Here is a 114,360-nt window from a genome sequence, read left to right on the forward strand (position 1 = left end):
CCACCTCCCCTCCCGATCGCGGCTTGACTCCTACACCCCGTGAGATGTCTTCCAAAGGTTCCCGGTCTGGAGCTTCGCCGGGTTGCCTCCTTGTGGGACCCCCATTTAGCTTTCCGTGTATGTCCGCATCTACGGATATACGTACATACGAAAAGGGTCAGCGTCGAGCGAGAACGTCACGTTTTACCCGTTACTGAGGGTTCGTCGGCCAACAGACGTTCAACCAAGACGACAAGAATCTCCTGGGCAGTCACCCGGGCAAGTCCCAAGTCTCTGACTGCTGGGAACGACGAAGCACTTCGTGCCGAACCACTCCGCCATGGGGTGAATGTCCGTTATCTTCCTCGGCAGTAGTTGCAATCTCCTGGCTGCTCGGCGTCCACGCACGGATGCTGTCACCACGAAAGGGAGCACATCTGTGAATGGACTCGAAACGCCTACTCGTTTGTCCCGAACCACCGCCGCCCTCGGCGTTGGCGCGCTCGCTGCCGCGATCACCTTCGGCAGTGCAGTGGGTACTGCATCAGCCGACACTCCGGTCGTCGACTTCGGCAGTATCTCTTTCGCGGTGACCAACGGTCCCGGCAACACCATCTACGACATCAACGCCATCATCAATCTCCCGCCCGGCACACTGCCGCCAGGGATGATGACCCCTCAGATCACTGCGCCCGCCGCGGCCCCTCAACCAGTCGGCGACCCGTTTGCGGGCACCGCATTGGACTTCGTTCTGAGCTTCATTCAGGCTGCGGCCAGTTAGCCGACAACAAAAAAACGAGGCCCCAACTCAAAGGAGTTAGGGCCTCGTCTTGTGGTGGGCGAAGGGGGACTTGAACCCCCACGTCCCGAAGGACACTGGCACCTGAAGCCAGCGCGTCTGCCATTCCGCCACTCGCCCGAGCAACGCCGAAACATTATCACGACAAACTTTGAAAGTTCTATTCGTGCAGCTCAGGGCACGAATCGATGAACACCGAGCACCCGAAAGCCCAGAACCGATACCATGCTGAAACAGCGGCCAGGTACTGCCGAAGCGTCATTTGACAGTACCGTGGAACCTGTACAGCAGTTTGGACGACACGCGACAAGGCGGTGCCGGCGCTACTTGCCGAGCATTTTGCTGTCGTAGATGCGAGGCGAGAGGAGGGCCCGATGGGCATCGTGCAGCGTTTCGAACGAAAGCTCCAAGGAGCTGTCGGCGACGCATTCGCGCGGGTCTTCGGTGGTGGTGTTGTGCCGCAGGAAGTAGAGGCGGCGCTCCAGCAGGAGGCACGTGACCGCGTCGAGCACCTCGGCGGCGGAATCCTTCTCGCCCCCAACAACTACGTGATCACCATCAACAACTCCGATCACGAAGAGCTGGCAGCAGATCGCGAACTGACGACAAAAGCTTTCAGCCGACACCTGCAGGATTTCATCCGCGATCAGGGTTGGCAGACGTACGGCGACATCTCGGTCACCTTCGAGCCTTCGCCTACGCTCCACACCGGTCAGTTCCGCACCCGCGGAACCGTCGACCCGGATGGTGACGCCGAGCAGGCATCCCCGCCGTCGCATGTTCCGCAGGTTTCGTCGCGGCCTCCACAACGGCCGCCTCAGCGACCCGCACCGATTGTTCCCCCTGTTTCCAATCCAGTCCCGTCACAACCAGGAGCCGGCCCCATGACGCAGAACTCAGGCTACGAACCAAGCCGCGAACCGGCGGGTCGCCAGCCCGAACCGCAGCAGCCGGCACGGAACGGGTACTCCCACGACGACGGCGGTTACGCCGCTCCGCAGGGCCAGGAAGCGCCGTACCAGAACGGTTACGACCGCGGCGACGGTTACCGCACGGGCGACGACCAGCAGGGCTACAACCAGCAGCAGGGTGGCTACGACCAGCAGGCGTACCCGAACCAGCAGCAGCCGTACGAGCAGGCCGGTTACGACCAGCAGGGCTATGACCAGCAGGGCGGCGGCTACGACCAGCAGGGTTACCAGCAGCAGCCGTACGACCAGCAGGGCTACGGCCAGCAGGCGTACCAGGGTGGGTACGACCAGCAGGGCTACCAGCAGGGCGGTTACGACCAGCAGGGTTACCAGCAGCCGTACAACGGCCAGTCCTACGATCAGCCGGGCTACGACCAGCAGGGCTACCAGCAGGGCGGCTACGACCAGCAGGCGTACACACAGCAGCCGTACGAGCAGGGTGGCTACGAGCAGGGCGGCAACTTCGAGCAGACGCAGGCCTACCCGCAGCAGGGTTACGCCCAGCCGCAGGGTGGTTACGCACCGACGGCCCAGAGCCTGACGGCAACCCTGCAGCTCGAGGACGGCAGCGGACGCCACTTCCAGCTTCGCGACGGCAGCAATGTCATCGGCCGCGGCCAGGAAGCTCAGTTCCGCCTCCCGGACACCGGCGTCTCACGTCGCCACATCGACATCCGTTGGGACGGCCGCACCGCGATGCTGTCCGATTTGGGATCCACGAACGGCACCACCGTCAACGGAGCACCGGTCCAGGACTGGCAGCTGGCAGACGGCGACATCATTCGTGCAGGTCACTCGGAGATTCTGGTTCGCATTCTCTGAGCTGAGAAACGGACGCCAGGATTTTTCCGATAACAATCGAACATTCGGCGGTCCGTCGGCGCGCCGCCGTCACGCGGCTGTCAGTATCGTGATCTTCGGGGCCCAGAGCCCCCTATGATGCTGCCAGTCGACAATGCTCGAACCCCGCTGCGGCGGGGCTCGAGCCATAGAAGGAGGTGGACAGCCGTGCAGGGCCTGATTCTGCAACTCACACGGGCGGGCTTCCTGCTCCTACTGTGGCTGTTCGTCTGGGCAGTCCTCCGCACTCTCCGCTCCGACATCTATGCCGGCTCCGGGGTCAGGGTTCCGCCGCGGTACACCCGCGCCGGAAAGGTCCTGCCCTCGCTGGGCAAGGCGAAGGTGCCTCGGTACCTGGTGGTCACGCAGGGCGCCCTCGCCGGTACCCGCATCACCCTGGGTTCTCAGCCGGTCATGATCGGCCGCGCCGATGATTCGACGCTCGTTCTCACCGACGATTACGCGTCGACGCGCCATGCGCGGCTCTCGCAGCGCGGCGCCGACTGGTACGTCGAGGATCTCGGTTCGACCAACGGCACCTATCTGGACCGCGCCAAGGTCACCACTGCGGTGCGCGTGCCGCTGGGCACCCCGGTTCGCGTCGGCAAGACGGTAATCGAGCTACGCCCGTGACCCTTGTTCTCCGCTACGCGGCGCGCAGCGACCGCGGTCTCGTGCGCTCCAACAACGAAGATTCCGTCTACGCCGGTGCACGCCTGCTGGCCTTGGCCGACGGTATGGGCGGACACGCGGCCGGTGAGGTCGCGTCGCAGTTGATGATTGCCGCCCTGGCGCATCTCGACGACGACGAGCCCGGCGAGGATCTGCTCGGCAAGCTCGAGGCAGCCACCCGCGAGGGCAACGATTCCATCGCCGATCACGTCGAGGAAGAACCCGAACTCGACGGCATGGGCACCACGCTCACCGCGATCCTCTTCTCGGGCAGCAAGCTCGGCCTCGTGCACATCGGCGACTCGCGCGCCTACCTGCTGCGCGACGACCACCTGACGCAGATCACCCGTGACGACACGTTCGTTCAGTCGCTGGTCGACGAGGGCCGGATCACCGCCGAACAGGCACACACGCACCCGCAGCGATCCCTGATCATGCGGGCGCTGACCGGCAACGAGATCGAGCCGACGCTCACCGTGCGCGAAGCCCGCGCCGGCGATCGTTACCTGCTCTGCTCCGACGGCCTCTCCGACGTGGTCAGCGACGAGACCATCGAGAACACGATGCGCGAGGGCTCGCAGGAGCAGTGCGCCGACCGTCTCATCGAATTGGCGCTGCGCAGCGGCGGTCCCGACAACGTCACCGTCGTCGTCGCCGATGTCATCGACCTCGACTACGGCCAGTCGCATCCCATCGTCGCGGGCGCCGCGTCGACGGAAGAGGAAGAGGACGCCCCTCCCCCCAACACCGCTGCCGGCCGCGCCGCTGCCATGCGTCCGCCGCGCGCGACGCCCAAGCGAGTTGTCTCCCAACCCGAACCGGAACCGAAGAAGAAGCGGAACCGGTTGTGGTGGGTGGTCCTGGCCGTGGTGCTGATCGCGCTGGTCGGTGTCGGCGCAGTGATCGGCCGCGCCGTCATCCGCAACAACTACTACGTCGGCGAAGACAACGGCCGCGTGACGGTGCTGCGCGGCATCCCTGGTTCGGTGCTCGGCTACTCGCTGCAAGACGCGGATCTGGTGGGTTGCGTCGGCGACGACGACGTCCTGACCCTCGTCTCCCCCGACGCGATTCCCAGCAACTGCAACATCCTCGAAGTGACGGATCTGCAGCCGTCTGCGCAGGAGCAGGTGCGCGCCGGGTTGCCGTCAGGCAAGCGTGAGGATGCGCAGAGCCAGATGATCCGTCTCATCGGCGGCGATCTGCTGCCTCGTTGTGAGCCGGTTCCGACGACGACGGCCACGCCCACTCCCCCGCCGGCACCGGAGACCACGCCGCCCCCCGCACCGCCCGGGGAGCCTGCTGCGCCGACGACGGCGGCACCCACGACTACGCCGACGCCGACCGAAGTTCCCGGTCAGACTTGCAGGACGGTCAACTGATGTCGTCCAACGCAGCTGCGGGGACGGCTTTTCCGAGTCCGCCCGGAGGTTTTGCCCCGGCGCCGGTCCAGTCGACCCGTCGAAACATGGAGCTGCTGCTCCTGGGCTTTGCCGTCATCATCACGACGGTCTCGCTTCTGCTCGTCGAGGCGAGCCAGGAACAGAAGATCACTCTCGATCTGGCCAAGTACGCGCTTGCGTACACGGGCTTGTTCCTGATCGCGCACTTGGCAATTCGGCGGTATGCGCCGTACGCCGATCCGCTGCTGCTCCCGATCGTCGCCCTGCTCAACGGCCTGGGGTTGGTGCTCATCCACCGGCTCGACCTCGCCGACGAACAGACAGCGCTCTACAACGGCGTCGAGGCACCGTCTCCGGATGCGAACCAGCAGGTCATGTGGACTGCACTGGCGATCACCGGATTCGTGCTGTTGCTGGTGTTCTTGAAGGACTACCGCCTGATGGCGCGGTTCAGCTACACGCTCGGCCTCGCAGGCCTGGTGTTCCTGGCGATTCCCGCGATCCTGCCGGCGAAGTTCTCGAGCGTGAACGGCGCGAAGATCTGGATTCGCCTGCCCGGATTCAGCATTCAGCCAGGTGAGTTCGCGAAGATCCTGCTCATCATCTTCTTCGCGTCCGTGCTCGTCGCCAAGCGCGACCTGTTCACCTCGGCCGGTAAACACTTCCTGGGCATGGATTTTCCGCGTGCCCGCGACCTCGGTCCGATCCTGCTCGCCTGGATCGTCTCGGTGGGCGTGCTCGTCTTCGAAACCGACCTCGGTACGTCGTTGCTGCTCTTCAGCACCGTGCTGGTGATGCTCTACATCGCGACCGAACGTGTGGGCTGGCTGGTGATCGGCGGCGGACTGCTCGCCATCGGATTCTTCTTCGCCTACAAGATGTTCGGACACGTGCGCGTGCGCGTCGACACCTGGCTGGACCCGCTCGGCGACTACGCCAACACCGGTTATCAGATCTCGCAATCGCTGTTCGGCCTGGCCACCGGTGGTATCGCCGGAACAGGTCTGGGCAGCGGCCGCCCCAACCAGGTGCCGTTCGCGAAGACGGACTTCATCATCGCGACCATCGGCGAAGAGCTCGGCCTGATCGGCCTGGCCGCTGTGCTGATGCTGTTCCTGCTCCTCATCGTGCGCGGCCTGCGTACGGCGTTGGCCGTGCGCGACAGCTTCGGCAAACTGCTCGCCGCCGGTCTGTCGTTCACGATCGCGATCCAGATTTTTGTCGTCGTCGGCGGCGTCACCAAGCTGATCCCGCTGACGGGTCTGACTACACCGTTCATGTCGTACGGCGGCTCGTCGCTGCTCGCGAACTACCTACTGCTGGCCATCCTCGTCCGGATCTCGGACGCGGCTCGTGCGCCGGTAGTGACGAAGAAGAAAGGTCCGCCCCCAATCGCTGACGCCAATACCGAGATGATGCCGCGCGTATGAACACTCCACTGCGCCGCGTCGCGATGGCCGTCATGGTGATGGTTGTCGCGCTCCTCGCCAACGCCACGTACGTACAGGTCATCAAAGCTGACGACCTGCGAGCCGACCCGCGCAACTCGCGGGTGCTGCTCGACGAGTACTCACGCCAGCGAGGTCAGATCTCGGCTTCCGGTCAGGTGCTTGCCGCCTCCCGCGCCACCGACGACCGGTACAAGTACCTGCGCGAGTATCCGAATCCGTACCCGTACGCACCGGTCACGGGTTTCTACTCGATGCAGTACGGCAGCGCCGGCCTCGAGCGCACCGAAGATCCGATTCTCAACGGCTCGGACAACCGGTTGTTCAGTCAGCGCTTCTTCGACCTGGTGTCCGGACGCGATCCGCGCGGCGGCAACGTCGTCACGACGCTCAATCCGGCCATGCAGCAGGTGGCCTACGACCAGCTGACCAGCAAGGGCTACACCGGTTCCGTCGTCGCCATCGAGCCGAGCACCGGACGCATCCTGACGATGGTCAGCACTCCGAGCTACGACCCGAACCTGCTTGCCAGCCACGACGGCGCCGAAACCACGAAGGCGTGGGACGAGCTCAATGCCGATCCCAACGATCCGTTGGTCAACCGCGCTATCTCGCAGACCTACCCTCCCGGCTCGACGTTCAAGGTGCTCACCACGGCCGCAGCTCTTGGCAACGGTGCGACCCCGGACGACCAGCTGACCGCGGCGCCGCAGATCACGCTGCCCGGCACCAGCACGACCCTCGAGAACTACAACGGCAGCACGTGCGGCCCCAACCCGACGGCGTCGTTGCGCGACGCGTTTGCGCGCTCGTGCAACACGGCGTTCGTCGAACTGGGCATCAAGGACGGCGCCGACGCCATCAAGGACGAGGCCAGCGCCTTCGGTATCGGACCCAACACTCCCGCGATCCCGCTGCCGGTTGCAGACAGCACGGTCGGCGACATCTCCGACGACGCGGCTCTCGGTCAGACCAGCATCGGCCAGCGTGACGTCGCGGTGACCCCGCTCGAGAACGCAGTGATCGCCGCGACCGTCGCCAACGGTGGAGTGCGGATGCAGCCCAACCTGATCTCCCAGTTGCAGGCACCGGATCTGACCGATCTCAGTACACCGTCGCCGGTTTCGATGGGTCAGGCGATCTCGCCGGCAGTTGCGGCAACGCTGACCGATCTGATGATCGGCTCGGAGAACTTCACCGGCGGCGACGGCAAGATTCCCGGCGTTCAGATCGCGTCCAAGACCGGTACCGCGGAGCACGGCGTGAACCCGCGGGAAACTCCGCCGCACGCCTGGTACATCGCTTTTGCACCGGCGCAGAATCCGACGGTCGCCGTGGCCGTCATCGTCGAGAACGGTGGTGACCGCGGACTTGCCGCTACCGGTGGCTCGGTTGCTGCGCCGATCGGTCGTGCAGTCATCGCAGCCGGAATCCAAGGGGGCTGAACCGTGGCGTTGAACAACGGCGCTTTGATCGCCGATCGTTACCGATTGATCCGTCTCATCGCCACCGGTGGGATGGGTCAGGTGTGGGAAGCCACCGACTCCCGGCTCAACCGTCGCGTCGCCGTCAAGGTACTCAAGTCCGAGTTCTCTTCCGATCCGGAGTTCTTGGAGCGCTTCCGCTTCGAGGCCCGCACCACCGCACAGCTCAACCATCCCGGTATCGCCGGAATCTACGACTACGGCGAGACCCGCGACAGCTCGGGTGATTCCACGGCGTACCTGGTGATGGAACTCGTCAACGGTGAACCGCTCAACGCTGTCCTGGCACGCGTCGGCCGCCTGGCGGTTCCGCATGCCCTCGACATGCTCGAGCAGACCGGCCGCGCCCTGCAGGTCGCACATGACGCCGGTGTCGTGCACCGCGACGTGAAGCCGGGCAATATCCTCATCACGCCGACTGGCCAGGTGAAGATCACGGACTTCGGCATCGCCAAGGCCGTCGAGAACTCACCTGTCACGCGCACGGGAATGGTGATGGGCACCGCCCAGTACATCGCGCCCGAGCAGGCTCTCGGTCAGGACGCGACCGCGGCGAGTGACGTGTACTCGCTGGGAATCGTCGGATACGAAGCACTTTCGGGTCGACGCCCGTTCACCGGTGACGGCGCGCTGACCGTCGCGATGAAGCACGTGCAGGAAACCCCGGCTCCGATGCCGGCCGACCTGCCGCCGAACATCCGCGAGCTCATCGACATCACGTTGACCAAGGATCCGGCCGGCCGCTACGCCAGTGGCGGCGAGTTCGCCGACGCCGTTGCAGCCGTTCGGGCAGGAAGGCGTCCACCGCCGCCCGGTCTGCTCGCCACCGGTGCCGCGAGCGCGTTGCCGGCAACGGGTGCCACGCAGGTCATGCCGCCGACGTACGCGGGTCCGGTGACGGGCGCCGCTGCTGCGGACGACGCGGCAGCCGGCGGACTGACCAGTGGGCAGAAGGCCGTGGCGTGGGCCGGCGGCGGATTGATCTTGTTGGCGTTGATCATCGGCGGAGTCTGGATCGCAACCGACGGTCCGAGCGACCCGACGCCGCCCGTCGTCACGTCCACGACATTGCCGACCACGACGACGACCAAGCCCACCACGACGACGACTCGGCCGACAACGACGACCACCGAGCCGACAACAACGACGACTCGGCCGACGACAACCACGACCGAGCCGACAACCACCACGACAACGCCGACCACGACAACAACAACTCCGACGACCACAACCACCACCACGACGACAACGACGACCACAACGACCACTGAGCCGTTGGCGGATCCCGGAGACGCTGAAGAACCGCTAGGACAAGACCAATGACGACACCCCGCAATCTCTCCTCCCGCTACGAGCTGGGTGAGATTCTCGGCTTCGGCGGAATGTCCGAGGTTCACCTGGCGCGCGACCTCCGACTCAGCCGCGACGTCGCGATCAAGGTGCTGCGTGCAGACCTCGCGCGCGATCCCACGTTCTACTTGCGGTTCCGTCGTGAGGCGCAGAACGCTGCTGCGCTGAACCATCCGGCGATCGTGGCCGTCTACGACACCGGTGAAGCCGAGACCGACGCCGGGCCGCTGCCGTACATCGTCATGGAGTACGTCGACGGCGACACGTTGCGTGACATCGTGCGCAGCACCGGGCCGATGGCTCCGCGCAAGGCGATGGAAGTGATCGCGGACGTCTGTGCCGCTTTGGACTTCAGCCACCGCAACGGCATCGTGCACCGCGACGTCAAGCCCGCCAACATCATGATCAACCGTGCCGGCGCCGTGAAGGTGATGGACTTCGGTATCGCCCGTGCCATTTCCGACGCGTCGAGCCCGATGACGCAGACGGCCGCCGTGATCGGCACCGCTCAGTACCTCTCGCCGGAGCAGGCGCGAGGTGAGCAGGTGGACGCGCGTTCGGACGTGTACTCGCTCGGTTGTGTGCTGTTCGAGATTCTGACGGGCGAGCCGCCCTTCAAGGGTGATTCACCGGTCGCCGTGGCGTACCAGCATGTTCGTGAAGATCCGCAGACGCCGTCGGAGATCAATCCCGACATTCCGCGCGAGCTGGATTCGATCATTCTCAAGGCAATGAGCAAGAACCCGGCCAACCGCTACCAGAGCGCCGGCGACATGCGCAGCGACTTGGTACGCGTTCTGGGCGGTCAGCGTCCGAGTGCGCCGATGGTGATGAACGACGAGGACCGCACCACCATCCTCGGCGCCGTCGGCTCCGACACCGGGAACTACCGCACTGCTCCCGATCCGGTCGAGCCGGTTGCTGCGAGGACAACTCGCGCCGCCGAGCCGCCTGCCAAGAAGAAGGGCGGACGCTACGCCCTGATGGGCATCGCGGCGCTTCTGGTGATCGGTCTGGTGACGTTCTTCCTCATTCGGGTGAACTCGCCGAAGGTCGAGATGGTGACCGTTCCGGGTGACCTGACCAACCAGCCCGCCGACGTCGCCGAGGCGACGCTGACCAACGCCGGATTCCAGGTGGAGCGTCAGCAGAAGACGGACAAGGTGATCGCCGCCGGAAACGTCATCACGACGCGTCCGGTTGCCGGGGTGCGCATCGAGAAGGGCAGCACCGTCACCATCGACGTGTCCACCGGCCCCGAGCAGGTCGCGATCCCACGCCTGACCGGGCTGAGCCAGGACGACGCGGAGAAGAAGCTCAACTCCGTCGGACTCCGACTTGATCCGACCATCGGCAAGGCGGCATCGACCGTCGCCGAGGTCGACAAGATCGTCAATCAGGATCCTGCCGTCGGAGTGTCGGTTGTTCTCGATTCCGCGGTCTCGATCACTGTCGGCACCGGACCGGAGCAGGTTCGTGTCCCGGACGTCACCGGTCAGCGTGAAGAGGTGGCGAGGCCCAACATCGAAGGTGCCGGGTTCGTCGTTCAGATCACGGAGATCGATTCGGGTCTGCCGAAGGGGCAGGTCGTTTCGACCGACCCGACCGGCGGTACGTCGGCCACCAAGGGTTCGACCGTGACGCTACGAGTGTCCAACGGCAACCAGGTCGCGATGCCTGATCTGACCAACAAGACGGTGTCGGAAGCGTTGAGCACGCTTCGCGCAGCCGGTTGGGCGGGAACCGCTTCGCAGCTGGTGCAGAACCAGAGCACGACGCTCACCCCGGAAATGGTGGGCAAGATCGTCTCGCAGACCCAGCCTCCGGGCTCGGAGATCTCCAAGGACGCGGTCATCACCGTCAGCGTCGGAGCGCTCGGAATCCCCGGCCGCTAGCAAAGTGAAAAAGTGCCTCCCGGAGATTTCCGGGAGGCACTTTTTTGTGGACAGGTGTCAGAGAATTGCGGGTAATGCGCCACCGAGCGCCGACGCGACCTCGGCCTCGAGGGCTGCGACGAGTCCTTCCGGAGGCGCCTCACCGCAGACTGCGAGCCAGTTCGCGAGCATCCGGTGCCCACCCTGAGTGAGTACGGACTCGGGGTGGAACTGGACGCCGTGAATCGGCAGTTCGCGGTGACGCATCGCCATCACGACGCCGCTCTCGGTGTGTGCGGTCACCTCGAGTTCCTCGGGAATGGTGTCCTCGAGAACCGTCAGCGAGTGGTAGCGGGTAGCGGTGAACGGATCGGGCAGCCCGGCCAGGACGCCGACGTCCTTGTGGTGAACCAGACTCGTCTTGCCGTGAAGCAGTTCGGGCGCGCGGTCGACGGTTCCGCCGAAAGCCGCACCGATCGCCTGGTGTCCGAGGCAGACGCCGAGCAGCGGAGTCTTGGTGTCGGCGCAGACCTTCACCAGATCCATCGTCGCTCCCGCGCGCTGCGGAGTTCCGGGGCCCGGGCTCAGGAGAATGCCGTCGAACTGCGCTACTGCACCTTCGAGGTCTGCCGTCAGTTGTGGATCGTCGTTGCGCCAGACCACGGCTTCGGTTCCGAGCTGGCCGAGGTACTGCACCAGGTTGAACACAAAGCTGTCGTAGTTGTCGACGACGAGAATCCTCATGAGAGCAGGGTAAACGCCCGTGCTATCCGCCGGTATAGGCGGGGACCGTGATCTGCGACGGCGTTGCCTGCGTGTACCCGAGGCCGAAGCGGGTCGCGTACTGCTTGTAGATCCGAATGCCCGGTTCGGCGGCGAGGGCCGCCTCGAGGCGCGCAACGTCACCGATGGCACTCATCACGTAGGGCGGACTGTAGGTGCGACCGTGCAGAAGCAGAGTGTTTCCGATGCACCGCGGCGCCGACGTACTGATGATCCGTTGGTCCTGCATGCCCACCGCTTCGGCACCGCCCGCCCACAGTGCGTTCAGGACGCTCTGGACGTCCTGCTGATGCACGACGAGGTCGTCCGGGGTGGCGTCGACCGGATACTTGCCGTCGGCGTTGCGCGGAGCGTCCGTCATGGTGACCACGACGCCGGGGCCGGTCATCTCCGTCAGTCCCGCGTCGGCAGAGATGTTCTTGATGTCACCGAGAGCGGCGGCCACGCCGGCGTCGGACCGAGCGGCGTCTTCCTGCAGCGAATCGAGCTGAGCGGCAAGTTCGTCCCGGTCGGCCGAAACTTTTTCGGCATTGGCCTGTGCACTGCGGACCAGATCGGAGAGCCTGGTGCTTTCGGTGACCTGCAGCTGATTTTCCTCGGCGGATCTCTGCGCCGTGGCAACCATCAGACCGGCTACCAGGCAGACGGCAAGTACACCGATGTGCCAGACGGTTCGTGAAGATTCACCCGAAGACACGTGGCTCCTCCCGGATTGTGCAGGTCGGCCGGTGACCAACTGGACACAGCTACGTTAGCGTGTAGGTAACACATGCAGGTCACACCGTAGAGCGAGGACGCCATGCCCAAGTCGAAGGTCCGTAAGAAGAACGACTACACAGTCAACCCAGCAAACCGCACTCCGGTGAAGGTGAAGATGGGTCCGTCGAGCACGTTGTACGTCTCCGTGATGCTCGGATTCATGCTTCTCGGCCTGGCGTGGTTGATTGTGTACTACTTGGCCGCGGATTCGATCACGTGGATGAACGACTTGGGAAACTATAACTTCCTCGTCGGCTTCGGCTTCATGGTTGTGGGTCTTGTGATGACCATGAGATGGCGCTGACCAGCCATTATCTGATTCGACTCGAATCGTGACAGTCTCTCAATTACATGGGTGTCATTCATCCCCATTGTGGATAACTCCTGTGGACAACCTAGGAAGTTATCCACATGCTCGAGGATGAATTTCATCCACAGCCTCGTGACAACGTCACGGAGGTGATCTCGTGGGCCACTCCGATGGGTGTTGTCTACGCGATGTTCGGCGGCGGAATTGCCCTCGCGATCGCCTCGATAATCGCGCCCACGGAGCCTGCCGGCCGCTTCCTGCTCGCCCTCGCGGTGATCGGTCTGTTCGTGATGGGCGGACTCGCCCTGCGTCAGCGTCCCCGCCTGGCTGTGATCGAAGACGCGGGAACCAAGTCGATCGCGGTGCAGCGCCTGCGCGCCCGCCACGAGTTCACCCGCGAACAGATCGACCGGGTCCGTCTCGTCCGCTACCCGCGTCTGGGTCGACGCGTCCCTATGCTCGAGATCGACATCGTCGACCGTCCCACCGACACGGAGAAGCTGTTGATCTTCGGACGCTGGGATCTCGGCACGTCACCGGAGGACGTCCTGGACGTGCTCGCCGTCCACGGTTTGGTGCCGCCCGAGAAATAAGCGCTGGTTACATGGCCAGTGCCGCGAGGTCCGGCTGCACGATGTCGAGAGCCTGCTGCGGCACCGCGACTGCGTCGCTCGACCATCCCCAGATCGAGTACAGCTCACGGCCGGGGTCGGTGTATCCGTCGCGGCCGTGCAGTACCCGGTAGTTGTCGATGCAGATCATCTCGCCGGCTTCGGCGCGGAACATCGGACCGCTGTCTCGCACGTGAATCACAGCCTCACTCCACTGCTTCACCAGCGGCCACTGCGCTACTTCCGATTCACCGGCGATCGGCGCGAGGTACGGGTGATAGCGAACCTGGTTGCGTCCACTCGGCACCGTCCTGGCGATCGGCGCAAATGTGTTCTGCGGGAAGTTCGGTTCCGAATGGTCGATGTCTGTGCTCCAACAGAATTCGGCCAGCTCCGCTGTTGCGGGATCGAAGGCGAGCAATTGGGTCAGTTTGACCGCGTCGATGAGAAACGAGTCGCCGCCACTCGGGTACGCCGGGCGCTTGCACCACAGAAACAGGTAATCGGGAGCGTAATCGCCGAACGCGAAACCGTCGTTGTGGGCGGTCATCCGCTCGCCGGAGAAACCGAACGAGCGCTTGCGGCCGCGTTCGTCCACCGGTTGCGTGTCGACGACAGCGGCTTCGGCATCCTGACTTTTGGCGCTCGCCTCGAACTGGCGGCCGACGCGAATGCACTTCTCACCGAGCAACTTCGACGCGAAGGCAATGGCATCTTCCTCGGTGTGCAGGCCACCGAACACCGCGGCGCCGTCGAGAGCGATTGCCGCCCGGACGGCCTCGACCGTCTCCACGCGCCGCGGAACAACACTTGCCAGCGTCAAATCGGAAGAGAACATTCATCACTCCATACGTCGAGTTGGCCAAACGGTTCAACTCGAGCGTAGGAACTCGTCATTTCGACGGCGTAACTCCGGAAACCGATTCGGTTACGGAGCCAGCCTTCAGATCACCCGGCCTTTCAGATCACCTTGCCGGGGTTCATTATTCCGTGGGGGTCGAGTGCGCCTTTGATCGCATGATGCATCGCGACGACGGCTGGTGACAGTTCTTGCGCCAAACCACCCATCTTCAACAGGCCGACGCCGTGTTCACCGGTGACGGTTCCGCCCAACTCGAGGGCATTGTCGATGATCTCGGCAAAAGCGGCCTGAGCGCGCCTCCGCGCCGCTTCGTCGTCGTGTGGCGTGATCAGCAGCGGGTGCAGGTTGCCGTCACCCGCGTGCGCGATGTTCGCGATGTGCGTGTCGTGCCGGGCCGAAATGGCCTCGATGCGCGCCAACATCTCCGGGACCGCCGCCTTGGGGACGCAGATGTCCTCGGTGAGCACCGGGCCGAGCCGCTCGAGGGCGGGGTATGCCAGACGCCGGGCGGAGAACAGGGCGTCGGCTTCCTCCTGGTCGGTGGATCTGGCGCTCCAGGTAGCTCCAGAGCGGTTGAAGCAGGCCAACATTCGCTCAGCTTCGGCGTCGCCGATCTCGCCCGGTGTGTCGATGCGGCCGAGCAGGACCACCTCGGCGTCAGCCGAGAGGCCCATGTTCTTCCAGGCATCGACGGCAAGGAGACACTGCCGATCGATCAACTCGAGGGCCGACGGCGTGAGACCGTCTGCGGCGACGGCTTCGACGGCCTTGCCCGCAGCGACGATGGAGTCGAAGTATCCGACGATGGTGCGTTCGGGATCGCGCTGAGGACGAAGCTTGACGGTCACCTCGGTGATCACCCCGAGAGTGCCTTCGGAGCCGACCATGAGTGCCGAGAGATCAAACCCAGCCACTCCCTTGGCAGTTCGACGCCCGAGCCGAACCAGCTCACCGGTTCCGGTGACCACCTGCATGCCCAGCACGTAGTCCTTGGTGACGCCGTACTTGACGCAACACAGGCCGCCGGCATTGGTCGCGACGTTGCCTCCGATCGTCGACCAGGGCGCGCTGGCTGGATCGGGCGGATACCAGAGGCCGTGCTCGGCGCAGGCGTCGCGGAGGTGATCGTTGACCACTCCGGGTTCGACCACGGCCAAACGCTCGAGGGTGTTGATCTCCTTGATGGCGTTCATCGCGTCGAATGCGATCACGACGCCGCCGGCGACTGCGTTGGCTCCGCCCGACAGACCGGTTCCGGCTCCGCGCGTGACGACGGGCGCACCGTGGGCGATGCACGCCTGCACAACTGTCTGTACCTGCTCGGCTGTGCGCGGGCGGACCACTGCGACCGGCATCTCGTAGGGAGCCCACTCGGCGTCGTCGTGGATGTAGCTCGCCATGATGTCGGGGTCGGTGATCAGTCGATCCGCATCGATCTGCGAGCCGAGCGCCTCGAGGAGTGTCATGTCTCCACGATAGTGACGGCGGCTACACCGCCCCATGTAGATTTACTCCGAGAAACCGGAAACTGTATGGACATTCTCTCCATACTCATCATTGGTCTGACGAGTTGGTCTGACGAGTTGGTCTGACAAGGGAGCGCGGATGCACGAGAACTGGCTACAGCTTCTCCTGGCCGAGGCATCCACCGAGGAACTGATCGAACACCGCGATCAGTTGGCCGCTGGGTCAGGCCCCGAGGTCGCCGCCGAGATCGAGCGAGAAGCCCGATCGGCGCTTCAACTACGAAGTCTCCTGGCTCAGCGCCGACAGCGCGCCACCGAACTCGGGGCACTCAACGACATCGCGTCGCTGCTGACCACGATGCACGATCACCACGCCCTCCTGCAGGAGATCGTGGATCAGGCCAAACGACTACTCGGCGTCGACCTTTCGTACCTTGCTCTCATTCACGACGACATCTTGATCATCGAAGTCACGAGCGGTGCGTACACCTCCCAATTGCTCGGCCTCACGGTTCCCTTCCGCGAAGGTCTGATCGGTCGCGTGGTCGAGAACTCTTCTCCTGCTTGGTCTCCCGACTACCGAAACGATCCCTCGTTTGCACATATCGGACCGGCCGACGACGCAGCACGGGCCGAGAACATGCGCGGCCTGTTGGCCGTTCCGCTGACTTTGAACGGCAAGATCCTGGGTGCCCTCTGCGCGTGCAAGCGTCAGGAGCGTCGATTCGGCAACGAGGAAGTTGCGTTGCTGTCCGCCCTCGCAGCTCATGCCTCGGTAGCCATCGAGAATGCCCGCTCTCTCGAACGCTATCGCGCGACGGTTGCAGAAGTGAATGCAGCGAACACCGAACTTGCCAAGCGCACAGCACTTCTCGAACAGACGCTGACCTGGGATCGTTCGCTCACACAAGTTGTCCTGCGCGGCGGTGGAGTCCGTGAACTCGTGGAGGAAACCTCGGCGTCGACGGGCTCGCCCGTGTTCTTCGTGACCGGAACATCCGAGATCCCACCGGGACTGCAACGGGTGAGCGAGAGCGTGCATCGGGTCTTCGACATCCTTGCCGCCGACCGACGCGAGCAGGAAGTGACGCTTATCGTCGGTGAGCAGTTCCTGTTCTCCACCGAAGTACGCAGTGCCGGTGACCAACTCGGAGTTCTGTTCCTACTCTCGCGCCAGGAACCCACCGCCGCCATGAGATTGGCACTCGAAAGGTCTGCTCCCGCCATTGCGCTGGCACTGGTCGGCGAACGGGCAGCCCGGGAAGCCACCCGCCGAGCACGCGATGCATTTCTGGTCGATCTGATCACCAGGCCTGCGCCGACGCCGGCCGAGGTCACCGGTCAGTTCCGCCTGGCCGGGCTCAATCCTGACCGCTCGTACACCGTCGTGGTGGCCCGCCCGGCCGACGCCGTCGACCGTGCGCGTCGCAGTATCGAGGAAATTGCATTCCCCTCGGGAACCGTTGTTGCCGAACATGGTTCACGAGTCATCGCACTGATTCCCGGAATGTCACCGGCAGCAGTTGCGGCGGCGTGGGTTCAGCCGGCGGAGAACCCGACAGTGGGAATCGCCGATCCCGCGGTGGGAGCGGAAGGTCTGGCGCGGGCGTATGTCGAGGCACAGCACACCGTCGACGTCCTCGAGACTCTCGGTCGGGCCTCCCACGTGGAACCGGCAAGTTCACTCGGCATCTACCGAATTCTCCTCAGCCGCACCGGCCGCGAAGAACTGGAAGCCCTGACAGAGCGTTCCCTCGGTCCTCTCCTCGAGGAGGAGCAACGACGCGGCGTTCCGCTATTGGACACCCTCGCGTCGTACCTGTCACACAATTGCAAGCACTCCGCGACCGCCGCCGCGCTCGCGATTCACGCCAACACTCTGTACCAACGGCTCGAGTCGATCGACCGATTGATCGGTACACAGTGGCGTCAGCCGGACCAGGCGCTCGATCTTGCGCTCCTGATCCGGCTGCGTGCCAGTGCCGGGAAACTCGGTCAGATCTGAGCGGGCTTGCTCGATCGCTTTGCCAGTGCCACCACAAGGATTGCGGCACAGAGCATCACGGCGCCCACCACCCACAGTCCTGCCTTGGCATTTCCGGTCACATCGGTGAGCCAGCCGGTGATGTACGGAGCACCGAAGCCCGACGCGTTGCCGATCGAGTTGATCATGGCGATGCCCGCGGCCGCGCTGGCACCCGTCAGGAACGTGGTGGGAAGGTACCAGAATACGGGGAGTGCACACAGCACGCCGACGGCGGTGAGCGAGACCGCGATCATGACGGTGAACGGTGAATCCAGGTACAGCGCAATCGGAATGGATACCGCGCCCAGGAGCGTCGGGGCTGCAACGTGCCACATTCGTTCACCGGTCTTGTCGGAATGGCGGCTCCACAGCACCATCGCGACAGCGCCGATCGCGTAGGGGACGGCCACGATCAGGCCTGTCTCGACGAGCGAGAAATCGGTGTTGAACGTCTGCTTGAATCCTGCGACGATGCTGGGCAGGAAGAAGCTCAAAGCGTAAAGGCCGTACGTGATTCCGAAGTAGACCAGACCGAAACCGATGACGCGGGGATCGCGCAGGGTTTTGCCGGCGGACTGGTGACCGGCGTCGCCGAGTTCTTTCTCCTCGTCGGCCATGGACTTCATCAGCCAGGTGCGCTCCTCGAGGGTCAACCACTTTGCGTCGGCGGGACGGTCGGTGAGGTAGAACCAGACGACAAACGCCAAGATCACGGCGGGCAGACCCTCGATCAGGTACATCACGCGCCATCCGGCGAGGCCGAACAGGCCGTCGCCGTACTGGATGATGGCCGCCGAGAGCGGGGCACCGAGCGCCGACGAGAGCGGAAGTGTCAGCAGGAACAGACCCATCAGGCGTACGCGGTACTTCTTCGGGAACCAGAAGGTCAGGTAGAGAAGAACTCCGGGGAAGAAGCCGGCCTCGGCGATGCCCAGCAGTATGCGGAGGAAATAGAGGCTGCCGACATTGGGCACGAATGCCAGCGCAGCGGCGAGGATGCCCCAGGTGAGCATGATCCGCGCGATCCACAGCCGGGCGCCGAAGCGGTGCAGGGCCAGGTTGCTCGGCACCTCGAACAGCAGATAGCCGACGAAGAAGAGTCCGGATGCGAGCCCGAACATCGTCTCGGTCATACCGAGGTCGGCGCTCATGGTGAGCTTGGCGAAAGCGATGTTCGTACGATCCAGATAGTTCACGAAATAGAGCAGGATCAGGAAGGGAATCAGCCGGCGCGCTACCTTCTTCACCACGCGAGTTTCGATCTCGCTCGGCGCAACCCCACCGTCAGTGGTGGTGCTATCGGTGGAGGTCATTGCAGGGGTACTCCTCGGAAAAGGTCAGCGTTGCTATCTACGAAGTGACTCAAGCCACAGTAGAAGCACCGCTGACCTCAACCTATGTGAAGTTCACCCATGAGTTGGCGCGCAACGTGGAGGAAAGCTCCACAACTATCGCGCAAATACCGTCGGCCTGCGATGCTCCCAGGGCATAGCCTTCTCCAGGTCACCCGCCAACGCGAGGAGCTTCGCCTCGTCTCCGTAAGCACCGATGAACTGAATCCCGATCGGCCAGCCCTCGGACGAGGTACACAGCGGCAACGAGATGGCAGGATTGCCGGTCGCGTTCGAGATTGCGGTGAACGAACCGAACTCGAAAATCTTGTCCGCCCAACCCTGTGCGTCCAATGCATCGTCGTCTGCGTCGAGATGTCCCAATTCGGTATTCGGTGAGCTGGTTGTCGGCGTCAAGATCACGTCATAGGACCCCAGGAACCGCGCATACTCACGTCGGACGGTGTTGAACACGTTCTCCACCGCAAAAACGTCCCGCGCACCGAGTTTCGCGCCGTATTCGGCACACGCGAGAGTGGTCGCTTCGAGGTGATCCGTGCCGGGAGTGAATCCCAGTTGTTCACCCGCACCTGCCACAGCTTGCGCAAGAAAACTGCACCACGCATCGAGGTTCGCACGATTGAACATCTCCATATCGATCGATGGCGCCGCGTACTCGACGAGGTGGCCCATCGATTCCAGTTGTGCGGCAACCGCCTTCACCGACAGTACGCACTGCTGATCGACCGGCCGACGCGGATCACCGGAATCGACGGAGACGGCAACCCGAAGCGGCCTTGACTCCCGTGCGGCACTTTCCGCGAACGAGTCGACCGCACTCGGAAACAGATACTTGTCGCCCGGCTCCGTCCCCGCGACCGCGTCGAACAACGATGCGCAGTCACGCACGGTTCTGGTGACGGCGAATTCAATTCCCATGCCCAGCAGTGGATCCGAGTAGTCGGGACCAGGGCTTACCCGTCCGCGGCTCGGCTTGAGCCCGACGAGCCCGCACGCCGCCGCTGGAATACGAATGGAACCTCCGCCGTCGTTCGCGTGAGCCATCGGAAGTGCGCCTGCCGCAACAAGGGCCGCCGATCCGCCACTGGAACCTCCGGGGCTGCGAGTGGTATCCCAGGGATTGCGGGTCGGCTTGCCGTAGGCCTTTGCCTCCGTCGTCGCGTTGAATCCCATTTCAGGTGACGTCGTAACCGCCATGGTTGCAAGGCCGGCCCGCCGAAAACGCGCCATCAGATGGCTGTCGTACGGATACGTGACGCCGTCTCCGAACAACCTGCTGCCGTTACGCTGCGGGACGCCCGCGGCGTGAATGATCAGATCTTTGATCGCGAATGGCACTCCGGAAAATGGCCCGTCGGCGTTGTAGTCCAAGGGGTCGAATCGATCACCGACCACTGCTGCGAGTTCACTGTCCACCTGATCCAGCGCAATTGCTGCCGCAGACTGCACCTGAGAAGCGCTCACCTGCCCGCTTGCAATCAGTGAGGCAAGCTCAGTCGCATCGCAGGCTGCGTAATCCGAAACATCCATCGTCGTGCTCCAAGTGCTCGAGGTCCAGTGATGGAGGAGAACCTAGGAGCAGGTGCGCTCGGACGAGTCCGTCGATCAGGGGATGCGGAGACAGCGGACTCGTGCTGTGACCCAAGGCATAATTCAGGGATGGCTGATCCGACCTCGAGACGCTTGGCTGCCGCGCTGAGGCTGCGCGACGCCTTACCCGCGATGGTCCCGGCGCGCGCACTCTTCGAATTGCAGGAAGCAGTGCCGTACCACCACGCCGGACTGTCACGGTGGGATCCGTCCGAACGCACCCACCGAACAGTCGCGAGCCTGGGATACCCGGCGGCATCCCTCGACGTCGTCAATACTCGAATGGCAGCACATCCCGTCTTCGAACAGCTTCAAGGGCAGCGGCTGCCGATCGTTCTGCACGACGTCGACGATCATCTGCGGACCGGAGTTCTGTTCGATACCGTCATCACACCCTTCTACAGCGACGGCATCAGCCAGTGTCTGTTTGCGGGCGACGGTCGCTATCTAGGAATGTTCAACGCGAGTACAACACCGGGGCATTATCTCGACGATCAATCGAAAGTGACGATCGCTCTGCTCGCAGCGTCGTTGGCCGCTGCCCTCGACCCATACGAGCCCAGCCGGAAGGCGTTGCCCGATTCACGGCCGACAGCTCTGATCGCTCCGGACGGCACCGTCGTCGACGGCTCTCGCGAACTGCCGATAGCGGTGCGGCACGCCGGCGCCGAAAGTGCCCGAACGGGTGCCCCCGCCACTTACCTGTCACTCGACGGGACTTCGGTGATTCGTCTCGAGGTAACGCCGACCCAAGGGGGCCTCGCCGTCGTCAAATGGCATTCGATCGAGCCACCGATGGGATTGACTCGACGCGAACTGGAAGTACTCGCACTGATACCGACCGGGGATTCGAACACGGCCATCGGAGCACGCCTGGGGATCGGAGCAGCAACGATTGCTACACATGTCGAACGCGTGATTCGGAAAGTAGGCGTCCCCAATCGAACCGCCGCGGCAGCACTGGCGACCCGATGGGGATTGCTCGCTAACTGATTCCCAGCTGTTCGCGCAGTTGAACGACGCGGAGCACGATGACTCCGATTGTCACCACGGTGACGGCACCAAAAGCGATCCAGCCGATCCGCACCGCCTTCACGCGGTTCTCACCGGCGCCCAACCACTGCGGGGCGTACAGGAATGCAGCGGCCGTTGCGGCACCTGCCACCAGACCTCCCGCGTGACCCCAGAACGAGATCCCGGGCAGCGAAATGCTGATGATCACATTGATCGCGATCACCGAGATGATCGGGACCGGGCTTCGACGCAAACGCAATAGAAGGACGGCCTGTGCGCCCATGATGCCGAAGATCGCACCCGACGCCCCAGCAGTCCAGGACAGGGCCGTGAGCGAGGAGAACACCGGCTGGAATGCCATCACCGAGGCGGAACCGCCGAGAAGCGAAACCAGGTAGATGCCGATGTACCTCGAGCGGCCCATCACGATTTCGGTGTCGCGTCCGAGGATGTAGAGGGCGTACATGTTGACCGCGAGGTGCAAGATGCCGAAGTGCAAGAACCCGGAGCCGATGAGCCGGAACCAGTCACCGCTGGCGACCAGACCCGGATTGAGTGCCCAGTTCGCGAAGATCGACGAGCCGACCTGATTGTTCATGATGCTTCGCGACTGCGCGAAGGTGGCGAGGAACGCCAGGACGTTGAGCCCCATCAAGGTGTACGTCACGACCGGGACCGCGCGGGTGGGGCTCACGGCATTTCCGGCGACGCCCCGAACGGGACGGACATCGCGTTGGCCGGCAGCTACACAGTCAACACATTGGTATCCCACCGCCGCCTCACGGAGACAGTCCGGGCATGCCGGACGTCCACACCGATTGCAGGAAAGTGCGGTAGGTCGATCTGGATGGCGGACGCACCGCGGTTGGGGCGGGATGCCCTCACTCGCACCGCCGCCCCAACCGGGGTTCGTCATCTGCTTGTTTTACCTGTTCAGGAGATGGTGATGCTGTTGATCACGACGGGCTCGACCGGACGATCGCCACGATCGACGGCGGTGGAGGAGATAGCGTCGACAACCTTCTTGGAATCGTCGTCGAGAACCTCACCGAAGATGGTGTGGCGACGGTTCAGGTGCGGCGTCGGGCCGGTGGTGATGAAGAACTGCGAGCCGTTGGTTCCCGGGCCTGCGTTGGCCATGGCCAGCAGGTAGGAGCGGTCGAACTGCAGTTCCGGGTGGAACTCGTCACCGAACTTGTAGCCCGGGCCGCCGGTGCCGGTTCCGGTGGGGTCGCCACCCTGGATCATGAAGCCGTCGATGACGCGGTGGAAGATGGCACCGTCGTAGAACGGGCCGGTCTTGGTGCCGGCGGCGTTTGCGGTGGTGTACTCCTTCGAGCCGTCGGCGAGGCCGACGAAGTTCTCGACGGTCTTCGGCGCATGGTTGCCGAACAGAGCGATCTTGATGTCGCCGCGGTTCGTGTGCAGCGTTGCGGTTGCGGTCTGATGAGTTGAAGTCACACCACCATCGTGCCATTGCCGGCGTTCTCGCGGATGTCGCCCCGCAAAAGTCTCCCTGTCCTCGCCCCACTGTTATGGCACAGTGAAGTCATGACACGAGTGACCGAGTCCCTCAGCACGCAGTTGCCCGACACCTTCGATCACGCGCGCGCCCGCGTCGAGGACACCTTCGACGAGACTGCCGCCTACCTCGAAGAGACAGCGGCTCGCATCAAGGAGTCCGAGGCAGCCGACAACGCTCGCCGCATCGCTGCGGTGGTCGCCACGTCGGTCGCTCGCGGCGCTGGGCAGGTCGGGTTGTTCCTGGGTCGTCAGGGCAAAGTCCTCGCCAAGAAGGGCGTCGAGCGCGCAAAGGCCATCCCCACGAAATCCACGGAACGCACCGAGAAGCCTCGCGGTCGCAAGCGCGTCACCGTGTTCGTCATCGCCGGTGTTGCGGTGATCGGTGGCGCGGTGTTCTTCAAGAGCCGCCGACGCGAGCATCCGCCGGTCGCTTCCGCACCCCCTCGCCTCGAGGAGAACTCGGCCGAGAAGACCGCTTAGTCGACATACGAAAAGCCCCGGAACAGATTGTGTTCCGGGGCTTTTCGATGTTCACGTTCAGCAGTTGGACGGTGCCGGGACGTTGTTGAAGCGATCGATCATGTATCCGACGGATTCGGGGGTACCCACCAGGTACGGCGTCGCGTGATTGATTGCCAGTCCCGGAATGATCGGGGGCAGTTCGTTGACGGAGAACTGCACCGTCGCGCCCTTGCCGCACCAGTCTCGCGCCAGTTGCTGTCCCTGGCCGAACGGAACGATGTCGTCGGAGCGGCCATGCTGAATGAGCACGGGCGACTCCGGCGTCAGCTTGCCGATCTTCTGCTCGTCGAGGATTGCCTGCGCCATGGGTAGACGCGCCAGAACTGCGGAGAGTGATTCACCGGAATTGGTGAAGCTCGACGACTGCTGGAAGCCGAACTGCAATCCACTTTCGGCGACGCACTGGTTCTTGGTGGCGGCCAACATCTGTCGGCCGCGATCGTTGATCTCGGCGTCGAGCAGCGGCTGAACCTCGGGGTACTGGGCAAGGATCCCGTTGAGCGCGTATCCGATCACTCCGGTGAGGAACGTGCCGTCGACCTGCTGCAGCGTCGCCGCCAGATCGGCGGGCGGTGCACCTGCGTAGGTGCCCTTGAGATCAAGCTCGGGAGCATACGACGGCTTCAATTCCGTTGCGGCAGCGGCAGCTCCACCACCTTGCGAGTAACCCCACAGTCCGACGGGGCCGTCGGCGGGAATGCTCGCGTTCGGGAGTTGCTGAGCGGCTCGCACCGAGTCCAGAACCGCGTGTGCTTCGGCTTCACGGTTGACGTAGGTGTGATCGCCCGGAGTTCCGAGGCCCTCGTAATCGGTGACGACGACGGCAATGCCGTTGAGCAGCAACGTGTTCACCCAGATGGACTCGTAGCCGACCATGACGTCCGTCGGGAACTGGTACTCGATACCGGTGTTGAACAGCTTGGATGGTGCGCATTGATCGCCCTGCCCATGCGTTCCTACCGCTGCGGCAACCAGTGGACGCGCCCCCTGCCCGGTCCACGGGTTCGACGGTTCGAGATAGGTGCCCGTCACGGCAACGGGGGCGCCCTTGGCGTCCTCGCTTCGGTACATGATCTTGGTGGCGGTTGCCGGCCACGCACCGTTCGATCCGGGCACGCTCAGCAGCAGTGGTGACGGCTCACTCTTGATGAGATCTCCGTTGGCACCTGCCGGAAGCTCCGACGGCGGCGTGTAGAAATCCGCCGGCTCCGCCGTTGCGGCAGGGGCCGTCACAGCACCCATGACCAGTGCCGCGACGGAGACCCCGGCCGCCCACCATGCTCTGCTCTTCACGTTTCGATCTCCCCACGTTCGCCTGCGCTGTGGCTTGGCACACAGCGAACGCAGAGTAACACATACCTCACGTAACACTTTTTGGTGAGGTTTTTGCCTTAACAGGCTGAATTACAACCGTTTACGACTACTTCGTGGGCTCCAGATTGGTGGTCAGCAGCGCACGAAGCTTGTCGGTATCAGCCGAGGTCCAGGCCTCGGGGTGCAGGATCTTGGCCCACATGTCCGCTGCATCCTCGCCGTAATTGTGACCGTGCCCGGACGGGACGTCAGCCGAGAAGACCATGTCGAGGGTTACCTGCCAGAAGGTCACGAGAGGAACCCATGTCATTCCCGGATCCACGTCGCGACCCAGCGGTTCCTTGAGCCAATCCGGCTTGTTGAGCAGCAGGTCGAAGGACCACCACGTGATCGGGTCGCTGGCGTGCTGCCAGTACACGATGCGATCGTCGTCCCAGTCCGACTTCAGCTCCAGATCTTCCGGATCACCGGCAAACCGAATTGCCTGGCCACCGTCGATCACCGGCAGAATCTCCGGTGAGCCCGAGTCACGACTGTCCGTGATTTCCTGCCACTGAGCAGTGAAGTTGGGGGTTCCGACCCACAGTGCGCCGTCGACGCGCGTCATCATGTCCTGGGCGCCGGCGAATGCGGCCTGGCCACCGTAGGAGCCGAGGCTCTCACCGAAGACAACCAGTTCGGGTCGCGTCTCAACGGGCAAGTCGATCCACTTGGCGTAGACCGCGTTGAACAGCGCGCGGCCGGCGATCATCGGCGTCTCACGGTCGGCGATGAAGGCCAACGGACTCGGAAGGAACGAGTACTGCATCGACGCGATCGCCGTGTCCCCGCCCTCGACGTACTCGAACGCCGACGCGACGTCCTCGTTCACCCAACCGCGACCGGTGGTCGTGACAACTGCGAGAGTTCCGCGGTCGAATCCGCCGGTGCGCTCCAACTCGTCGACGACCCGCTGTGCGACACCGTTGATCGAGTCCGAGGATTCACGTCCGGCATACACCCGGATCGGTTGCTTCGCTTCACGTCCGGTCAATGCAGAGATCTCGGCTGCGGTGGGACCGCTACCCATGAAGGTGCGCCCCTCCTGGCCGAGAGAATCCCAAGCCTCGGCGGACATCGGCGAACCGCTGCGCTCTGCAATCATGGGCTGTTCGATGCCGTCCGGTGTTTCGTGATCCGCACCGGAGAAACTCCAGTTCGCGAAGGCGATCAGCCCGTTGTACAGCGCACCGTTCACGATGAAGATGCCGAGGGCGAAGATGACGATCAAGCTGCCGACCTTCGCCGCCTCGAGGGGAACGAACCGTAGTGCGACGGCGGTGAGCTTGTTGGTGGTGAACCGAAGACGACGGCCTGCCTCGAGCAGGATGAACCAGATTCCGAGCGAAATCATCAGCACCAGAAGATAATTCGCTTGATTGGTGCGTGGAGCCTCCACGAGATCGCGAACGATCTGCTGCCACCACGAACCGAGGACCAAGAACGTCGGCACCAGAATGACGGCCGCGACCAACAGGATTCGCCAGCCGATCTTCTTGGTGCGGTCCGACCACTGCGGTTCGACGCCGCACTTGCGGATCATCCAGGCAACCGTCACGCCGACGCCGTATCCCATCGCGAGCGAGATGCCCGTCGCAACGCCCTGCAGGTACCACGCGCGCGGCAACAGGGACGGACTCATCGACCAGGTGAAGAAGACCAGAGCAAAGGCAAGCCCGACCGGGTGCAGCGTCTTGCAATAGAGGCGCAGCCGTTCCCACACACGTTTCATGCCGGAATCGTATGCGCCCCGTGCCCGAATCAGGTCACGAGGCGCACACGCGTCCAGTCTGTTTACGGGGCGAAGCGCAAAATCGCGGCAACTGCGCCGCCGCCCGGAATGTCCTCCGCGCGAACAGCGAGCACCCGCGCACCCGTCAGGAGCGCACGACGAGCGATCTCGTCGACGACCCCGTAGGTGCTTCCGTTGGTCGACTCACCGGTCGTGAGAGCGCCCGTCTGGGGATCGAGACTTCCGGGTACGACGGAATCGATGTCGATGAAAACGGTGTCGACCTGTCCGTACGTCGCGGCTGTTGCCACGTCGGCGACGTCCGTCTGAGTGCGTCCCTGTTCCGTGCGCACATTGAAGGTGTCCCGCACCGCCGCCAGCTGCTCGGCATGGAAGTCGTCGAGCGCCGGACGCGAACCGTCCGCCACTTCCTGCGTCGACAAGGCTTCCGGGTTTCCCTCGACGGTTTTGTCGACCAGGTGGCGGTACGAATTCACGGAGCGATACACCGACGCGATGGGTTCCGCAGCGGCCAGAATCAAGGGGACGTCACGGCCGGCGAGCACACCGCGGACCTCGTGATCGACTGCGCGGGCGTACTGATTGACGCGCAACTTTCGGCTGTCCGACCCCGACAACCGACCCGCTTCGGTTCGGCTGTTGATTGACGACTTGCCCGCGTGATCCGCAGCATTCTTCGGCATTCCCTGAACACGGACCTCGTCGGCCGGCTGATCGGCAGCGATCTCGATCAGTCGCACCGAACCCTCTGCCAGAGCGAGAACAAACGCCGTCTGGGGGAACGTCACCGAACGGAGCAGCGGCTTGAGATGAAACCGATCGCTGACCGTTTCGAGCGCCTGCAGACGGTTGGGGAGGCGGAAGGTCACCAGACGCTCCGGCGTCGCGTACGTGACCAATGAGCGCGACTGGAAGCGCCAGAAATCGTCGTCGTCGTCGAGCTCTGCGTATTCGGCCTCGAACTGCTTGCGCTCGGCCGGATCCTCCACCGATGCGAGTGCCGAGCGGACCTGGTCCTTGAAGGCGATGCGCGCTTTGTCATGATCCTGCGGCGCATCTTCAGTCGGAGTCACGATGGTGATGCAGGTGGGCCCCTCCACCTCCGCGAGTGCGGCAATTTCACCGTGGCTGGGAATGTCGTTGTGAAGCACTACGAACCTCCTGAAATTGGGTTCTCCTCACGCTACGCCCGGCTGGTTATGACCACTAGACTTTCCGGAGAATTCGGGACGAACGGTCCATAGTGGGCGCGGTTCCGGCCACCCCACTCCGAGCGAACGGCATGTTCATCGCCTCCAGTGCGCCGAAAGTGCCGTTCGCTCAAGAAGGGGTGGGGTGGAACCACACAAGTCGGGCACCGGCCGGGGCGAGCAGAGATCGGGTACATCGGCATACAAAAACACCCTCCCGGATCCCGGGAGGGTGTTTTCTTACTGTGGAGCCTAGGAGATTCGAACTCCTGACATCTGCCTTGCAAAGGCAGCGCTCTACCAACTGAGCTAAGGCCCCGTTCGGTTTTCTGACCGGAGTCAGAGTACCTAGGTTCTATCCTGTTTCCAAATCGTGCCAAACCTTGTCTCCGCGCTGACTTTTGATCAGCTTGGTGACCCCGAGAGCTACCAGAATTCCGGCCCCGACAAGCAGGAAAACCTTCATTCCAGCAACCCTTCTTCGGCACATGGGAGTGGGCCTAGGAGGACTTGAACCTCCGACCTCTTCATTATCAGTAAAGCGCTCTAACCACCTGAGCTATAGGCCCCTGAACCGATTCCAAAGATTACCCCACCGGGCCGCTGACACCAAAACGGGCCCGGCGGAGCAATGTTTTCGCAGGTCAGTCGCGGTCGGCGAGAGTTACCTCTACGCCGCCAACCAGGTCGCTGCAGAGGTTGTAGATGAACGATCCGATCGTGACGAGTGCCGTGAAAAGCACCATGTTCGCGATGCCGATCAGCGCGGCGTAGCCGAACACCTGGCCGGCCGTCACCAGACCGTCGGAGCCGCCGTCGGCAACGATGTCGGTGAACGCGTTGTTCAGGCGATCCCAGACGCCCATGCCGTCGAGAACCACGTAGAGCAGTCCGACGGCCACCATCCACACGAAGAACAGCGACACCGAGATCACGGATGTGATCTTGAGCGTGGACCACGGGTCGATACGACGGATCTGGACCGTTGCGCGCAGCGGCGCACCGTCCACGACCGAAGCCGATACGGCGTGAGTTTTCTCACCCTTCACCGCAGCAGGCAACGGATGCTTGGCCTCGGAGAGGTCAGGCATGTCCTTCGGTAGATCCTTGCGATCGATGTGCCGAGTGGGCCCGTCGATCGCAGCAGCTTTTGCTTTCGGATTTGCGACCGTGGGATTGGCGACTGTGGCATTTGCAGCCTTGGGATTTGCGCCCGAGGGTGTAACAGCCTTGGCTGCTGCCGCGCCGGCGACACCACCGGTAGCTGCGGCCGCCGCGGTTCCCGTCACGACGGGACGCGCCGAAGGGTTGCCGGCAGGGCGACCTGCCTGTGCACCGGCGGCAGGACGACCCGCTTGGGGCTGTCCCTTCGGCGCACCACCCTGCGCGGGGTTTTTGGCCGGACCACCCTGCGCCGGACCACCCTGCGCCGGGCCGGCCGCTGCAGGACGCTGCGGACCCGCAGGCGGCTTACCCCCGGCAGGAGCTGCCGGTCGACCCGCAGGAGCACCAGCGCCGGCTGGGCGCGTGATGTTGGTCTGCGGCTGACTTTGCGGAGCCTGATTCTGCGGTGGCTGAGCCTTCGACGCCGGGGCCTTGGACGCCGGGTTCTGAGCAGCGGGGTTCTGAGCTGGCTGCCCCTGCGGCTGACCCGACGGCTGGGGTCCGCGTTGCCACGGCGGCGCCTGGCTGCCACGAGCCTGATTGGCAACCGGTTGCGGCGGAGCCTGACCGTCACCCTTTGCCGGAGTTACCGGCGCAGCCGGAGCCACAGAAGGAGCGGAAGGAGCTTGACCCTTGGCCGCACCCGCGGCGTCGGAAGCCCCACCCGCCGGCTTCTGAGCCGACGGGCCGCGAGGCGGCTCCGGTGCCTTGGGCGCCGGAGCTGCCTCGGAAGCTTTGGGTCCGCCGTCCGCTGGAGCTGCAGGTTTCGAGGTCTGCGGCCCCGCCGGAGCAGTTGCCTGCTCCGGCTTCGGTGGCGTCGAACCTGAAGTGCTTTCGCTCTTCTGGTCACTGCCCGGCTGGTTGGGAGTGCTCACTAGGACTCCTTAGCTCCATCGGCATTGTCTGCGTTGTCGGTGGTCTCTGCAGCGAGCTCTTCGGGCTCGTCGGCGTTGCGCGCAATCGCGAGCAGTGTGTCGCCTTCGCCGAGGTTCATCAGACGCACGCCCTTGGTCTGGCGTCCCGCCTTACGAACCTGCTTGGCAGCCGTCCTGATGACGCCGCCGCCCGAGGTGATCGCGTACAGCTCGTCGTCGTCGTCGACGATGAGCGCACCGACCAGAGTGCCACGTTTCTTGTCGTACTGAATCGTGAGCACGCCCTTGCCGCCGCGACCCTGCACCGGGTAATCCTCCATGCCGGTTCGCTTGGAGTAACCGCCCGAGGTGGCGACCAGGAGGAACGTTCCTTCACGAACGACGTTGAGCGAAAGCAGCTCGTCGTCACCGTTGAAACGCATGCCCTGGACACCGGAAGTGGCGCGGCCCATCGGACGCAGTGCCTCGTCGGTGGCCGAGAAGCGGATCGACTGGCCCTGTGCCGAGACGAGAAGCAGGTCGTCTTCGGCGGAGCAGAGGACAGCGCCGACCAGTTCGTCTTCACCGCGCAGGTTGATGGCGACGATGCCACCGCTGCGGTTGGAGTCGAAGTCGGTGAGCTTGGACTTCTTGACCAGACCGTTGCGAGTGGCGAGCACCAGGTAAGGCGCGTCTTCGTACGTCTTGATCTGGATGACGGACTGGATGCGCTCGTCCGGCTGGAAGGCCAGGAGGTTGGCAACGTGCTGACCGCGAGCGGTACGGCTCGCCTCGGGCAGCTCGTAAGCCTTGGCGCGGTAGACGCGGCCCTTCGTGGTGAAGAACAGCAGCCAGTCGTGCGTCGACGTGACGAAGAAGTGCGAGACGATGTCGTCCTGCTTGAGGCCGGCACCCTGAACACCCTTGCCGCCGCGCTTCTGCGAGCGGTACAGGTCGGTCTTGGTGCGCTTGGCGTAACCGGTCTCGGTGATCGTGACGACGACGTCTTCGCGGGCGATCAGATCCTCGTCGTTGACGTCTCCGTCGGCGGCGATGATGCGGGTACGACGGTCGTCGCCGTACTTGTCGACGATTTCCTTGAGCTCGTCACGAACGATCGCGCGCTGACGCTCCGGGCGAGCCAGAATGTCTTCGAGGTCCGCGATTTCGAGTTCGATCTCGGCCAACTCGTCGACGATCTTCTGACGCTCGAGGGCGGCCAGACGACGCAGCTGCATGCCGAGGATGGCGTCGGCCTGGATCTCGTCGACGTCGAGGAGTTCCATCAATCCGGCGCGAGCGATGTCGACGGTCTGCGACGCACGGATCAAGGCGATGACCTCGTCCAGAGCGTCGAGCGCCTTGACCAGACCGCGCAGGATGTGGGCGCGCTCCTGTGCCTTGCGAAGCAGGTACCTGGTACGACGAACGATGACCTCGAGCTGATGCGTCGTGTACAGACGGATCATCTGATCGAGGCGCAGCGTGCGCGGCACTCCGTCGACGATGGAGAGCATGTTGCAGCCGAAGCTGGTCTGCAGCTGGGTGTGCTTGTAAAGGTTGTTCAGCACGACCTTGGCAACGGCGTCACGCTTGACGGTGACGACGATGCGCATGCCGACGCGGTCCGAGGACTCGTCGTGGATGTCGGAGATGCCACCGATCTTGGCGTCACGAACCTGCTCCGCGATGGAAGTGATCAGGTTGTCCGGGTTGACCTGGTAGGGCAGCTCGGTGATGACGATCGTGGTGCGGCCCTTGGCATCTTCTTCGATCTCGACGACGCCGCGCATACGAACGGAGCCACGGCCGGTGGTGTAGGCATCCTGGATGCCCTGTCCACCGACGATGAGCCCGTGCGTCGGGAAGTCGGGTCCCTTGATGCGCTCCATGACGGCCGCGAGGGTGGCTTCCTCGTCCGCCTCGAAGTTCTCGAGCGCCCAGTAGATGGCCTCGGCAACTTCACGCAGGTTGTGCGGCGGAATGTTGGTGGCCATACCGACGGCGATGCCGTTGGAACCGTTGATCAGAAGGTTCGGGATACGGCTGGGCAGAACCGTCGGTTCCTGCGTCTTGCCGTCGTAGTTCGGGGTGAAATCGACTGTCTCGTGGTCGATTTCGCGCAGCATTTCCATCGCGAGCGGCGTGAGCCTGCACTCGGTGTAACGCATGGCGGCTGCGCCGTCGTTGCCGCGGGATCCGAAGTTTCCCTGACCGTCGACGAGCGGGTAACGCAGCGACCACGGCTGGGCCATACGGACCAACGTGTCGTAGATCGAGGAGTCGCCGTGGGGGTGGTAGTTACCCATGGTCTCGGCGACCGGTCGGGCAGACTTCACGTATCCGCGGTCGGGGCGATATCCGTTGTCGTACATCGCGTAGAGCACGCGGCGGTGCACCGGCTTGAGTCCGTCGCGGACATCCGGCAGAGCGCGACCGACGATGACGCTCATGGCGTAGTCGATGTAGCTGTTCTGCATTTCCTGCTGGATGTCGACCGGTTCGATCCGGTCGTGTTGCGGACCGTCCGGTGGCAACGTGGTGTCGGTCATGAGCTCACTTTCTTAAAAGAGGGGGCAAGCCCCTGTGCGCGGAAAAGGAGTCCGGGGACTCCTCAACCGCTCACAGGGCCGCAGGCCTACACGTCGAGGAAACGAACGTCCCGGGCATTGCGGGTGATGAAGCTGCGTCGTGCTTCGACGTCTTCGCCCATCAGCACGCTGAACAGCTCGTCGGCAGCAGCCGCGTCGTCGAGCGTGACGAGACGCAGAACGCGCACCGTCGGGTCCATCGTGGTTTCCCACAGCTCCTTGGCGTTCATCTCGCCGAGGCCTTTGTAGCGCTGGATGCCGTCGTCCTTGTTGATCTTCTTGCCGGACTCGAGGCCGGCCTTGACCATCGCGTCGCGCTCGCGGTCGGAGTACGCGAATTCCGGCTGCGCACCCTTCTGCCACTTGAGCTTGTACAGCGGCGGCTGCGCGAGGTAGACCTTGCCGTGCTCGACGAGCGGCCGCATGAAGCGGAACAGCAGCGTGAGCAGCAGCGTTGCGATGTGCTGACCGTCGACGTCGGCGTCGGCCATGAGCACGATCTTGTGATAGCGCAGCTTGGCGATGTCGAACTCGTCGTGGATGCCCGTGCCGAACGCGGTGATGATCGACTGGACTTCGGTGTTCTTGAGGACGCGATCGATACGCGCCTTCTCGACGTTGATGATCTTTCCGCGAAGCGGGAGGATCGCCTGGTACATCGAGTCTCGGCCGGACTTGGCCGAGCCGCCTGCGGAGTCGCCCTCCACGATGTAGATCTCGGACTTCTCCGGATCGTTGGAGCGGCAATCGGCGAGCTTGCCTGGCAGGCCACCGAGGTCGGTCGCACTCTTACGACGGACCAGCTCACGCGCCTTACGTGCGGCGACACGGGCCTGCGCCGACGAAACAGCCTTGTTCACAATGGTTTTCGCGTCGGCGGGGTTCGCCTCGAACCAGTGCGCGAGGTGCTCGTTGCACGCCTTCTGCACGAAGGACTTGACCTCGGTATTGCCGAGCTTGGTCTTGGTCTGACCCTCGAACTGGGGTTCACCGACCTTCACCGAGATGATGGCCGCGAGTCCTTCACGGATGTCGTCACCGGTGAGCTTGGGATCTTTGTCCTTGAGCAGCTTCTTTTCGAGCGCGTACTTGTTGACCGTTGCGGTCAGTGCGGCGCGGAAGCCCTCTTCGTGGGTACCACCCTCGTGGGTGTTGATCGTGTTGGCGAAGGTGTGCACGGACTCCGAGTAGCCGGAGTTCCACTGCATTGCGACCTCGAGCTCGTGGCCGGTGCCCTTGGCGGTGAATCCGACGACCGAGTTGTGGATCGGGGTCTTGCTCTTGTTGATGTGCCGGACGTAGTCCTCGAGTCCACCGGGGTAGTGGTAGATACGGGTCTTGGACTTACGCGGCGCTGCCTGAGCAGCTTCTTCGGCTTCTTCGGCAGCAGACTTGGGAGCCTCGGCCACCTCGGCAGCTTCGTCGTCGATGACCTCGGCGCGCTCGTCGGTCAGCGTGATGGTCAGGCCCTTGTTGAGGAAGGCCATTTCCTGCAGACGACGCGCAACGGTCTCGAAGTTGTAGCGGGTGGTCTCGAAGATCTCGGGATCCGCCCAGAAACTGACGGTGGTGCCGGTCTCCTTCGTCGGGTCGCCCTGTACGAGCTCTCCCGGCTTGGAATCGGTGTACGTCTGCTGCCACCGGTAGCCGTCGACCTTGATGTCGACGTCGAGGCGGGTGGAGAGCGCGTTGACCACCGAGATACCGACGCCGTGCAGACCACCGGAGACGGCGTAGGAGTCGGAGTCGAACTTGCCGCCGGCGTGCAGCTGGGTCAGCACGACCTCGACGGTGGGAACTCCGGAGGCGTGCATGCCGACCGGGATGCCACGGCCGTCGTCGATGACGCGGATTCCGCCGTCTTCGAGGAGGGTGACCTCGACCTTGGTGGCGTGTCCGGCCATCGCCTCGTCGACCGAGTTGTCGACGACCTCCCAAATGAGGTGGTGCAGACCGCGTTCACCGGTGGAACCGATGTACATGCCTGGACGCTTACGTACCGCCTCGAGTCCTTCGAGGACGGTGATGGACGACGCGTTGTAGTCCTTGCTGGAAGTGCTTGTATCTGACTTCTGGGCAGCCACGGGTGGGTAGCTCTCCTTCTCCGTCAATACTCGAGCGCAGCCGTCAGCAAGCCCTTGCGGGTGTCGTCGGAGCGGGTTCGAGAATGTTGCCGCTAGTTACCGTTGACCATCTTACTGGTAAGCACCGACTAGAAGCGGCCAATGACACCCCTGGCTGCGCCGCAGACGAATTTTTACGATCCCCGGAAGGTGAAACGCTAGGAACTTTGCTTCTCCGAGCGACGCTCTCTCAGGCTCGCGATAAATGCCCGCGCATGTTCGGCAACCTCGCCCGGATGTGAAAACGGCGACCAGTGTCCCGCGGCAATTTCACGTCGCTGCAGGTCGGAGACCCATTTTTCGGTGTCTTCGTATCCCACCGGACGAACGGCTTTGTCGTACTTGTTCAGAATGAGCTGAACAGGCACGTCCGTGTACCGATCCCGCGGCTTGCCGAGAGACGGCCGGATGTTCGCGCGATAAAGCTTGAGTCCGTTCACCATGTCGTCGGCGATGGTGGGCGCGGTGTTGACCACACGGGGGTCCAGACCGTCGAAGAAGCCCAGAAATGCCGGCCAGTGCTTGGAGAACCACAGACGCAACGGAAGGGTGCACAGGCCGGGAATCTGGAACAGAACGGTGTAGGCCGACGCAATTCCCTGCGCCGCCGGGCCGAGGAAACGACGCTTGGACGCGCTCGCCCGGATCCACTTGCCGAGATGATCGAGATTGGGGCCCGAGATGGACGAGAACGACGCGATCTTCTCTTCGGCACCCGGCTCGCAGACCGCTTCCCACGTTTCGACGGATCCCCAGTCGTGCGCGAGGACGTGCACCGGCTTGCCCGGGCTGACCGCGTCGATGACGGCAAAAAGATCGCCGGCCAGTGCGCTCAGTTGGTAGTCCTGCACCCTCGAGGGGATTGTGCTCTCACCGGCCCCGCGGCTGTCGTAGCTGACGACGCGGAAGTCGTCTGCCAGCAAAGGCACGATGCGGTTCCACAGTTCATGGGTGTCGGGCCAACCATGCACCAGGACGATGGTCTCGCCGTCTGCCTTGCCCTGCTCGAACACGGCCAGGCTGACGGAACCGTTGGTCACGCGACGCGCGGTCACGGCATGGACAGGAGAGTGCTTCGACATTGTCGAACCCTTCGGAGTCGGGAATATCTAGAGATCGAGAACGAGACGTCCACCGTCGGAACGGGATACGCAGATGAGCATCTCCGTATCCTGTTCGGTGTCGGTCAGACGCCTTTCGCGGTGATCGGGTTTACCCGCGAGTACCTTCACACGACAGGTTCCGCAGAAACCCTGCTGACACGAGTACCCGACACCGGGCAATGTCTTCTTGATGACGTCGAGCGCGGACTCGTCGGCGGGCACGGTGAGTACCTGACCCGAATTGACAAGCTGCACTTCGAATTCCTTGCCGTCGATCACCGGCGGAGCCCCGAACCGCTCGAAATGCAAAGCGGTGGAGGGTGTATCGCGGAAACCGCGGCGGACGGCATCGAGCATCGGCGTCGGGCCACAGCAGTACACGGCGCCGCCGACCGGCGCTCGTCCGAGAAGGTCTGTGGTGGTGGGCAATCCGAACTCGTCGTCCGGGCGCACGAAGACACGCTCGGGATCCCAGGTTGCGATCTCGTCGAGGAACGGCATGGATTCACGGGAGCGGCCCGAGTACACGAAGTACCAGTCCATCCCCAATTCTCTTGCCGCACGGACCATTGCGATGATCGGCGTGATACCGATGCCGCCGGCGACGAACAACGCGCTGCCTTCTCCGACAAACGGGAAGCCGTTGCGTGGTCCGCGTACCGTGACGTGCTCACCAGGCTGGAGAGCGTGCATCTCGATGGAACCGCCACCGCCGTCGGGGATCCGGCGCACCGCGACGCTGTATCCCGTGCGATCGCCCGGGTCACCGCACAACGAATACTGACGCCGAAGACCCGAAGGTAGATGGAAGTCCAGGTGCGAACCCGGATGCCACGGCGGAATCGGTGAGCCGTCCGCGGATTCGAAGCGCAGGCGAACGACGTTCTCGTCAGTCGCCACCACCTCACGCTTGCTGACCACCATGTTCATGGCCGTGTCAGGGTTGTGGCCCGCGATATCGGGGTTGTAGTCATAGGCCGTCAACACGCGAAGGTACTTGTCCGCCAACAACTCCGTGATGCGCATGGCGCGGTCGGGACGGTTCTTCCCGGACAGATCGGGTGGAGCCGGAAAACGCGGCAACCCGTCGTGACCGGAGATGACGTCCTTGACCCTCGAGAGTGAAATCACCGTGCGGCCGCCTGGGCTGCGGGTGACGACGCCAGGTATTGCACCGCCTGGGCGGTCGAGCCCTCTTTACTGGGGTGGTACGACTTGCTGAAGTAGGTCGACATCCGCTTGGCCAGCTCGAACGACGTGGGAACTGTGCCTCGCTTACCCGCCGCGATGAAATCGGACAGGTGGGGGCGTCGACGGCTGGGGGCCTGAGCGGCAAGTTCGGGATCGTTGCGCATCAGGAACCTGGTGCCACGAATCCACAGCCACACCAGTACCGGCGTGACGACGATCTGGGTTCGGATGCGGCGTGTCTCGCGCTTGTCGAAGTAGCGCATCACGTCGTACGCGACGGAGCGGTGTTCTACCTCCTCGGCACCGTGCCAGCGGAGCAGATCGAGCATGGTCGGGTGCATACCGGCTTTGTCGAGTCCCTTGGCGTTGAGCACCCAGTCGCCGAGAAAAGCCGTGATGTGTTCGATTGCCGCGATGATCGCCAAGCGCTCCACCAGGTGATTCTCGGCACGCAGTCCTGTCATCGGACGCGGTCCGAGCAGTTTCGAAAAGGTCCATTCCATCTGCTGGGTGTACGGCGTCGGATCGAGGCCGTTCTCCTTGAGATGGACCAGGACGCCCGAGTGCGCGTTGGAGTGCATCGCCTCTTGGCCGATGAATCCGACGACGTCTTCACGGAGCTTCTCGTCCTCGATGAGGGGAAGAGCTTCCTTGAAGGTCTCGACAAACCATTCCTCACCGGCAGGGAGGAGCAGATGGAGCACGTTGAGAACGTGTGTGCTGAACGGATCGCCCGGAATCCAGTGCATGGGCAGATCGGACCAGTCGAACTCGACATTGCGAGCCTGCAACAGGATGTGATCCGGCTCGGCGAACGACGAAGCGGGTGTCGATATCTTCTGCGACATCTAGCTACTCCTTCATGCCTGCCGATCGGTGGGGAACGACAGCCTTGTGACACAGTTCACTCACTAGCGAGTTTTAACTGTAACACGAAGTAATAGGTAGAACCAGGGCCTGGTTGAGTTTTCCTCAGCCGTACGTATCGCGAGGTCCGCGGCCTTTCACATGCCTTTCTCCCTTGCGCCAGCTAGGCGCACTCGGACCGGTGATCCGCAGTGTCTTCACGACGCCGTCACCGACGGCAGCAGCGATCTTGGCCAGAATCTGGGACTGCATCATGCGCAACTGGGTAGCCCACGCCGTCGACTCGGCGGAGATGCTGAGAACACCTTCTTTCAGAGAGATCGGCTCGGCGTGCGCGGAGATGTCTTCTCCGACGACCTGCGGCCACCGACCGAGGACCGTGCCCTCGGACACCTTGGGGGACCACCCACGCGATTTGGAGATAGCGCTGGTGAGAGCGCCGAACGGCTGAGGGTCCCGCGCATCCGGGCCGGGGCCGGACCAACCGCTGCGTCGACGCGGTCGGCCACTTCCGTATTTGGGCGACGATCGCCCCTGCCCGACGGCCTTGCCGTTGGCCTTTGCCGTCGCGCGTGCCTCCTCGAGGGCACGGCGCGCCAGATCGATCCCCTTGAGCTCGGGCTCCGGGGCCGCGCTGCTGTCTTCAGTCATCGAACTCGACCTCCTGATCCGTCGAGCCTACGGGCACTATCCGGGATATCCGACCGTCTCCGGTATCGGAGGCTTCGACGCCGAACTTGGCCGCCTCGAGTTCGTCCGGTACGTCCTCGGGAACAGCAGCTGTGATCAGTACCTGTTCTGCGGTGGCGGCAACGGTGGCGAGCGCACGACGGCGACGACGGTCCAATTCCGCGAAGACATCGTCGAGCATCAGGACCGGGTCGCTGCCGTCCGCGCGCAACAGAGCAAAACCTGCCAGTCTCAGCGAAAGCGCAAAAGACCACGATTCACCATGGCTGGCAAAACCTTTCGCCGGACTGTCGCCGAGAATCAGCTCCAGGTCGTCCCGATGCGGACCGACCAGACACACTCCGCGATCGATTTCCTTCGACCTCATCTGCGCCAACTCGAGATGGAATCTCTCCTCGAGGTATGCAACGTCGTCGATACCGGAAATCCTTGCAGGATCGGTGAATTCGGGATCCAACGAGGACCCCAGACTGCTCTTGTATCGAATCGACGCCGGCCGGGATTCGGGTGCGATGGAACGATACGACTCCGCCAGATGCGGCGCCAGATCATGGACCAACTCGAGGCGCCCGGCCAACAATTGTGCGCCGTGAGCGGCCAGATGCCCGTCCCACACCTCGAGGGTGGAGAGGACGTTGTCGGACTCGCCACCACGAGAACCGCGACGCAAAGCCGCACCGGCAGTTTTGAGTAGGGCTGAGCGCTGACGCAGAACTTTGTCGTAATCCGCACGGACAGCAGCCATTCGGGGTATCCGGGACGTCAACAACTCGTCGAGATAGCGTCGACGATCACCAGGATCTCCGCGAACCAACGACAGATCTTCCGGCGCGAACATCACCGACTGCAGAATCCCCAGCACTTCCCGCGGACGACGCGTCGGAGACTGATTTATCCTGGCGCGGTTGGACTTTCCCTCGATCAGTTCGACATCGATGGTCAGTTCGCGCCCATTGTTGACCACCGTTGCACCGGCAAAGGCACGGGCGGAACCGCTGCGGATCATCGGTGCATCCGCGGACACTCGATGTGACGACAGCGTCGACAGATACCCGAGCGACTCGAGCACGTTGGTTTTACCGTGCCCGTTGGAACCGAGGAACACGGTTGTTCCCGGCGTGAGGTCAAGCGTCAGCGAATCCCAGGATCGGAAGTCCCGCAGCGAAAATCTACGAACGAACACTTAGCTTCCAGAAGCCGAATTCTTGGGCGAAGCGCTCTTGACCGCGTGACCACCGAACTGATTACGCAAGGCCGACACCGCCTTCATGGCCGGTGAATCATCCTGTCGTGAAGCAAATCTCGCGAACAGAGCAGCCGAGATGACGGGAGCGGGGACCGCGTGCTTGATAGCTTCCTCGACCGTCCAGCGGCCCTCACCGGAATCCTCGGTATAGCCCGTGATCTGCGCAAGCTCCGGATCCTCCTCGAGGGCGTCGACAAGCAGATCGAGCAACCACGAACGTACGACGGTTCCCTTCGACCAAGCTCGGAGCACGCCCGGAACGTCCGCGATCAGGCTTTCCGCCTCGAGGAGCTCGTACCCCTCGGCATACGCCTGCATCAGGCCGTATTCGATGCCGTTGTGCACCATCTTCGCGTAATGACCAGCACCGACGGGGCCGGCGTGGACAAAGCCGTCTGCAGCGTCGCCGTCGGGGCGCAGAGCGTCGAAGATCGGCATTGCCTTCGCCACGTCGGTCTCGGATCCGCCCACCATCAGGCCGTATCCGTTCTCACGGCCCCAGATGCCACCGGAGACACCGCAGTCGAGGAAACCGATCCCACGGGCGCCCAGAAGCTCGGCATGGACAGTATCGTCGGTGTAACGCGAGTTCCCACCGTCGATGACCAGATCGCCACCCTCGAGGGCATCCGCCAGCTCGGCAATGGTGCTCTGGGTGATGTCACCGGCCGGAACCATCACCCAGACGACTCGAGGTCCCTCGAGGGAAGCAGCGAGTTCGGCAAGTGACCCGACATCGGTGACTTCCGGTCGAGGGTCGTATCCGATCACCTCGAGGCCATGCGCGCGCAAGCGCTCACGCATGTTGAAGCCCATCTTGCCGAGACCTACGAGTCCGATCTTCATACTGTTCTCCCTGGTCAGGCGCGAACTGAAGTGCGGGGTTCCACTCAGCCCGGAAGGCGAACCGGCATCAGCAGGTACGTGTACTCGCTCGAGGGCGCAGCGAAGTTACCGGACTCGTCTGCCGTGGGCTCTTCCTCGGCCGCGGGGCGAAGAACAGCCGGACGGCTGGGAGTGGTGAAGCCGAACAGAACGTTTTCGCTGTGAAGCGAGTTCAACCCGTCGATCAGGTAACCGGGGTTGAACGCGATGGTGAGTGCTTCGCCCTGGAACGACGCGTTGAGCGTCTCTTCCGCGCGGCCGGCGTCGTCGCCACCCGCAGAGAGGAGCAGGCCGTCAGCGGAGAACTGCATGCGAACCTGTGCGCCACGCTCGGCGACGAGTGCTACACGCTTGATGGCTTCGATGAGAGGCGTGACCTCGACCGTTGCCATCGCGGTGTGCTGAGCAGGCAGCAACTGACGGAACTTCGGGAACTCGGCGTCGAGGAGGCGCGTCGTGGTGCGGCGTCCGTCGTTGACGATGCCGAGGAGTCCGTCGTTTCCGATGGTCGTACCGGAACCGAGAGCCAACTCGACCGGCGAATTTGCATTGCCGGCAAGCGTTTTCGCGGACTCGGACAAAGTCTTGGCCGGGATGAGAACAGCAGCCTGGACGTCGGGATTGGCCGGAGTCCACTCGAGTTCACGAACAGCGAGACGGAAGCGGTCGGTAGCAGCGAGGACGATCGAATTCTGTTCGATCTCGACACGGATACCCGTGAGCATCGGAAGGGTGTCGTCCTTGCCGGCTGCAACGGCTACCTGGCTGATGGCTTCGGAGAACAGGTCGACGGGAATGGACCCGGACTGCTGCGGAAGCGTCGGAAGCTGGGGGTAGTCCTCGACCGGCATCGTGGGCAGGGAGAACTTGGCGCTTCCGCACGAGATGAGCACGCGAGTGCCCTCGAGGGTCACATCGACCGGCTTGTTGGGAAGCGACTTGGTGATATCTGCGAGGAGGCGACCGGAGACGAGTGCCTGACCTGCAGTCGTGACATCTGCCGAGACGCGGACCTGCGCAGATACCTCGTAGTCGAACCCGGAAACGGTGAGGCCGGCTTCGGTTGCGTCGAGAAGAACTCCGCCGAGAACCGGCACAGGCGGCCTCGAGGGCAGGCTACGAGCAACCCACGCTACTGAATCAGCGAACTCTTCCCGGGAAACGCGAAACTTCAGGCTTCCAAGCTCCATCGCCGGGTTATTCCTCTCGGTAGGCATGTTCGTCTGCTGCGGATCTGCATCAGCTCACTTGAAGTCTGACACAGACCAAGCGATGCCCACCGTATGCCCTCGAGGGCGCAAGTGGAAAGCCGAAGCCGCGGCGAGCGCAGCCTGAGGCGAGGTTCTCAACAGGAGTTGTCCCCAGAACTATTTTCAAAGAGCTTTTCCTAGGAAATTCTCAGTAGTAGTAATAAGTCCTGTGCAATCTGTGGAGCAACGGTTGTCGACGCTGGTAGGTCCCCTCGAGGGCCTGTGCACTTCTCGAGGACAGACTCGAGGACCAATCGACCCCCACTGTGCACTCTCTGAAAGTTTTCGGATTCCTCCTCGAGAACTCCACAGACTTTCGGAGTTATCAACACACTTATCCACAGATGTGAATACTTTTCACAAGAAACGAAGAGTTTGTTCTCATCGGCGTGTCTGACTCCGGCGTGTCGTCCCTCGAGGTGGACAACCGCCCCTCGAGGGGACCGCACGTGGAACCCTTCGAATACACCGATGCCGCTCGAGGGAACCTCTGCCTCGAGCGGCATCGATCGAAATAAGTGCAGGTCAACGCTTGGAGCGCTGCTTGATCCTTGCGGTCAACTCCTGAACCTGGTCGTACACCTTGCGGCGTTCCGTCATTTCCTTACGGATCTTCTTGTCGGCGTACATGACCGTCGTGTGGTCACGGCCGAACGTCTGACCGATCTTCGGCAAGGACAAATCAGTGAGCTCACGGCACAAATACATCGAGATCTGGCGGGCCTGAGCGAGTGGCCGGGCCTTACCCGGCCCACACAGGTCGTCGATCGACATGTTGAAGTATTCGGCCGTCACCGCCATGATCGTCGCCGCGTTGATCTCGAGGCTCGACGAATCGGGCATCAGATCGCGCAGGACCACCTCGGCCAACGTCAGATCCAACGGCTGGCGGTTGAGCGAGGCAAAAGCGGTGACGCGGATCAACGCGCCCTCGAGTTCACGAATGTTGCGCTCGATACGGCTGGCGATCAACTCGAGGACGTCGTGCGGGACCTCGAGGCGATCCATCCTCGCCTTCTTGCTCAGAATCGCGATACGCGTCTCGAGCTCAGGCGGCTGAACGTCGGTGATCAGGCCCCATTCGAAGCGCGTCCGCAGACGCTCCTCGAGGGTTGCCAACTGTTTGGGCGGACGGTCCGAGGAAACGACGATCTGCTTGTTCGCGTTGTGCAAGGTGTTGAAGGTATGGAAGAACTCCTCCTGAATACCTTCCTTGCCTTCGATGAACTGGATGTCGTCGACCAGCAGGACATCCGTTTCCCGGTAGCGACGCTTGAACGCGACCTTGCGGTCGTCACGAAGACTGTTGATGAAGTCGTTGGTGAATTCTTCGGTCGAGACGTACTTGACCCGCATGCCGGGGAACAGTCGCTGTGCGTAATGGCCGGCGGCGTGAAGAAGGTGCGTCTTGCCCAGGCCCGAAGCTCCCCAGATGAACAAGGGGTTGTAGGCACGCGCCGGCGCCTCCGCGATCGCGACGGCAGCGGCATGAGCGAATCGGTTGGACGATCCGATCACAAAAGTGTCGAAGGTGTACTTCGCGTTGAGGCTGTTGGCGCCGGACCCCGAAGCAGAAGGAGTAGCGGGCGGCTTCGTGAAGTACGACGGCCACGATTCGTGAACGCTCGCGAGTGCTTCGCGGTCGTCGTCGACTTCTTCGGTCTCGGCAGTCTCGGAGTCCGAAGGTTCGCCGTCGCCTTCGGTGAATCTGCGCCGACGGTATGCGCCCGATGAGTTGACCGACTCGAACTGACGGCTGCCCGTGCGCTCCTCGACCGGTTCGGCGGGTGCGTCGGCATCGTCTTCGAGTGCGATGCGGACACCGAGTCCCTCGACCTGGCCGCCGAGGTGGCGTCCGAGTGCCTGCAGGATCGGCTCGCGTAGATCGCGCTCGATCGTCTCTTGAGCAAATGGCGATGGAACCGAGAGGAGTGCAAAACCCTGAGCAAGTGTGAGAGGCCTCACCAGACGGACAAATGCCTTCTGCTTGCTGCTCAAAGCCGGAAGATTACTTCCGGGGTCATCACTCGTGAGTTCTGCAACCACGTCGACCCAGACCCGTGCGAGCGCGTTGGGATCGTCGTTCACGTGGTTCCTTCCCGTGTTTCGCCGACAGTGGGTGTGCTGCAGCTGCCGAGCGTATGGCTGCGGCGTCGAATGATTCGGTGGATTACCACCCGGGGTGAGAACCCCGTAACAGGCTACGAATATGCCACCTGGGCTGTGTTTCCACACAATTATCCACAGATGTGGACAAACCTGCACTGAGTCGGTTTTTTCGTCAACCAAATTCGTCAAAGTGATCGAGAAATTGATCTACCTGCAACTTTGTCGGAACTCGAGGCGTTCGCCACTTGGTGTCGGGGATGCGTCAACACTCACAGCCCTGTGGATGAATGTGGAAACTCGGGATTCGGGGTCGCGTCCGGCGCTCGTGCCCGTATGTGCTGATGAGGCCTTGTCGAGAGCATGCGCCAGTGGAACTGTCCGGGTTGCCTTCGGGTCACCTGCAGTCCGTAGCGGAACTGTTGCCAAGGTCACACTTGTCGCCTCGCTCGAGGTCACGGCCGTATGCACACTGTGAATGGAATCTGCGGAATGATGTAAGTATCGGCGTGTCGCCGTGGTTGCCGCGGGAGGGCTCCGAATCGGGCTGGTTTGACCTTGGCAACGGTGGTAAGTAACCTCGAACGGTCACCCGCTGGTGGTGATCGCTTCGTGCTGGCTACATATGTCAGGTCGGATCGGTCTTCCAAGCCACAACGAGTGAAGTTGATTGTTCTGTACCTGTTGGATCCAAAGGCGCCGTAAGGCGTCGATCACTGAATGACGCCGGGAGGCGTCAATGAACTTCGAGGAGTGTTGACCGTGGCCAAGGGCAAGCGGACGTTCCAGCCGAATAATCGCCGCCGCGCGCGTGTTCACGGCTTCCGTCTTCGTATGCGTACCCGTGCGGGTCGTGCAATCGTTTCGGCGCGTCGCCGTAAGGGCCGCGATTCCCTCACCGCCTGATCTGATTTCGAGTTCAGGAGCTCGGGGTGTTGCCTGAGCCGTTCCGGTTGCGTCGCCACGCGGATTTCTCCGTGGCGGTGCGACGTGGACGTCGTATGGGAAGACGCGACCTTGTCGTGCACGCGTTCGATCGCGAGCAAGTAGAGGCGCTGGTAGTAACAAATCACGGTCCCCGGTTCGGGCTGATCGTGAGCAAGGCTGTCGGGCCGGCGGTGATTCGACATCGAGTCGCACGCCGGCTTCGTCATATCTGTGCAGATTTCGTCGGACAGGTTTCACCGGAGACAGACGTGGTTATCCGCGCACTTCCGGGTGCAGCTACCGCCAGTTCAGCCGAACTGGCCAAGCAGTTGCGCGGGGGCCTGACCAAAATGAACCTATTGGTGTCGGTAAGTGAAGAGCCATGAGTACTCCGCTCTCTGAGCAGATCGAGACTCCCAGAGCCTCCCGTGTCATCACGGTGTTGAAGGCTGTGCGTCGCGCTCCCGCCACCGTTCTCATCTTCTGTATCGAGTTGTACCGGACGTATGTGTCGCCCTTGAGGATGCCGACCTGCCGGTTCACCCCCACCTGCAGTGAATACGCAGTCGAAGCGCTGCGCACTCACGGGGCGATCAAAGGCCTTTTCTTGACTGTGGTGCGGTTGGCGAAGTGTGCCCCCTGGCATTCTGGAGGGTGGGACCCTGTCCCTGCCCGTCGTGACCGTGATGCGGGTAGCCGCCATAGCTGTCCGGAAGCACGCGCAGCGTGTCACAGTCCGACGGACGAACAGAGGAGTACTTAGAGCCGTGCTCAATTTCATCTACTATCCGGTATCCGCGATTCTGTGGGTCTGGCACAAGGTCTTCGGGTTCATTCTCGGCCCGGACAACGGAATAGCCTGGGCGCTTTCCGTGGTGTTCCTGGTGTTCACCTTGCGTGCGGTTCTGTACAAGCCGTTCGTGAAGCAGGTCCGCACGACGCGTCAGATGCAGGAACTGCAGCCACAGATCAAGGCATTGCAGAAGAAGTATTCGGGCGACCGTCAGCGCCAGGCCGTCGAGATGCAGAAGCTCCAGAAGGAGCACGGATTCAACCCGATCATGGGCTGTCTCCCGGTCTTGGCTCAGGCTCCGGTGTTCATCGGTCTGTTCCACGTCCTGCGCTCGTTCAACCGCACCGGCACCGGCATGGGCCAGTTGGGCATGAGCGCCGAGGACAACCTCAACACCCCGAACTACGTCTTCTCGGCCACTGACGTCCAGTCGTTCCTGGATGCTCGTCTGTTCGGCGCGCCCATCTCGGCCGCGATCACGACGCCGGTTGCGCAGCTTCAGGCCTACGTCACCGAGAACGTTCCCGAGCTTCCGTCACGGCTGAACATCATCCTCGTGGCCGCTCCGCTGATGATCATCGCCAGCATCGCGACGCACTTCAACTCACGCGCTTCTGTTGCCCGTCAGAGCGAAGCAGCTGCCGCGAACCCGCAGTCCGCGATCATGAACAAGCTCGCCCTGTACGTCTTCCCGCTCGGTGTTCTGGTCGGTGGACCGTTCCTTCCGATCGCGATCCTCCTGTACTGGGTGTCGAACAACATCTGGACCTACGGTCAGCAGCACCTCGTCTTCCGCAAGATCGACGCGGAAGAAGAAGCCAAGAAGCAGGAAGCGATCACTCGCCGCAACGACAATGCGCCCAAGCCCGGTGCCCGTCCCGATCCCAGCAAGAAGAAGGGATCTCCGGCTGCGCTGAAGACCGCGGATTCAGCCGACGACGACGGTGACGCCCCGGAAGTTTCGCTCAAGAAGCCACAGCCGAAGCCCTCGGGTTCCAGTGGTGGTTCCACGTCGAAACCGAAACAGAACCGGCCACAGAGCAACCGCGGCAACTCCCCCAAGCGCAATAAACGGCGCTGATCCAGGAAAGAGAACGACCAATGTCCAGTGAAGCTGACATCGTTGTGGATGGAGAGAACGCAGACGTGAGCACCGAGACCACTGCGCCGGTTACCGATGTGGATGTAGACATCGACGATTCCGATGACGACCTGATCGAAGAGGGCGAGATCGCCGGCGACTACCTCGAGCAGTTGCTCGACGTTCTCGATTTCGACGGAGACATCGACCTTGACGTCGAGGGCGATCGGGCGATCGTCAGCATCGACGGCGGCGACGACCTGACCAAGCTCGTGGGACGCAAGGGTGAGGTTCTGGATGCTCTCCAGGAGCTGACTCGTCTGGCAGTTCAGCAGTCGACCGGAGAGCGCAGCCGCTTGATGCTCGACATCGCCGGGTGGCGTGCGGGCCGGCGCGAGGCACTCAGTGCTCTCGGTGCGGAAGCTGCACAGCGTGTTCTCGAGACCGGCGAACGCGAAGAGCTTGCTCCGATGACGCCGTTCGAACGCAAGATCGTGCACGACGCCGTCGCCAAGGTCGCCGGTGTTTCCAGCGAGAGCGAAGGCGCTGAGCCGTCTCGTCGAGTGGTTGTCCTCAAGGACTGACACTCCCCCCCTGATCGAATGCGGGCCCCGGATTTTCCGGGGCCCGCTTTTGTGTCCGAGAGTGTTTCACGTGAAACCGAATCCGGCGCCACGGTGAAGGTCTGCCTATCGTTGTCGACATGTCCAACGAGCGGTCCGGATTCTCTCTCAGATTGATGACCCTTGGGGCCTTGATAGGGATGCTCGTGTGCGGCCTGAGCTATTGGCCCGTGGTCTTCGAACTACAGCAGAAGATGGAAGTCCAGTCCTTTCCGCCGGGCGGTCTGAAGTATTGGCTCTGCTGGTTGTTGCCGCTGGGAGTAGTCGCCGTCGTATTCATTCCACTTGCACTGGCATGGCGATCCGGAAGACCGGTCATGCTCAGCTTCGCGATTGCGTTCTTGTTCGTCGGGGGTGCACTGTGCATGTTCGGATATTCGATCGACAACATGCCGTACTACATGTGAGCCCCTCCCCTCCCCCAGACCGAATAGTCGGCCTTCGTTTCACGTGAAACCGGATCGATGGTTGTTGCCCGAGCCCTCGAACTCCGACTCAGATTGCCACCACAATGGATCCCCGACCTGACGTCGTCAGGCCTGCTGGCAAGGTCGCCACCTCGGCGCTGGCATCCGATGACCGACAACCCGCGAGCCCTCACTTCGACGGCCCCCGGATTGGGGCGTCGTCAACAACGATCACGAAGGAAGTAGCATCCGCACATGCACGTCGACATCGAAGGCGCCACCCGGATTGCCCGCCTCGCCGCAGAATTTGACTGGACCTGGTCCGTCGACGACCTGGAACCCTTCTGCGCACAGGCTGGATGGGAGCTCGTTGAATTGGATCAAACCGGCGCCTCGATTCGGACCGGCCTCCGTGTCGGTCGGCCCGAATCGATAATGTTCGGGCGGCAACACAGAATGGATTGGATCTCGATCTTCGTCTCGGACGTGGCAGATGATGCTACGCCCATGACAGTGGTGCGCCCGTTGCTGGTCGAGGGGTTCACGAACCTCGATGTGGCATTTACCGCACTCCTGGGGACAGCCACGAGCGCCGAACCCGGACCTGAGGCAACTATCCGGTGGGATCTGCCGAAAGCGGTCATTACACTGAACCTGGGTGTCAGTGCGATCCACCTGCATCTGACGAGTCCGGGATATCAGGCATGGGTGGATGAGCCCGAACCGGAGTACGAGGACGAGGACTAGCGATCGAGGTCGGCGAGATCGCATCCGGTGCGGAAACAGGTTTGCGCGCTCCTCACACGAATCGGACCACTCACATCGAATGGGCTTCGTCGCCACGCAAAGTCGATGATGTTGTTGCGGGCTTCGGGGTGAGATCGGCGGCGACTACTTTGCCAAGCAAACCGGAATCGACATCGCCTACACGGGCTCCGGTCCATACACTGCGGACCGCGTCGGGGTAATCATGGGACCGCCTTGAGTTCGGTTGACTCGCGGGGTGTGCGATCGGCGTCGCGCCCACACCTGCTGCTGGTCTCGTCATGAGGGCGGATCCGGACTGTTCGAGGTGGAAGGACTTCGCTGTGCCCGGATCGAACTCGTAAGCGGTGATCTTGTTGGTTCCGGGTTCGGTATGCACCAACAGGTAGTCCTTGCCGTCCAACAACTCCCGCACCAAGCGCGGATCTTAATCGCGCAGAGCCTAGGCGCAGGAATTCATCCTGCGCATCGGGCAGGTCCCCTGCTCGACTTTGATCTTCCCGCCGACACCGGTATCCACATCGAAGGCGAACTCTCCATGCGCATCCTGTGATGCGAAGCTCCTTGGATTCGCGGTTTGTGATGCCAAGCCTCCGGCGTCCCGCAACAGGAGTGTCAAGCCGACGGATGTATGGCTCGCAACAACCGGCGATGAGATAACGATGCTGTCCGGGACTTGGACTCGAAGCTCATCCGCGTCGCACAACAGATTGCGTCAGACCGACCGAGTCCGTTCTGCAGTCCGACGTCGGCGATCTTTTGCAACGACTTTTTCATCGAAAATTGGTCTTTTTGGGTCAGAATTCCATCCATGTAACTACCCATGGCAGTTTCGTCACTGTGATGATACTAAGAATTGCGCTCCTATCTGCATTCGATCGCCCGGCTATGTTTCACGTGAAACGCGTCAGAATTGGAAGAATTTTCAGCGCAATGTTTCACGTGGAACGTGAACCCCTCCCCTCCCCCGCTTGAATTTTGGGCCGAATACTTCCCAAAGAATGAACGAGTCGGCAGACTCACAGCGAGTCGGTGTGCAGAAGCGAACACATGTCGTCTCCAGAGCGGATAATGATTTCAGTCTTGATTGTTGATTTCGCGGTTTACGCGGGAGGATGTTTCACGTGGAACAGAATGGTGCGGCGTCGGTTGACTGGGACGAACAAGAGACTGCGCGCGCAGTGTTCGGTGACAGATATGAGATCGCGGAACGGTACTACCAATCCCTGGCAACGGATGGTGTCGAGCGCGGGCTCATTGGTCCCCGTGAGGTTCCCCGACTATGGGAGCGTCACCTTCTCAATTGCGCAGTGATCGGTGAACTGATCGCCGAAGGTGAGTCGGTTGTGGACGTAGGAAGCGGTGCCGGCCTACCCGGAATCCCTCTCGCGATCGCCCGCCCGGACTTGAAGGTGACTCTCGTCGAACCGTTGCTTCGACGCTCGGTGTACCTCGCGGAGTTCATCGAGTCCAACGGATTGGACGTATTGGTTGTCCGAGGGCGAGCCGAGGAATCGGGTGTTGTGAAGGAAGCGGGCGGCGCGGATGTAGTCACCTCGCGAGCTGTGGCGCCTCTCGAGAAGCTCGCACGTTGGTCCCTCCCACTCATTCACGAGCACGGCCGGATGTTGGCACTCAAGGGTTCGAGCGCCGCCGAGGAGATCGAGCGAGACCGTACGGCGCTCACCAAGTTGGGCGCAGGTAAGTTGGAAATACTCGAATGCGGAGCCAAGATTCTCCGCACCCCCACTGTTGTGGTGAAGGCCGAACGTCTCCCGAAGCGCCGCCAGCGTTGATGATTTACACGCATGCAATCGAGAGCAATGTACAGATGATGAGAGCACCTAGTGATCGATTCCCAATCGAAGGAGCAGTCAATGTCGGGTCGATCTGAATCCGCCGTTTCACGTGAAACACCGAAGCAGCACACGAGTGCGGGTGCGGATCAGATCGTCAACGACGACGACAATTTCACCGCCCCCTACGCGGCGATCTCCTCGGAGGAGACCCCCATCGGGGCGGCCGCGCATCGAGCGAGCCAAGTGCTTCATCCCCATTCGGTGACGCTGCCGAAGCCGGCGTTCCGCCGCGTGATCACCATCGCGAACCAGAAGGGTGGCGTCGGCAAGACGACGACCACGGTGAACCTTGCGTCGGCGCTCGCTCTTCAAGGGCTCACTGTCCTTGTGGTCGATTTGGACCCTCAGGGCAACGCCAGCACCGCTCTGGGCGTCGTCCATACCTCGGGCACCCCGTCGAGCTACGAGCTGCTCATAGGCGAAGTGAAGGCCCCGGAGGCGATCCAGACCAGCCCGCACAGTGAGCGCCTTCTCTGCATCCCGGCAACGATCGATCTGGCGGGCGCCGAGATCGAATTGGTCTCCATGGTTGCCCGCGAGAATCGACTCAAAGGCGCGCTCAACGACAAGGTGCTCGCAGAGCTTGACGTCGACTTCGTCCTCATCGACTGCCCGCCCTCGCTGGGACTGCTGACCGTCAACGCGATGGTCGCTGCCAAGGAAGTTCTGATCCCGATCCAGTGCGAGTACTACGCCCTCGAGGGGGTCGGTCAGTTGCTCCGCAACATCGAACTCGTCCAGGCTCATCTCAACCCGGATCTGCATGTCTCCACCGTCCTTCTGACGATGTACGACGGGCGCACCAAGCTGGCCGACCAGGTCGCCGAAGAAGTACGCAAGCACTTCGGTGAGGCCGTTCTGCGCGCTGTGATTCCGCGCAGCGTGAAGGTGTCCGAGGCTCCCGGATACGGGATGACAGTTCTCGACTACGACCCGGGTTCACGTGGCGCCATGAGTTACCTCGACGCCGGCCGTGAACTTGCCGCCCGCTCTGCCACCACGACGACCCAGGAGCAGTGAGATGAGTCAAGCACGCAAAGGTGGATTGGGCCGCGGCTTGGCTGCTCTCATCCCCACTGGGCCGGCCACGGCGCCGGGTCTGGGATCGGCTGCAGCGGACGTCGTAATCGGCGTCGACAAGCGCAACCCCTCCCCTCCCCCACCGACCAAGGCGGCCCCGAAAACGCCGAAAGCCACCAAGGCGTCGGCTGCGAAGGCTCCGGTGGAAGCTGAGCCGGAGACCGAACTCGAGCCGACCGGCGCGGTCTATCTCGAGATCGAACCGAGCCTGATCGAGACGAACCCGAAGCAGCCTCGCAGCGTTTTCGACGAGGAAGCACTCGCGGAGTTGGTTCACTCGATCCGCGAGTTCGGCTTGATGCAGCCGATCGTGGTCCGTCGTCACGGTGACAAGTACCAACTTGTCATGGGTGAGCGTCGCTGGCGCGCGAGCCAGGAAGCCGGGCTGGAGAAGATTCCGGCGATCATTCGTGAAACAGATGACGACTCGATGCTGCGCGACGCGCTCCTCGAGAACATCCATCGAGTGCAGTTGAACCCCCTCGAGGAGGCAGCGGCGTATCAGCAGCTGCTCGAGGAGTTCGAAGTCACCCACGAAGAATTGGCCAATCGGATCGGACGTTCGCGTCCCGTCGTGACCAACATGATTCGTCTGCTGAAGCTGCCGGTGGCGGTTCAGCGTCGCGTTGCGGCCGGTGTACTTTCGGCCGGCCATGCTCGCGCACTGCTGTCCCTCGAGGCGGGTGCCGACGCTCAGGAGGTCATGGCGGCGCGCATCGTCGCGGAAGGAATGTCTGTTCGCGCGACGGAGGAAGCAGTCACTCTGGCCAACCGGGCGGATAATGAGATCGCTCCCCCACAGAAGCGCAAGCCCATCGTGATGCCGGGTCTGCAGGATGTGGCCGAGCGGTTGTCGGACTCGTTCGACACTCGGGTGACTGTCAGTCTGGGCAAGCGGAAGGGAAAGATTGTGGTCGAATTCGGCTCGGTCGACGACCTACAACGCATCGTCGGAATGATGGAAGCGCAGAAATCGACGTAGTGAACTCGGATGCCCGTTTGGTGACGTAATGACGATGACCGGGCACACCACCTATTTTCGTCACTGTGACGAATTTAGGTGGTCCGACCTTCTCGAAATCTTGAACCGGGACGAAAGATGTTGAACAGCAATACATTAGAGCGATCAACTCTCGCGCCACTGCCGACTCGGTACAGCTGGCCTATCCTGGAGAAGAAAAAAGCGGCGGGCGAACATCAAAACCGCTTCGGGGACCTACGGAGAGTGAGTTAGTCAGTGTCGACTCACGTCATCACCTCTCTCACACTCGACAGCCTCGATCAGCTTTCCGCCCATGCGCGTCGATGCGTGTTCTGGGAGATGGACCCGGGCGCGCTTCATGACGCCCGAGGATTCTGTGATCAGGAATTCGAGAAGGAAGCCTGGCTGTCGATGGTCATGCTCGAGTGGGGTTCGTGCGGACAGGTCGCCGTCCGCGACGGAAAGCCGCTCGGCAGTGCGTTGTACGCCCCTCCCCGCATGATCCCGCGCGCGCAACTGTTTCCCACCAGCCCGGTCAGCTCGGACGCAGTGCTTCTCACAAGCCTTCGCCTCGAGCCCTCGGGCATAGAGGAAGAACTAGGGCCGAGCCTGCTGGCCGCTGTCGTGACAGATCTGGTCCGACGAGGAGTTCGTGCGCTCGAGGCATTCGGTATCCGTAGCGGCGACTTGGGGCCAGCTTCCGACGTGGCCAGTGCAACGGCAGCTCTGGAATGTTCACCCGCAGAATGCATGATCAGTGCCGAGTTCCTCGAGGACTACGGTTTCGAGGTCGTGGCACCGCACCATCGCTATCCGCGGCTTCGTCTCGAACTCAATCGAGATCACGAATGGAAAGTCGACGTCGAAGAAGCCCTCGACCGTCTACTGAAGGCCGCAGCTCTCGAAATGGTGGAGATCAGCGAACTCGCCAGAGTGTGAGCTGGTGCCGACCGCAGGATCTACGAAATGCGGTCGGCTACCGAAAGTTCTTCTGCGAGAAGCTCGGCGAAGGTGAAGGTGCCGGTCGGCTGATCGTCTTGACCCAGCAGGTACAGCCGCTTGACCGAGATCAAGATGGCTTCGGCGATGGTGTCACGCATCCGCGGATTCGTCAGTACCGCAACGTCGGACGCGTTGGACAGGTAGCCGAGATCGATCTGTACCGTCGGCATGTTGGTCAGGCGCAACAACTCCCACGTTCGACCGTGAGTTCTGCAGTCCCGCAACGGAGTTCGCGCAACGATCTCGCGCTGAACGAAACCGGTCAACACCTGCCCGATCATCGAGACCGAACCGTGCGAATTTCCGAAGTGGAAGCTCGCGACGCCGTTCGCCGACGGGCTCGAGTTGCTGTCGCAGCGCAGGGAGATCATCAGATCGGCGTCGAATGCGTTGGACGTCAGCGCGCGCTCGGCCTCGCTCGGATCGGCGTTGTGCGGGCGGGAGAGGAAGGTTTCCATCCCGGTTGCTGCCATCCGCCCCTCGAGGCGCATAGCCAGATCCCACAGGATGTCGGCTTCGGAGATGCCGTTGACGATAGTGCCGGTAGACGGACCACCGAGGCCTGGATCGATGACGATGCGCTTGCCGCCCAGTTGCGGGCCCTTGCGCCGCACCAGTTCCTCTTCGCTGATCGCATGTGGGGAACCACCGGTGACGCGGGTTCCCAGAAGTTCCAGCGAACGGAGTGTCTGCGGTCCGCAGATACCGTCGGCGGCGATCCCGATTTCACGCTGGAAAGACGAGAGAGATTCGTGGGTCTGCGGGCCGAAGAAACCGTCGACCCGACCTGCGTAGAAGCCGAGGTCCTGCAGTTTGGCCTGCAGAGCTGCGACGTCGTCGCCGTACAGCGGCGCAGAAAGCTGGTAAATCAACGTACGGGCGCCCAGGCGGTACGAGGCCTCGCGAAGTGACCGATAGGTGGCCGGGCCCACGATGCCGTCGACAAGGAGCCCACGCTGCTGCTGGAAGGCGCGAACGGCGCTGTCGAGTTGATGATCGAAGATGGCGTCGGGTGCAACCCAGTGGGCACCGTCGGCGCTTTCACGTCGAATACCGGAAGTTCCGTGATGGAGGTATCCCAGCTTCGTCAATGTGCCCCGAATCTCGGCGACGGCCGGGCCGTGATCGCCGTGTCGGAGTCTGTGCATGCGTGAAAGCCTCTCGGATCGGTTAACGAATTCGATCGATGTGCCTGGTCGTAGACCCGATCAGGCACATCGATCGATTATCTCAGAAATTCTGTGGATTGCGAGAATCCACGATGCTCATCCAGCCGTCAGAGAACGTCTGCGAGGTCCTTGAGCAGTGCGGCCTTGCCCTTGGCGCCGACGATCGTCTTGATCGGCTTGCCGTCCTTGAACAGGATCATCGTCGGGATCGACATGACCTGGAAATCGCGGGCGGCCGCCGGGTTGGCGTCGATGTCGAGCTTCGCGACGGTCAGCTTCTCGCTGTTCTCACCGGCGATCTCCTCGAGTACCGGGGCGACCATCTTGCACGGGCCGCACCAGGTTGCCCAGAAATCGACCAGAACGGGCTTGTCGCTGCCCAGGACGTCCTGCTTGAAGGAATCGTCGGTGATGGTGACGGTATTCGACACTGTTACTCCTCGAGGGTTGGGTTCGACAGCTTGATGAATCAGGGAGCGCCGACGACGTCGACCGTGTGGCCGGCTGCGTCGAGCGTGTTGGCGGTGATGTCGCCGCGGTCGGCCAGCCAGCGTTCGGCGTCGATTGCTGCGGAGCATCCGGTGCCGGCAGCGGTGATCGCCTGGCGGTACGTGTGATCGACCAGGTCACCGGCAGCGAAGACGCCGTCGACGGAGGTCGCGGTGGAACCGGGAGCGACGCGCACGTATCCGGCGTCGTCGAGATCGACCTGGCCCTTGACGAGCTCACTGCGCGGGTCATGGCCGATGGCGACGAACATGCCGGTGATCTCGAGTGTGGAGGTCTCACCCGTGACGGTGTCACGAACGACGAGCCCGGTGACGCTGTTCTCGCCGAGGACCTCGACGGGCTCCGCGTTGGTCAGGAAGCGGATCTTCTCGTTGGCCTTGGCGCGCTCGAGCATGATCCGTGAGGCGCGGAATTCCTCGCGGCGGTGCACCAGGGTGACCGAGCGAGCGAAGCGGGTCAGGAAGGTTGCCTCTTCCATCGCGGAGTCGCCGCCGCCGACCACGACGATGTCCTGGTCACGGAAGAAGAAGCCGTCGCAGGTGGCGCAGGCGCTGACACCGCGGCCGAGGAGGCGTTCTTCACCGGGAATGCCGAGGTAACGGGCTGCCGCGCCCATGGCGAGGATGATCGCGTGCGCGGCGTACGTTTCGCCGTTCGCGACGACCGTCTTGATCGGGCCGCTGAGATCGATCTCTTCGACGTCCTCGGTGCGGATGTCGGTATCGAAGCGAAGTGCCTGCTCACGCATCTGTTCCATCAGGTCGGGGCCCATGATTCCTTCGCGGAATCCGGGGAAGTTCTCGACCTCGGTGGTGGTCATGAGGGCGCCACCGAACTGGGTTCCCTCGAAGAGCAGGGGCTGGAGCTCAGCGCGCGCGGTGTAGACACCAGCGGTGTATCCGGCCGGTCCGGAACCGACAATGATGACGTCATGGACCGCGGGCGTGTTTTCCAGCTGGGTGGTCATGCGAGCCTTCCAATAGTGAGTGCAGACCCTCCGCTTCTTGGAGAGCCGTACCGATCAACACCAGGATAAGGGGTGTTGTTCCCGCACTCCGCTGGAAAGTGGCTCACAGCCGGCAGCTCACAGCGCGGGACTCACTGGGCGGGGCGCGGTGCCTCCCGAACCACCAGCGCGTCCCGAACCACACAGCGTGTGCCGGTGTAGATGGTGGGCATGCACTTGTTGCAGTGGATACACAACCCCTCGTCGACGCTCTCGGCTTGGAATTTGTTGACCAGTTGTGGGTCCCTGAGGAGCGCACGCGCCATGGCGACGAATTCGAATCCTTCATCCAGTGCGTGCTCGATGGTGTCGACGCGGTTGATGCCGCCGAGCAGGATCAGTGGCATCCTCAGCGCCTGTCGGAACTGACGGGCGAAGGGCAGGAAGAAGCCCTCCTCGAACGGGTACGTCGGAAAGAGTTTGGGACCGTAGAACTTCAGCCCGTACCCGACGAGTTTGGGTTGGGAGGCGACAAACTCAGCCAGTGGGACCTCGCCGCGGAAGAAGTACATTCCGTTGAGAAGTGAACTACCACCGGTCAATTGCATCGCGTCGAGGTGGCCGTCGGCTTCGAGGATCTGGGCGATCGGCAGGCTCTGGTCGAGCCACAGACCTTTCGGCACCCCATCGGACATGTTGAATTTCGCGGTGACCGCCACGCTGGATCCAGCGGCCCGTCGCACCGCTTCGACGACTCGACGCGGATACTCGGCGCGCTTGGCGACGCTGCCACCGTATCGATCGTGGCGCTTGTTCAGATTGGGGCTCATGAACGAACTGAGGAGGTAGTTGTGGCCGAGATGGACCTCGATGGCGTCGAATCCTGCGTCCACGGCGACGCGAGCGGTCCGTTCGAAGTCGGAGACGACACCGTCGAGTTCGGCGAGCGTCGCGCCCTTGACGAGGCCCATCGCGGGCGGACTCAGCCGGGTCGACGGCGCCAGAGTCTTCGTCTTGTTGGAGAGCGTGTTGGCGACCAGTCCAGCGTGGCCGATCTGCGCCGCAGCAAGTGCGCCTTCGGCGTGGACGGCGTCGGTCAGTCTGCGTAGTCCCGGCAGCGCGCGCTCGTCCATGACAAGGGTGTCGCGGTGGACTCGTCCACCTGGTGAGACGGCGCAGTAGGCGACAGTGGTCATCGCGGCCCCGCCGCGGGCCACCTCGGCGTGGAAGTTGATCAGATCGTCCGAGACCGCTCCCCGGGGCATGACGCCCTCGAACGTTGCAGCTTTGACGATGCGGTTGCGCAAGGTCAGAGGGCCGAGACGTGCGGGTTCGAATATCGACGGTGTGGGCGCTGTGGTCATTTTCAACTTCCTGCGGCGGCCTGATCTTTACGATGCCAGTGGACTCGTAACTACGACGATATAGCGCCTACTCCCAATCTGTCCGACAATTCGACACGATGAATGCCACAGGATCAGGTCGCCCACGAGACCCACGCATCGACGACACAGTCCTCGAGGTCACCCGAGCGATGCTCCTCGAGGTCGGTTGGGATCAACTCAGTCTCCGGGCGATCGCGGCACGGGCAGGGGTCAGCCGAGCCTCGATGTCGCGGCGATGGCCGTCGAAGGCACATCTTGTTCTCGGGTCGATCCTGGGGGCGACACCGGACCTGACACCGTTCGAGGGCACCGATCGCGACGGCTGGATCCGTTGGGTGGTGGAGGGAAGTGCTCAGCTCTTCTCCCGTCCCGAGGTTCGCGCCGCGTCGCCAGGATTGCTGGCGGCCCTGCGCGACCACGACGACCTGCGCAACGAATTGTGGCGCGGGTTCAGTGGACCGAGTACGCAACTGTTCCTTCAGAACGCCGAAGATCCTGAATCGGCACTGCTCGATGCCAAGGCCGTGCTGGTTCTGGCGGCCGGGGCAGCGATGTTTTCGAGTCTGATAGCGGTCGAGGACGATACAGATGCGCTACGCGAAAGAATCCTCGAGCTATTACTCCCGGCGGCATCGCCGCGCTGACCGTCGACGTCAGCCGATGTTCTTGACCGACAACGTATTCGGATTCCCGTCGCTGCAGTTGATGCCGACAGTCAGTGCAGTGATCTGACGCGGCTGCGATCCCGTGAAGAGTAGGACTATCGCCGGCGCCCCGTCGATGCGAATCTCGCCGGAACCGAGCAAAGGCCGGCCCTCGTCGATGCCGTTGGCGCGTAGGCATCCGGCAAGTTTGGATGGATCATCCAGTGGTCCAAGGTTTTTGGATCCGACGAGTGAGAGCAGAGACGCCGAATCCGGATCGTCGACAGCAGACGTCGCCGGTGTGCTCGGTTGAGCGACAACACTTTCGGCGGGTTCGGAATCTCGGGTTCCGATAACAACGATCACGAAGGCCGCCAACACGGCTGCTGCGGCACCGAGAACCCGCGCTTGTGGGCGCCGCCGGAACGGCACGACAGCTGCCTCAGCTGGCGGCTCCAGCTGTTCTGACTGTCGATCCAGTGCCGAATTGATTCGCTCGGCAAGCGAATTCGGAATCCGTTCGTGAGTGGCCTTGCTCGAGTTCAGTGTCGCGAGTGATGCCGTGACGCCGTCAAGGGCGGTGACAAATGCATGGGCGTCAGGATCTGCGCGTACCACCGGCCACAGAGCCGCACTGGTTTCGGAATCGAGAACCCCGGCGTGAAGATCTGCGAGTAGGTCTTCTGAAAACGGAGGCGACGGAACGCGAACAGACGGATCTGTCATGAACCCTCCCTCGGCAGTCGATGCGGACCCTTACAAGATAGGACGCGGCCGGTTCACGAATGGTTCCCGCCTTCGCGAAAGTCCTCCAACTGGGCGGCAAGACGCTTGCGCGCGCGGGCGCAGCGACTCTTCACGGTCCCTACGGGCACTCCCAACCTCTCGGCGGCCTCGGCTACCGGATACCCCTCGACATCGACGGCGACGACGGCAGCACGCTGCTCAGGCGGCAGCGATGCCAGTGCCTGTTCGACGGTCAGGCTCATGTCCACTGTCGCCGCATAGTCGCGGTGATCGCGGGGTTCCTCCGCGTTCTCCGAAGACAGAGAGAACGCCTTCCGTGATTTGTTGCGTCGGATCCGGTCGAGGCAGGCATTGACCACGATGGTGTGGAGCCAACTACGCACCGCCGCGTCGCCGCGGAACTTCGCCGCCTTGCGATGCGCGGACAGCAGACCCTCCTGGAGAGCATCTGCCGCATCCTCGTCCGAGTAGCTCGTACGCCGGGCAACGTGCCACAGATGATCCTGATGCCGGAGCAGTAGTTCACGGAACGCATGCCGATCGCCCGCGACATGAGCGGTCAACAATTCGAAATCCGTCGCCTCGAGATTCTTGTTCTCGAGACTTCTGGATTCGAAATTTCCGGCTCCGCCCCCGGTGCCCCCCCGATAACTGTGCACGGGCGGATATTAGCCCAGTCGGTAGGTTTCAGAAGGGCCAAGGGCGATCACTTTGCCGCAGTGAATGCAATCTCCGAGATGGATGTCTGGTTTTGTCCGGATTCGGTGCTGAGCTGCGTAATCCAAACCAGGACATACTGACCCGAGCCGTCCGAAGTGACTGGAATGTCGGTCACACCGTTCTTCAGGACACCCGATCCGATTTCTTTGGTCTGATCCAGCGAAGTATTCGCAGAAGGGGCAGAACGGATTTCAACGACGGTTCCCGGCGAATCAGACGTGATCGCAACATTCTTCAGGTTGGCGGCATCGGCAAGCGTCACCATCAGGCCGACACCGTTCTTCAGCGACGGGAACGGCTGGAAGTACGAGTCCGACGACCACGCAGTGGCCGGATTGCCGTCGATGGCGTTCTTCGCTGTTGCCGGCTGATCCGGCGTTCCCTGGGGTGAGAACACCGTTACGGCCGAGGAAGCTACCGGAACGGTTGCTGCCGCCGGTGCGGGCGCCGGTGAATTGTTCTCGGGCGCAGTGGCTTCGGTGGTCAATCCGAAACTCTGCTCGCTGAGCGGGGTGTCGTTACTGCCACCCGAGAGGAAGCTCGCTACCCACACCACAAGGAGAATCAGGACGATCACGGTGAAGACACCGAGCGCCGTCAGTGCCGCGAGCATCCGCGTCGACTTCTTCTTCTCGGCCTCGATGGCTTCGGGGTCGTTCAGTGCATGACCCGACGCACCCTGTTCGCGGTGGCCGAGACGAAGTGCCGGAATCATTTCCGTCTTGTCGTTGACGACGGACGCCTGATCGAGGATGTGCTGCACGGTGGCAGCAGTGCGGATTCCACTCTCCGACTGCAACGCTCGAACCGCAACGGCCGAGATGTCGAACGGAACCTCCGGACGGACGACCCGAGGCTCGACGATGTTCCCGTCGGCGCCGCGGCCGGCGGGAAGCAAACCACCGACGGGACCGGCGGACGGTTCGGCCAGCGGCCAGCGCGCCGTGATGAGCGAGTACAGCATGGCGCCGAGACCGCGGACGTCGCTGGTGGAATCGGCGTCGGCAAGCGTCGCCGGGAACGCCAGTACGGCGTCACCGTTGATGCTGATGCGAACGCGGTCCGGGTGATCGATGGACAGCGCACCGCCGGTGCGGTGAGCAGCTTCGGCAGCCGCCGCCAGGGCACGGATGGCGCGGGCTGCACCGATCGGTGACGGCGTCGTCTCGGCCATCTCACGCAGCGAACGGCCGGGAGTCCATTCGGCGACGACGATGCCGCCCGAGCTTCCGCGGACGACGTCGAGGACGCGAGCCAGACCGGGCGAGTTGATTCGTCCCAGGCGCAGAGTGCGTGAGAGAACTGCCTGCGGTCCGGACTGGCTGTCGTCGTCACCGCGCTGATCGGCGTCGACGAACGTCAGGGCTACTTCACGGTCGAGCTTGACGTCGAGAGCTTCCCAGAACTGCAGTCCGCGGGTTCCGCCGTGCGGCGCGAGCAGACGGTAGCGTCCGCCGGCGACAGATGCGCCCGGGATGAGCTTCGGTCCACGGGGCATCGGTCGCTGGGCCGGTCGTGATGCGGATCCGGCGGCAGGTGTGCGAGGTGCAGTGGGCGGTGTCTGAGCGGCAGCCGTCTTCTGAGATTCGGGTGCCTTCTTGTCCGGAGCAGGCGTCTTCGGCGCGGGTGTCTTCGAGACAGGTGCTGAAGGTGTCTTCGACACGGGCGCCGAAGGTGTCTTGGACACACTGACCGGAGGTACCGGCGGAGCGGCCTTCTGCACCGGCGGCTGCGGCTTCTGACCCTGCGGGCTTTGGCCCTGCTGCGGTCGCTGTGCGGGCTGCTGTGGTTTCTGACCCTGCTGTGGCTTCTGACCCTGCTGTGGCTTCTGGCCGGAAGATGCGGAGGAACTCGTGGATGCAGGTGTGCCCGACGATGCCGTTGACTTCTGTTCGGACGCTTTCACGGCAGAAGTCCCGGCACTCTTGTTGCCGGAAACGTTGTCGTCGCTCACCCTCGCTCCTTCTCCATCGATAGCCCGTCCCCGAATACGCGCGGGTTGCGATCCTGTACGCCCACGACCAGGGTACGGGAGCGCACCCGGTCGTTCTTGCTCGTTTGATTCCGTTCTGATTGCAGGAATCAGCTCGGTGACGTCGTCGTCGGTGTTGTTACGTGTGTCCGGTTCGGCGCGACCTGTCAGTGAACGAATCTTGCGGGAGACCGCAACCGTTACCGACAGGACTTCCGGAACCTTCTTGAAGTAGAGAATCGTGAAGGTGATCGCGAGCATCAGGATGCCGCCGACGGCGACGCGAACCATCGAGCCAGGTCCGCCGAAACGCTCGGTGAGTTGATCGAATCCGAGGACGCGGTCGACCGCGAGCATGGTCAGCGAACCGGCCAGCGAGGCGAGTACGACGGACCAGACTGTCTTGCCCACGTTGGCCATCTGCAGGTTTCCGAGGCTGCGGTGCAGGAGGTACCCGCCGATGACGGCGCCGGTGATGTATCCGAGACCGTTGGCCGCACCGAGCAGGATCACGACCTGATCGCTGTTGGATGCGAAGACCGGAGCGAGCGCCGAGAAAGTGATTTTCACTGCAGTGATGCCGAGAACGATCCACGTCGGCGTCCAGGCCTGTTCGCGGGCGTAGAACACTCGAAGTTGGATCAGGACCAGTGCGTACGGAATCAACGTGAATGCCGACCAGCTCACAGCGGTGCCGAGTCGTTCGGCCTGTTCGGGTCCGAAGCGGCCGTAACCGTAGAGCGCTTCACCGACCTGCGGGCCCATGAAGGTCAGGAACATGATGATCGGAACCAGCGTGATCATGGTCAGACGCGTTGCGACCGACAGATCGTCCACGACGGCCGGGGTGTCGTCGGCAGCAGCGTTGCGGCTCAGGCGCGGCATGATCGCCGTCAGAACCGTCACTCCGAGCACGCCGTACGGGAGCTGCAGGAGCAACCAGGCCTGGCTGTAGATGGCAGGGCCGGCTTCGTCGGCGTGGGAGGAGATCTTGGTCGCGAAGATCATGCCCATCTGGCTGATCAGGACGTACAAGACGATGGCGACGGCCATGCCGCCGAACTGGCGCAGGCGGTCGTCGAGACCCCACAGCGGCTTGAGCGAGATCTTCTCGCGGCGAAGCGCGGGGATCAGGCTGGCTGCCTGCACGATGACGCCGATGGTGATGCCGATGCCGAGGGTGAGCAGCTTTGCATCGCCCATCGAGACCGGATCAAGCGAGATCTCACCCGGAGTCAGGCGATAGACCACGAGCACCACGAGGACGACGACATTGTTGAGTACGGGAGCCCAGGCTCCGGGCTTGAAGATCTGTCTGGTGTTCAGAAACGCTGTGAACAGCGCCGACAGCCCGTAGAACAGGATTGCCGGCAGAAGCAGATACGACAGCGCCGTGGTCAGGTCGGTGCTGACTTTGCCGTCTTCGGACAGGAAGACGTATTTGGTGAGTACGGGTGCTGCCAGGGTCGCGAGCAGCGCGGCCATGCCGAGTAGAACGAGCGACGCCGTGAAGAGGCGTCGGACAAACGCTTCGCCGTGATCGGCGTCCTCCCGCTCGGCGCGAACCAGCACGGGGACGACGATGGCGGTCAGCACGGCGCCCAGAACCAGTTCCGCGATCATGTTCGGAATCTGGCTGGCGACGGTGAACGAGCTGGCGATGGCGGGGCCGAGGACCATCAGGATCATCAACTGCTTGGCGAATCCCGTGATACGGCTCGTCAGCGTCGCGATCGCGATGGAACCCGTTGCCGCGAGGAGTCGAGAGTTCGTCTCCTTGCGTTCCCCGACCTGGACATGGGCGTCGGTGTCGAACTCGTCCGACGTGGTTGTCTGCCGGTCGGCGAATTCCATCTCGGCTTCGCGGTACCGGGGGTAGTCGCGGATCACCGGGATGGTCATGGTGGGTGCGTCGTCGAAACGTGCGTCCGGGTTGACCGGCTGGATCGGGTAACCGCGCTCCCACGGTGGCATCCGAGGATGCGAGCGGGTCGTGGCACTCTTGCGGGTGATCGCCGAGCGGCGACCCTCCTCGGGTGGATTCCCGGTCATGAGCGTTCGTACCCTTCATCTGCTGGGTCCGGCTGACCCTTGAATCGATGCCACAGCCGTCGCCCTGCCAGGAACAGCAGCAACCCTCCCGCTGTCGCCGTCACGGCGGCCAGGGGACGACCGTACGCATTCGACCGTACGGTCACGCTGGTCGGCGTACCCAATTGGCGGCCATCTGTCGTGGTCAGCGAGAAGTTGACTTCCAGCTTGCGAGAATCGTTCATTTCCGCGGGCACAGTCAACTGTCGGCTACCTCGCGGCGGCAGCTGTTTGGGACCGATGTCACTGATCTGCATCTCGGGTGGGGCTTCCACACGCAGGTCGACGTTGATGGCGATGGGCAGTTCGTTGCGCGCCACCAGCAGGAGCGGACTCTGCCCCGACGCAAGGGTGTAGACGCCGCCCGGCGACACCACACTGACGGCCCGGTACATCCCGTCGACGGCTTCGGTGACGTTGTCGGCGCGGATGGTCGCGGCCCGCTCCGCCCGATTGACCGACGCGGAGTCGACGTTGCGGCGATCGGCCAAGGTCATCGAACGGAGTAGATCTTCGCGGAGCGGCGCCGTGAATCCCCGGGGGGTGAGCGAAGCCGCCGGATCGTCCACGAGCGAAGCTTCGAGCCCGTCGATACGCGGAAGTTGGGTGGTTGCGGTCTCGACGACGGACGTTTGCGGACCGTCCTGGGTAGCCCGGTCCGGGTAGTCGAGAGTGGCGGCGTCCGTCGCGCCCGGTTGCCTGCCGAGCAGTGCCGGCAGGGCCTGAGGTGAGGCGAGCCCGGACCGGATGAGGGTCGCGAGCATCGAGAGCACCGCCGTGGCGTCGTTGCTGTCGGCGGTCCACAGTTGCGGCGGCGCGAAGATCTGATTGCGCGGCAGCGACGTCGGCGTCAGCGCGGCCCAGGCCATCGCCCCCAGCGCGTCCTGACGTCGGGCGCTGCGCGATTCGATGTCGATGGTCGGCGCGGTGTCGTCGGGGATGTACGACGGGACCTGCGGCTCCGAGCCGGTGGCGGCCAGCGCCGCTGCCGCCGAGGTGTCGAAGGCAAGCGCGTCGAGTGAGCCGGTTATCCGCGACGACAGCTGCGGAGCTGCCGAGTCGACGGAAGTGTCAGCCACCATCGCTGTGGTGGGATTCACGCTCAGCACCTCTGCGGTGGCCGAGTCGAGGACACCCGAATCCGGCCAGACGAAATCTCGCAGTGAGGTCACGCCGAGGATGTTGTCGACGATGTCCGCCGGCCGTGTGAGCGCGGTAGCCGTCAACTCCGGATTGGCCACCGAGGTGACCGCGGCGAGATCGGCCTGGGCGAACGGAACCGCCGTCGTGCACATCGAGGACGCGAGGGTCTTCACCCGGCCGAGCCACTGGTTGGCGGCGTCGCTACCGCGGCCTTCGTGCGACGGCCCGGTGGGGTCGGACGAGTTGTCGGCCACGAGGTATCCGCGAGTCATGTTCTCGACGGTGATCAGAAGGTCGGGGTCGATTGCCAGGCAGAGCGCATCCGTGACGCGGCGATCGGAATCGCTCTCGGGCTTGGTGGCGTTCTCCACCGCATCGACCAACGCGTCCAGACGGCCGCCGTCGGAAAGTTCGGTGGCAAGTTCGTCGTCGATCAGGCGTACGGGCTCGTTGACCGCGCCGGGGATTCCGCCGACGAGTCGTGGCGCGTCGGCCAGCGGCCACATGAGCGTGACGCCGATCGGGGCGGACGTGTCGGGGGGAACGACCGCCGTGGCGGACGAACTGGGGGTTCCGGCTGTGGCGTTCGATTCGGCTGCGGCCGGCACACCGAGGACGGGGAGCAGGAAGCGTGCGTCGTCGAGTCGGGCGGCACCGCCGTACTCCGGGGTGCCGTTCACGTTGACGAGCATCGGGTAGACGCCCGGTTCGGTGATGTCGAGAGACAACCCGGTAGTGCTCCGCAGCGGCAAGGTGAGCGTGAACTGCTTGGACTGGCCGGTGTCGAGGGTGGTGGCAACGGTGTCGAATTCGCCGACCGTGTCGAAAACGGCCTGGTCGAAGTCGAGTGCGGCGCGCACGTCCGAACTGGAGTCGATCGCGGGAGCACGTTGCAACCTCACCCCGACGTCCTCGACGGGACGGTCACCGACGTTCTTCACCGTGCCCTTGACCACGACGTTGCGGTCGCTGGTGGTCGTCACCGTGGTCGGTGCGGTGGAGTCGATGGTCAGCTGCAGAAATTTGGCATCGTTGGTGTTTCGCGCCGGGGCGCGCTCACTGGGCTGGCTGGACGGCGCTGCCCATGCGACGGCCGTCGTTGCAGGCCCGAAACCGACAGCGGCCATCACCAGAGCGGCCACACCGGCCCGCCGCAGTGCCATTCTCATCCGGCGTCCGGTTCCTTCGGGCGCTGTTCTTGCCGTATTTCCGTTCGCGGCATCTCGGCGATCATCTGGGACGCGAGTTCTGCGAGTTTGCGCTCGTCGGCGTATGCGAGGCGCGAGTGCAATTCCGTCAGCGGCACCCAGGCGACTTCGGTGACCTCGATGTCCTCGTCGGAGAGTTCACCGCCGAGAAAGCGGAGGAGGTAGTGGTGCACGGTCTTGTGGACGCGTCGACCTTCGGTCACGAACCAGTAGTCGATGCTGCCCAGCGGTGCCAGGACGGTTCCCTGGATACCGGTTTCTTCTTCGACCTCACGCATCGCGGTCTGCTCAGCGGTCTCACCTTGTTCGATATGGCCCTTCGGTAGCGACCAGAGCAGGCGTCCGCGGCGGTCGGTTCGGCCGATCAGTGCAGCGCAGAGGCGTTCCGGGGGTCCTCCCCAGCCGTCGACGACCAAGCCGCCCGCAGAAGTTTCACGGACGGTTCGCATCAAAGGTTTATCGGGGTTGCCGACGGCAGGTCGACGCCGCGGGTTGCGGCGACTCCTGTTTGTTCGTTCGGCACCAGACACCTCATCGATACTAGTTGGCGTTGCAGCGTTGCCCGGTAACCCGCGCAAAGCGGTCTATCGCGTTCGTATGCGCGTTCTGCTATTTGCGCACCTTAAGTAAGCTCCTTTCACGTGACTGTCCCTACCTCCGACGCTGATCGCCGCCTACGACTGCTTGCCGACGCCACTGCAACGCTCGGCACGTTGTCCGACGTGTTGAACCCGCTCGGTGAGCGTTTTGCTGCGGCCGGTCATGAGCTGTTCCTGGTGGGTGGCAGTGTTCGCGACGCGATCCTCGGCCGCTTCAGTGGCGATCTGGACTTCACGACGGACGCCAGGCCGGAGAAGGTTCAGGCTCTGCTCAAGGGCTGGGTGGACAAGCAGTGGGACACGGGCATCGAGTTCGGGACCATCAGCGCCATCAAGCACGGCCAGGAGATCGAGATCACGACCTTCCGGGCCGACGCTTACGATCGCGTCTCTCGTAATCCGATAGTCGAGTACGGCACGACGTTGGCCGACGATCTGGTGCGCCGCGATTTCACCGTCAACGCGATGGCGATGAAGATCGGCGCGGACGGTTCCTACACGTTTGTCGATCCGCTGAACGGCATGGATGCCCTGTTGGCCGGAGAGCTAGATACGCCGTCGGCGCCGGAAAACTCGTTCAACGACGATCCGCTGCGGATGCTGCGCGCAGCCCGGTTCGTCTCGCAGCTTGGTTTCACGTTGAACAATCGCGTTTTCGAGGCCATCAAGGAGATGGCGTCGCAGATCGAGCGGATCACCGCCGAGCGTGTGCAGGTCGAGCTGAACAAACTGATGCTCGGCATGTACCCGGTGGACGGCATCAACATGATGGTCGACTCCGGACTGGCTGCATACGTGCTGCCCGAGGTTCCGCAGATGAAGCTCGAGATCGACGAGCATCACCAGCACAAGGACGTCTACCAGCACTCCCTCACGGTGCTCCAGCAGGCGATCGATCTCGAAGAAGGCGATCCGGACCTTGTATTGCGTTGGGCAGCACTGCTTCACGACATCGGAAAGCCGGATACCAAGCGTAACGAGCCTGGCGGTGGGGTCAGCTTCCACCACCACGAGGTGGTCGGCGCCAAGCTGGTGCGCAAGCGCATGCGGGCACTGAAGTTCTCGAAGCAGATGGTCGACGACGTCTCACAGCTCGTGTTCCTGCACTTGCGTTTTCACGGCTACGGCAAGGGACAGTGGACCGACTCGGCAGTGCGGCGGTACGTCACCGACGCGGGCGAGCTGCTCCCCCGCTTGCACAAGCTCGTGCGGGCCGACTGCACCACACGCAACAAGCGTCGCGCCGCGCAGCTGCAGGCCACGTACGACGACATCGAAGAGCGGATCGCGCGCATCGCCGAGCAGGAAGACCTTGCTCGGGTGCGTCCGGACCTCGACGGCAACGCCATCATGGAGCTGCTGAACATCCCGGCCGGCCCGCAGGTGGGCAAGGCATGGACGTTCCTCAAGGAATTACGTCTGGATCGCGGCCCGCTCGAGCGTGACGAGGCCGAGGCCGAACTGCTGAAGTGGTGGGCTACCCAGCAGGGCTAGTTTCTCGTTTCTTGCGGTTGATCAGCACCGCTGACAATCCGGCGGCATAGACACCCGCACCGGCAACGGCCAGGCCGACGCTCTTGCCGTCGGGTGCGATCACCGTCGACGCTGCCGCGATCGCACCGATGAACGCGACGTTGAACACGGTGTCCTGCAGGGCGAATACCTGACCACGACGGTCGTCGTCGATGTCGATCTGCATGGCCGCGTCGCCGCTGAGTTTCACGGACTGGCCGGCGATGCCGAGCAGGAAAGCGGCAATCAGCAGCGACCCCTGAGTCAGCGTGGTCACGAAGACGAGCTGGACGAGAACCGCGCACACCAGGGCGTAGGTGATCGTCCGTGAGCGACCGATCCGCGGGATGAGGAACGGTGTGATCAATGCCGCGATCAGCATTCCGATTGCCGTGGCGCCGACGGCGACACCGAATCCGGCCATCCCTCCGGGTAATTGGGAGCCGTTCGAGGTGTCGCGTAGGACCAGCACCATGATGAGGGTGTTGATGCCGAAGCAGATGCGGTGCGCTCCGATTCCGATCATCGCCGTGGTGACGCCGGGCGCCTCCCAGACAGCGGTTGCCCCGGTGCGCAGTCCGGCCGTCACCGAACGGACGGCACTGGCGCGGACCACTTCGTCGGCGACCGGACCAAGTGAGCGGGCCGTGAACCTGGCCGCGGCGAGGGCCGCGATCACCGATCCCAGTGCTGCGATGGCCACGGCGGCGCCTGACGCTCGATCCCCCGCGCCGATCATGCCGATGATCGCCACCGCTGCCGAAGCACCAAGAGCGGCTACCACCGAACCAGCCGTTGTGAGAACGGAATTGGTTGCCACCAGCCACGATTGTCGGACGACCTTCGGCAGGGCTGCGGATACGCCTGCCCCGACGAAGCGACTGACTCCGATTGCAGCAAGCGCACAGGTCAACAACAGAGTGTCACCGCCGCCGGCGACCAGCAGCACCGCAGTGGTCAGGATGAAGAGCCCGCGGAGCACGCTCGCCCACAGGAGCACCAGGCGGCGGTCCCAACGATCCAGCAGAGCGCCGGCAAAGGGGCCGATCACCGAATAAGGAAGGAGCAGTACGGCAAAGCCGGCCGCTATCGCCACCGGATCGGTTTCGCGTTCCGGGTTGAAGAGGATTGCGCCGCCGAGCGCGGCCTGGAACATTCCGTCGCCGAACTGGCTGGAAAAGCGGACGAGCGCCAGCCTTCCGAGGCCGGGTGATTCACGCAGGGTGTGCAGTACGCGCTGCCAGGCCTCGCGGCGGTTCGAGGCTCGGTTCATAAGCGGAAACTGTAGTGGGTGGGTCAGGCGCCGATCTTGACGGTGGCCCGCTCGAGGATCGGCGCGACGTCGACGCCCCTCGGCAGCGTTCCGAACACACTCCCCCAGCTGTTTCCGAGCCGACTCGCGCAGAACGCGTCGGCCACCGCGGGGTGCCCGTAGCGGAGCAACGGCGAGGCCTGCAGAGCGAGCGCCATGTCGCCGACGATCTTTCGTGCCCGGTATTCGATGTCGTCGAAATCGCCGAATGCCACCTGGAGATCCCGCACGGCCTGATCGAAGTGGCCGTCCACTCCACTGGCTCGTTTCAGCTCGTCGAAGAACACCTGCAGTGTTTCGGGTTGCTTGGCCATCGCCCGCAGTGTGTCGAGCGCCGCGACGTTGCCGGAACCCTCCCACACCGAAAGCAGCGGAGCCTCGCGATAGAGGCGCGGCATCCGGGATTCCTCCACGTATCCGTTTCCGCCCAGACACTCGAGTGCCTCGGCAGCGTGGATCGGTCCGCGCTTGCAGACGAAGTACTTACTCACGGCCAACGAAATGCGTCGTAGTGCGCTGGCGTGGGCATCGCCTGCGGTTGCGCGGTCGGTCAGAGCGGCCAGCCACATCGCGACGGTGGTCGACGCTTCCGATTCCACCGCCAGATCTGCCAGAACGTTTCGCATCAAGGGTTGGTCGATCAGGTTGGCGCCGAAAGCACTTCGATGATTCGCGTGGTGAACTGCCTGCATGGTGCCGACGCGCATGCCGGTGGCCGTGCCGATCGTGCAGTCCAACCGGGTCATGTTGACCATCTCGATGATGGTGCGCACGCCCCGGCCTTCTTCGCCGACCATCCACGCGAGAGCGTCGAGGTACTCGACCTCACTACTCGCGTTGGAATGATTGCCCAACTTGTCCTTCAAGCGTTGCAGGTACATGTTGTTGAGCGAGCCGTCCGGCAGGACCCGAGGCAGGAAGAAGCACGACAGACCACCCGGTGCCTGGGCGAGGACGAGGAACACGTCCGACATCGGCGCGGAGGTGAACCACTTGTGGCCCGTCAGCAGGTAGCTGCCGTCGGATTGTGGCACTGCCCTTGTGGTTCCGGCACGAACATCCGAACCGCCCTGTTTTTCCGTCATCGACATACCGGCGATCAATCCGGGTTTGGTGAGGGGAGCTTTCAGCGCCGAATCGTAGTGCCGCGTGGTCAGGAGGGGTTCGTACTGCGCGGCCAGATCCGCGTTGTGCCGCAGCGCGGGGATCACGGCGTACGTCATGGAGATGGGACAGCCGTGGCCGGCGTCGGTTTGACCCCACACGGCCATCTTCGCGGCGCGGACGAGGTGTGCGTGTGGATTCGGGTCAACCCACGGAGCGCCGTGCAGTCCCAATTCCACTGCGGTGCTCATGAGTTGGTGATAGGCGGGGTCGTAACGGACCTCGTCGATGCGGATGCCGTAGCGGTCGTGGGTTCTCAGGACAGGTGGGTGCTCCTCGGCCAGATCGCCCCACTCCTGGGCCTGCGCGCTTCCGGCGCGGATTCCAACCTGATGAACCTCCTCGAGTGCGTCCGAAGCTCCTTCACGTTGCAGTGCCTCGAGAAGCGGCGCGTATTCGGCTGCGTCGTAATCGATCAGGGGCGGAACCTGATTGGTGACTTCATGCGTGGGTGGCATCGAAGCTCCCTAACGATCGAAGGGTGAAGGCGAGAATGGCGTCGATCGCAGCGGGATCGGTGGTGCCGCCGCGCAGTGGAAGGATCAGGGCCTCGCCGATTGCCCCGACGATGCACGCTGCCGTCAGAGTGGCGTCCTGTGGCGGTATCTCACCGGATTCGACTGCTGAGCGAATTGCGGTGGCCAGGCAATCGCGGAACGATTCGCGAAACATCAACCGCTGTTCGTCGACGAGAGGATCTACCGGTTCCACCAGCAGGGCATAGGCGAGAACCGGTGCACGCATGGCGCGTTCGGCGAAGGTCCGAACCGACGCTGATACCGCGGAGCGGTGGTTGCCTTCCAGACTTCGGGCATTGTCTCCGGCGTCCCGAGCTGCGGATACCTCACGGCTGCAGACTGATTGGAACACTTCGGCGAACAATTCGCCCTTGCCGTCGAAATGTCGATACAGCGTCCCGGTGCCGACGCCGGCGTTCTTGGCCACCGCGGCGATGGAACATCCCGCATAGCCGTGGGTTGCCACTGCCGTCGTGGCGGCCTCGAGCAGCCGGGCGCGTTGTGCGTCCAATCTTTCCTGTACTGCCGGAGTGCGGCGATAGGCCATGTGAAGAAGTGAACACCCGTTCCGTTCTTGCGTCAAGAGCCCCCACCTGCAGGTTCAGGCAGCAGCGGTGCGAGCCTGTTCCTCGCGCCACCACGCGACGGTCGCTTCGGCGGCCTGATCGAGCGGCGTCGGCGAGAGTCCGAGCAGCACTTCGCTGGCACTCGAGTCCATGACGAACGGCTTGGTGAACTGGTAGTTCATCTCAGCGAGTTCGCGGCTGTCGGTGTTGATCTTGCCGACGGCGTCGAGCACCCATGCGGGCAGTACACCCACCTTGGCGGGGGATGCCCCGGCGGCGCGGGCGAAGGCCTCGGCGATCTTGCGCTGAGTGAGCGCGGTGCCGGTGGGTGCGTGGAGGACGGAGTTCCAAAGCTCGGGGTTGTGTGCCGCCGCGATCATCGCTGCTGCGAGATCGGGGATGTAGGTGAAGGAGTGCGGCTGATCTGCGGAACCGATGACACGAATCTTCTTACCTGCCATGACCTTCGGAACCATGCGCTCACCGGCGTGGGCGGTGCGGACGCGGGGGCCGAAGAAGTCCGAGGCCACGACGCTGACGGTGGGTGTTGCAGAGGCCTCGCGAGCGCGCAGCAGCGCGGTGCGCACGCCGCGCTTGCCACCGGTGGCGTTGCGTGGATCGGATTCGGTCATCAGGGTGTCGGAGTTGTAGGCGTAGAGGCTTTCGGGGAAGACCACGACGGCACCGATGGATGCGGCCGCGTCGAGCACAACCTCCTCGGCCGCCGGGAGTTCCCGCTCCCAATCGGCTGCGTTGTAAGCAGCGTGGATGCAGTGGTAGATGGCCGTGGCGCCCTCGCTGACCGAGCGAAGGGCCTCGGAATCCGAGACGTCGACGCGTCGGCGGTCGATCAGCGGGTGCTCGGGCCCGCTGCCGGACCTGGTCAGGATGCGGACGTTGATTCCCTGCTCGGCGAGCTGTAGCGCGACGGCGGATCCGACGGGTCCTGCTCCGGTGACGATTTCGAGGTTCGACATGGTGTGCTCCTTCTTGTTTCGAGTGAACTGAGAGCACTGCTCTCGTTTTCAAGAATGCACCTGCACCCGAGCGCTGTCAAGAGCAGTGCTCTCTTTTGTTGATACTGCTCTCGGGAATGGGGCAAGATGGACCCATGGTTGGAACTCCCCGCGAACGGGCGCGCGAACAGACGCTGCAGGACATCACCCGTATCGGACGCGAGCATCTCGCTGCCGTCGGCGCTGCAGCCTTGTCCCTGCGGGCCGTCGCGCGTGACCTGGGAGTCGTGTCCTCAGCGGTATACCGCTATGTCGCCAGTCGGGACGAACTGCTGACCTTGCTGGTGGTCGACGGGTACACGGAACTGGGCGCGGAAGTGGACGCCGCCGTGAATGCCGTTGCAGCAGAGGATTTTCGCGGACAGTTCATTGCTCTCGGGCGCGCCGTTCGCAGCTGGGCGATCCGGGAGCCGGCCCGCTACGGTCTGTTGTTCGGCAGCCCCGTCCCCGGCTACGACGCTCCGGGCGAGCAGACCACCGGCCCCGGCACCCTCGTCGTGACCCGGCTGATCGGGATCATCGACGCCGCCCATCGCGCGGGTTCACTGACGGTGCGAGAGGGTCCGGGCCTGAGTGACACGTTGGCAGCGGACCTCGAGGGAGTGCGGAATGAACTGGGTACCGACCTGCCGCCGGATGCCGCGGTGCGCGCAACTCTCGTCTGGGTATCGCTGTTCGGTTCGGTGAACTTCGAGGTGTTCGGGCAGTACGGAAGCGATACGTTCACCGACGCGAGCGAGATTTTCGAGCGGCATTTGGCACTACTTGCCGATGTGGCGGGTCTGACCTGAACACGCTTGTGTCTCGTTCCTCCGCGCGCAGTTGTCGGTGAGATGATGTCCTTGTGGCGCACGCAGAAGAACCCGAGGATCGAATGGCCTGGATAGAACCGGAGGTTCGTCCGGGCAGTTTGTTGGTGTCGTCGACCGATCTCACGGAACCCGCATTTCGCCGCACCGTCATCTACATGATCGAGCACAACGACGCCGGGAGCCTGGGCGTCGTCGTCAATCGGCCGAGTGAGACGGCCGTGCAGAACGTGTTGCCGCAGTGGTCACCGCTGACCGCGCATCCTTCGGCCCTGTACATCGGTGGACCAGTCAAGCGTGACTCGGCGCTTTGCCTGGGCATCGCTCGCAACGGTGCGCGGATCGACGGCGTCGCCGGCCTGCGGCGGGTGGACGGCAAGGTAGTCATGGTGGATCTGGACTCGGACCCGGAGGTCATTGCTCCTCTGGTCGAAGGAATCCGCATTTTTGCCGGGTACTCGGGTTGGACTCTGGGCCAGCTGGATTCGGAGCTCGAGCGTGAAGACTGGATGGTGATCAGCTCGCTGCCGTCGGATGTGCTGACGCCGCCCCGAGTCGATGTCTGGGCACGGGTGCTACGACGCCAGCCGCTACCCGTGGCGATGCTGGCCAGCCACCCCATCGAGGTGGAACGAAACTGACTTGTCGGAGGTCGATGATATTCCTGTGTCATCGTTTTCGAGAGAGGTGGCAGCAATGATCGCTGAGCGTCAGATCCAGTGCGCGGATTGTGTTTCGGATGTCGATCACTGCCACGATTCTTTGCTACGGCATGCCGACGGGTCACTCGAATGCACCGGCGCGAACTGCCTCGACCTGGCATCGGTCCGCCATGCGCTGTCCATCGATTGTGCTGAACTGCAGGGCGGTTGCGGCTGCGTCGACGCGACCCGAGGCGAGTTGCTCGCTAGCTGACGCTGACCGGATCCCGATTCGCGAAGCGTTGCGCCATCGCAGCACAGACGATCAGTTGGATCTGATGGAAGATCATCAGCGGCAACACGATCAGGCCGACGGGCTGGCCCGCGAACAGTACAGCCGCCATCGGTAGGCCCGTTGCCAAGGACTTCTTCGACCCGCAGAAGATGATGACGATCTGATCGGGAAGATCGAACCCGAGCTTGCGCCCCGCGAGAGTGGTCACGCCGAGAACCAGCGCGAGAATCAGGCAGCACACGATTGTGAGGATCACGATCTGCCAGATCGTGATGGTGCTCCAGATCCCCTCTTTCATGCTTTCGCTGAAGGCGGCGAAGACAACGAGGAGGATCGATCCGCGATCGACGTACTTGGTGGGTTCGGCGTACTTCTGCAGCCATCCGATCACCAGCGGTCGGATCAGCTGACCGACGATGAACGGGATCAGCAACTGCACGACGATGTCGAGGATCGACGAGAAGTCGACCGTCGCCTGGCCGGTGGTGTTCATCAGCAGAACCACCAGCAGCGGTGTGACGAAGACGCCGATCAGGTTGGAGAACGACGCACTGACGATCGCGCCCGCGACGTTCCCCTTGGCGATCGAGGTGAACGCGATCGAAGACTGAACCGTCGACGGAACCAGGCACATGTAGAGGATGCCGGTGTAGAGCTCGTCGCTGATCAGCGTCGGTGACAGGAATCGCAGTGCTAGGCCGATCAGTGGGAACAGCACGAACGTCGCGGCGAGGACGACGGTGTGCAGTCGCCAGTGCTTGACGCCCTTCCAGGCTTCCTGCGGCGAGAGCCGTGCGCCGTAGAGCAGGAACAAGAAGCCGATGGCGATCTTGGTGGCCCAGTTCAGAATGCTCTCCGCGGTACCCGATACCGGGAACACACTTCCGAGCACGCCGGCGATGATGATGCCGAGGATGAACCCGTCGATGTAGAACCTACTGAGAAACTTCACCTGGCTAAGGATAACGGCGAGCTTCGGCGGGCTCTCGAGCCCCACGAAGGTTGAAGCCCATCACCGCCAGGCACAGCAGCGTCCCGATGATCGACAGCTCGATGATGGCCGTCTGCATTCCCTGGAGGGTGATGGCGATACCCGCGATGATCGACGGGATCGCCAGTCCCGCGTAGCTGACGGTGAAGAACGCGGCCAGAACTCCGCCGTGGCTCTCGCGGGCGTGGGTCCGGGCGGCGGCGTTGACGCGCTTCATGCCGCCGGCAAACGCCAGACCGTGCCCGGCGCCGACCACGACGGTGATGACGCCAAGCAGTGCCAGGCTCGGGACGAGGTCGACCACGAGGAGGCCGATCATTCCCAGAGCGAGGATTCCCAGGCCGGCGGTGACGGACGTGCGCGGGTCCATGCGGCTTCCGCCGAGTTGCGCGACCACCGAGCAGATCATCACCAGTGCAGCTGCCCCGCCGCCGAGCAGAAGGTTGTCGATGTTCAGCAGGCTGGTCATCCACGACGGGACCACCGACTGGAAGAGCCCGACCGCGCCCCACGACAGCGCGACGGCGAGCGAGCTGAGCCAGAAAGTCTCTCGGATGGTGGCGGGAACATGCGGCATCTGGAAGAACCGCTTCGGGCGTGTGATGTCCCCGATCCGCGGCAGTAGCAGCAACACGATCAGTGCCGGGATGAACGCGACGAGGAAGATCAGATACGGCAACCGCAGCGGTTGCGGAAGGTACTGGGCGATTGCACCGGACACGAGTGGTCCGAGCGCACCGCCCAACGCGCCCGTCACCGTCGATACGAGCGCTGCTCGTCGGTGATCGAACTTCGGTTCCTGCTCCACCAATGCGGCGCTGCCCGCCGCACTGGCCGCGCCCACCGCGATTCCCTGGGCAATCCGGCCGACGAACAACCACACCGTCGCGTCGGCAAATGCCAGAACGAGCGTGCCGACGACGCTCAGAGCGAGTGCAGTAAGGAGCACGGTGCGTCGGCCGAGGGCGTCGGACAGCGGTCCGAAGAACAGCAATGCCGGAACGAGGCCGGCGACGTAGACGCCGTAGATCAGCGTCTGGATGGTGGGCGTGAATCCGAACTCGGTCCGGTACAGCCCGTAGACGGAGGTGGGCATGTTCGCGCCCAAGAGGATCACGGTGAGGACGTAGCCCACGCCGTAGAAGTGTCGATTGGTGCGGCGTGTGCGTTCTTCGGTGGCGACAGCTGTGGCGGACGTGGGAAGCCCCTCCTGAAGACAGAGTGCGAAAATACATGGGTCGTCCTACGTATCGTAGGTGAGTGGAATGATCGCCGCTAATGCTGTGAGGATGAGCTGATGACCGTTGTTCGCAAAGAGTCCGCGTACGAGCAATCCCTCGACTGGATGCGCACGCAGATCTCCGACGGCGTCTGGACAGTGGGCAATCGTGTTCCGACCGAGCCGGAGCTGATGAGTGTTCTCGGCGTCGGCCGGAACACCGTGCGCGAAGCGATCAAGACATTGACCTCGACGGGAGTTCTCGAGATCCGTCGCGGATCAGGGACCTTCGTGCGCGCTCGGACCGACATCGGCGGACTGCTCGGCAAACACGCGTCCGTCGACGAGATGAAATACGTCTTCGAAGTGCGTCGTGCGCTCGAGATGGAAGCGGTCCGGTTGGCGTGTGAGCGTCGCAGCGACGACGACGTTCGGATACTTCGTGAACTGGCCGCCAAGCGTGATGTCCCAGCGGAGAACTTCGTCGACGTCGATCTCGCGTTTCACATTGCCGTTGTCGATGCCGCCCACAATCCCGTGCTGAAAGATCTGTTTGCCGGAATCCTCGAAACAGTTCGAGCCACCTACGAGGTGACCGAAGGGGTGCATCCGCCGTCGCTGACGTCTTCGCATCATCAGGGAGTTGCCGAAGCCATCGCCGAACGCGATGTCACCAAAGCCAGGGCTGCGGCGTGTGGGTATCTCGAGAAGACTCAGGAAGCGATCGGTTCAGGCTCGGCGGTTAGCGAGTCCGGGCGTCGGCCAATCGATTGAGTGACCCGGCGATGTCTTCGGCTTCGGGTGTCGTGATCGTGAGTCGGTCGCCACAAGCGAACGTGATGACCACCGCTGGTCCGGTGCGGGTGACGACGCCGTAGTTGCGACGACCCTTGGTCTTGAGTCCCCAGCCGCCGAAGTCCGCGAACGGTTTGATCTCCGCGATGTCAGCTCCGACAACTTCGTCTATGTCGTAGGTCATCGCAGCCATCCCCATGTTGATCACCCGGATCTCCCGTTCGTCGACGATCACCCGGAAGCGAACCAAGCTGACGACAAGCAGGCCGAGTGCCCCGAAGATGAACAACGGCCAGAGTGACCGCGTCGCCAACGCCATGACGACTCCGGGCGACAGAGTGATCGCAGCGAGGATCACCGACCCCTTGGCGCTGAATCCGACGTCGTCGGAGATGGGGAGAGCGCAGCGGCTTCGCGGCAACCCGGCCGAGGGTTCGATCGTGGCAAGAGTGCGGACGCGGTAGTCACGCAGGAACGAGGCGCCGATCCACCCCAGCACCCCGCCGATGACAAAGCCGACACCGATAGACCACAGCGGGAGTGACGTCGTGGATGGATCGGTGACATCGAGTTGGGTGTAGAGCAAAGCGAAGTTCACTGTCGTGATGAGCCCGACCACGCTCAGCCCGACAACTAACATGAATCGGCGCATCATCAGCATCGCGGGAGCAAGAGCAGCAATCGCACTCAGGCCGCCACCGAAGAGCAGCGTCAGAAGTGCAATGGTCCAGGCGTTGGCCGACGGGGTGGAGAATCCGTCCGGCGAGGTGGTGGTCCAGTGAATCGCGATCTGTTCCGGGAGGCGGGGCTCCCAAATTTTTGTCAGGACGAAGCCGAAGACCGCACACAACAGCGGAACGACTAGCCCGAATACGACCCCGGCCGGGTCGACCACGCGATGTTTCACGTGAATCAATGAGCCGGCTGGCAAGCATCCTTGAGCGCGCAGGCACCGCAGGAAGCGGTGCCGCAAGCGGCAGCGTTCGCCTTGGCCTCGGGGGTCTCCGCCACCGGCTCGTCGGCGGCAGGCTCGGAGTGGCCGCCGCAGTTGCAGTCGTTACCGCATCCGCTCTGCTGCGGGAGCGCGGCGGCTGCGCGGGTGCCGATGCCTCCACCGAAACCGGCAGTGAGGACGGCGACGACGACGGCGATGATCGCGACGGCAATGCCGAAGACTCCGCCGATGGTCAGTGCTGCGACTCCGCCGATGACCAACATTCCAGCGGCCGCGAGCATGGTCGGACCGGCCACCTTGTTGGCGAGGGCGAACGACTCCTCGCTCCGCAGGGAATCCTCGGTGCGGACACCGGCCCAGCGGTTGCGCGGGAGTTTGCCGATCAGTCCGGCGACAGCAACTCCACCGACGGCGACAGCGAGCACGAATAGCACCACAGCGACAACGATCACCCATACAGGATAGGCGCGAGTGGAGTTGATGGTATGCCCGGGTCGTGCAGGCTCTACCCTGGTTATCGGTATTTCCGTCAGCCAAGTAGATAGCGACCACAGTGACCGAGTCTCCGCAGTCCCCCGATTCACCAGCCGACGCAACTCCGCAGCACCGCTACACCGCGGAGCTCGCCGGCCAGATCGAGCAGCACTGGCAGGACCGCTGGAGTGAGGAAGGCACGTTCAACGCGCCCAATCCGGTCGGTCCGCTCTCCTCGCCCGACGGTGTTCCCGCCGACAAGCTCTTCGTGCAGGACATGTTCCCGTACCCCTCGGGTTCGGGCCTGCATGTCGGTCACCCGCTCGGATACATCGCTACGGACGTCTTCGCGCGCTTCCATCGCATGCAGGGCCGCAATGTCCTGCACACCCTCGGTTACGACGCCTTCGGTCTCCCGGCCGAGCAGTACGCCGTGCAGACGGGTACCCACCCACGGACCACCACCGAGTCCAACATCGCCAACATGAAGCGCCAGCTGCGACGCCTGGGTCTGGGCCACGACGAGCGTCGTAGTCTCGCGACGACGGATGTCGACTTCTACCACTGGACGCAGTGGATCTTCCTGCAGATCCATGGCGCCTGGTACGACAAGGAAGCCGGCAAGGCGCGTCGTATCTCCGAGTTGGAAGCCGAGTTCGATTCCGGTGAGCGCGCTCTGGAAGACGGACGCGAGTGGGCTTCGTTGGACGTGGCCGCGAAGGCCAAGGTTCTGGACTCGTACCGCCTTGTCTACCAGTCGGATTCGATGGTCAACTGGTGCCCCGGTTTGGGTACCGTCCTGGCCAACGAGGAAGTCACCGCCGACGGTCGTAGTGACCGCGGAAACTTCCCAGTCTTCCGTAAGCATCTCCAGCAGTGGATGATGCGCATCACCGCGTACTCCGATCGCCTGGTCGACGACCTCGAGTACCTGGATTGGCCGGACAAGGTCAAGGCCATGCAGCGCAACTGGATCGGACGCTCGTACGGTGCCGAAGTTACCTTTGCTGCAGGCGAGTACGGCGTCGATGTGTTCACTACCCGTCCGGACACGCTGTTCGGCGCCACCTACGTGACGCTGGCTCCTGAGCACGACTTGGTGGACAAGCTCGTCGCGGACGAGTGGCCCGAAGGTGTCGACGCGCGCTGGACTGGCGGTGCCACGACTCCGGCGGAAGCTGTTGCTGCATACCGTAAGTCGATTGCCGCCAAGACCGACCTGGAGCGCCAGGAAAACAAGGAGAAGACGGGCGTCTTCCTCGGTTCCTACGCCGTCAATCCGGTCAACGGACACAAGGTTCCGATCTTCATCGCCGACTACGTTCTGACGGGTTACGGCACCGGTGCGATCATGGCAGTTCCGGGACACGATCACCGTGACTGGGAGTTCGCGAACGCGTTCGGTCTGGATATTCTCGAAGTTATTGCCGGTGGCAATGTTTCGGAGGCTGCGTACTCCGGTGACGGCCCGCTGGTGAACTCCGACTACCTCGACGGGCTGGACGTTGCCGAGGCCAAGGCGACCGTCATCAGTCGCCTCGAGGAGAGCGGCCAGGGCAAGGGCACCATCCAGTACAAGCTGCGCGACTGGCTTTTCGCGCGTCAGCGTTACTGGGGCGAGCCTTTCCCGATCGTCTACGACGCGGACGGCAACGCACACGCTCTGCCGGATTCGGCTCTGCCCGTGGTGCTTCCGGAGGTCGAGGACTACGCACCCGTGTCCTTCGATCCGGACGACGCCAACTCCGAGCCCTCTCCCCCGCTGAACAAGGCGACCGACTGGGTCAACGTCGAGCTCGATCTCGGTGACGGTCTGCAGACCTACCACCGCGACACCAACGTCATGCCGCAGTGGGCAGGTAGCTCGTGGTACCAGCTGCGCTACATCGACCCCACCAACCAGGACGCCTTCTGCGACCCGCAGAACGAGGCGTACTGGACTGGCCCGCGTCCGGAACTGCACGGCCCCAACGATCCCGGTGGAGTCGACCTGTACGTCGGCGGCGTCGAGCACGCAGTGCTGCACCTGCTGTACTCGCGCTTCTGGCACAAGGTTCTGTTCGACCTGGGCTACGTGTCCTCGAGCGAGCCGTACCGCCGCCTGTACAACCAGGGCTACATCCAGGCATTCGCGTACACCGACGCCCGCGGCGTCTACGTGCCGGCAGAGGAGGTCGTCGAGCGTGACGGCAAGTTCTTCTACGAAGGCGCCGAGGTCAACCGCGAGTACGGCAAGATGGGCAAGAGCCTGAAGAATGCCGTTGCGCCGGACGAGATCTGCGCCGAGTTCGGTGCAGACACTCTGCGTGTGTACGAGATGTCGATGGGTCCGCTGGACACCTCGCGTCCGTGGGCAACCAAGGACGTCGTCGGTGCTGCGCGATTCCTGCAGCGAGTGTGGCGCATCGTCATCGACGAGGAGACCGGCAAGCCCCGTGTCACCGACGAAGCTCCTGGTGAAGAGACTCTGCGTGCGCTCAACAAGGCGATTTCCGGTGTCATCGAGGATTACACGGCGCTGCGCGACAACACGGCCGCCGCGAAGCTGATCGAGTACAACAACCACCTCACCAAGGCGTTCCCGGGCGGTGCGCCGCGTGCTGCTGTCGAGCCGCTGGTGCTGATGCTCGCTCCCCTGGCGCCGCACCTCGCGGAAGAGCTGTGGTCGCGTCTGGGTCACACGGAATCCCTTGCGCACGGACCCTTCCCCGCAGTCGAGGAGAAGTGGCTCGTCGAGGATACCGTCGAGTACCCGATCCAGGTCAACGGCAAGGTTCGTAGCCGCATCAGCGTCCCGGCGGATGCCGATCGCAAGGCTGTCGAAGAGATTGCGCTGGCCGACGAGAAGATCGTCGCTCTGCTCGAGGGCAACGCACCCCGCAAGGTGATCGTTGTGCCGGGCAAGATGGTGAACATAGTTCTGTAGGGCCTTCGGCCCCTGTGCGCCGTTTTGGTAGTTACCGCTACCGAAACGGCGCACAGTCGTTTCTGGGGATGATTCCCGACGTTGACACCGAGGGGGGAACCTCAAAGGCGGGATCGTCAAGTACGGGGTGGTCGGTATTTCGAAGATGGGAATGGCTCCACGTTCAAGTTCGAACCGAAAATCGTTGCCGTTGCTCATAATCCAAGGCCAGGTTCGAGTTTGTGACGCCAATCAGTCGTTGTCCTGAATGTCCCGCTCCACGGAACATTTGGTAGCGCGTGTTCGATGTGAGGGCTGTGATGCACGTAACACGTTGCCGAGAGCGGTAGCTGTCGTTCCACTGCACTTCCCCGCAAGGCCCCCGTCGGCGGTATTCGACAGGGGGTCAATCGAATTTGTAGGTGTCCCGAAAGGATCTTCCAGCCATGGCGTCTCACGTCCACAGCTCCGGTTCGTCTCCTAGTGCGCCCGAACCGACATCGATACCGGAGCGTTGGACTCCGCGACTGGTGTTCTCTCTGGCGTCGATCGTTCTACTTCTCGAGATGCTCGCGGTGAGCTACATGATGATTTCCACTGCGCTGCCGGCCATCTCGGCGCATTATCAAACGACGCAGGGAGCTTGGCTGCTCACGTCGTTCTTGCTGCTGGGGGCGGTCGCGTCTCCTCTGCTCGGAAAGCTCGCCGACATGTACGGCAAGCGAAAAGTCCTGCTCTTGGCGGTCGCCGGCGCAGCGGTCGGATCCTTCATTTCGGCGGTTGCGCCGAGCTATGCCGTCCTGATTCTGGGCCGGTCATTGACGGGTCTGCTCGTTCCCTGCCTCTTCCTGAGCTACTCCCTCATTCGAGATGTCTTCCCGCCGAAAACTGTTGCGCTGGCGGTCAGTATCGCGACTTCCGGTATGGGTCTGATCGCGATTCCGGCGCCGTTCGTCTCCGGTTGGTTGATCGACAACCACGGGTTCCGGAGCATCTTCTGGTTCTTTGTCGTCGGGCTGGTTCTCCTCGGCGGCATGATCTTCGCTTCGACGGCGGAATCGACTGTCCGACTTCGCTCTTCGCTGGACCTGATCGGCGCGGTACTGCTCGGATCGGGCATCGCCGGAATTCTGATCGGCGTCAGCTTCGGACCGACCTGGGGCTGGAAGAACGGTTCGACACTGGCCTACCTGATCGGCGGCGTCGCACTGTTGGTGGCTTGGGTTGCCTCTGCCCGAGCCATCCGCGAGCCCTTGATCGACCTGCGCTACTTCGGCAAGCGTTCGGTGATGCTCACCGCCGTCGGTGCCGGTTTCTGCTACGGCGCATCGGGAGTCTTCACGATTTTGCTGCCGATGATGGTGATGACCCCCGCAGTTCTCGGCCTGGGATACGGATTCGGCGTGACGGCAGAGGGATTCGCGATCTTCCAGGCGCCCCTTGGCGGCATGGTGGTGGTCGGTGGTTTGATCGTGGGCTTCCTCGTGGGGCGCAACATCCGGCCCCGTCTGCTGATGATCATCGGAATGATACTCATGGCAGTCGGATTCACGTTGACGGCCACCATTCACGACAACAAGCCTCTGCTCATCATCTTTGCCGGAATCTTCGGTGTCGGTATGGGTATGGGCTACGCCTCCATCCCGAACCTGCTCATCGAGGCAGTGCCGCCGCAGTTGCAGGCAACCACGGCGAGCATGGTTGCGGTCTTCCAGAGCATCTTCCCCGCTGTGCTTCCCGTCATCGCCTTCACGGTCTTGAACTCGCACATCGCGATGGCGATGGAGGGCGCTGTGTTCTACACCGACGAGGGCATGCGTATCGCGTTCCTGATCGGTGCTGCTGCAGCAGTTCTCGGCGCGATCGCAGCCGTGTTCCTGCCGCGAAACATCGTCCAGATCGGCGCAGAAGACGGTGTGCAGCAGGAGACGTCCCTCCTCCCTGCTCACTGATCACACGATGATGTGCGGCTACTGGCCAACGTCCGTAGCCGCACATCGCCGTGGTGGCACTTCGACGTCATGCAAGATGAATCTCCTGCAGCGAGATCTCACCCCGCAGCGGACGCTCTGCGACCTGTGCCAGATCAGATACGAATGTGTCCGCGATCGATCGGGTGGTGGTGAGTTGTACCGACAGAACATTGTTCGCCTGACTGCACACAGTTGCGCCGTGCCGGTACGCCACCAGCGCCACCGGATCGACGCGTTGGAAAGTCGCGGTGACGTGTAGGCCGACCTGCGGTGTCACCGGAACGAACGGGCCGTGGTCCGTCTTGATGCGAACTATCCCGATGATCTTGTTGAGACGCTTGATCAACATGGCGTCGGAGATCGTTGCCGGGCAACGGTACGCGATCGACATTCCGGTGACTCCCGGCGATGTCACGGACACCCACGTAGACAGGCTGACGACCTCGACGCCGAGCTTCCACCCCAGCGACGAAATACGTGCGAGAACCGCCGCGGTATCGTGGCATTCGACCACCATGGTGCCCACCCGACTCGTATCGGTGCCCACCCGAGCCGCTTCACCCATTTCCTCGACCTCCTCCGCCTAGAGAGGAAGTCCGGGCGCATCGACCCCGATGATTCTCGATCCCCGGAAGAAGTCGAGAAGCTCTGCGTCGCCGTGTGCGCCGATACCGCTTCCGCCCCAGAAACTCTGGGTCGAGTGGTCGTCTAGGTCCAGGAGGCTGGTGCTGTTGATCTTGTTCTCACCGCAATCGATTCGGGTCGCAAGTTCACGAGCGGCGTCGACGTCGGCGCCGAACACGTATCCGGCCAGGCCGGTATCGAGAGCGTTGGCCTCGAGCAGAGCTTCCTCGTCGGTTGATGCTCGGTGCACCGTCAGGATCGGCCCGAAGGTCTCCGATTTGGTCTGCTCCGACGAGATTCCGTGCACCACTGTCGGTGGGAAGAACCATCCGGAATCGTCAGGCACGGGGGTGCTCGAGACGGCCGTGCCGCCCACGCCACGGAGGAACTCGACGGTATCCCGCATCCGTTGGAGTTGAGGCTCGTTCGCCTGCGGACCCATCGTGGTGTTGGCGTCATCGGTTCGGCCGAGTGCGATTTCGGCCGTGCGGTCGAGTATTGCGTCGACAAGCCGGTCGTGAAGGTGCGGCGGCACGAAGACGCTTCCCGGACTCTCACACCATTGCCCGTTAAGTTTGGTGAACCCGTCGACGAGTGCGGTGGCAGTCAGATCGATGTCGGCGTCGGCGCGGATGATTACGGGGTTGTTGCTGCCGAGCTCGAGTTGAAGAGCCTTGAAATCGGTAGAAGCTGCAGTGGCGATGGAACTACCGGCCGCTCGGCCGCCGGTGAACGCCAGTGCTCGGATTCGTCGATCGGAGGCCAGTAGATGCCCGACGTCCCCGCCTCCGTGAACGAGTTGAAACAGAGCTTTCGGCGCGTCGACTTCGGCGATGGCACGTGAGATCGCCTCGGCAAGCACGTTGGGTCCTGACGGAGCCCAGTTGGAGGGCTTGGCGATGACCGGAGCACCTGCGGCCAAAGCGAATGCGGTCTTCTTGGCGGTGATGAAGCTCGGTGCGTTCCACGGTGCGATCACAGCGGTCGGGCCCCACGCCAGCCGATGTAATTGTGCACCTGACGCCAGCTGCTCGAACCCGGAGGAGTTCTTCAGATGCGTTGCAGCACTGCGGAACAGATCGGGAAGTCCGCCGGCGAAAAGTGTGCTGATCGAAAGCGGAAGGCCGTTGTTCTTGGAGTCCTCACGAGCGATCGCCGCAGTCCGTTCTTCGACAAGTTCAGCCGTTCTCTCGAGTAGGCGCACCCGGTCGGCGACCGATCGACGGGTCCAGACACCCGATCGGTGAAGTTCTGTCGCGGCGGTGATCGCCCTCTCCACCTGTTCGGTGGAGGACGAGAGTTGGGCTTGCAGTTTCTCTCCGGTGTCGGGATCGGTGAGAAATTCGCCGAGGTCGATAGCCGGTGTTTCGACGTTTCCGTCGATCGTGTTGTTCTGGGGCACGAGTGAGCATGAAGTGGTCATGACTGTCCTTCGTGGCGAAATCGTTTGTAGGTCAGATGTTGTCGAGGTAGCGTTCGCGTTCCCAGTCGGTGACCGCGGACATGAAGGAATCCCATTCGTCCTTGGCGACCGCCGCATAGTGCGATACGACCTCGGCGCCGAACGCCGCGAGTGCGAACTCACTGGCCTCGAGCGCACGCGCCGCTTCGTCCAGTGTGCCGGGCAGCGGTTGTTGCTTCACCTTCTCGAGTGTGTCTGTGTCGCTGTACCCGTCGCGTCGTACCGGTGCGCCGGGATCGAGCTTTCGTGTCAGACCGTCGTTCATCGACGCCAGAACGGCGGCGAGTGCGAGATACGGATTTGCGTCCGCCCCTGGCAGTCTCATTTCGAGACGGTTGGCGGACGGTGCACCGGTGATGAGTCGGCAGGTGGTAGTCCTGTTGTCGAAACCCCAGGTCAAGCCGTTCCCCGAGAAATCGTGGCTGGCTCTGGTGCGGCGCATCGAGTTGATGGTCGGCGTGTAGAACAGCATGAGTTCCGGGCAGTGCTCGAGAACTCCGCCGACGGCGTGCAGCAGCTCGGCGCTCGCGGTGTTTTCTGCGGTTTCGTCGTGGAATGGGAAGGTGTCGTCGCTCCGCATGGACGCGTGAATATGACACGACGAGCCCATGCCGTCGGTGCTCGGACGTGCCATGAAGGTAGCAGTGAGCCCTTCTGCCGCAGCGACGTCGTGGACGACCTGCTTGAATAGCACATGGCGGTCGGCCATCTCGAGGGCGGTTCCGTATTCGAGGTTGATCTCCCACTGGCCCAGGCCGTATTCGACCTGAGAGACCTCCACGGGAATCGCGCTCTCCTCCAACGCGGTTCGTACCTTGCGGAAGAAAGGTTCCATCGCGTTGCCGGCGGTGATGGTGTAATCCGAGGGCACCAGGGTGGTGGGTTCGAGATCCCGATAGCCGCTGCGCCGCAATGCGTCGGGGGCACCTCGGTAGAGGTGAAACTCGAGTTCCGTTGCCGCATAGACGGTGTGGCCGTCAGCTTCGAGCTTGTCGATCTGTTTGCGCAGGATCGTGCGCGGTGCGATCGGGACCATCTCGCCGGTATGTTCGTCGACCGAGTCAGCGATGACGATGGCAGTGGACTCGAGCCACGACGCGCGTCGCAGTGTTCCCAGGTCAGGTTGCAGGCGGAAGTCATGCCAGCCGGTGTGTCCGCCGGCGTAGTCGACAACGAGTTTGTCCATGCGTTGGCTGGCATCCCAGGCATACACACAGGTGCACACATGCAGACCCTCGTCGATGTTCGCGAGGAAAATTCGCGTCGGGACTCGTTTGCCGATCAACCGTCCGTAGAGGTCGATACCGGCGATGAGGACGGTGTCGATGTCGGACTCGGCGAGCTCGGCCGTGGTGAGCCGGCCTTTCATCGGGCAAGCCATCCGCCGTCGACGGGCAGCTGGACTCCACTGATGTAGGAGGCGTCGTCGGAGAGCAGGAAGGAGACTGCAGCACCCATGTCCTCGGGGCGGCCGACGCGCGGCACCAGGAGCCTGGACTTCATGAAGTCGAGAACTTCGCCGGAGGAGACGTCGATGCCAGGCAGGAAGGCGGTGGGGACCGGCCCGGGGGCGATCGCGTTGACTCGTACGTTGTACCGCGAGAGTTCGACGGCCAGAGCCTTCGTCAGCATCTTCACTCCACCCTTCGACGCGTTGTAGTGGACCTGTGCGAAGCCCTGGGAGGACACGACCACGTCCGCTTCCACCGTCGACAAGTTCACCACAGCGCCGCTGTTGCCGTCGCGGAAGTACGGGGTGGCGATCTGCGTGACGATGAACATGCCCTTGAGATTGACGTCGAGGACGAGGTCCCACTCTTCGTCGGTGAGGTTCTCGAGAGAACTCATCGTGATCAGGCCGGCGTTGTTGACGAGGTAGTCGAAGCGTCCCCATTCGGCGACGGTGGCTTCGAAAGCGGCGCTCACGGCGGCGCGGTCGCGCACATCGGCCTCAAGGGCGAGCGCGGGTGTGCCGTACTGCGATTCGATAAGTGCGACGGTCTCCTTTGCACTTTCGATGTGAAGGTCCACGACCGCGACGCGGGCACCGTCGGAGGCGAGGCGCAGCGCGATGCCGCGGCCGATTCCGGAGCCTGCACCGGTGATCAGGGCAACCTTGTTCTCATGCGTACGTGACATTGTTGTCTTCCATTCTGTGATGATCGATCTGGTGAGAAGAATTGGTCCGACGGGAGGTTGCAGCGTCGACGAGCCACGAGAAGAGCGGGTCGATTTCGACGAAGAATTCGGGGTGCCACTGCACGCCCACCACGGGGCGATCGGCGGCCTGGATGGCTTCGGCGACGCCGTCGAGCGCGCGTCCGACGATCCGAAGCCCGCTCCCCGGGGTGTCCACGGCTTGGTGGTGAAGGCTGTTCACGTGAATGCTGTTGCCGTACAGACTGTGTGGGACGGAACCGGATTCCAGAGCGACCTGTTGCGGTCGGTACGAACGCGGATAACCGAAGAAGCTGTGTGCCTCACCGGCGTCGGTCGGAAGGTCGGCAATCAGAGTGCCCCCGCGGGCGACGTTGACGACCTGGTGTCCTCGACATACACCCAGGATCGGCAGTCCGATTTCCCAGGCTGCATCGACCAGGGCGAACTCGAATTCGTCCCGAGCGGGGTCGATCATCGAGGAGTTTGGTCCGGGGGTGCGGCCGTATCGCCTGGGGTCCACGTCGGAACCACCGCTGAGGACGAGGGCATCGAGATGCTCGACGATTCGGCGCGGATCACTGTGGATGCTCAGCAGGATCGGTTGACCACCGGCAGCGCGGATCTTCGACGGAAAATCGGTGAAGAACATTTCCATCAACGCGTCGCCGACGACGTTGGGTAGTGACGGCCCGCCGCGGTCGACGCGGCCGGTGACTCCGATCAGGGGCATGGCGGGGAGTGCCTCCGCCGTCATCGTGAATTGGGTCATAGGAGCGAGCATAGAACCATTGAATGGCTTTTCGCTAGAGTTTGGCTTGTAAAGTTGGGGTAACGGGTTCGAAGTGCCGCGCGCTGCTGTATCTATTCAAGGACAGTTGCGAATGGGAGCGTTCGATTTCGTAGGTCAAGACGAAGCGTAAGTGTCGGTCCAGGCACCGAGTAGGGGGTACGAGACGTGCAGATCGACAAGCTGCCGGCCATCGAATTCATGGTCAGTGCACCGACGTTGGGGGAGGATATCGCTCGACGCTTGCGACTGCTCATTCACAGCGGCGCGCTCAGCCCCGGTGATCGCCTGCCGTCCGAGCGTGAACTGTCTCAGCAACTCGAAGTCGGTCGAGTCAGTGTGCGAGAAGCGGTCCGAATCCTTCAGGCGATGGGATACATCGAGGTGCGGCGAGGAGCCACGGGCGGATCGTTCGTTTCGGAGTTGACCAGGCCTTATGAAGACTGGGTTGGCCAGTTGAAAGCGCGAGAAGCAGACATCGACGAGATCGTCGACCTCCGTATCGGGTTGGAAATGCGCACGGCAAGCCTCGCGGCGGTCCGGCGAACCGATCGTCATCTTCTCGAGTTGCTCGAATCCATTGAGCAATTGGGGGTTTCCGGAAGTCGGGGATCGTTCCGGGCTTGTGACGCCAGGTTCCACGGCGGTATCGCCAGAGCGGCGGGAAACAGCAGGTTGGAGGCCGCTGTGGTCGAGGCTCGCGGCGAAATGTTCGTCCCCGTCGATCATCTCGTGTTCGAAGACCAGGTCGAGGCTTCGAGGGTGGAGCACAAGGAAATCTTCGAGGCGATCAAGCGGGGCGACAGCGCTCGCGCGGCGGAGGCAATGGAACGTCACATTCTGCACGCAAAAGACGAGCTCAAACGCTTGGCGCTGCAGGAAGAAGGCTGACGGGAGCGCGACGAACGGACGGTTCGTCCCGTTTTTCGCAAGTAAAAGTTTTGTGAATTGGGTCCCGAATCGACTTCAATGGTTCTAACATCGCCCGTATGACCCATACTTCCGTCAATGCTTCACGTGATGCATCCGGCGATGACCGAACTCTTCGAGGCTCGCTGGGTACCGGCTCGATAGTCCTCATGGTCGTTGCCGCAGCTGCTCCCCTGACTGTGATCAGTGGTCTTGTGCCGCTGGGTATTTCCGGTGGCAACGGTGCGGGCTTCCCCATGACCTTCGCCGTGACAACCGGTGTACTTCTGCTCTTCGCCGTCGGGTTCACCGCGATGTCGCGTTACATCCCGGGAACCGGAGCGTTCTATCTCTACATCGGACATGGTCTCGGCCGTGGTGCCGGCGTCGGCAGTGCGATGTTGGCCCTCGTCAGTTACAGCACAGTGCAATTGGCCGTATACGGCTACCTCGGCCCGGCAATGAGTTCGTTGATCACCTCCTACGGTGGTCCGGAGGTGCCGTGGTGGATCTTCTCGCTCGCCTCGTTGGCTCTGGTAGCCGTCCTCGGATTTCGTCATATCGAATTGTCGGGCAAGGTGCTCGGCATCCTGTTGGTCGCAGAGGTCGGGATCGTAGTCGTACTCGACGCTTTCATCATCGCCGACGGTGGTCCGGAAGGCCCGTCGACAGCAATGTTCTCTCCGTCGGAAATATTCTCCGGATCCCCCGGCGTCGCATTGGTATTCGCGCTTGCCGGTTACATCGGGTTCGAGTCGACGGCGATCTTCCGTGACGAAGCGAAGGATCCCGCGCGGACTATCCCGCGAGCGACATACGCCGCCTTGATCCTCATCGGCGGCTTCTACGCTCTCTCCAGTTGGGCGGTTGTGACAGCCTGGGGCGACAAGGGTGCAGTGGACATTGCGGGTACTGACCCCGACGGCATGCTGATCACCACTGCCACCGACTTTGCCGGAACGGTGACAGCCCACCTGATTCAAATTCTGTTGGTGTCCAGTCTCTTTGCCGCAGTTCTGTCTCTCCACAATGTCTTGGCCAGATACATCTTCGTTCTGTCGAACACCGGCGTTCTGCCGGGCGCAGGTGGGCGGACGCACCGCGTGCATGGTTCGCCGCACATCGCGTCAGTGGTGCAATCCTGCTGTGCTTTGGTACTTCTCGGAGCTTGCATCGTCATCGGTCTGGATCCGGTGACACAGATCTTCGCGTGGTTCGCCGGCGTTGCAACGGTGGGGATCGTGGCTCTCATGTTGCTCACGTGCCTTGCGGTGCTCGTCTTCTTTCATCGTACGAAGGTCGATCAGCGATTCTGGCACACCAAACTTGCCCCGAGCTTGGGCCTTGTCGGGCTGATCGGATTCGCGATCGCCATTGCCGGAAACCTTCCGCTCCTACTGGGCGGCAACATTCTGGCCGTGGTGATGACCGGGGTGCTGGTGCTCGCGTTTGTCGGTGGATTCCTCTATGCGCGACGACGGAAGCAAGTGAGCTTCGAACTCCCGTCGTGAGAGGGCTTTCGGTGAAATGATGGGTGCACCCGCACTCGAGAAAGCAGGACTCCCATGACGTTCGCGGATCTGGACGGCGATGAACTGTGGAGTTACCTGACGGAGCGTTCAGGACTGCCCGGCCCGCGCGCGAACCTTGGGCTCATGCTCGAGTTCGCGCGCGGCGCCGATGACGACGACATCCTGCTGGCAGCGGAGTCCGAGGACGAATACATCCGCTGCTGTGGGATCGTCGGGCTCGGATTCATCTTCGTTCGCTCGCACGAGCGATCCGTTCTCCGCAGCTTGACGGAGGCGACCACCAGTGCGTCGTGGCGCGCACGTGAAGCTGCCGCGATGGCCGTTCAGGCGATAGGTGACACGGATCCGCAATTATTGCGGGCGATCATCGAGCAGTGGTCACGGTCCGCCCATCCATTGACGCTGCGCGCAGCGGCTGCGGGGATCTGCGAGCCACGGTTGCTGAAGGACAAGACCAACGCTGCGCTGGCCGTTCAGGTGTGCCGAGACGCTACCGAGTGGATCGTCTCGCAACCAGCTGATTCTCGTCGCGAGGCCGACACACGGACTCTCCGGCAGGCGCTTGGATACTGCTGGAGTGTCGCGGTTGCGGCGGATCCGGAGAATGCCCTGCCGGCATTCGTCTCCCTGGGGGCGTCGGACGACACCGATGTCGTCTGGATCGTGCGGGAGAACCGGAAGAAGGCTCGCCTGCGCAAGGTGCTCGAAAGCTGACCCGTGGAACAGAGTCGTAGGTTATCCTCAGAATTAGAACCTGTTCTAACTACGAGGGGTAGACCATGGCACCGTCCGCAGAGGTAATCCGCAAGACCGTCGACGCCTACATCGAGACCGTTGCGACGGGCACTGCTGCCCAGGTTGTGGCCCTGTACGCAGAGGGTGCAACGGTCGAAGACCCGGTTGGTACCGACGTGCGCACCACCCGCGAGTCCATTCTCGAGTTCTACTCCGTGATCGAGAATTTCGACCAGGAAGCTCACCTTCAGACCCTCCGCATCGCCGGAAACGAAGCGGCATTCCACTTCTCGCTGATCACCAAGCTCGGCGAGCAGACCCTGACCATCGCACCCATCGACGTCATGACCTTCGACGACGACGGAAAGATCCTGTCGATGCGCGCATTCTGGAACCAGGAAGACATGATCACCGCCTGACATGACGGTCAAGACGATCGACGTCGACGGATTCCGTTGGCAGATCGACGATTCCGGTTCCGGGACAGCTGTGGTCATGTGCCACGGCTTTCCCGGCCTCGGATACAGCTATCGCCATCAGTCGGCAGCGTTGGCGGAAGCGGGTTTTCGGTCGATTGCACTCGACATGCCCGGTTACGGCGGCACTACCCGCCCCGACGCGATCGAGGACTACACCAACGACGCCGTCGCGAACCGGCTGATCGACCTACTCGACGCTCTCGGAATCGACAAAGCGGTGTTCGTCGGACACGATTTCGGCGCTCCGGTTGCGTGGACGACAGCGCTTCGTCACCCCGATCGCGTTGCGGGACTGGTCTCCTTGGCGGTTCCCTATGCGCCGGACAGATTCCCGGCCAAGCCCTCGGCCATCTACGCCGCCTTGGCGCGCAAGCACTTTCTGCACATTCACTATTTTCAGGAACCGGGTGTCGCGGAGCGCGAACTCGACGCCCGTCCACGTGAATTCCTTCAGCGGCTCTTCCACGCCTTGTCCGGGGCTTACCGGTACCTCGATGTGTGGAAGAACCCCTCCGAAGGAAACGGCTATCTCGACGTACTTCCCGAGGCGCCGGCGTTGCCGTGGTCGTGGCTCACCGAGGATGATTTGGATGTCTATGTAAAGGCCTTTACTGCAACAGGTTTCACCGGTGGCTTGAACTGGTACCGAGCGTATGACGCCAATTGGGAACGCAGCGCGGATCTGGACGGCGCGCACGTCGAGGTCCCGACGCTCTTCGTTGCGGGCGCGGAAGACCCGGTCATCGCGATGAGCGGTCCCAAGGCACTGGACCGAATGAAGGACACTGTCCCCGACCTGCGGGGTGTACATCTCCTCGGCGGTGCGGGGCACTTCGTACAACAAGAACACGCTGCCGAGGTCAATGAACTTTTGATCTCTTTCCTTCGGTCGCTCTAGGCGAAATCGGGCCGAAGGTCTAGCGTTGCGCAGATGCGCACCAGGATCTTCGATCGCGGTATTCGGGTAGGTATCACCGGTGCTCTTGTTGCCGGTTCGCTTCTGGCTCTGGGCGTGTCCGGTGCCGCCGCCGCTCCGCCTTGCCCTGGATCGTCACCCGCCATACTCAGCGCCCAGATTCCGGGTGCGGCCCTCGAGGGTGTCACGGTGGACGGGCAAGGGCGCCTGTATACGACCGACCTGGTGAGTGGGCGGATCTTCCGCGTCGACGGGCCTGGTCAGGCCGCAGTTCCGATCGCGACGGTTCCCGGCGGTGCGGGCGCACTCGCGTGGAGCCCGGACGGTTCACTGCTGGTGGGTACCGGAGCAAACGCCGGCGTGCTGATCGGCGATCTGACGCGTGCTGCGTCGGTCGCGCGGGTGGACGTGAACTCGGGCGCCGTGACGCCGATAGCCGGTGGTCTGAGCGCTGCAAACGGCCTTGCCGTCGCGCACGACGGGACGATCTACGCCACCAACGATTTCGGTTCGCTGATCGGAAAGGTCAGCCCGAATGGTTCCGTCGACCCGGCGTGGGCAACCTTCCCGAGTGCAAACGGCGCTGCCCTGAGCGCCGATAATCGCTGGCTCTACGTTTCGCGCACGTTCGCAAACCCGGGTGTCAGCCGCATCTCCGTGGACAATCCGGGATATTCGGAGTCGTTGGTCGATCTCGGTGGTTTCGAAACCTTCTCTGCCCCAGATGGTTTGACCTTGGACTCGCGAGATCGCGCAATTGTTCCCACGGACATCAGTGGTGAGGTGTGGCGGATCGACGGACCCGGCCAGTACTGCTCGCTCACCAGCGGACTGCAAGCGTCGAGTGTGTTGACCTACGGGCGTGGCAATTCCGGTTTCGCGGCCGGGCATCTCTACCGCGCCGGGTTCGACGGAAAGATCTTCGAGATTCCGGCCGGCTTCGACGCGGGCGCCCAGGCCGCAACACCCTGACGCGACACCCTGACGCGACTTACCCACTACTGATGCCGGGACTGCCGGAATCGTCCATACTGGTCTGCATGGCGGAAACGAGTGAGATCGACGAGGCCGAAGTGGCCCTTCCCGCGATACCGCAGCCGTTGCTGACCCCGCTCACGGAAGCTGCGATCTTCCTGGTTTTCACCATCGACGAGGGTGGTGAGCAGGCAGTTCACGACGTTCTGGCGGATATTTCCGGGCTGCAACGCTCGATCGGATTCCGGGTTCCCGCCGGTGGCTTGGCTGCCGTCGTCGGCATCGGTTCGGATGCGTGGGATCGACTTTTCGACGGTCCACGGCCGGCGGAATTGCATCCGTTCGTCGAGTTGACCGGTGACAAACACCACGCCCCGCGCACGCCGGGCGATCTGTTGTTTCACATCCGGGCCCGTCAGATGGACCTGTGCTTCGAGTTCGCCACGGTCGTGACCAACAGGTTGGCCGGGGCCGCGTCGGTGATCGACGAAGTCCACGGGTTCAAGTATTTCGAGCAACGCGACCTCATGGGTTTTGTCGACGGTACCGAGAACCCGTCCGGGCAGGCCGCTTACGTCGCGGTCACCGTCGGTGACGAGGATCCGGATTTCGCAGGCAGCAGTTACGTCATCGTCCAGAAGTACCTCCACAACATGTCGGAGTGGAACTCCCTGCCCGTCGAGGAGCAGGAGAACGTCATCGGACGCTCCAAGCTCGAAGATCTCGAGATGGACGACGACACCAAGCCGGCCAACTCCCACACCGCACTCACCGTCATCGAAGACGAATCCGGTGAGCAGATCCAGATTCTGCGGGACAACATGCCGTTCGGCCACGTCGGCTCCGCTGAGATGGGTACCTATTTCATCGGTTACTCGGCGTCGCCTACGGTCACCGAGCAGATGCTCACCAACATGTTCATCGGGAATCCCGTCGGCAATTACGACCGCATTCTCGATTTCTCCACCGCCGTCACCGGAATCAATTTCTTCGTTCCGACGGCGGACTTTCTCGACGATCCCCCGGACTTGCCGACCAGGCTCGTTCCCGAAGCGACGTTCACAGCGCCCATCTCTGACGGTTCTCTCGGAATCGGCAGCCTCAAAAGGAGTGCCCAGCAATGACAAACCTGCACCGCGACCTAGCACCCATTTCGGCAGCAGCCTGGGCCGAGATCGAAGAAGAGGCGAGCCGTACCTTCAAGCGTCACGTCGCCGGTCGTCGTGTCGTGGATGTGGAGGGACCGTCGGGTGACGATCTCGCGGCCATCCCACTCGGGCATCAGGTGCCGATCAATCCCTTGGCCGACGGCGTCATCGCACATGCTCGTCAGTCCCAGCCGATCATCGAACTGCGGGTCCCTTTCACCGTCAGCCGTCAGGCCATCGACGACGTCGAACGCGGCGCCAAGGACTCCGACTGGCAGCCCGTCAAGGACGCGGCCAAGCAGATCGCGTTCGCCGAGGACCGCGCCATCTTCGAGGGATACCCCGCAGCCAGCATCACCGGCGTGCGGGCCAGCGGTTCCAACCCGGAACTGAAGCTACCCATCGACGCCAAGGACTACCCGGAAGCCATCAGCCAGGCGATCACGTCGCTGCGCTTGGCCGGTGTCAACGGACCGTACTCACTGCTCTTGAATGCAGATGCGTTCACCGCGATCAACGAGACCTCCGATCACGGCTACCCCATCCGCGAGCACCTGCGACGCGTCCTCGACGGCGAGATCATCTGGGCCCCGGCCATCGACGGCGCTTTCCTGCTGTCGACGCGTGGCGGTGACTACGAATTGCACCTCGGCCAGGACCTGTCCATCGGCTATCTCTCGCACGATGCGAACTCCGTCGAGCTGTACTTCCAGGAATCGATGACGTTCCTCATGTACACCAGCGAAGCTGTTGTCTCACTTGCGTGAGACCTTTCGAAACCTCTGATACCAGGGTGGGCGAGGCAGTTCGCCGATGTCCTGGAGATGGGCGACAAAGGCCTGGGCATCCGCATGCGAAGACGACTTCGGTCGTCCGTCCGCCCACGCTGTGAACAACTGAAGATAACGATCGCCGAGAGTGTGGCGCACGACCGGAAGGTGGTGCGCCACTTCTCCTGCGCGCTTTCGGAGCAGCGCCGCCGAGACAACGGCGGCTTCGTCTTTGTCGAAGCCTTCGGGCAGTTCGCCACCCGCCACCAGTGCGCGAATCAGCGCCTCTTGACGCTCACCGAGCGTGCTCATGTGCGTGACCAATCGGTGCCCGCGGTGATGCGATCCAGACCAGCTGCGTCGGCGATGGCATCGAGCTCGTCGAGCAATTCCAGTGCCGGCGGATAGTTTCCGTCGCGCTCGAGCATGATGGCAGGATGGTGACCGGCGGCGGTGAACTGCGCAAGGAGTTCCAGCACGGCTTCGGGTACCGGATCGGTGTGCGTGTCGTGGTATTTGCCGTCGCTGATGCTGCCACCGGCGATGTGGCAGTATGCGATTCGCTCGAGTGGTAGCCGGCTCAGCTCGGCCCAGGGATCACGCCCGCGATTGAGGGCATTGGCATAGACGTTCGCGATGTCGAGAACCAGCAGAGCCCCGGTGCGGTCGACGATCTCCGCGAGAAACTCCCCTTCGGTCAACTCGTCGTCCGGCCAGTCGAAAAGGGCGGCAACGTTTTCGACGGCAAACGGCACCGGTAGACCGTCCTGAGTGCGGGTGATGTTGCGTACCAAGACATCGATCGCTTCGTGGGTGCGTGGCAGTGGGAGCAGGTGCCCGGCCTCGATGCCGCCTGCACGCACGAATGCGATGTGCTCGCTCGCCAAGGGAGCGCCCAGTAGCTGAGCTGCATGCGCAAGGTGATCGATCCGTGCCTGATCTACCGCCTCGGCCCCGCCAAGTGAGAGCGAGATTCCGTGCGGAATCACCGGAACTCCCAGCGAGCCGAGGTGCGGCGGTATCTCGTTTCCGATGGATTCGGCAATGACTTCGCAGAATGCCAGGCCGTCGAGTTGCGCGATGATTCCGGAGACCTCGGGGCGCCAACCGATTCCCAGGCCGTACAGGGTCATTCGAGTCACCTCCCGTGTGCAACTGCTAACGGCGACTATAGACGGATCAGCCGGGCAACCAGTTGGGTCCCGGACCGTTGCCTTCTTCGAAGATCAGCCACGTTTTGGTCGAGAGAACCCCGTCGAGTCCCTGGAGTTCTTCGAGAACGGTGTGGCGTAGTTCCTGGTTGTCCGGGGCTCGAACCAGCACCAGAACGTCGAAGTCGCCCCCGAGGAGGGAGAAGTGCTCGACAAACGGCAGGGCCTTCAAGGACGCCGCCAGACCTCGCCACGAGTGCTGCCTGATCGAGAGTGCCACGTATGCCGAGGAGCCGAGTCCGGCCTTCTCGTGGGCGATCCGCGTCGTGAATCCGGTGATGATTCCGGCGTCCTCGAGCCTTTCGATGCGGACGTAGGCGTGAGCGCGGGATATGTGCGCCTTCTCGGCCAGTGCACGCATGGAGATGCGACTGTCTGCGACCAGCTCGGCGATGATGCGACGGTCGATCGCATCGAGAGCGTGCGGTTCGGTGGCCATCTGTCCATTCCTGGTTCGGTAGTCGAGTCGGTTGATGGACATATTGCTGCCCGAATCCTCATGATAGGCCGTTTGTCTTGAATCCTCGACGCTTGCTGCCATTACGTCGCCGAAGTGCGAATACTGATGGACACAACGTCTTCTGGAGGTAGAAGTGACACTTGTCGAGCCCTTGGGGGAACTGCGGTATCAGAAGTTCCTGCCGGCCGATTCTGCGGTGCAGTACCTCGACCCTGCGGGAGAACTGACGCGCAGCGAGGCGCGCTACGCAAAACCGAGCGACGATCGCCTGATCGCGATGTATCGAAAGATGTTCCTGGGCAGGCGTTTCGACCAGCAGGCTACGGCGCTGACCAAACAGGGGCGCCTGGCCGTGTATCCGTCCTCGCGAGGGCAGGAGGCATGTCAGATCGCGGCAGCGATGAGTCTGGAGCCGAGTGACTGGCTCTTCCCCACCTACCGGGATTCGATGGCGTTGGCCGCCCGGGGTGTCGATCCGGTGCAGATTCTGAGCATGCTCGCCGGCGACTGGCACTGCGGATACGACCCGGTCGCACTGCGCAGTGCGCCGCAGTGCACCCCGCTGGCAACGCAATTGCTGCATGCAGCGGGGGTGGCCTACGGGGAGTCTCGACGGGGCTTGAACACCGTCGCCTTGGCGCTCTGTGGTGACGGCGCCACCAGTGAGGGCGATTTCCACGAGGCGCTGAACTTCGCCGCCGTCTTCAAGGCGCCGGTGATCTTTCTGGTGCAGAACAACGGATTTGCGATCAGCGTGCCACTGTCGCGCCAAAGCGCAGCACCGACGTTGGCGCACAAGGGCGTCGGCTACGGGATCGGCAGCGAGCAGGTCGACGGCAACGATCCCGTTGCGATGCTGGCCGTCATGGACGAGGCGGCACGCTTCGTCCGCAGCGGAAACGGACCGGTGATCGTCGAGGCACACACTTATCGCATCGACGCACACACCAATGCCGACGACGCCACCCGCTACCGCGACAGCGCCGAGGTGGAAGCCTGGCTCGGGCGAGATCCGTTGCCGCGTCTCGAAAAGTATCTGCGCGCACACGATCTGATCGACGACGCGTTCGTGGAATCGCTGACTGCAGAGGCAGAAACCGCGGCCGCCACACTGCGCGCCGGCATGAACGTCGACCGCCCGCACGATCCGCTCGATCTGTTCCGGTACGTCTTCGCCGAGCAGACACCGCAATTGCGAGAGCAACACGCCCAACTCGAAACCGAACTTGCCGCCGAAGCCGCTGACACAGGGGGACACTGACCATGCCCATGCTCACGATGGCTCAGGCCCTCAACACCGCGCTACGCGACTCTCTGGCCGCGGACGACAACGTTGTCGTCTTCGGTGAGGACGTCGGCACCCTCGGCGGCGTCTTCCGCGTCACCGACGGCCTCACCCGCGACTTCGGCGACGACCGATGCTTCGACACCCCCCTCGCCGAGTCCGGCATCATCGGATTCGCAATCGGCATGGCCATGGCCGGTTTTCGTCCGGTCGTGGAAATGCAGTTCGACGCGTTTGCCTATCCGGCGTTCGAGCAGATCGCCTCCCATGTGGCGAAGATCCGCAACCGCACCAAGGGCGCGCTGTCGATTCCGATAGTCATTCGTGTTCCTTTTGCCGGCGGTATCGGCGGGGTGGAGCATCACTGTGATTCCAGTGAGGGCTACTACGCGCACACACCCGGACTGAAGGTTGTGGCGCCGTCCACGGTGGAAGATGCGTACTCGCTGCTACGTTCGGCAATCGAGGACCCCGACCCCGTGATCTTCCTCGAGCCCAAGAAGCTGTACTTCGCGCGAGCAGATGTCGAACTGACCGCACGTGAGCCGATCGGTCGCGCCGTCGTCCGTCGCCCCGGTCGTGACGCGACGCTCATCGCCTACGGTCCGTCCGTGGACGTTGCACTGAGGTCCGCCGAGGCCGCTGCAGCCGAGGGCCGGGACGTCGAGGTGATCGACATCCGCTCGATAGTGCCGTTCGACGACGAGACGGTCACCGCATCGGTGCGAAAGACCGGACGCTGCATCGTCATCCAGGAAGCGCAGGGTTTTGCCGGTGTGGGTGCAGAAATTGCTGCCCGCGTGCAGGAACGGTGTTTCCACCATCTCCATGCCCCGGTGCTCCGGGTCAGCGGCTTCGACATCCCCTACCCCGCTCCCAAGCTCGAGCGTCACCACCTGCCCAGCATCGACCGGGTCCTGGACGCCGTCGACCGTCTGCAGTGGAACGACGCCCCGGACACCCGTTGGGCGGTGACGGCATGAGCAATCAGGTATTCATGCTCCCCGATCTGGGTGAAGGTCTGGCCGAGGCCGACATCGCGGAGTGGCACGTCAAGGTCGGCGACGTGGTCACCATCGATCAGATCGTCGTCGAGGTCGAGACCGCGAAAGCTGCTGTGGATGTGCCCATCCCGTTCGCCGGAACCGTGATCGAACTCCACGGCAAAGACGGAGACACCCTGAAGGTGGGCACACCGCTGATCACTGTGAGTGGTGGCGAGAGTGTCGACGCGGTCGTTTCGGCCAACCACGAGCGCTACCGCGAAGAGGAACGCGCCGGTTCGGGCAACGTCCTGATCGGCTACGGCACCAGCGAGGATGCACCTCTGCGCCGCCGCAGAGCGGCTCCGTCGGTACGCGTGATCTCGCCGATCGTTCGTAAACTGGCCTCTGACAACAGTATCGACCTAACCACGATTTCCGGTTCGGGCGCCGGCGGAGTCATCACGCGCGCCGACGTCGAGGCCGGGTCGAACACCGGCACGGAATTGGAAACGTCACACGCGGCCGACCAGCGGATCCCGATCAAGGGACTACGCAAGGTGGTTGCCGACAAGCTGTCCACCAGCCGCCGTGAGATCCCGGACGCAACAACCTGGGTTGACGTCGACGCCACCGAACTCTTGGCGGCGCGAGCCGAGATCAACAAGTCACTGCCCGATTCCGACAAGATCAGCCTGATGGCGCTCCTGGCTCGGCTGACGATCGCTGCGTTGGCGCAGTACCCCGAACTGAACTCGTCGGTCGATGCTGCTCGAGGCGAGATCGTCCGACACGCCCGCACCCACCTGGGGATCGCAGCGCAGACACCGAAGGGATTGATGGTACCGGTCATTCGAAATGCGGACGCCCTGAGCACCGTCGAACTCGCACAAGCACTTCGGGTGACCACCGACCTTGCCCGCGACGGCAAGCTCGAACCCGCCCGCCTGACCGGCGGCACGTTCACGCTCAACAACTACGGGGTATTCGGGGTCGACGGATCGGCTCCGATCATCAATCACCCCGAGGCGGCAATTCTGGGGATCGGACGCATCATCGACAAGCCGTGGGTCGTGAACGGCGAGTTGACCGTTCGTAAGGTCACTCAGATCTCGTTGAGCTTCGACCACCGCGTCTGTGACGGGGGCGAAGCCGGCGGATTCCTGAGGCTGTTCGGTGACTACATCGAGAACCCGATCCGCGTCCTGGGAAGGCTCTGATGACCAAGGCTCCGATGACAACTGCAGAACCCCACAGCGACGTCGTGATCCTCGGTGGAGGATCGGGCGGCTATGCCTGCGCCATCCGCGCCGCCCAACTCGGATTGTCGGTCACGCTGATCGAAGCGGACAAGGTCGGCGGAACGTGCCTGCACCGCGGATGCATCCCGACCAAGGCACTGCTGCATTCCGCCGAGGTGGCCGATTCGGCACGCACCAGTGAGCAATTCGGTGTCCGGGCATCTTTTGCCGGCATCGACGTCGCGCAGGTGCACGACTACAAGAACGGGACAGTCGAGCGGCTGTACAGCGGTCTGCAAGGCTTGTTGGCGCAACACAAGATCACCATCGTCAACGGATACGGGACGTATGTCGGTGGGCGAAGCATCGACGTCGACGGAACCCGCTACACCGGAACATCACTCGTTCTGGCCACCGGCTCGTATCCGCGGGAACTCCCCGGCATCGAACTCGGCCGACGGATCGTCACCAGCGACCAGGCACTCGAACTCGACCGGGTGCCCACCAGCGCAACGGTACTCGGTGGCGGTGTCATCGGCGTCGAGTTCGCAAGCCTCTGGCGCTCGTTCGGCGCCGAAGTAACGATCGTCGAGGCACTCCCCCGACTGATCGCCGCCGAGGACCCGTGGTCGTCGAAGCAGCTCGAACGGGCCTATCGTAAACGCGGAATCGTGTGCAAGACAGGTACGAAGATGGTTTCCGCGAAAGAAGCAGCCGATTCGGTCCGCGTCCAACTGGGCGACGGAACGATATTCGACACCGACCTACTGTTGGTCGCCGTCGGCCGCGGACCCCGCACGGACGGTAGCGGTTTCGCAGAAAACGGAATCAACCTCGACAAGGGGTTTGTCGTCACCGACGAACGCCTTCGCGCGTCCGTGGACGGTGTGTACGCGGTCGGTGACATCGTGCCCGGTCTTGCATTGGCGCACCGAGGCTTCCAGCAGGGAATCTTTGTGGCCGAACAGATTGCCGGCAAGGATCCGATACCGGTCGCCGAACATCTGATTTCTCGCGTGACGTACTCACATCCCGAAGTTGCATCGGTCGGACTCGACGAAGAGGCGGCGCGCACGCAGCACACCGACGTCTCCACCGTCATCTACGACCTGGCAGGTAACGGCAAGAGTCAGATCCTGCGAACTACCGGTGGAATCAAAGTGATTCGAAGCGGAACGAAAGGCCCTGTTGTCGGAGTTCACCTGGTGGGAGACCGCGTCGGCGAACTGATCGGTGAGGCGCAGTTGGCCGTTGCCTGGGAAGCACTTCCCGATGAAGTGGGGCGTTTCATCCACGCGCACCCCAGTCAGAACGAAGCGTTGGGCGAGGCCATGCTCGCACTCGCGGGAACACCACTGCACGCCCACAACTGACCCGGAGACAGAAAAGGAGATTCAATGAGTATCGACGACGAACTGCGCTGGGACGGTGAACTGACCGTCACACGCCATGATCGGGAGACCGGCACGACTTTCGTGATTCGAATCGACTCCACCCGTCTGGGACCGGCGTCGGGTGGCACGCGGGCCGCTCACTATCCCTCGATCGGCCACGCTCTGGCGGACGCCGGGAAGCTGGCCGGTGCAATGACTTTGAAGATGGCTGTCTCCGACCTGCCGATGGGTGGCGGGAAGTCGGTGATCGCACTGCCAGCACCGCGCAATCAGATCGACGCCGCAACCTGGTCTCGTATCCTCGGCATCCACGCCGAGAACATCGACAAGCTCGAAGGAAACTACTGGACTGGTCCTGACGTCAACACCAACTCTTCCGACATGGATCAGCTCAGCCGCACCACCAAATACGTCTTCGGGCGTTCGGTCGGCAACGGTGGCGCCGGTTCCAGCGCGCACGCCACCGCTCTGGGTGTGTTCGAAGCGATGAAGGCCACGGCGCGTCGCCGAGGACTCGGAACACTCGACGGCCGAACGGTACTGGTACAGGGGCTCGGCGCCGTCGGCGGCGACGTCGTCCGTCTCGCAGCGCAGGCTGGCGCACGTCTGCTGGTTGCCGATACGGACCCGCAGCGCCTCGAGGCGGCTTCTCTCGCGGGGCACACGGTCGTTCCTGCCGGCGAGGTCCTCCGAACACCGTGTGACCTCTTTGCCCCCTGCGCGATGGGAGGCATCATCGATTTCGCTGCGGCTGCGTCGATTCCGACTCTGGCCGTGGCGGGCGCAGCAAACAACATCTTGACCGATGCCGCTGCCGGTGAGGTTCTGCGAGACCGCGGGGTTCTCTGTGCCCCTGATTTCGTCGCGAACGCAGGCGGAGCCTTTCACCTCGTGGGGCGAGAAGTCCTGGGGTGGAACGAAGACTACGTCGTCGAACGAACCCGCGGGATCGGTCGAACCTTGGACGAGGTGTACTCGTTGAGCGAGGAACGTGGCATCACTACCGAGGCCGCAGCGCTTATGCTCGCCCGGGCGCGGCTATCCCCCGCATCCACCGCCGCCGCCGCCACATCCGCCGCCCCCGCTGCAGCTGCTGCCTCCCCCGCCTGAACCGCCACCGTCCGAACCCCCGCTACTTCCGCTGCCGTCGGCACCGATTCCGGCGGCGGAGGCCAAGGCGGGATTGATCATCAGCATCGCCGAACCGGCGAAGAGAGCAGCGGACATTCCCGCCAAACGCGGTCCGTAGGCGGAGAAGGCAGGCTTGTTGCGCGGGGACAGGTAGGCGTGTGCCGTGGTCAGTTCCGAACGTGCCGCCTTGCCAGAGGTGGTTCGATCGAAGTTGAGCCCGAGCAGCGGGATACTGAACCCGGTGACGAGTACGGCGAGAATCAGAAACTCGACGGGCTTGTCGTTGTGCAGTCCGAAAGCAATGCGGACGATACCCACGGCCACCAGGATCTTCAGCGGAACTGTGGAGAGAAAGATTGAACGCCTGGCGCTGTCGGAGGTCAGGTATCCCCGGTCCGCCAAAGAGTTTCGTAGGCGAGCTGTTTCCACCGTCATACGCTCGGCGAGTTGCCGCCGACGATGGGGTAGAGCCTGCTGGGCCAGGCGCTGGTACACGGTGAGGGTGTACCAGTCCAGGGTCTCGTCGCCAGGGCCCAACGGGCGCAGGACAGCGCCGTCGGTGGTGATCAGGTCAGCGCTACGCAGGATTGCCAATGATGCTGCGATGGCGCGTGACTCGCCGGTGAGCATTCCGACTTCCGGAGGCGTCAGTTGCTCGGCGGAATACCCGTGCTCGGTTGAGTACCCGTGCCGGCGTGCCTGGATCATCAGACGCCACCCCAGAGTGAGAACCATGAGCGTGGCCGAAACGGCTATGTAGCCGTAGAGGAAATCCTCGCTGGGGATCCCCCAGGTGTCGGCTGCATGCGTGCTCATCCCCCACACCCCCCGCCGCCGCAACTGCTCCCACTGCCGCCACCGCCGTCCGAACCGGATGATCCGGATGAGGAGCCACAACTGTAGTAGCTCGAACTTCCGCCACCCGGGCTGTACGCGGCGCCCGCAGCTACCGCTCCCGCCAGCGCCGGATCGATCAGAACCAGAGCGCCCGCACCGAAGAGCGCCGCCGAGAGCCCGGCGAGCGAGGGACCGTAGCTCGTGTACGCGGGCCGCAGTTTCGGAGAGAGGTACGAGTTTTCGTGCTTGAGTCGTCGAAGCTCGCTGTCTCCCAAAGCTGTCCGACGACGCTTGATGCGAAGAAGTGGAATCATCAGAGCGAGAACGATGATGGTGAGGAGCAGGAACCCGACCGGCTTACCGCCGGCGATTCCGGCGACGAGACGGACTACGCCGAGAGCAATGACCGCCACGATCGGAACGGTCCGAAGGGCAGTGGTCAGACCGTCCTGCTGGCGTTGCAAATATCCCTCGTCGATCAACGTCGTACGTAGTTGTGCGAGTGCGACGTTCAGCCGTCCCATCAGACGCACCTGCCGCAGCGGGACCTTTCCGTTGCCGAGCCGCTTGTGCACCGTACGGGTGAACCAGTCGAGACGATTCTTGTCCTCCGCAGTGAGTGCCAGCTTGGTCTTGCCTTCGGTGCTGATCAGCTCGGCGCTGCGCAGAATAGCCATCGACGCCAGCACCGCTTGGTAGTCACTGGTCAAGGCACCGATCTCGGGAGGAGTGAGCGGCCGACGGACAGCGTCGACGACCACCGGTGACCGGCGCGCAGTCATTCGGCTGTACAGCGAGAGTCCGATCGCGACGGCAGCCGCCACCAGGTACCACTGAAGGAAAGTCTGGCTGGGGATCCCCCATGTATCCGTATGATCATGCATCGCACACCACCTCTCGATGAACTCCTGAGACAAGTCCAGTCTCTTTGTCCGACAACTGATGTCAGTATCGGGCCAGTGCCCGGAAAAGCGATATCCGGATGGCCATCGTCACCATTCCGTTACCGCCGAACTGGGGATTTACCGGCCGGTAGGTCGAAGCACGATCTCCGTGGGGTGTGCGTCGGACGGTGTTTCGACGGCAGTGAGTACGGCACGCGCCACAGTGGAGGCTTTCAGGAAGCGCTCAGGGTCGTACTCGTCGCCCTCACCCGCGACGATGTCGCGCTGCATGTCGGTGTCGATCCGTCCGGGGTGAATGGAGGTGACCCGCAGTGCCGGCTCTTCCAGGCGCAACGCATCTCCGAAAGCGCGCAGGGCGAACTTGCTGGCCGCATACGAGCCCCAACCGGCGTTGGCGCGCAGTCCGGCACCCGAATTGATCAGCACGACGTGACCTCCAGCCGCACGAAGCGCGGGCAGGAGAACCCGCGTGAGTTCGGCGACGGCGATGACGTTTGCCTCGAGGGTGCGTCGCCACTGATCGACCGAGGATTCCTCGATGGTTCCGATGTCGGCCACGCCGGCGTTGTGTACCAGCACGTTGAGCGTCGTGATGGACGAGGCGGCGGCGGCGACGGCGTCGTAGTCCGTGAGGTCGAGGGGTAGGGGCGTCGATCCGGGCAGTTCGGCGCAGATCGGCTCGAGGGCCTGTGCGGATCGTGCACCGAGCAGCAGGTCGTGTGTCGGCGCCAGTTCGCGTGCGATGGCAGCTCCGAGGCCGCGACTGGAACCGGTGATCAAGGCAGTAGGACGCATGGTGCGAGCCTATCGAGTGAGGATTGTTCGGTCAGACGAACTTGTGTATTTGTTTACCCACATATTAGAGTTCGACCATGACGACACGCGACGCGAAGAACTTCCGCCGCCTGGGAATTGCCGCCCTCGCCGCCCTGCTTCTGTCCAGCTGTTCTGCGGTGAGTTCTGGCTCCGACGACGACCGCCCGGTGGTGCTCACCACGTTCACCGTGCTGTCGGACATCGCCCAGAACGTTGCCGGCGATCATCTTCGCGTCGAGTCGATCACCAAGGCGGGGGCGGAAATTCACGGCTACGAGCCGACGCCCGGAGACATTCGGCGGGCGAGCGAAGCCGATCTGATCCTCGACAACGGCATGAACCTCGAGGCGTGGTTCGCGAAATTCGTCAACGGACTGGACGTGCCACACGTCGTGGTCAGCGACGGCGTCGAAGGCATTCCGATCGCCGGCGACGCGTATGCGGGCAAGCCCAATCCGCATGCATGGATGTCTCCGTTGAATACGCAGATCTACGTCGACAACATGGTGACTGCTTTCAGCGACCTCGACCCGGACAACGCCTCGGCATTTGCGGAGAACGGCGCGAAGTACAAGGCGGAACTGCAAGCAGTTCAGGACGGCCTGGTCAGTGGGCTGGCGGCATTGCCCGCAGGTCAGCGTGCACTCGTCAGTTGCGAGGGTGCGTTCTCCTATCTGGCCAGGGACGCGGGACTCAGCGAGGCGTACATCTGGCCGGTCAATGCCGAGCAGCAGGCGACGCCGCAGCAGATCATCGCCGCGATCGACTTCGTCCGAGCCAATTCCGTTCCCGCCGTCTTCTGCGAGTCGACGGTCTCGGATGCCCCCATGCAGCAGGTTGTCGGGGCGACCGGCGCGAAGTTCGGCGGAACGCTGTACGTCGATTCGCTGTCCGAAGCCGACGGTCCCGTGCCCACCTATCTGGACATGATTCGCCACGACACCGACGTCATCCTCGGCGGTCTGACCGGCGGTAAATCATGAACGAAGCCATTCGCGTCGAAAACGTCAGCGTTCACTACGGCGAGGTCCACGCACTGGACCACGTCGATCTGACGTTGAACTCGGGTAGCGTCTGCGGACTGATCGGCATGAACGGTTCAGGAAAGTCGACTCTGTTCAAAGTGATCATGGGGATGATCAAGCCGGACAACGGTTCTGTCAGAATCGCCGGTCTCGACGCAGCCACTGCGCGCAAGAGCGGCCGCGTCGGATACGTGCCGCAGAGTGAAGACGTCGACTGGACCTTCCCGATCAGCGTCCGTGACGTCGTGATGATGGGCAGGTACGGTCACCTCGGATTCTTGCGACGTCCGCGGCGTGCAGATCGCGAGGCGGTGGCAGAGGCCCTCGAGCGGGTGGAACTCACCGAATTTGCGGATCGTCAGATCGGTCAGCTCTCGGGTGGTCAGAAGAAGCGCGCGTTCGTCGCACGCGGCATCGCGCAGGACGCGTCGATACTGTTGCTGGACGAGCCGTTTGCGGGCGTCGACAAGCGTTCCGAGGCAACGATTTCTACGCTGCTACGAGAGTTGGCTTCCGACGGCCGGTCGATCTTGGTCTCGACCCACGATCTCCACGCTGTGCCGAAACTCTGCGACGAGGCGGTACTGCTCATGCGCAAGGTCCTGGTGCATTCCGACCCGGACACCGTGCTGCAACCGGAAAACCTCGCCCTGGCTTTCGGTCTCGACGTGATGGACAGGACCTGATCGATGAACCTCGTAGAACTGCTACTTGATCCTCTCCAGTACGGATTCATGGTGCGAGCGTTGGCCGTTGCGGTTGTGGCAGCGGTTGTCTGCGCGGTGCTCAGTTGTTGGTTGGTGCTCATCGGGTGGTCGTTGATGGGCGACGCCGTCTCGCACGCCGTGCTGCCGGGTGTTGTCCTCGCTTACGTCGTCGGCGCACCATTTGCCATCGGGGCCTTGATCTTCGGGTTGATCGCCGTAGCGCTGATCGGACTGATCCGTAACACCAGTCGCGTCAAGGAAGACGCCGCGATCGGTATCGTCTTCACGACTCTCTTTGCGTTCGGTTTGGTTCTCATCTCGGTGACCCCCAGCCAGACCGATCTCAACCACATCATTTTCGGCAACCTGCTGGGGGTGAGCTCGTCCGATCTTCTGCAGGTCGCGATACTCGGCGCGTTGGCGTTGAGCATTCTGTTGATCAAGCGTCGTGATCTGACGTTGTTCGCCTTCGACCCGATCCATGCGAACGCGATAGGTCTTTCGCCCAAGCGCCTGGGTGCGCTGCTACTCGGCGTCCTCGCACTCACGTCCGTTGTGGCGTTGCAAGCCGTCGGCGTCGTGCTGGTGGTGGCGATGCTGATCATCCCCGGCGCGACGGCCTACCTCCTCACCGACAAGTTTTCGCGGATGCTGGTGATAGCTCCCGTCGTTTCCGCAGTCTGCGCGATTACCGGTATCTACGTCAGCTACTACCTCGACACGGCTTCCGGTGGCATGGTCGTCATGACGCAGGGCATCGTGTTCGCTCTGGTGTACCTGTTCAGCCCCTCGCAAGGGGTGATCGCGAAATGGACTTCGCAGCAGCGTAGGACCCGAGCGGAATACAGCGCCGCGGCGTACGAGCCTTCCTGATCGTTCGTCCAGTTAACAATCCGCTACCAAATCGGGTAGGTTCGTACGGGCATTCGTCACCACAACATTCCGGCCGCAACGATGCCGGCTGCAAGACGATCGGTGGTGACGCCTTGAACACCGATGGGTTCTTCGATGACGCAGTTCCGAGCGCGACGCACGTGGCTGGTTCTCGGCGTCGTTGTCGCGGTCATCGCTCTCGCCGGATCCGGGCTGCTCAGCCCACGAACTTCGGTTCTGGTGGACGATATCGCCCAGCTCGTCGGCGGAGCCACCGCAACTGCGGTCTGTTGGTGGACATCGCGGCGCTATCACGGCGTCGAGCGTCGTTGGCGAACTCTGATGGCTCTGGGTATGGCCGGCTGGACTCTCGGGATGTTCTTCTGGGCGTTCTACCGCTCGGTTCTCCACGTTCCACTTCCGTCGCCGTCGATCGCGGATATCGGTTTCTTCATGTTCCCGGTGTTCGCCGTGCCGGCGCTTCTGTCGTTGGTGCGTCAGTCGCCCCGGCGTGAGGCGATCGGTCCGATCCATCTCTGGCTCGTGCTGACGCTCGACGGTCTTGTCGTTGTCGGTGGATTGTTCATCCTCACGTGGACGACGGCCCTGGGCGCCGTCGTTCATACCGGTCCGACGGGATCTCTCGGGTTTCTTGTCGCGGTGATGTATCCGATCACCGACTTCGTTCTGATCGCCATGGTCTTGCTGATGGTCATCGGACCGAAGGCCGTTGCCGAGATCCGCGAACCGCTGACGTTCCTCGGGTGCGGGTTGGTGATGCTCTCCCTTTCGGACAGTCTTTACGCGTACTTGGTGGCGATCGGCGCCGAGAGTATGCCGACCATCGCCGATGCCGGGTTCATCGCGGGGCCGCCGTTGATCGCCTTGGCGGCGCTGACGAAGCGAACCGAGCCTCGGAACCGCAACGCGCCGCAGCAGTGGCGAAGCGATCGGACTCAGTTGCTGCTGCCGTATCTGTTGATCGCGGTGATCGCGACGATCGTGACTGTTCAGGCGCTGATCGTCGGCAACCTCGATGCCGTGGTCGTGATACTCGGCGTCGGCGTGTTGGTTCTCGCGCTGGTGCGCCAAATACTCACGCTCCTCGAGAACGACGCGCTCCTCCAACAGATCTCCGCTGCCCAGGACGAGCTGAGGTACCGAGCACATCACGACCCACTCACCGAGCTTGCAAACCGGGCCGCGTTCGACGAACACTTTGCGAGCGCCATCGAAAACTATCGCCAGACGAACTCCGATTGGGTGCTGATGCTTGTCGATCTGGACGACTTCAAACAGATCAACGATCGATACGGGCACCCGGCCGGCGACCGGTTACTGGTTGCTCTCACAGCACGTCTGCGCGAAGCGGTTCCCGAGGGTGCGTTTGTCGCTCGATTCGGTGGCGACGAGTTCACAGTGCTCCTGCAGGGCACGATCGACGACGCCGTCGTCGTGGCTCGCCGGATCGTCGACGCGCTCAGGTCCGATCAGACTGCAGACACATCGGTGTCGGTGGGTGCGAGCGTTGGTGTCGCGCATTTCGAGTCCGCGCAGTTCGAGTTCGGGGACGAACCGCTCAGCGCGCACACTCTTCTTCGCCAGGCCGATGCGGCGATGTACGAGGCGAAGAGAAGTGGGAAGGGAGCGGTCGTTGTCTACGGCGACCGTCGCAAATGGTTATCGCCGTAGTAGTGCGAAAATCGTTGCCGGTGAACCCGATCCGGCCTTGTTGATCGCACCACCGACAAGGATGCTGGCCCCGGTGGTTGGCAGGGCGGCAAGATTGTTCAAGTTCTCCAGGCTGATTCGATGCTTGTCGTACAGGATTGTCGAGACGGGGTAGGTTTCGTCGTTTCCGAGGTCGGGACCGAACGTGTCGGTTCCCAATGCTCCGCGGGTGCCCAAACGGCCGGTGTCTATCAGCCACCGCGCCGCGTCCACCGAGAAGCCGGGCTGGTGGGTGACGCCCTCGGCATCGGAGTTGGCATATTCTTCGCTACCCCAGCGCGATTCCCACCCGGTCCAGAGAACTACGGCCGCTCCATCGGGGATCTTGCCGTTGCGCGTTTCCCATTCCTGCAGGTCCGCGACCGTGAGCGCATAGTCCGAATCGGCGGCAGCCTTGTCCCGGATGTCGATCTTCACTGCGGGGAGGAAGAGGTCCGCCGGATCGAGTTGGTCGGCTGTGAGGCCGCCTTCCTGGAAGTGTGCGGGTGCGCCCCAATGCGTGCCCGTGTGCTCACCTTCCTTGACGTACTGGAGGTAGTAGCCGTCGTTTGCGATGGTGGCCGCTGTGTCGAGAGTGAACTCGGGGTCGCCTGGAAAAACCGGCGTCGTCGCCGGGTCGTTCACGTGTGAGAGCGAAACAACCGACAACTGTTCGTTCAACGGACTTGTTGCGTCTTGACTGCTTCCGGAACTGCTACCCATGTCGATCACCTGAGGTCCCGCTACCAGCGCCAGACCTGTGGCTGCGCGCTGAAGTAACTGCCGTCGTTTCATCGATCCCCCACCAATTTGTCCGAATTGAGAGTGTTGCAATCACTTTCGCTCCTTGAACACTAGGACAGAACCTTAGGCTGCTGCGGACCATGACGACCACTCCACATCGCGGACAGCTATCACCTGTCCGTGCGGTCGGTGATCTACGTACTGCGGATACTTTGCGGCCAAAGCATCGATCGCGCTCTCGGACTCCTTGGTGCCGGGGTCGAGAACCTCCGCATGTCCGTCGACGCGGACCCACCAGAGCGCGGACCAGTCGTCGTCGTAATGATCGACCAGCAGGCTTGCGCGCCCCGTCTCGGTGATGTTCCGGAGCCTGCGAAGAGCGGTCGTGGTTTTCGGTTTGTGGTCGACACAGGAATAGACGGTGCCGCCCACCAAGACGAATACCAGCGGCACGATGTGCGGAACGCCGGCCGCATCTGCCGTTGCCAGGTGAGCCACCCGCGCGGCTTCAAATCGTGCTCTCGGGTCGTCCATATTCACAGCGTAAGGGGATCAAGGGTTGCCGCGAGCCGCTGCTGACGGAACAGTGGTCTCATGGAACCGGATGAAGCGCTTCGGGAGATCGCCTACTGGCTCGAACGATCACGCGCTGAAACGCACCGCGTCAAGGCCTATCGCCGAGCTGCGGAGGTCTTTTCAGGATTGTCCGACGAGCAGAAGGAGTCTCGCCGGAAAGCCGACAGTTGGAAGGCCCTCACCGGCATCGGGCCGAAGACTGCCACGATTATCGCTCAGTCGTACGACGGCATCCCCGAGTATCTCGAGGAACTGCGGGGGCAGGCTGAGCCCATCGGCGACAGCCCATTGCGACAAGCGCTGCGCGGCGACCTCCACACCCACTCCGACTGGTCCGATGGTGGAAGCCCCATCGAAGAGATGATGCGACGCGCAGCAGCACTCGGCCATGACTACTGCGCCCTCACCGACCATTCGCCTCGCCTCACAGTTGCAAACGGGCTGTCCGCGGAGCGCCTACGGTCTCAACTCGACGTGATAGCCGGGTTGAATGCCGAACTGGCTCCCTTCCGCATTCTCACGGGAATCGAGGTGGACATCCTCGAGGACGGTTCACTCGACCAGGATCCCGATCTGCTCGACGAACTCGACATCGTGGTGGCGAGCGTCCACTCCAAGCTGCGGTCCGAACGCGAGGCGATGACCCGCAGAATGCTTGCTGCAGTGCGAAATCCGCGTGTCGATATTCTCGGGCACTGCACCGGGCGTCTTGTCGAGGGTGCTCGCGGAACCCGGCCCGAGTCGCAGTTCGACGCAGAGAAAGTGTTCGAGGCCTGCCGAGAATCAGGGACCGCCGTCGAGATCAACTCCCGACCGGAGCGTCGTGACCCGCCTTCGCGTTTGATCGAGTTGGCCCGCGATCTCGATTGTCTTTTCTCCATCGACACTGACGCCCATGCCCCCGGTCAGCTGGCTTGGCAGGGCTACGGCTGTGACCGGGCCGAAAAGTGCGGCGTCGAAGCCGATCGGGTGATCAATACCTGGACCGCCGACAACCTTCTGGAGTGGGCGGGCAATTGACGGTCTCGGCACGCGCGCTGCTGTCGGTGCCGTTGGTGGCGTCGCTTTGCCTGGTCACCGCTTGTTCGGCTCCGTTCTGGCGAGATTCGGTGTACTTCACACCTCCTGAGGCTCGGGTGTTCGAGACTGCCGACTGTCTCGGAATTGAAGTCGCATGGGGCCTGTTCGGTGTCGATCTGTATTCGCGTCCGAAACACGAAACAGGGTATCTTCCATCTGATTTCGATCCAGTGGCAGTATTTCGTTGCGAAGTCGGCGAAGATGCCTCCGGAGCGCTAACCGTCGACATGGTTCGACTCGAAGGTGACGTAGCCGCCGTCAAGGATGCATATCGTGTCGACTCCAAACGCTTTCCCGACAATGTCGTTGCGAGTTGTGTCACAAGCGAACTGGTTCCCGTCAAACTGTGGATGGCCAACAGCGCCGGACAAGTGATGTTTCCGGCCTGGCCGTCGAGTCCGTGCGGCTTTCAAGTCGGGCCTCTCGATTCGCTTCGATCTCTGCATGAAGTCGAACGTGTCCGAACTTCGTTGAGTCTTTCTCCGACGATGGCGAATTGCGATCGCTCGTCTGCCGTTCAATTCGACCGGACAGATGCCAGAGAAGTTGACAAGGCGCGCGAGCAGTTCGAGAGAGGCGAAGGCTATGACCCGCTAGACAATGAGCTGGCTACGCCTGTCGCTGATGCTGCAGGACTATCCGTGTGCCGGCATGAATCTCAGACAGACGTGGACGTTATTCGCCTGTCCGAAGCGGAGAGTCGAGACGTGGTTGCCGCCATAGCCGATGCTCCTATAGCTCAGCCTTGTGATCAGATCGCGACAGCGACAGCATCATCAACCCTCCTACGGGTTGACGGTTCGGGTGGTACTCCTGTGAGCGTGGAGTTGGATGGATGTCGCCGCGCCGCCCTTTCCGGTTATCGAAGCACGCCGGAATGGGTCACCGAGACGTTTGCTCGGTGACCTCCGGGTTCAGAGTCGTGTGGTGGAGCGGCGGGGTTTCTGGTCGGGGTCGATGCCTGGTGGTGGGATGAACCAGGGCAGGTGATCGGTGCCCATTCGGATTTCCCATTTGCCGGTGAATCCGGGTTTTCGGTGCATCAGGGTGTGGTGGGTTCGGCAGAGTAGGACCAGGTTGTC

Annotated in this window: 104 protein-coding genes, 3 tRNA genes and 1 pseudogene; 51 read left to right on the forward strand and 57 right to left on the reverse strand. The window is 62.9% G+C overall.

Annotated elements, in window-relative coordinates; translation table 11 throughout:
• Positions 1 to 418 precede the first annotated feature (418 nt).
• Positions 419 to 760, forward strand: coding sequence for a hypothetical protein (locus tag QRN54_RS26580; protein WP_064688157.1), 342 nt, complete (start codon positions 419 to 421; stop codon positions 758 to 760).
• Between the two features lie 52 nt (positions 761 to 812).
• Here QRN54_RS26580 and QRN54_RS26585 read toward each other — a convergent pair.
• Positions 813 to 898 (reverse strand) — tRNA-Leu (locus QRN54_RS26585).
• A 254-nt stretch (positions 899 to 1,152) separates the two neighbouring features.
• Between QRN54_RS26585 and QRN54_RS26590 the strand changes: the two genes are divergently transcribed.
• The 7 genes from QRN54_RS26590 (at position 1,153) to pknB (ending at position 10,841) form a co-directional block, all read left to right on the forward strand.
• Entirely contained in the window at positions 1,153 to 2,571 is a 1,419-nt protein-coding gene (locus QRN54_RS26590; RefSeq protein WP_217018180.1) for an FHA domain-containing protein, read from the forward strand.
• Between the two features lie 186 nt (positions 2,572 to 2,757).
• Complete coding sequence (locus tag QRN54_RS26595) at positions 2,758 to 3,222, forward strand: FHA domain-containing protein FhaB/FipA (protein ID WP_003943418.1); 465 nt, start codon at positions 2,758 to 2,760, stop codon at positions 3,220 to 3,222.
• Complete coding sequence (locus QRN54_RS26600; RefSeq protein ID WP_054188724.1) at positions 3,219 to 4,643, forward strand: PP2C family protein-serine/threonine phosphatase; 1,425 nt, start codon at positions 3,219 to 3,221, stop codon at positions 4,641 to 4,643. Before QRN54_RS26595 ends, QRN54_RS26600 begins: the two co-directional genes overlap by 4 nt.
• Positions 4,643 to 6,094, forward strand: coding sequence for an FtsW/RodA/SpoVE family cell cycle protein (locus tag QRN54_RS26605; protein ID WP_007735775.1), 1,452 nt, complete (start codon positions 4,643 to 4,645; stop codon positions 6,092 to 6,094). The genes QRN54_RS26600 and QRN54_RS26605 overlap by 1 nt, the downstream gene beginning before the upstream one ends.
• Positions 6,091 to 7,557 carry a peptidoglycan D,D-transpeptidase FtsI family protein gene (locus QRN54_RS26610; protein WP_007735774.1) on the forward strand — a complete coding sequence of 489 codons (1,467 nt, stop codon included), beginning with the start codon at positions 6,091 to 6,093 and terminating at the stop codon, positions 7,555 to 7,557. Before QRN54_RS26605 ends, QRN54_RS26610 begins: the two co-directional genes overlap by 4 nt.
• Positions 7,558 to 7,560: 3 nt before the next feature.
• Positions 7,561 to 8,919, forward strand: coding sequence for a protein kinase domain-containing protein (locus QRN54_RS26615; RefSeq protein WP_063315330.1), 1,359 nt, complete (start codon positions 7,561 to 7,563; stop codon positions 8,917 to 8,919).
• The gene (gene pknB, locus QRN54_RS26620; protein ID WP_007729221.1) at positions 8,916 to 10,841 is read left to right on the forward strand and encodes a Stk1 family PASTA domain-containing Ser/Thr kinase; all 1,926 of its coding nucleotides are present in this window, start codon (positions 8,916 to 8,918) and stop codon (positions 10,839 to 10,841) included. Before QRN54_RS26615 ends, pknB begins: the two co-directional genes overlap by 4 nt.
• 57 nt (positions 10,842 to 10,898) lie before the next feature.
• Here the strand turns inward: pknB and QRN54_RS26625 are convergent, their stop codons facing one another.
• Together QRN54_RS26625 and QRN54_RS26630 are read right to left on the reverse strand one after the other, a co-directional pair.
• Entirely contained in the window at positions 10,899 to 11,564 is a 666-nt protein-coding gene (locus tag QRN54_RS26625) for an aminodeoxychorismate/anthranilate synthase component II (protein ID WP_003942537.1), read from the reverse strand.
• A 22-nt stretch (positions 11,565 to 11,586) separates the two neighbouring features.
• Positions 11,587 to 12,300: a DUF881 domain-containing protein gene (locus QRN54_RS26630; RefSeq protein WP_020967993.1), complete on the reverse strand. Its 714-nt coding sequence runs from the start codon at positions 12,298 to 12,300 to the stop codon at positions 11,587 to 11,589.
• A 102-nt stretch (positions 12,301 to 12,402) separates the two neighbouring features.
• Here QRN54_RS26630 and crgA point away from each other — a divergent pair, with 102 nt between their 5' ends.
• Both crgA and QRN54_RS26640 read left to right on the forward strand, forming a co-directional pair.
• Positions 12,403 to 12,666, forward strand: coding sequence for a cell division protein CrgA (gene crgA / locus QRN54_RS26635; RefSeq protein ID WP_019746229.1), 264 nt, complete (start codon positions 12,403 to 12,405; stop codon positions 12,664 to 12,666).
• Positions 12,667 to 12,773: 107 nt separating this feature from the next.
• Positions 12,774 to 13,265 (forward strand): PH domain-containing protein, encoded by a 492-nt coding sequence (locus tag QRN54_RS26640; RefSeq protein ID WP_003942511.1) that lies wholly within the window; start codon positions 12,774 to 12,776, stop codon positions 13,263 to 13,265.
• A gap of 7 nt (positions 13,266 to 13,272) precedes the next feature.
• Here the strand turns inward: QRN54_RS26640 and QRN54_RS26645 are convergent, their stop codons facing one another.
• Entirely contained in the window at positions 13,273 to 14,121 is an 849-nt protein-coding gene (locus QRN54_RS26645; RefSeq protein ID WP_050656758.1) for a TauD/TfdA family dioxygenase, read from the reverse strand.
• 122 nt (positions 14,122 to 14,243) lie between these two features.
• On the reverse strand, positions 14,244 to 15,611 hold the full coding sequence (locus QRN54_RS26650) for an FAD-binding oxidoreductase (RefSeq protein WP_024487653.1): 1,368 nt from the start codon (positions 15,609 to 15,611) through the stop codon (positions 14,244 to 14,246).
• Between the two features lie 139 nt (positions 15,612 to 15,750).
• Here QRN54_RS26650 and QRN54_RS26655 point away from each other — a divergent pair, with 139 nt between their 5' ends.
• Positions 15,751 to 17,616, forward strand: a complete 1,866-nt coding sequence (locus QRN54_RS26655; RefSeq protein ID WP_007729204.1) for a helix-turn-helix domain-containing protein — start codon at positions 15,751 to 15,753, stop codon at positions 17,614 to 17,616.
• Here QRN54_RS26655 and QRN54_RS26660 read toward each other — a convergent pair.
• Positions 17,607 to 18,950, reverse strand: a complete 1,344-nt coding sequence (locus tag QRN54_RS26660) for an MFS transporter (protein ID WP_007729201.1) — start codon at positions 18,948 to 18,950, stop codon at positions 17,607 to 17,609. The two genes, QRN54_RS26655 and QRN54_RS26660, sit on opposite strands and share 10 nt — an antisense overlap.
• Before the next feature lie 135 nt (positions 18,951 to 19,085).
• Positions 19,086 to 20,519 carry an amidase gene (locus QRN54_RS26665; RefSeq protein ID WP_073512971.1) on the reverse strand — a complete coding sequence of 478 codons (1,434 nt, stop codon included), beginning with the start codon at positions 20,517 to 20,519 and terminating at the stop codon, positions 19,086 to 19,088.
• 129 nt (positions 20,520 to 20,648) lie between these two features.
• Here QRN54_RS26665 and QRN54_RS26670 point away from each other — a divergent pair, with 129 nt between their 5' ends.
• On the forward strand, positions 20,649 to 21,572 hold the full coding sequence (locus QRN54_RS26670; protein WP_007729195.1) for a helix-turn-helix domain-containing protein: 924 nt from the start codon (positions 20,649 to 20,651) through the stop codon (positions 21,570 to 21,572).
• On the opposite strand, the gene QRN54_RS26675 is transcribed toward QRN54_RS26670, so the two are convergent.
• Together QRN54_RS26675 and QRN54_RS26680 are read right to left on the reverse strand one after the other, a co-directional pair.
• A complete protein-coding gene (locus QRN54_RS26675; RefSeq protein ID WP_039973063.1) occupies positions 21,565 to 22,509 on the reverse strand; it encodes a rhomboid family intramembrane serine protease in 945 nt (314 codons plus the stop codon). The two genes, QRN54_RS26670 and QRN54_RS26675, sit on opposite strands and share 8 nt — an antisense overlap.
• 17 nt (positions 22,510 to 22,526) lie before the next feature.
• Positions 22,527 to 23,054 carry a peptidylprolyl isomerase gene (locus tag QRN54_RS26680; protein ID WP_007729190.1) on the reverse strand — a complete coding sequence of 176 codons (528 nt, stop codon included), beginning with the start codon at positions 23,052 to 23,054 and terminating at the stop codon, positions 22,527 to 22,529.
• A gap of 90 nt (positions 23,055 to 23,144) precedes the next feature.
• On the opposite strand from QRN54_RS26680, the gene QRN54_RS26685 reads away from it, so the two are divergent.
• Positions 23,145 to 23,597 carry a hypothetical protein gene (locus QRN54_RS26685; protein WP_039973062.1) on the forward strand — a complete coding sequence of 151 codons (453 nt, stop codon included), beginning with the start codon at positions 23,145 to 23,147 and terminating at the stop codon, positions 23,595 to 23,597.
• Between the two features lie 57 nt (positions 23,598 to 23,654).
• Here QRN54_RS26685 and QRN54_RS26690 read toward each other — a convergent pair whose 3' ends face one another.
• From QRN54_RS26690 to dnaA, 16 genes are all read right to left on the reverse strand, one after another.
• Positions 23,655 to 24,932 carry a lipase family protein gene (locus QRN54_RS26690; protein ID WP_215516221.1) on the reverse strand — a complete coding sequence of 426 codons (1,278 nt, stop codon included), beginning with the start codon at positions 24,930 to 24,932 and terminating at the stop codon, positions 23,655 to 23,657.
• A gap of 127 nt (positions 24,933 to 25,059) precedes the next feature.
• Positions 25,060 to 26,724 (reverse strand): alpha/beta hydrolase, encoded by a 1,665-nt coding sequence (locus QRN54_RS26695; protein ID WP_285183435.1) that lies wholly within the window; start codon positions 26,722 to 26,724, stop codon positions 25,060 to 25,062.
• A 62-nt stretch (positions 26,725 to 26,786) separates the two neighbouring features.
• Positions 26,787 to 27,896, reverse strand: a complete 1,110-nt coding sequence (locus QRN54_RS26700) for a baeRF11 domain-containing protein (RefSeq protein ID WP_007729184.1) — start codon at positions 27,894 to 27,896, stop codon at positions 26,787 to 26,789.
• A gap of 285 nt (positions 27,897 to 28,181) precedes the next feature.
• Positions 28,182 to 28,254 (reverse strand) — tRNA-Ala (locus QRN54_RS26705).
• A 176-nt stretch (positions 28,255 to 28,430) separates the two neighbouring features.
• A tRNA-Ile gene (locus tag QRN54_RS26710) sits at positions 28,431 to 28,504 on the reverse strand.
• Between the two features lie 75 nt (positions 28,505 to 28,579).
• Entirely contained in the window at positions 28,580 to 29,974 is a 1,395-nt protein-coding gene (locus tag QRN54_RS26715) for a DUF3566 domain-containing protein (RefSeq protein ID WP_285183436.1), read from the reverse strand.
• On the reverse strand, positions 29,974 to 32,505 hold the full coding sequence (gyrA, locus tag QRN54_RS26720; protein WP_003942463.1) for a DNA gyrase subunit A: 2,532 nt from the start codon (positions 32,503 to 32,505) through the stop codon (positions 29,974 to 29,976). Before gyrA ends, QRN54_RS26715 begins: the two co-directional genes overlap by 1 nt.
• A gap of 86 nt (positions 32,506 to 32,591) precedes the next feature.
• Positions 32,592 to 34,628 carry a DNA topoisomerase (ATP-hydrolyzing) subunit B gene (gyrB, locus tag QRN54_RS26725; protein ID WP_003942515.1) on the reverse strand — a complete coding sequence of 679 codons (2,037 nt, stop codon included), beginning with the start codon at positions 34,626 to 34,628 and terminating at the stop codon, positions 32,592 to 32,594.
• Positions 34,629 to 34,825: 197 nt separating this feature from the next.
• Positions 34,826 to 35,749, reverse strand: a complete 924-nt coding sequence (locus tag QRN54_RS26730) for an alpha/beta fold hydrolase (RefSeq protein WP_007729179.1) — start codon at positions 35,747 to 35,749, stop codon at positions 34,826 to 34,828.
• Between the two features lie 27 nt (positions 35,750 to 35,776).
• A complete protein-coding gene (locus QRN54_RS26735) occupies positions 35,777 to 36,898 on the reverse strand; it encodes a PDR/VanB family oxidoreductase (protein ID WP_285183463.1) in 1,122 nt (373 codons plus the stop codon).
• On the reverse strand, positions 36,898 to 37,809 hold the full coding sequence (locus QRN54_RS26740) for a metal-dependent hydrolase (protein WP_003942578.1): 912 nt from the start codon (positions 37,807 to 37,809) through the stop codon (positions 36,898 to 36,900). The genes QRN54_RS26735 and QRN54_RS26740 overlap by 1 nt, the downstream gene beginning before the upstream one ends.
• Before the next feature lie 124 nt (positions 37,810 to 37,933).
• Entirely contained in the window at positions 37,934 to 38,479 is a 546-nt protein-coding gene (locus QRN54_RS26745; protein ID WP_003942471.1) for a DUF721 family protein, read from the reverse strand.
• Positions 38,472 to 39,701 carry a DNA replication/repair protein RecF gene (gene recF / locus QRN54_RS26750; RefSeq protein ID WP_285183437.1) on the reverse strand — a complete coding sequence of 410 codons (1,230 nt, stop codon included), beginning with the start codon at positions 39,699 to 39,701 and terminating at the stop codon, positions 38,472 to 38,474. The genes QRN54_RS26745 and recF overlap by 8 nt, the downstream gene beginning before the upstream one ends.
• Positions 39,702 to 40,610 (reverse strand): phosphogluconate dehydrogenase (NAD(+)-dependent, decarboxylating), encoded by a 909-nt coding sequence (gnd, locus tag QRN54_RS26755; RefSeq protein WP_030536719.1) that lies wholly within the window; start codon positions 40,608 to 40,610, stop codon positions 39,702 to 39,704. It lies immediately after the preceding gene.
• A gap of 44 nt (positions 40,611 to 40,654) precedes the next feature.
• A complete protein-coding gene (gene dnaN / locus QRN54_RS26760; RefSeq protein ID WP_007729165.1) occupies positions 40,655 to 41,839 on the reverse strand; it encodes a DNA polymerase III subunit beta in 1,185 nt (394 codons plus the stop codon).
• Between the two features lie 585 nt (positions 41,840 to 42,424).
• On the reverse strand, positions 42,425 to 43,987 hold the full coding sequence (gene dnaA / locus QRN54_RS26765; RefSeq protein WP_003942491.1) for a chromosomal replication initiator protein DnaA: 1,563 nt from the start codon (positions 43,985 to 43,987) through the stop codon (positions 42,425 to 42,427).
• A gap of 780 nt (positions 43,988 to 44,767) precedes the next feature.
• On the opposite strand from dnaA, the gene rpmH reads away from it, so the two are divergent.
• The 7 genes from rpmH to QRN54_RS26800 all read left to right on the forward strand — a co-directional run bounded on the left by rpmH (position 44,768) and on the right by QRN54_RS26800 (position 48,583).
• Complete coding sequence (rpmH, locus tag QRN54_RS26770; RefSeq protein WP_003942540.1) at positions 44,768 to 44,911, forward strand: 50S ribosomal protein L34; 144 nt, start codon at positions 44,768 to 44,770, stop codon at positions 44,909 to 44,911.
• 26 nt (positions 44,912 to 44,937) lie between these two features.
• Complete coding sequence (gene rnpA, locus QRN54_RS26775) at positions 44,938 to 45,318, forward strand: ribonuclease P protein component (RefSeq protein ID WP_003942450.1); 381 nt, start codon at positions 44,938 to 44,940, stop codon at positions 45,316 to 45,318.
• Positions 45,315 to 45,695 (forward strand): membrane protein insertion efficiency factor YidD, encoded by a 381-nt coding sequence (gene yidD / locus QRN54_RS26780; protein WP_007729147.1) that lies wholly within the window; start codon positions 45,315 to 45,317, stop codon positions 45,693 to 45,695. The genes rnpA and yidD overlap by 4 nt, the downstream gene beginning before the upstream one ends.
• A gap of 4 nt (positions 45,696 to 45,699) precedes the next feature.
• A complete protein-coding gene (gene yidC, locus QRN54_RS26785) occupies positions 45,700 to 46,806 on the forward strand; it encodes a membrane protein insertase YidC (RefSeq protein ID WP_003942570.1) in 1,107 nt (368 codons plus the stop codon).
• Between the two features lie 20 nt (positions 46,807 to 46,826).
• Complete coding sequence (locus QRN54_RS26790; RefSeq protein ID WP_003942504.1) at positions 46,827 to 47,390, forward strand: Jag family protein; 564 nt, start codon at positions 46,827 to 46,829, stop codon at positions 47,388 to 47,390.
• Between the two features lie 119 nt (positions 47,391 to 47,509).
• Complete coding sequence (locus tag QRN54_RS26795) at positions 47,510 to 47,836, forward strand: hypothetical protein (protein WP_054781443.1); 327 nt, start codon at positions 47,510 to 47,512, stop codon at positions 47,834 to 47,836.
• Between the two features lie 255 nt (positions 47,837 to 48,091).
• Positions 48,092 to 48,583 (forward strand): DUF6301 family protein, encoded by a 492-nt coding sequence (locus tag QRN54_RS26800; RefSeq protein WP_161121377.1) that lies wholly within the window; start codon positions 48,092 to 48,094, stop codon positions 48,581 to 48,583.
• A gap of 70 nt (positions 48,584 to 48,653) precedes the next feature.
• On the opposite strand, the gene QRN54_RS26805 is transcribed toward QRN54_RS26800, so the two are convergent.
• Positions 48,654 to 49,016, reverse strand: a complete 363-nt coding sequence (locus tag QRN54_RS26805; RefSeq protein ID WP_003942456.1) for a hypothetical protein — start codon at positions 49,014 to 49,016, stop codon at positions 48,654 to 48,656.
• A gap of 700 nt (positions 49,017 to 49,716) precedes the next feature.
• On the opposite strand from QRN54_RS26805, the gene rsmG reads away from it, so the two are divergent.
• The 4 genes from rsmG to QRN54_RS26825 all read left to right on the forward strand — a co-directional run bounded on the left by rsmG (position 49,717) and on the right by QRN54_RS26825 (position 53,461).
• On the forward strand, positions 49,717 to 50,397 hold the full coding sequence (gene rsmG, locus QRN54_RS26810) for a 16S rRNA (guanine(527)-N(7))-methyltransferase RsmG (RefSeq protein WP_019746204.1): 681 nt from the start codon (positions 49,717 to 49,719) through the stop codon (positions 50,395 to 50,397).
• A gap of 81 nt (positions 50,398 to 50,478) precedes the next feature.
• Positions 50,479 to 51,480, forward strand: coding sequence for a ParA family protein (locus tag QRN54_RS26815; RefSeq protein ID WP_003942510.1), 1,002 nt, complete (start codon positions 50,479 to 50,481; stop codon positions 51,478 to 51,480).
• A gap of 1 nt (position 51,481) precedes the next feature.
• Entirely contained in the window at positions 51,482 to 52,522 is a 1,041-nt protein-coding gene (locus tag QRN54_RS26820; RefSeq protein WP_003942563.1) for a ParB/RepB/Spo0J family partition protein, read from the forward strand.
• Positions 52,523 to 52,777: 255 nt separating this feature from the next.
• The gene (locus QRN54_RS26825; protein WP_003942495.1) at positions 52,778 to 53,461 is read left to right on the forward strand and encodes a hypothetical protein; all 684 of its coding nucleotides are present in this window, start codon (positions 52,778 to 52,780) and stop codon (positions 53,459 to 53,461) included.
• A gap of 20 nt (positions 53,462 to 53,481) precedes the next feature.
• Here QRN54_RS26825 and QRN54_RS26830 read toward each other — a convergent pair whose 3' ends face one another.
• The 4 genes from QRN54_RS26830 to nox all read right to left on the reverse strand — a co-directional run bounded on the left by QRN54_RS26830 (position 53,482) and on the right by nox (position 57,513).
• Complete coding sequence (locus QRN54_RS26830) at positions 53,482 to 54,672, reverse strand: N-acetylmuramoyl-L-alanine amidase (RefSeq protein ID WP_003942558.1); 1,191 nt, start codon at positions 54,670 to 54,672, stop codon at positions 53,482 to 53,484.
• A gap of 128 nt (positions 54,673 to 54,800) precedes the next feature.
• On the reverse strand, positions 54,801 to 55,124 hold the full coding sequence (trxA, locus tag QRN54_RS26835) for a thioredoxin (protein WP_003942530.1): 324 nt from the start codon (positions 55,122 to 55,124) through the stop codon (positions 54,801 to 54,803).
• Between the two features lie 38 nt (positions 55,125 to 55,162).
• Positions 55,163 to 56,170 carry a thioredoxin-disulfide reductase gene (trxB, locus tag QRN54_RS26840; protein ID WP_003942521.1) on the reverse strand — a complete coding sequence of 336 codons (1,008 nt, stop codon included), beginning with the start codon at positions 56,168 to 56,170 and terminating at the stop codon, positions 55,163 to 55,165.
• Positions 56,171 to 56,301: 131 nt separating this feature from the next.
• Complete coding sequence (nox, locus tag QRN54_RS26845; RefSeq protein WP_161121374.1) at positions 56,302 to 57,513, reverse strand: 4,4'-dithiodibutanoate disulfide reductase; 1,212 nt, start codon at positions 57,511 to 57,513, stop codon at positions 56,302 to 56,304.
• 98 nt (positions 57,514 to 57,611) lie between these two features.
• Between nox and QRN54_RS26850 the strand changes: the two genes are divergently transcribed.
• On the forward strand, positions 57,612 to 58,178 hold the full coding sequence (locus tag QRN54_RS26850; RefSeq protein ID WP_003942539.1) for a helix-turn-helix domain-containing protein: 567 nt from the start codon (positions 57,612 to 57,614) through the stop codon (positions 58,176 to 58,178).
• Positions 58,179 to 58,187: 9 nt separating this feature from the next.
• Here QRN54_RS26850 and QRN54_RS26855 read toward each other — a convergent pair whose 3' ends face one another.
• The 5 genes from QRN54_RS26855 to QRN54_RS26875 are packed head-to-tail and all read right to left on the reverse strand — an operon-like array spanning position 58,188 to position 66,589.
• Positions 58,188 to 58,904, reverse strand: a complete 717-nt coding sequence (locus QRN54_RS26855) for an RsmA family anti-sigma factor (protein ID WP_285183442.1) — start codon at positions 58,902 to 58,904, stop codon at positions 58,188 to 58,190.
• Positions 58,905 to 58,957: 53 nt separating this feature from the next.
• Positions 58,958 to 59,584, reverse strand: coding sequence for an RNA polymerase sigma factor SigM (gene sigM, locus QRN54_RS26860; protein WP_285183443.1), 627 nt, complete (start codon positions 59,582 to 59,584; stop codon positions 58,958 to 58,960).
• 47 nt (positions 59,585 to 59,631) lie between these two features.
• Positions 59,632 to 63,669, reverse strand: coding sequence for a lipid II flippase MurJ (locus QRN54_RS26865; protein WP_285183444.1), 4,038 nt, complete (start codon positions 63,667 to 63,669; stop codon positions 59,632 to 59,634).
• Entirely contained in the window at positions 63,666 to 66,020 is a 2,355-nt protein-coding gene (locus QRN54_RS26870) for a DUF6049 family protein (protein ID WP_047272662.1), read from the reverse strand. Before QRN54_RS26870 ends, QRN54_RS26865 begins: the two co-directional genes overlap by 4 nt.
• Positions 66,017 to 66,589: an NUDIX hydrolase gene (locus QRN54_RS26875; RefSeq protein ID WP_030537486.1), complete on the reverse strand. Its 573-nt coding sequence runs from the start codon at positions 66,587 to 66,589 to the stop codon at positions 66,017 to 66,019. Before QRN54_RS26875 ends, QRN54_RS26870 begins: the two co-directional genes overlap by 4 nt.
• A gap of 111 nt (positions 66,590 to 66,700) precedes the next feature.
• Here QRN54_RS26875 and QRN54_RS26880 point away from each other — a divergent pair, with 111 nt between their 5' ends.
• Positions 66,701 to 68,152: a CCA tRNA nucleotidyltransferase gene (locus QRN54_RS26880; RefSeq protein ID WP_003942535.1), complete on the forward strand. Its 1,452-nt coding sequence runs from the start codon at positions 66,701 to 66,703 to the stop codon at positions 68,150 to 68,152.
• On the opposite strand, the gene QRN54_RS26885 is transcribed toward QRN54_RS26880, so the two are convergent.
• Genes QRN54_RS26885 through QRN54_RS26900 form a run of 4 tightly spaced genes read right to left on the reverse strand, consistent with a single transcriptional unit; the run spans position 68,136 to position 72,707 of the window.
• The gene (locus QRN54_RS26885; protein ID WP_007729119.1) at positions 68,136 to 69,443 is read right to left on the reverse strand and encodes an MFS transporter; all 1,308 of its coding nucleotides are present in this window, start codon (positions 69,441 to 69,443) and stop codon (positions 68,136 to 68,138) included. The two genes, QRN54_RS26880 and QRN54_RS26885, sit on opposite strands and share 17 nt — an antisense overlap.
• A gap of 23 nt (positions 69,444 to 69,466) precedes the next feature.
• Entirely contained in the window at positions 69,467 to 71,104 is a 1,638-nt protein-coding gene (locus QRN54_RS26890; protein WP_285183446.1) for an acyl-CoA dehydrogenase family protein, read from the reverse strand.
• Entirely contained in the window at positions 71,088 to 71,711 is a 624-nt protein-coding gene (locus QRN54_RS26895; protein WP_208690017.1) for a TetR/AcrR family transcriptional regulator, read from the reverse strand. Before QRN54_RS26895 ends, QRN54_RS26890 begins: the two co-directional genes overlap by 17 nt.
• A 54-nt stretch (positions 71,712 to 71,765) precedes the next feature.
• A complete protein-coding gene (locus QRN54_RS26900) occupies positions 71,766 to 72,707 on the reverse strand; it encodes an NAD-dependent epimerase/dehydratase family protein (RefSeq protein ID WP_285183447.1) in 942 nt (313 codons plus the stop codon).
• A gap of 134 nt (positions 72,708 to 72,841) precedes the next feature.
• Here QRN54_RS26900 and QRN54_RS26905 point away from each other — a divergent pair, with 134 nt between their 5' ends.
• The 3 genes from QRN54_RS26905 to QRN54_RS26915 are packed head-to-tail and all read left to right on the forward strand — an operon-like array spanning position 72,842 to position 74,470.
• On the forward strand, positions 72,842 to 73,537 hold the full coding sequence (locus QRN54_RS26905; protein WP_003942494.1) for a TetR/AcrR family transcriptional regulator: 696 nt from the start codon (positions 72,842 to 72,844) through the stop codon (positions 73,535 to 73,537).
• A 53-nt stretch (positions 73,538 to 73,590) separates the two neighbouring features.
• Positions 73,591 to 74,196: a YqgE/AlgH family protein gene (locus QRN54_RS26910; RefSeq protein WP_003942572.1), complete on the forward strand. Its 606-nt coding sequence runs from the start codon at positions 73,591 to 73,593 to the stop codon at positions 74,194 to 74,196.
• Positions 74,197 to 74,251: 55 nt separating this feature from the next.
• A complete protein-coding gene (locus tag QRN54_RS26915; RefSeq protein WP_042924370.1) occupies positions 74,252 to 74,470 on the forward strand; it encodes a hypothetical protein in 219 nt (72 codons plus the stop codon).
• Here the strand turns inward: QRN54_RS26915 and QRN54_RS26920 are convergent.
• Positions 74,463 to 75,443: a bile acid:sodium symporter family protein gene (locus tag QRN54_RS26920; RefSeq protein ID WP_003942582.1), complete on the reverse strand. Its 981-nt coding sequence runs from the start codon at positions 75,441 to 75,443 to the stop codon at positions 74,463 to 74,465. The two genes, QRN54_RS26915 and QRN54_RS26920, sit on opposite strands and share 8 nt — an antisense overlap.
• A 4-nt stretch (positions 75,444 to 75,447) precedes the next feature.
• Positions 75,448 to 76,617: an MFS transporter gene (locus QRN54_RS26925; protein WP_285183448.1), complete on the reverse strand. Its 1,170-nt coding sequence runs from the start codon at positions 76,615 to 76,617 to the stop codon at positions 75,448 to 75,450.
• 162 nt (positions 76,618 to 76,779) lie between these two features.
• Here QRN54_RS26925 and QRN54_RS26930 point away from each other — a divergent pair, with 162 nt between their 5' ends.
• Positions 76,780 to 77,475, forward strand: coding sequence for a FadR/GntR family transcriptional regulator (locus tag QRN54_RS26930; protein WP_007729102.1), 696 nt, complete (start codon positions 76,780 to 76,782; stop codon positions 77,473 to 77,475).
• Here QRN54_RS26930 and QRN54_RS26935 read toward each other — a convergent pair.
• Both QRN54_RS26935 and QRN54_RS26940 read right to left on the reverse strand, forming a co-directional pair.
• Positions 77,444 to 78,403 carry a DUF1648 domain-containing protein gene (locus QRN54_RS26935; protein ID WP_285183449.1) on the reverse strand — a complete coding sequence of 320 codons (960 nt, stop codon included), beginning with the start codon at positions 78,401 to 78,403 and terminating at the stop codon, positions 77,444 to 77,446. The genes QRN54_RS26930 and QRN54_RS26935 overlap by 32 nt on opposite strands.
• A 5-nt stretch (positions 78,404 to 78,408) precedes the next feature.
• Positions 78,409 to 78,903 (reverse strand): SdpI family protein, encoded by a 495-nt coding sequence (locus QRN54_RS26940; protein ID WP_003942484.1) that lies wholly within the window; start codon positions 78,901 to 78,903, stop codon positions 78,409 to 78,411.
• Positions 78,904 to 79,004: 101 nt separating this feature from the next.
• Here QRN54_RS26940 and leuS point away from each other — a divergent pair, with 101 nt between their 5' ends.
• Both leuS and QRN54_RS26950 read left to right on the forward strand, forming a co-directional pair.
• Complete coding sequence (gene leuS, locus QRN54_RS26945) at positions 79,005 to 81,851, forward strand: leucine--tRNA ligase (protein ID WP_209448188.1); 2,847 nt, start codon at positions 79,005 to 79,007, stop codon at positions 81,849 to 81,851.
• A 425-nt stretch (positions 81,852 to 82,276) separates the two neighbouring features.
• Positions 82,277 to 83,782 carry an MFS transporter gene (locus tag QRN54_RS26950; protein ID WP_030537475.1) on the forward strand — a complete coding sequence of 502 codons (1,506 nt, stop codon included), beginning with the start codon at positions 82,277 to 82,279 and terminating at the stop codon, positions 83,780 to 83,782.
• 67 nt (positions 83,783 to 83,849) lie between these two features.
• On the opposite strand, the gene QRN54_RS26955 is transcribed toward QRN54_RS26950, so the two are convergent.
• From QRN54_RS26955 to QRN54_RS26975, 5 genes are read right to left on the reverse strand one after another with little or no spacing between them, the layout of a single operon-like run.
• Positions 83,850 to 84,368 carry a hypothetical protein gene (locus tag QRN54_RS26955; protein ID WP_007729094.1) on the reverse strand — a complete coding sequence of 173 codons (519 nt, stop codon included), beginning with the start codon at positions 84,366 to 84,368 and terminating at the stop codon, positions 83,850 to 83,852.
• Positions 84,369 to 84,386: 18 nt separating this feature from the next.
• Positions 84,387 to 85,850 (reverse strand): aldehyde dehydrogenase family protein, encoded by a 1,464-nt coding sequence (locus QRN54_RS26960; RefSeq protein WP_058227435.1) that lies wholly within the window; start codon positions 85,848 to 85,850, stop codon positions 84,387 to 84,389.
• 31 nt (positions 85,851 to 85,881) lie between these two features.
• The gene (locus QRN54_RS26965; protein WP_054827740.1) at positions 85,882 to 87,258 is read right to left on the reverse strand and encodes a glutamine synthetase family protein; all 1,377 of its coding nucleotides are present in this window, start codon (positions 87,256 to 87,258) and stop codon (positions 85,882 to 85,884) included.
• Positions 87,255 to 88,028, reverse strand: a complete 774-nt coding sequence (locus tag QRN54_RS26970; RefSeq protein ID WP_021332597.1) for an SDR family NAD(P)-dependent oxidoreductase — start codon at positions 88,026 to 88,028, stop codon at positions 87,255 to 87,257. The genes QRN54_RS26965 and QRN54_RS26970 overlap by 4 nt, the downstream gene beginning before the upstream one ends.
• On the reverse strand, positions 88,012 to 88,818 hold the full coding sequence (locus QRN54_RS26975) for a gamma-glutamyl-gamma-aminobutyrate hydrolase family protein (RefSeq protein WP_233405620.1): 807 nt from the start codon (positions 88,816 to 88,818) through the stop codon (positions 88,012 to 88,014). Before QRN54_RS26975 ends, QRN54_RS26970 begins: the two co-directional genes overlap by 17 nt.
• A 186-nt stretch (positions 88,819 to 89,004) precedes the next feature.
• Here QRN54_RS26975 and QRN54_RS26980 point away from each other — a divergent pair, with 186 nt between their 5' ends.
• The 8 genes from QRN54_RS26980 to QRN54_RS27015 all read left to right on the forward strand — a co-directional run bounded on the left by QRN54_RS26980 (position 89,005) and on the right by QRN54_RS27015 (position 96,297).
• On the forward strand, positions 89,005 to 89,727 hold the full coding sequence (locus QRN54_RS26980) for a FadR/GntR family transcriptional regulator (protein WP_021332595.1): 723 nt from the start codon (positions 89,005 to 89,007) through the stop codon (positions 89,725 to 89,727).
• Between the two features lie 98 nt (positions 89,728 to 89,825).
• The gene (locus QRN54_RS26985; RefSeq protein WP_285183451.1) at positions 89,826 to 91,256 is read left to right on the forward strand and encodes an APC family permease; all 1,431 of its coding nucleotides are present in this window, start codon (positions 89,826 to 89,828) and stop codon (positions 91,254 to 91,256) included.
• A 54-nt stretch (positions 91,257 to 91,310) separates the two neighbouring features.
• The gene (locus tag QRN54_RS26990) at positions 91,311 to 91,991 is read left to right on the forward strand and encodes a hypothetical protein (RefSeq protein WP_007729081.1); all 681 of its coding nucleotides are present in this window, start codon (positions 91,311 to 91,313) and stop codon (positions 91,989 to 91,991) included.
• A 65-nt stretch (positions 91,992 to 92,056) separates the two neighbouring features.
• Entirely contained in the window at positions 92,057 to 92,431 is a 375-nt protein-coding gene (locus QRN54_RS26995) for a nuclear transport factor 2 family protein (RefSeq protein WP_003942502.1), read from the forward strand.
• 1 nt (position 92,432) lies between these two features.
• Positions 92,433 to 93,389 carry an alpha/beta fold hydrolase gene (locus QRN54_RS27000; protein ID WP_285183452.1) on the forward strand — a complete coding sequence of 319 codons (957 nt, stop codon included), beginning with the start codon at positions 92,433 to 92,435 and terminating at the stop codon, positions 93,387 to 93,389.
• Positions 93,390 to 93,422: 33 nt separating this feature from the next.
• Positions 93,423 to 94,379: an SMP-30/gluconolactonase/LRE family protein gene (locus QRN54_RS27005; RefSeq protein WP_007729077.1), complete on the forward strand. Its 957-nt coding sequence runs from the start codon at positions 93,423 to 93,425 to the stop codon at positions 94,377 to 94,379.
• Between the two features lie 68 nt (positions 94,380 to 94,447).
• On the forward strand, positions 94,448 to 95,506 hold the full coding sequence (locus QRN54_RS27010; protein ID WP_158170531.1) for a Dyp-type peroxidase: 1,059 nt from the start codon (positions 94,448 to 94,450) through the stop codon (positions 95,504 to 95,506).
• Entirely contained in the window at positions 95,503 to 96,297 is a 795-nt protein-coding gene (locus QRN54_RS27015; protein ID WP_003942478.1) for a family 1 encapsulin nanocompartment shell protein, read from the forward strand. The genes QRN54_RS27010 and QRN54_RS27015 overlap by 4 nt, the downstream gene beginning before the upstream one ends.
• On the opposite strand, the gene QRN54_RS27020 is transcribed toward QRN54_RS27015, so the two are convergent.
• Genes QRN54_RS27020 through QRN54_RS27030 form a run of 3 tightly spaced genes read right to left on the reverse strand, consistent with a single transcriptional unit; the run spans position 96,286 to position 97,950 of the window.
• Positions 96,286 to 96,612, reverse strand: coding sequence for an SCO6045 C-terminal-like domain-containing protein (locus QRN54_RS27020; protein ID WP_007729071.1), 327 nt, complete (start codon positions 96,610 to 96,612; stop codon positions 96,286 to 96,288). The genes QRN54_RS27015 and QRN54_RS27020 overlap by 12 nt on opposite strands.
• The gene (locus QRN54_RS27025; protein WP_285183453.1) at positions 96,609 to 97,433 is read right to left on the reverse strand and encodes an MbnB/TglH/ChrH family RiPP precursor modification enzyme; all 825 of its coding nucleotides are present in this window, start codon (positions 97,431 to 97,433) and stop codon (positions 96,609 to 96,611) included. Before QRN54_RS27025 ends, QRN54_RS27020 begins: the two co-directional genes overlap by 4 nt.
• Positions 97,434 to 97,479: 46 nt before the next feature.
• Positions 97,480 to 97,950: an Lrp/AsnC family transcriptional regulator gene (locus QRN54_RS27030; RefSeq protein ID WP_020971454.1), complete on the reverse strand. Its 471-nt coding sequence runs from the start codon at positions 97,948 to 97,950 to the stop codon at positions 97,480 to 97,482.
• A 154-nt stretch (positions 97,951 to 98,104) separates the two neighbouring features.
• On the opposite strand from QRN54_RS27030, the gene pdhA reads away from it, so the two are divergent.
• The 5 genes from pdhA to QRN54_RS27055 are packed head-to-tail and all read left to right on the forward strand — an operon-like array spanning position 98,105 to position 103,984.
• On the forward strand, positions 98,105 to 99,232 hold the full coding sequence (gene pdhA, locus QRN54_RS27035) for a pyruvate dehydrogenase (acetyl-transferring) E1 component subunit alpha (RefSeq protein WP_285183454.1): 1,128 nt from the start codon (positions 98,105 to 98,107) through the stop codon (positions 99,230 to 99,232).
• Positions 99,233 to 99,234: 2 nt separating this feature from the next.
• Positions 99,235 to 100,239: an alpha-ketoacid dehydrogenase subunit beta gene (locus QRN54_RS27040; RefSeq protein ID WP_285183455.1), complete on the forward strand. Its 1,005-nt coding sequence runs from the start codon at positions 99,235 to 99,237 to the stop codon at positions 100,237 to 100,239.
• Positions 100,236 to 101,459 (forward strand): dihydrolipoamide acetyltransferase family protein, encoded by a 1,224-nt coding sequence (locus QRN54_RS27045; protein WP_285183456.1) that lies wholly within the window; start codon positions 100,236 to 100,238, stop codon positions 101,457 to 101,459. Before QRN54_RS27040 ends, QRN54_RS27045 begins: the two co-directional genes overlap by 4 nt.
• Positions 101,459 to 102,853, forward strand: a complete 1,395-nt coding sequence (gene lpdA / locus QRN54_RS27050) for a dihydrolipoyl dehydrogenase (protein ID WP_231917425.1) — start codon at positions 101,459 to 101,461, stop codon at positions 102,851 to 102,853. The genes QRN54_RS27045 and lpdA overlap by 1 nt, the downstream gene beginning before the upstream one ends.
• A gap of 24 nt (positions 102,854 to 102,877) precedes the next feature.
• Complete coding sequence (locus QRN54_RS27055) at positions 102,878 to 103,984, forward strand: Glu/Leu/Phe/Val dehydrogenase dimerization domain-containing protein (protein WP_285183457.1); 1,107 nt, start codon at positions 102,878 to 102,880, stop codon at positions 103,982 to 103,984.
• Here QRN54_RS27055 and QRN54_RS27060 read toward each other — a convergent pair.
• The 3 genes from QRN54_RS27060 to QRN54_RS27070 form a co-directional block, all read right to left on the reverse strand.
• Positions 103,913 to 104,821, reverse strand: a complete 909-nt coding sequence (locus tag QRN54_RS27060; protein ID WP_285183458.1) for a TIGR04222 domain-containing membrane protein — start codon at positions 104,819 to 104,821, stop codon at positions 103,913 to 103,915. The genes QRN54_RS27055 and QRN54_RS27060 overlap by 72 nt on opposite strands.
• A complete protein-coding gene (locus QRN54_RS27065; protein ID WP_285183459.1) occupies positions 104,818 to 105,726 on the reverse strand; it encodes a TIGR04222 domain-containing membrane protein in 909 nt (302 codons plus the stop codon). Before QRN54_RS27065 ends, QRN54_RS27060 begins: the two co-directional genes overlap by 4 nt.
• Before the next feature lie 138 nt (positions 105,727 to 105,864).
• Positions 105,865 to 106,542 carry an SDR family oxidoreductase gene (locus QRN54_RS27070; RefSeq protein ID WP_285183460.1) on the reverse strand — a complete coding sequence of 226 codons (678 nt, stop codon included), beginning with the start codon at positions 106,540 to 106,542 and terminating at the stop codon, positions 105,865 to 105,867.
• 77 nt (positions 106,543 to 106,619) lie between these two features.
• On the opposite strand from QRN54_RS27070, the gene QRN54_RS27075 reads away from it, so the two are divergent.
• From QRN54_RS27075 to QRN54_RS27090, 4 genes are all read left to right on the forward strand, one after another.
• On the forward strand, positions 106,620 to 107,546 hold the full coding sequence (locus tag QRN54_RS27075) for a metal ABC transporter substrate-binding protein (protein WP_047272640.1): 927 nt from the start codon (positions 106,620 to 106,622) through the stop codon (positions 107,544 to 107,546).
• The gene (locus QRN54_RS27080; protein WP_003942501.1) at positions 107,543 to 108,274 is read left to right on the forward strand and encodes a metal ABC transporter ATP-binding protein; all 732 of its coding nucleotides are present in this window, start codon (positions 107,543 to 107,545) and stop codon (positions 108,272 to 108,274) included. The genes QRN54_RS27075 and QRN54_RS27080 overlap by 4 nt, the downstream gene beginning before the upstream one ends.
• 3 nt (positions 108,275 to 108,277) lie before the next feature.
• Positions 108,278 to 109,168 carry a metal ABC transporter permease gene (locus QRN54_RS27085; protein WP_030537455.1) on the forward strand — a complete coding sequence of 297 codons (891 nt, stop codon included), beginning with the start codon at positions 108,278 to 108,280 and terminating at the stop codon, positions 109,166 to 109,168.
• A gap of 135 nt (positions 109,169 to 109,303) precedes the next feature.
• Positions 109,304 to 110,860 (forward strand): GGDEF domain-containing protein, encoded by a 1,557-nt coding sequence (locus QRN54_RS27090; protein ID WP_007729043.1) that lies wholly within the window; start codon positions 109,304 to 109,306, stop codon positions 110,858 to 110,860.
• On the opposite strand, the gene QRN54_RS27095 is transcribed toward QRN54_RS27090, so the two are convergent.
• Both QRN54_RS27095 and QRN54_RS27100 read right to left on the reverse strand, forming a co-directional pair.
• Entirely contained in the window at positions 110,849 to 111,601 is a 753-nt protein-coding gene (locus QRN54_RS27095; protein ID WP_172403480.1) for a cyclase family protein, read from the reverse strand. The genes QRN54_RS27090 and QRN54_RS27095 overlap by 12 nt on opposite strands.
• A gap of 144 nt (positions 111,602 to 111,745) precedes the next feature.
• Entirely contained in the window at positions 111,746 to 112,156 is a 411-nt protein-coding gene (locus QRN54_RS27100; protein ID WP_030537452.1) for a TIGR03668 family PPOX class F420-dependent oxidoreductase, read from the reverse strand.
• A 60-nt stretch (positions 112,157 to 112,216) separates the two neighbouring features.
• Between QRN54_RS27100 and QRN54_RS27105 the strand changes: the two genes are divergently transcribed.
• Positions 112,217 to 113,218, forward strand: coding sequence for a PHP domain-containing protein (locus tag QRN54_RS27105; RefSeq protein WP_047272636.1), 1,002 nt, complete (start codon positions 112,217 to 112,219; stop codon positions 113,216 to 113,218).
• Between the two features lie 116 nt (positions 113,219 to 113,334).
• On the forward strand, positions 113,335 to 114,183 hold the full coding sequence (locus tag QRN54_RS27110) for a hypothetical protein (RefSeq protein ID WP_285183461.1): 849 nt from the start codon (positions 113,335 to 113,337) through the stop codon (positions 114,181 to 114,183).
• A gap of 9 nt (positions 114,184 to 114,192) precedes the next feature.
• On the opposite strand, the pseudogene QRN54_RS27115 reads toward QRN54_RS27110, so the two are convergent.
• Positions 114,193 to 114,360, reverse strand: a pseudogene (locus QRN54_RS27115) (HNH endonuclease); the annotation flags it as partial.

The sequence above is a fragment of the Rhodococcus sp. MEB032 genome (assembly GCF_030208925.1).
Classification (GTDB): domain Bacteria; phylum Actinomycetota; class Actinomycetes; order Mycobacteriales; family Mycobacteriaceae; genus Rhodococcus_F; species Rhodococcus_F qingshengii.

Excerpts from the sequence above, each read along its gene's own strand:
- QRN54_RS26590 (WP_217018180.1), top strand. The coding sequence starts at position 1,153 with ATGGGCATCGTGCAGCGTTTCGAACGAAAGCTCCAAGGAGCTGTCGGC.
- QRN54_RS26605 (WP_007735775.1), top strand. The coding sequence starts at position 4,643 with ATGTCGTCCAACGCAGCTGCGGGGACGGCTTTTCCGAGTCCGCCCGGA.
- QRN54_RS26610 (WP_007735774.1), top strand. The coding sequence starts at position 6,091 with ATGAACACTCCACTGCGCCGCGTCGCGATGGCCGTCATGGTGATGGTT.
- pknB (WP_007729221.1), top strand. The coding sequence starts at position 8,916 with ATGACGACACCCCGCAATCTCTCCTCCCGCTACGAGCTGGGTGAGATT.
- QRN54_RS26625 (WP_003942537.1), bottom strand. The coding sequence starts at position 11,564 with ATGAGGATTCTCGTCGTCGACAACTACGACAGCTTTGTGTTCAACCTG.
- crgA (WP_019746229.1), top strand. The coding sequence starts at position 12,403 with ATGCCCAAGTCGAAGGTCCGTAAGAAGAACGACTACACAGTCAACCCA.
- QRN54_RS26640 (WP_003942511.1), top strand. The coding sequence starts at position 12,774 with ATGCTCGAGGATGAATTTCATCCACAGCCTCGTGACAACGTCACGGAG.
- QRN54_RS26645 (WP_050656758.1), bottom strand. The coding sequence starts at position 14,121 with ATGTTCTCTTCCGATTTGACGCTGGCAAGTGTTGTTCCGCGGCGCGTG.
- QRN54_RS26650 (WP_024487653.1), bottom strand. The coding sequence starts at position 15,611 with ATGACACTCCTCGAGGCGCTCGGCTCGCAGATCGATGCGGATCGACTG.
- QRN54_RS26655 (WP_007729204.1), top strand. The coding sequence starts at position 15,751 with ATGCACGAGAACTGGCTACAGCTTCTCCTGGCCGAGGCATCCACCGAG.
- QRN54_RS26660 (WP_007729201.1), bottom strand. The coding sequence starts at position 18,950 with ATGACCTCCACCGATAGCACCACCACTGACGGTGGGGTTGCGCCGAGC.
- QRN54_RS26665 (WP_073512971.1), bottom strand. The coding sequence starts at position 20,519 with ATGGATGTTTCGGATTACGCAGCCTGCGATGCGACTGAGCTTGCCTCA.
- QRN54_RS26670 (WP_007729195.1), top strand. The coding sequence starts at position 20,649 with ATGGCTGATCCGACCTCGAGACGCTTGGCTGCCGCGCTGAGGCTGCGC.
- QRN54_RS26675 (WP_039973063.1), bottom strand. The coding sequence starts at position 22,509 with ATGACGAACCCCGGTTGGGGCGGCGGTGCGAGTGAGGGCATCCCGCCC.
- QRN54_RS26685 (WP_039973062.1), top strand. The coding sequence starts at position 23,145 with ATGACACGAGTGACCGAGTCCCTCAGCACGCAGTTGCCCGACACCTTC.
- QRN54_RS26695 (WP_285183435.1), bottom strand. The coding sequence starts at position 26,724 with ATGAAACGTGTGTGGGAACGGCTGCGCCTCTATTGCAAGACGCTGCAC.
- gyrA (WP_003942463.1), bottom strand. The coding sequence starts at position 32,505 with ATGACCGACACCACGTTGCCACCGGACGGTCCGCAACACGACCGGATC.
- QRN54_RS26730 (WP_007729179.1), bottom strand. The coding sequence starts at position 35,749 with ATGTCGAAGCACTCTCCTGTCCATGCCGTGACCGCGCGTCGCGTGACC.
- QRN54_RS26740 (WP_003942578.1), bottom strand. The coding sequence starts at position 37,809 with ATGTCGCAGAAGATATCGACACCCGCTTCGTCGTTCGCCGAGCCGGAT.
- QRN54_RS26745 (WP_003942471.1), bottom strand. The coding sequence starts at position 38,479 with ATGACTGAAGACAGCAGCGCGGCCCCGGAGCCCGAGCTCAAGGGGATC.
- gnd (WP_030536719.1), bottom strand. The coding sequence starts at position 40,610 with ATGAAGATCGGACTCGTAGGTCTCGGCAAGATGGGCTTCAACATGCGT.
- dnaN (WP_007729165.1), bottom strand. The coding sequence starts at position 41,839 with ATGGAGCTTGGAAGCCTGAAGTTTCGCGTTTCCCGGGAAGAGTTCGCT.
- yidD (WP_007729147.1), top strand. The coding sequence starts at position 45,315 with ATGAGTACTCCGCTCTCTGAGCAGATCGAGACTCCCAGAGCCTCCCGT.
- QRN54_RS26790 (WP_003942504.1), top strand. The coding sequence starts at position 46,827 with ATGTCCAGTGAAGCTGACATCGTTGTGGATGGAGAGAACGCAGACGTG.
- QRN54_RS26795 (WP_054781443.1), top strand. The coding sequence starts at position 47,510 with ATGTCCAACGAGCGGTCCGGATTCTCTCTCAGATTGATGACCCTTGGG.
- QRN54_RS26800 (WP_161121377.1), top strand. The coding sequence starts at position 48,092 with ATGCACGTCGACATCGAAGGCGCCACCCGGATTGCCCGCCTCGCCGCA.
- rsmG (WP_019746204.1), top strand. The coding sequence starts at position 49,717 with ATGTTTCACGTGGAACAGAATGGTGCGGCGTCGGTTGACTGGGACGAA.
- QRN54_RS26815 (WP_003942510.1), top strand. The coding sequence starts at position 50,479 with ATGTCGGGTCGATCTGAATCCGCCGTTTCACGTGAAACACCGAAGCAG.
- QRN54_RS26820 (WP_003942563.1), top strand. The coding sequence starts at position 51,482 with ATGAGTCAAGCACGCAAAGGTGGATTGGGCCGCGGCTTGGCTGCTCTC.
- QRN54_RS26830 (WP_003942558.1), bottom strand. The coding sequence starts at position 54,672 with ATGCACAGACTCCGACACGGCGATCACGGCCCGGCCGTCGCCGAGATT.
- trxB (WP_003942521.1), bottom strand. The coding sequence starts at position 56,170 with ATGACCACCCAGCTGGAAAACACGCCCGCGGTCCATGACGTCATCATT.
- nox (WP_161121374.1), bottom strand. The coding sequence starts at position 57,513 with ATGACCACAGCGCCCACACCGTCGATATTCGAACCCGCACGTCTCGGC.
- QRN54_RS26850 (WP_003942539.1), top strand. The coding sequence starts at position 57,612 with ATGAATGCCACAGGATCAGGTCGCCCACGAGACCCACGCATCGACGAC.
- QRN54_RS26855 (WP_285183442.1), bottom strand. The coding sequence starts at position 58,904 with ATGACAGATCCGTCTGTTCGCGTTCCGTCGCCTCCGTTTTCAGAAGAC.
- QRN54_RS26865 (WP_285183444.1), bottom strand. The coding sequence starts at position 63,669 with ATGACCGGGAATCCACCCGAGGAGGGTCGCCGCTCGGCGATCACCCGC.
- QRN54_RS26870 (WP_047272662.1), bottom strand. The coding sequence starts at position 66,020 with ATGAGAATGGCACTGCGGCGGGCCGGTGTGGCCGCTCTGGTGATGGCC.
- QRN54_RS26885 (WP_007729119.1), bottom strand. The coding sequence starts at position 69,443 with ATGAACCGAGCCTCGAACCGCCGCGAGGCCTGGCAGCGCGTACTGCAC.
- QRN54_RS26890 (WP_285183446.1), bottom strand. The coding sequence starts at position 71,104 with ATGCCACCCACGCATGAAGTCACCAATCAGGTTCCGCCCCTGATCGAT.
- QRN54_RS26895 (WP_208690017.1), bottom strand. The coding sequence starts at position 71,711 with ATGGCCTATCGCCGCACTCCGGCAGTACAGGAAAGATTGGACGCACAA.
- QRN54_RS26900 (WP_285183447.1), bottom strand. The coding sequence starts at position 72,707 with ATGTCGAACCTCGAAATCGTCACCGGAGCAGGACCCGTCGGATCCGCC.
- QRN54_RS26905 (WP_003942494.1), top strand. The coding sequence starts at position 72,842 with ATGGTTGGAACTCCCCGCGAACGGGCGCGCGAACAGACGCTGCAGGAC.
- QRN54_RS26915 (WP_042924370.1), top strand. The coding sequence starts at position 74,252 with ATGATCGCTGAGCGTCAGATCCAGTGCGCGGATTGTGTTTCGGATGTC.
- QRN54_RS26930 (WP_007729102.1), top strand. The coding sequence starts at position 76,780 with ATGACCGTTGTTCGCAAAGAGTCCGCGTACGAGCAATCCCTCGACTGG.
- QRN54_RS26950 (WP_030537475.1), top strand. The coding sequence starts at position 82,277 with ATGGCGTCTCACGTCCACAGCTCCGGTTCGTCTCCTAGTGCGCCCGAA.
- QRN54_RS26955 (WP_007729094.1), bottom strand. The coding sequence starts at position 84,368 with ATGGGTGAAGCGGCTCGGGTGGGCACCGATACGAGTCGGGTGGGCACC.
- QRN54_RS26960 (WP_058227435.1), bottom strand. The coding sequence starts at position 85,850 with ATGACCACTTCATGCTCACTCGTGCCCCAGAACAACACGATCGACGGA.
- QRN54_RS26965 (WP_054827740.1), bottom strand. The coding sequence starts at position 87,258 with ATGAAAGGCCGGCTCACCACGGCCGAGCTCGCCGAGTCCGACATCGAC.
- QRN54_RS26970 (WP_021332597.1), bottom strand. The coding sequence starts at position 88,028 with ATGTCACGTACGCATGAGAACAAGGTTGCCCTGATCACCGGTGCAGGC.
- QRN54_RS26975 (WP_233405620.1), bottom strand. The coding sequence starts at position 88,818 with ATGACCCAATTCACGATGACGGCGGAGGCACTCCCCGCCATGCCCCTG.
- QRN54_RS26985 (WP_285183451.1), top strand. The coding sequence starts at position 89,826 with ATGACCCATACTTCCGTCAATGCTTCACGTGATGCATCCGGCGATGAC.
- QRN54_RS26990 (WP_007729081.1), top strand. The coding sequence starts at position 91,311 with ATGACGTTCGCGGATCTGGACGGCGATGAACTGTGGAGTTACCTGACG.
- QRN54_RS26995 (WP_003942502.1), top strand. The coding sequence starts at position 92,057 with ATGGCACCGTCCGCAGAGGTAATCCGCAAGACCGTCGACGCCTACATC.
- QRN54_RS27000 (WP_285183452.1), top strand. The coding sequence starts at position 92,433 with ATGACGGTCAAGACGATCGACGTCGACGGATTCCGTTGGCAGATCGAC.
- QRN54_RS27005 (WP_007729077.1), top strand. The coding sequence starts at position 93,423 with ATGCGCACCAGGATCTTCGATCGCGGTATTCGGGTAGGTATCACCGGT.
- QRN54_RS27010 (WP_158170531.1), top strand. The coding sequence starts at position 94,448 with ATGGCGGAAACGAGTGAGATCGACGAGGCCGAAGTGGCCCTTCCCGCG.
- QRN54_RS27015 (WP_003942478.1), top strand. The coding sequence starts at position 95,503 with ATGACAAACCTGCACCGCGACCTAGCACCCATTTCGGCAGCAGCCTGG.
- QRN54_RS27020 (WP_007729071.1), bottom strand. The coding sequence starts at position 96,612 with ATGAGCACGCTCGGTGAGCGTCAAGAGGCGCTGATTCGCGCACTGGTG.
- QRN54_RS27025 (WP_285183453.1), bottom strand. The coding sequence starts at position 97,433 with ATGACCCTGTACGGCCTGGGAATCGGTTGGCGCCCCGAGGTCTCCGGA.
- QRN54_RS27030 (WP_020971454.1), bottom strand. The coding sequence starts at position 97,950 with ATGGCCACCGAACCGCACGCTCTCGATGCGATCGACCGTCGCATCATC.
- QRN54_RS27040 (WP_285183455.1), top strand. The coding sequence starts at position 99,235 with ATGCCCATGCTCACGATGGCTCAGGCCCTCAACACCGCGCTACGCGAC.
- QRN54_RS27045 (WP_285183456.1), top strand. The coding sequence starts at position 100,236 with ATGAGCAATCAGGTATTCATGCTCCCCGATCTGGGTGAAGGTCTGGCC.
- lpdA (WP_231917425.1), top strand. The coding sequence starts at position 101,459 with ATGACCAAGGCTCCGATGACAACTGCAGAACCCCACAGCGACGTCGTG.
- QRN54_RS27055 (WP_285183457.1), top strand. The coding sequence starts at position 102,878 with ATGAGTATCGACGACGAACTGCGCTGGGACGGTGAACTGACCGTCACA.
- QRN54_RS27060 (WP_285183458.1), bottom strand. The coding sequence starts at position 104,821 with ATGAGCACGCATGCAGCCGACACCTGGGGGATCCCCAGCGAGGATTTC.
- QRN54_RS27065 (WP_285183459.1), bottom strand. The coding sequence starts at position 105,726 with ATGCATGATCATACGGATACATGGGGGATCCCCAGCCAGACTTTCCTT.
- QRN54_RS27070 (WP_285183460.1), bottom strand. The coding sequence starts at position 106,542 with ATGCGTCCTACTGCCTTGATCACCGGTTCCAGTCGCGGCCTCGGAGCT.
- QRN54_RS27075 (WP_047272640.1), top strand. The coding sequence starts at position 106,620 with ATGACGACACGCGACGCGAAGAACTTCCGCCGCCTGGGAATTGCCGCC.
- QRN54_RS27080 (WP_003942501.1), top strand. The coding sequence starts at position 107,543 with ATGAACGAAGCCATTCGCGTCGAAAACGTCAGCGTTCACTACGGCGAG.
- QRN54_RS27085 (WP_030537455.1), top strand. The coding sequence starts at position 108,278 with ATGAACCTCGTAGAACTGCTACTTGATCCTCTCCAGTACGGATTCATG.
- QRN54_RS27090 (WP_007729043.1), top strand. The coding sequence starts at position 109,304 with ATGACGCAGTTCCGAGCGCGACGCACGTGGCTGGTTCTCGGCGTCGTT.
- QRN54_RS27095 (WP_172403480.1), bottom strand. The coding sequence starts at position 111,601 with ATGGGTAGCAGTTCCGGAAGCAGTCAAGACGCAACAAGTCCGTTGAAC.
- QRN54_RS27100 (WP_030537452.1), bottom strand. The coding sequence starts at position 112,156 with ATGGACGACCCGAGAGCACGATTTGAAGCCGCGCGGGTGGCTCACCTG.
- QRN54_RS27105 (WP_047272636.1), top strand. The coding sequence starts at position 112,217 with ATGGAACCGGATGAAGCGCTTCGGGAGATCGCCTACTGGCTCGAACGA.